The organism is Asanoa hainanensis (genome assembly GCF_900188485.1).
Classification (GTDB): domain Bacteria; phylum Actinomycetota; class Actinomycetes; order Mycobacteriales; family Micromonosporaceae; genus Asanoa; species Asanoa hainanensis.
The window spans coordinates 567,879-682,295 of sequence record NZ_FZPH01000002.1 but is presented as its reverse complement, the minus strand read 5'-3'; the positions used below and the strand labels follow the sequence as shown (position 1 = coordinate 682,295).

General features: G+C 68.6%; 103 protein-coding genes, 2 tRNA genes and 2 pseudogenes (1 of these 107 cut by a window edge). 56 read left to right on the top strand and 51 right to left on the bottom strand.

Going from position 1 to position 114,417, the window contains the following annotated elements:
* Positions 1–26: 26 nt before the first annotated feature.
* The 5 genes from CHC05_RS07010 (at position 27) to CHC05_RS06990 (ending at position 3,020) form a co-directional block, all read left to right on the top strand.
* Positions 27–527, top strand: coding sequence for a MauE/DoxX family redox-associated membrane protein (locus tag CHC05_RS07010; RefSeq protein WP_089245850.1), 501 nt, complete (start codon positions 27–29; stop codon positions 525–527).
* On the top strand, positions 524–1,237 hold the full coding sequence (locus CHC05_RS07005) for a DsbA family protein (RefSeq protein WP_089245848.1): 714 nt from the start codon (positions 524–526) through the stop codon (positions 1,235–1,237). The genes CHC05_RS07010 and CHC05_RS07005 overlap by 4 nt, the downstream gene beginning before the upstream one ends.
* 50 nt (positions 1,238–1,287) lie before the next feature.
* Positions 1,288–2,412 (top strand): hypothetical protein, encoded by a 1,125-nt coding sequence (locus CHC05_RS07000; protein ID WP_179266077.1) that lies wholly within the window; start codon positions 1,288–1,290, stop codon positions 2,410–2,412.
* Positions 2,409–2,879, top strand: a complete 471-nt coding sequence (gene bcp, locus CHC05_RS06995; RefSeq protein WP_089245846.1) for a thioredoxin-dependent thiol peroxidase — start codon at positions 2,409–2,411, stop codon at positions 2,877–2,879. The genes CHC05_RS07000 and bcp overlap by 4 nt, the downstream gene beginning before the upstream one ends.
* 63 nt (positions 2,880–2,942) lie before the next feature.
* Positions 2,943–3,020, top strand: a tRNA-Leu gene (locus CHC05_RS06990).
* On the opposite strand, the gene CHC05_RS43390 is transcribed toward CHC05_RS06990, so the two are convergent.
* Both CHC05_RS43390 and CHC05_RS06975 read right to left on the bottom strand, forming a co-directional pair.
* Positions 2,977–4,617, bottom strand: a complete 1,641-nt coding sequence (locus CHC05_RS43390) for a recombinase family protein (protein WP_425426715.1) — start codon at positions 4,615–4,617, stop codon at positions 2,977–2,979. The two genes, CHC05_RS06990 and CHC05_RS43390, sit on opposite strands and share 44 nt — an antisense overlap.
* Positions 4,618–5,134: 517 nt before the next feature.
* Positions 5,135–7,570, bottom strand: coding sequence for an AfsR/SARP family transcriptional regulator (locus tag CHC05_RS06975; RefSeq protein ID WP_089245844.1), 2,436 nt, complete (start codon positions 7,568–7,570; stop codon positions 5,135–5,137).
* A gap of 281 nt (positions 7,571–7,851) precedes the next feature.
* On the opposite strand from CHC05_RS06975, the gene CHC05_RS06970 reads away from it, so the two are divergent.
* The gene (locus CHC05_RS06970; RefSeq protein ID WP_089245842.1) at positions 7,852–9,762 is read left to right on the top strand and encodes an Hsp70 family protein; all 1,911 of its coding nucleotides are present in this window, start codon (positions 7,852–7,854) and stop codon (positions 9,760–9,762) included.
* Between the two features lie 66 nt (positions 9,763–9,828).
* Here CHC05_RS06970 and CHC05_RS06965 read toward each other — a convergent pair whose 3' ends face one another.
* The 6 genes and pseudogenes from CHC05_RS06965 to CHC05_RS06940 all read right to left on the bottom strand — a co-directional run bounded on the left by CHC05_RS06965 (position 9,829) and on the right by CHC05_RS06940 (position 15,661).
* Complete coding sequence (locus CHC05_RS06965; protein WP_179266076.1) at positions 9,829–10,752, bottom strand: hypothetical protein; 924 nt, start codon at positions 10,750–10,752, stop codon at positions 9,829–9,831.
* Positions 10,749–12,494, bottom strand: a pseudogene (locus CHC05_RS06960) (VirB4 family type IV secretion system protein). Before CHC05_RS06960 ends, CHC05_RS06965 begins: the two are co-directional and overlap by 4 nt.
* Positions 12,491–13,381, bottom strand: a complete 891-nt coding sequence (locus CHC05_RS06955) for a PrgI family protein (RefSeq protein WP_089245840.1) — start codon at positions 13,379–13,381, stop codon at positions 12,491–12,493. The pseudogene CHC05_RS06960 and the gene CHC05_RS06955 overlap by 4 nt, the downstream one beginning before the upstream one ends.
* On the bottom strand, positions 13,381–14,355 hold the full coding sequence (locus CHC05_RS06950) for a TrbL/VirB6 family protein (RefSeq protein WP_089245838.1): 975 nt from the start codon (positions 14,353–14,355) through the stop codon (positions 13,381–13,383). The genes CHC05_RS06955 and CHC05_RS06950 overlap by 1 nt, the downstream gene beginning before the upstream one ends.
* Positions 14,356–14,363: 8 nt before the next feature.
* Positions 14,364–14,651: a pilin gene (locus CHC05_RS06945; protein WP_089245836.1), complete on the bottom strand. Its 288-nt coding sequence runs from the start codon at positions 14,649–14,651 to the stop codon at positions 14,364–14,366.
* 260 nt (positions 14,652–14,911) lie between these two features.
* Entirely contained in the window at positions 14,912–15,661 is a 750-nt protein-coding gene (locus CHC05_RS06940; protein WP_089245834.1) for a hypothetical protein, read from the bottom strand.
* Positions 15,662–15,921: 260 nt separating this feature from the next.
* Between CHC05_RS06940 and CHC05_RS06935 the strand changes: the two genes are divergently transcribed.
* The 5 genes from CHC05_RS06935 (at position 15,922) to CHC05_RS06915 (ending at position 19,732) form a co-directional block, all read left to right on the top strand.
* Positions 15,922–16,500, top strand: a complete 579-nt coding sequence (locus tag CHC05_RS06935; RefSeq protein ID WP_245870684.1) for a hypothetical protein — start codon at positions 15,922–15,924, stop codon at positions 16,498–16,500.
* Positions 16,493–17,335, top strand: coding sequence for a TRM11 family SAM-dependent methyltransferase (locus CHC05_RS06930; RefSeq protein WP_089245832.1), 843 nt, complete (start codon positions 16,493–16,495; stop codon positions 17,333–17,335). The genes CHC05_RS06935 and CHC05_RS06930 overlap by 8 nt, the downstream gene beginning before the upstream one ends.
* A 299-nt stretch (positions 17,336–17,634) precedes the next feature.
* Positions 17,635–18,096: a hypothetical protein gene (locus CHC05_RS06925; RefSeq protein ID WP_089245830.1), complete on the top strand. Its 462-nt coding sequence runs from the start codon at positions 17,635–17,637 to the stop codon at positions 18,094–18,096.
* A gap of 13 nt (positions 18,097–18,109) precedes the next feature.
* Entirely contained in the window at positions 18,110–18,922 is an 813-nt protein-coding gene (locus CHC05_RS06920) for a hypothetical protein (RefSeq protein WP_144022504.1), read from the top strand.
* Between the two features lie 120 nt (positions 18,923–19,042).
* Complete coding sequence (locus tag CHC05_RS06915; RefSeq protein ID WP_179266075.1) at positions 19,043–19,732, top strand: GGDEF domain-containing protein; 690 nt, start codon at positions 19,043–19,045, stop codon at positions 19,730–19,732.
* 10 nt (positions 19,733–19,742) lie between these two features.
* Here the strand turns inward: CHC05_RS06915 and CHC05_RS06910 are convergent, their stop codons facing one another.
* Positions 19,743–19,958 (bottom strand): winged helix-turn-helix domain-containing protein, encoded by a 216-nt coding sequence (locus CHC05_RS06910; protein WP_089245824.1) that lies wholly within the window; start codon positions 19,956–19,958, stop codon positions 19,743–19,745.
* A 330-nt stretch (positions 19,959–20,288) separates the two neighbouring features.
* Between CHC05_RS06910 and CHC05_RS40570 the strand changes: the two genes are divergently transcribed.
* From CHC05_RS40570 to CHC05_RS40565, 3 genes are all read left to right on the top strand, one after another.
* Positions 20,289–20,579, top strand: a complete 291-nt coding sequence (locus CHC05_RS40570) for a hypothetical protein (protein WP_144022503.1) — start codon at positions 20,289–20,291, stop codon at positions 20,577–20,579.
* A gap of 1,125 nt (positions 20,580–21,704) precedes the next feature.
* A complete protein-coding gene (locus CHC05_RS43385) occupies positions 21,705–22,349 on the top strand; it encodes a class I SAM-dependent methyltransferase (RefSeq protein ID WP_425426710.1) in 645 nt (214 codons plus the stop codon).
* The gene (locus CHC05_RS40565) at positions 22,349–22,927 is read left to right on the top strand and encodes a hypothetical protein (protein WP_144022502.1); all 579 of its coding nucleotides are present in this window, start codon (positions 22,349–22,351) and stop codon (positions 22,925–22,927) included. The genes CHC05_RS43385 and CHC05_RS40565 overlap by 1 nt, the downstream gene beginning before the upstream one ends.
* A gap of 112 nt (positions 22,928–23,039) precedes the next feature.
* Here CHC05_RS40565 and CHC05_RS06895 read toward each other — a convergent pair whose 3' ends face one another.
* The gene (locus tag CHC05_RS06895; protein WP_179266074.1) at positions 23,040–24,518 is read right to left on the bottom strand and encodes a DNA phosphorothioation-associated putative methyltransferase; all 1,479 of its coding nucleotides are present in this window, start codon (positions 24,516–24,518) and stop codon (positions 23,040–23,042) included.
* A gap of 216 nt (positions 24,519–24,734) precedes the next feature.
* Between CHC05_RS06895 and CHC05_RS40560 the strand changes: the two genes are divergently transcribed.
* Positions 24,735–25,109 (top strand): hypothetical protein, encoded by a 375-nt coding sequence (locus CHC05_RS40560; RefSeq protein WP_144022501.1) that lies wholly within the window; start codon positions 24,735–24,737, stop codon positions 25,107–25,109.
* Here CHC05_RS40560 and CHC05_RS06890 read toward each other — a convergent pair.
* The 4 genes from CHC05_RS06890 to CHC05_RS06875 are packed head-to-tail and all read right to left on the bottom strand — an operon-like array spanning position 25,106 to position 31,827.
* Entirely contained in the window at positions 25,106–25,945 is an 840-nt protein-coding gene (locus CHC05_RS06890) for a phosphoadenosine phosphosulfate reductase domain-containing protein (RefSeq protein WP_089245815.1), read from the bottom strand. The genes CHC05_RS40560 and CHC05_RS06890 overlap by 4 nt on opposite strands.
* Positions 25,942–29,511: a hypothetical protein gene (locus CHC05_RS06885; RefSeq protein ID WP_089245813.1), complete on the bottom strand. Its 3,570-nt coding sequence runs from the start codon at positions 29,509–29,511 to the stop codon at positions 25,942–25,944. Before CHC05_RS06885 ends, CHC05_RS06890 begins: the two co-directional genes overlap by 4 nt.
* Positions 29,508–30,617: a DUF4007 family protein gene (locus CHC05_RS06880; RefSeq protein WP_089245811.1), complete on the bottom strand. Its 1,110-nt coding sequence runs from the start codon at positions 30,615–30,617 to the stop codon at positions 29,508–29,510. Before CHC05_RS06880 ends, CHC05_RS06885 begins: the two co-directional genes overlap by 4 nt.
* Positions 30,610–31,827, bottom strand: a complete 1,218-nt coding sequence (locus CHC05_RS06875; protein ID WP_245870683.1) for a cysteine desulfurase family protein — start codon at positions 31,825–31,827, stop codon at positions 30,610–30,612. Before CHC05_RS06875 ends, CHC05_RS06880 begins: the two co-directional genes overlap by 8 nt.
* A 760-nt stretch (positions 31,828–32,587) precedes the next feature.
* Between CHC05_RS06875 and CHC05_RS06870 the strand changes: the two genes are divergently transcribed.
* Genes CHC05_RS06870 through CHC05_RS06860 form a run of 3 tightly spaced genes read left to right on the top strand, consistent with a single transcriptional unit; the run spans position 32,588 to position 36,980 of the window.
* The gene (locus CHC05_RS06870) at positions 32,588–34,189 is read left to right on the top strand and encodes a DEAD/DEAH box helicase (RefSeq protein ID WP_089245807.1); all 1,602 of its coding nucleotides are present in this window, start codon (positions 32,588–32,590) and stop codon (positions 34,187–34,189) included.
* Positions 34,186–36,075 (top strand): ATP-binding protein, encoded by a 1,890-nt coding sequence (locus CHC05_RS06865; RefSeq protein ID WP_218824460.1) that lies wholly within the window; start codon positions 34,186–34,188, stop codon positions 36,073–36,075. Before CHC05_RS06870 ends, CHC05_RS06865 begins: the two co-directional genes overlap by 4 nt.
* Positions 36,072–36,980, top strand: a complete 909-nt coding sequence (locus CHC05_RS06860; RefSeq protein WP_089245803.1) for a hypothetical protein — start codon at positions 36,072–36,074, stop codon at positions 36,978–36,980. Before CHC05_RS06865 ends, CHC05_RS06860 begins: the two co-directional genes overlap by 4 nt.
* A gap of 261 nt (positions 36,981–37,241) precedes the next feature.
* Here CHC05_RS06860 and CHC05_RS06855 read toward each other — a convergent pair whose 3' ends face one another.
* Positions 37,242–43,469 carry an ATP-binding protein gene (locus tag CHC05_RS06855; RefSeq protein ID WP_089245801.1) on the bottom strand — a complete coding sequence of 2,076 codons (6,228 nt, stop codon included), beginning with the start codon at positions 43,467–43,469 and terminating at the stop codon, positions 37,242–37,244.
* A gap of 595 nt (positions 43,470–44,064) precedes the next feature.
* On the opposite strand from CHC05_RS06855, the gene CHC05_RS06850 reads away from it, so the two are divergent.
* Positions 44,065–45,483 carry an MBL fold metallo-hydrolase gene (locus CHC05_RS06850; protein ID WP_179266073.1) on the top strand — a complete coding sequence of 473 codons (1,419 nt, stop codon included), beginning with the start codon at positions 44,065–44,067 and terminating at the stop codon, positions 45,481–45,483.
* 480 nt (positions 45,484–45,963) lie between these two features.
* Here CHC05_RS06850 and CHC05_RS06845 read toward each other — a convergent pair whose 3' ends face one another.
* The 4 genes from CHC05_RS06845 to CHC05_RS06830 all read right to left on the bottom strand — a co-directional run bounded on the left by CHC05_RS06845 (position 45,964) and on the right by CHC05_RS06830 (position 48,616).
* Entirely contained in the window at positions 45,964–46,107 is a 144-nt protein-coding gene (locus tag CHC05_RS06845) for a ribbon-helix-helix domain-containing protein (protein ID WP_089245797.1), read from the bottom strand.
* A gap of 404 nt (positions 46,108–46,511) precedes the next feature.
* Positions 46,512–47,345 carry an alpha/beta fold hydrolase gene (locus tag CHC05_RS06840; protein ID WP_089245795.1) on the bottom strand — a complete coding sequence of 278 codons (834 nt, stop codon included), beginning with the start codon at positions 47,343–47,345 and terminating at the stop codon, positions 46,512–46,514.
* 27 nt (positions 47,346–47,372) lie between these two features.
* Positions 47,373–47,795, bottom strand: coding sequence for a DoxX family protein (locus CHC05_RS06835; RefSeq protein WP_089245793.1), 423 nt, complete (start codon positions 47,793–47,795; stop codon positions 47,373–47,375).
* A gap of 179 nt (positions 47,796–47,974) precedes the next feature.
* Positions 47,975–48,616, bottom strand: a complete 642-nt coding sequence (locus tag CHC05_RS06830) for a PadR family transcriptional regulator (RefSeq protein WP_089245791.1) — start codon at positions 48,614–48,616, stop codon at positions 47,975–47,977.
* 524 nt (positions 48,617–49,140) lie between these two features.
* Here CHC05_RS06830 and CHC05_RS06825 point away from each other — a divergent pair.
* Together CHC05_RS06825 and CHC05_RS06820 are read left to right on the top strand one after the other, a co-directional pair.
* Positions 49,141–50,637 (top strand): hypothetical protein, encoded by a 1,497-nt coding sequence (locus CHC05_RS06825; protein WP_089245789.1) that lies wholly within the window; start codon positions 49,141–49,143, stop codon positions 50,635–50,637.
* A 231-nt stretch (positions 50,638–50,868) separates the two neighbouring features.
* Positions 50,869–51,615 (top strand): GntR family transcriptional regulator, encoded by a 747-nt coding sequence (locus tag CHC05_RS06820; protein WP_089245787.1) that lies wholly within the window; start codon positions 50,869–50,871, stop codon positions 51,613–51,615.
* Between the two features lie 672 nt (positions 51,616–52,287).
* On the opposite strand, the gene CHC05_RS06815 is transcribed toward CHC05_RS06820, so the two are convergent.
* Positions 52,288–53,127, bottom strand: coding sequence for a hypothetical protein (locus CHC05_RS06815; RefSeq protein ID WP_089245785.1), 840 nt, complete (start codon positions 53,125–53,127; stop codon positions 52,288–52,290).
* 137 nt (positions 53,128–53,264) lie between these two features.
* Between CHC05_RS06815 and CHC05_RS06810 the strand changes: the two genes are divergently transcribed.
* On the top strand, positions 53,265–53,852 hold the full coding sequence (locus CHC05_RS06810; protein WP_089245783.1) for a GNAT family N-acetyltransferase: 588 nt from the start codon (positions 53,265–53,267) through the stop codon (positions 53,850–53,852).
* On the opposite strand, the gene CHC05_RS06805 is transcribed toward CHC05_RS06810, so the two are convergent.
* Together CHC05_RS06805 and CHC05_RS06800 are read right to left on the bottom strand one after the other, a co-directional pair.
* Entirely contained in the window at positions 53,830–54,294 is a 465-nt protein-coding gene (locus CHC05_RS06805; protein WP_089245781.1) for an SRPBCC family protein, read from the bottom strand. The genes CHC05_RS06810 and CHC05_RS06805 overlap by 23 nt on opposite strands.
* Before the next feature lie 128 nt (positions 54,295–54,422).
* On the bottom strand, positions 54,423–55,064 hold the full coding sequence (locus tag CHC05_RS06800; RefSeq protein ID WP_218824459.1) for an MDR/zinc-dependent alcohol dehydrogenase-like family protein: 642 nt from the start codon (positions 55,062–55,064) through the stop codon (positions 54,423–54,425).
* Between the two features lie 190 nt (positions 55,065–55,254).
* On the opposite strand from CHC05_RS06800, the gene CHC05_RS06795 reads away from it, so the two are divergent.
* From CHC05_RS06795 to CHC05_RS06785, 3 genes are all read left to right on the top strand, one after another.
* Positions 55,255–55,878, top strand: a complete 624-nt coding sequence (locus CHC05_RS06795) for a TetR/AcrR family transcriptional regulator C-terminal domain-containing protein (RefSeq protein ID WP_089245779.1) — start codon at positions 55,255–55,257, stop codon at positions 55,876–55,878.
* 77 nt (positions 55,879–55,955) lie between these two features.
* On the top strand, positions 55,956–56,552 hold the full coding sequence (locus CHC05_RS06790; RefSeq protein WP_089245777.1) for a hypothetical protein: 597 nt from the start codon (positions 55,956–55,958) through the stop codon (positions 56,550–56,552).
* Positions 56,553–56,563: 11 nt separating this feature from the next.
* The gene (locus CHC05_RS06785) at positions 56,564–57,796 is read left to right on the top strand and encodes an inositol-3-phosphate synthase (protein WP_245870682.1); all 1,233 of its coding nucleotides are present in this window, start codon (positions 56,564–56,566) and stop codon (positions 57,794–57,796) included.
* Here CHC05_RS06785 and CHC05_RS06780 read toward each other — a convergent pair.
* From CHC05_RS06780 to CHC05_RS06765, 4 genes are all read right to left on the bottom strand, one after another.
* On the bottom strand, positions 57,793–58,443 hold the full coding sequence (locus CHC05_RS06780) for a LuxR C-terminal-related transcriptional regulator (RefSeq protein WP_089245773.1): 651 nt from the start codon (positions 58,441–58,443) through the stop codon (positions 57,793–57,795). The genes CHC05_RS06785 and CHC05_RS06780 overlap by 4 nt on opposite strands.
* Entirely contained in the window at positions 58,440–59,624 is a 1,185-nt protein-coding gene (locus CHC05_RS06775) for a sensor histidine kinase (protein ID WP_089245771.1), read from the bottom strand. The genes CHC05_RS06780 and CHC05_RS06775 overlap by 4 nt, the downstream gene beginning before the upstream one ends.
* Before the next feature lie 44 nt (positions 59,625–59,668).
* Positions 59,669–60,286: a carbohydrate-binding protein gene (locus CHC05_RS06770; RefSeq protein WP_144022500.1), complete on the bottom strand. Its 618-nt coding sequence runs from the start codon at positions 60,284–60,286 to the stop codon at positions 59,669–59,671.
* 184 nt (positions 60,287–60,470) lie between these two features.
* Positions 60,471–62,048, bottom strand: coding sequence for a DUF1996 domain-containing protein (locus CHC05_RS06765; protein WP_089245767.1), 1,578 nt, complete (start codon positions 62,046–62,048; stop codon positions 60,471–60,473).
* 279 nt (positions 62,049–62,327) lie between these two features.
* Between CHC05_RS06765 and CHC05_RS06760 the strand changes: the two genes are divergently transcribed.
* From CHC05_RS06760 to CHC05_RS06745, 4 genes are all read left to right on the top strand, one after another.
* Positions 62,328–62,510 (top strand): hypothetical protein, encoded by a 183-nt coding sequence (locus CHC05_RS06760; protein WP_089245765.1) that lies wholly within the window; start codon positions 62,328–62,330, stop codon positions 62,508–62,510.
* A 69-nt stretch (positions 62,511–62,579) separates the two neighbouring features.
* Positions 62,580–63,722 (top strand): MFS transporter, encoded by a 1,143-nt coding sequence (locus CHC05_RS06755; protein WP_218824458.1) that lies wholly within the window; start codon positions 62,580–62,582, stop codon positions 63,720–63,722.
* Between the two features lie 66 nt (positions 63,723–63,788).
* On the top strand, positions 63,789–64,769 hold the full coding sequence (locus CHC05_RS06750; protein WP_089245763.1) for an ATP-binding cassette domain-containing protein: 981 nt from the start codon (positions 63,789–63,791) through the stop codon (positions 64,767–64,769).
* Entirely contained in the window at positions 64,769–65,512 is a 744-nt protein-coding gene (locus CHC05_RS06745) for an ABC transporter permease (protein WP_089245761.1), read from the top strand. The genes CHC05_RS06750 and CHC05_RS06745 overlap by 1 nt, the downstream gene beginning before the upstream one ends.
* Positions 65,513–65,522: 10 nt before the next feature.
* Here the strand turns inward: CHC05_RS06745 and CHC05_RS06740 are convergent, their stop codons facing one another.
* Positions 65,523–68,624 (bottom strand): ATP-binding protein, encoded by a 3,102-nt coding sequence (locus CHC05_RS06740; protein WP_089245759.1) that lies wholly within the window; start codon positions 68,622–68,624, stop codon positions 65,523–65,525.
* A gap of 95 nt (positions 68,625–68,719) precedes the next feature.
* Between CHC05_RS06740 and CHC05_RS06735 the strand changes: the two genes are divergently transcribed.
* From CHC05_RS06735 to CHC05_RS06710, 6 genes are all read left to right on the top strand, one after another.
* Positions 68,720–69,226, top strand: coding sequence for a TMEM175 family protein (locus CHC05_RS06735; RefSeq protein WP_179266089.1), 507 nt, complete (start codon positions 68,720–68,722; stop codon positions 69,224–69,226).
* Positions 69,227–69,291: 65 nt separating this feature from the next.
* The gene (locus CHC05_RS06730) at positions 69,292–70,266 is read left to right on the top strand and encodes an ABC transporter ATP-binding protein (protein WP_245870680.1); all 975 of its coding nucleotides are present in this window, start codon (positions 69,292–69,294) and stop codon (positions 70,264–70,266) included.
* A gap of 2 nt (positions 70,267–70,268) precedes the next feature.
* A complete protein-coding gene (locus CHC05_RS06725; RefSeq protein ID WP_089245755.1) occupies positions 70,269–71,036 on the top strand; it encodes an ABC transporter permease in 768 nt (255 codons plus the stop codon).
* Complete coding sequence (locus tag CHC05_RS06720; RefSeq protein WP_089245753.1) at positions 71,036–71,821, top strand: ABC transporter permease; 786 nt, start codon at positions 71,036–71,038, stop codon at positions 71,819–71,821. The genes CHC05_RS06725 and CHC05_RS06720 overlap by 1 nt, the downstream gene beginning before the upstream one ends.
* Before the next feature lie 73 nt (positions 71,822–71,894).
* Complete coding sequence (locus CHC05_RS06715; RefSeq protein WP_089245751.1) at positions 71,895–72,488, top strand: permease-like cell division protein FtsX; 594 nt, start codon at positions 71,895–71,897, stop codon at positions 72,486–72,488.
* Entirely contained in the window at positions 72,485–73,009 is a 525-nt protein-coding gene (locus CHC05_RS06710; protein WP_089245749.1) for a SigE family RNA polymerase sigma factor, read from the top strand. The genes CHC05_RS06715 and CHC05_RS06710 overlap by 4 nt, the downstream gene beginning before the upstream one ends.
* On the opposite strand, the gene CHC05_RS06705 is transcribed toward CHC05_RS06710, so the two are convergent.
* Positions 72,983–73,537, bottom strand: coding sequence for a hypothetical protein (locus CHC05_RS06705; protein ID WP_089245747.1), 555 nt, complete (start codon positions 73,535–73,537; stop codon positions 72,983–72,985). The two genes, CHC05_RS06710 and CHC05_RS06705, sit on opposite strands and share 27 nt — an antisense overlap.
* A 110-nt stretch (positions 73,538–73,647) precedes the next feature.
* On the opposite strand from CHC05_RS06705, the gene CHC05_RS06700 reads away from it, so the two are divergent.
* The 3 genes from CHC05_RS06700 (at position 73,648) to CHC05_RS06690 (ending at position 75,530) form a co-directional block, all read left to right on the top strand.
* Positions 73,648–74,067: a YciI family protein gene (locus tag CHC05_RS06700; protein WP_089245745.1), complete on the top strand. Its 420-nt coding sequence runs from the start codon at positions 73,648–73,650 to the stop codon at positions 74,065–74,067.
* Positions 74,067–75,194 (top strand): RNA polymerase sigma factor, encoded by a 1,128-nt coding sequence (locus CHC05_RS06695; protein ID WP_342745613.1) that lies wholly within the window; start codon positions 74,067–74,069, stop codon positions 75,192–75,194. The genes CHC05_RS06700 and CHC05_RS06695 overlap by 1 nt, the downstream gene beginning before the upstream one ends.
* A 261-nt stretch (positions 75,195–75,455) precedes the next feature.
* Positions 75,456–75,530 (top strand) — tRNA-Leu (locus CHC05_RS06690).
* 43 nt (positions 75,531–75,573) lie between these two features.
* Here CHC05_RS06690 and argS read toward each other — a convergent pair.
* Positions 75,574–77,274 (bottom strand): arginine--tRNA ligase, encoded by a 1,701-nt coding sequence (gene argS / locus CHC05_RS06685; RefSeq protein ID WP_089246170.1) that lies wholly within the window; start codon positions 77,272–77,274, stop codon positions 75,574–75,576.
* A 79-nt stretch (positions 77,275–77,353) separates the two neighbouring features.
* Here argS and CHC05_RS06680 point away from each other — a divergent pair, with 79 nt between their 5' ends.
* Positions 77,354–79,093, top strand: coding sequence for an Hsp70 family protein (locus tag CHC05_RS06680; RefSeq protein ID WP_089245743.1), 1,740 nt, complete (start codon positions 77,354–77,356; stop codon positions 79,091–79,093).
* Positions 79,094–79,096: 3 nt separating this feature from the next.
* Here the strand turns inward: CHC05_RS06680 and CHC05_RS06675 are convergent, their stop codons facing one another.
* The 12 genes from CHC05_RS06675 to CHC05_RS06625 all read right to left on the bottom strand — a co-directional run bounded on the left by CHC05_RS06675 (position 79,097) and on the right by CHC05_RS06625 (position 91,305).
* Entirely contained in the window at positions 79,097–80,188 is a 1,092-nt protein-coding gene (locus CHC05_RS06675) for an ABC transporter permease (protein ID WP_089245741.1), read from the bottom strand.
* Entirely contained in the window at positions 80,185–81,078 is an 894-nt protein-coding gene (locus CHC05_RS06670) for an ABC transporter ATP-binding protein (protein ID WP_089245739.1), read from the bottom strand. The genes CHC05_RS06675 and CHC05_RS06670 overlap by 4 nt, the downstream gene beginning before the upstream one ends.
* A gap of 135 nt (positions 81,079–81,213) precedes the next feature.
* On the bottom strand, positions 81,214–81,591 hold the full coding sequence (locus tag CHC05_RS06665; protein ID WP_089245737.1) for a DUF1398 family protein: 378 nt from the start codon (positions 81,589–81,591) through the stop codon (positions 81,214–81,216).
* Positions 81,592–81,812: 221 nt separating this feature from the next.
* Entirely contained in the window at positions 81,813–82,451 is a 639-nt protein-coding gene (locus CHC05_RS06660) for a HEAT repeat domain-containing protein (RefSeq protein WP_089245735.1), read from the bottom strand.
* Between the two features lie 2 nt (positions 82,452–82,453).
* Complete coding sequence (locus CHC05_RS06655; protein WP_089245733.1) at positions 82,454–83,116, bottom strand: response regulator; 663 nt, start codon at positions 83,114–83,116, stop codon at positions 82,454–82,456.
* Between the two features lie 135 nt (positions 83,117–83,251).
* Positions 83,252–84,541, bottom strand: coding sequence for a sensor histidine kinase (locus tag CHC05_RS06650; RefSeq protein WP_245870679.1), 1,290 nt, complete (start codon positions 84,539–84,541; stop codon positions 83,252–83,254).
* Between the two features lie 53 nt (positions 84,542–84,594).
* The gene (locus CHC05_RS06645; protein ID WP_218824457.1) at positions 84,595–86,421 is read right to left on the bottom strand and encodes a discoidin domain-containing protein; all 1,827 of its coding nucleotides are present in this window, start codon (positions 86,419–86,421) and stop codon (positions 84,595–84,597) included.
* Between the two features lie 52 nt (positions 86,422–86,473).
* Positions 86,474–87,439 (bottom strand): sugar ABC transporter substrate-binding protein, encoded by a 966-nt coding sequence (locus tag CHC05_RS06640; RefSeq protein WP_089245731.1) that lies wholly within the window; start codon positions 87,437–87,439, stop codon positions 86,474–86,476.
* Positions 87,440–87,463: 24 nt separating this feature from the next.
* On the bottom strand, positions 87,464–88,420 hold the full coding sequence (locus CHC05_RS06635) for an ABC transporter permease (protein ID WP_089245729.1): 957 nt from the start codon (positions 88,418–88,420) through the stop codon (positions 87,464–87,466).
* Positions 88,417–89,052, bottom strand: coding sequence for an ATP-binding cassette domain-containing protein (locus CHC05_RS42005; protein ID WP_245870697.1), 636 nt, complete (start codon positions 89,050–89,052; stop codon positions 88,417–88,419). Before CHC05_RS42005 ends, CHC05_RS06635 begins: the two co-directional genes overlap by 4 nt.
* A gap of 19 nt (positions 89,053–89,071) precedes the next feature.
* Entirely contained in the window at positions 89,072–89,908 is an 837-nt protein-coding gene (locus tag CHC05_RS42000; RefSeq protein WP_218824456.1) for an ATP-binding cassette domain-containing protein, read from the bottom strand.
* Positions 89,905–91,305 (bottom strand): aldehyde dehydrogenase family protein, encoded by a 1,401-nt coding sequence (locus tag CHC05_RS06625; protein WP_089245727.1) that lies wholly within the window; start codon positions 91,303–91,305, stop codon positions 89,905–89,907. The genes CHC05_RS42000 and CHC05_RS06625 overlap by 4 nt, the downstream gene beginning before the upstream one ends.
* Positions 91,306–91,515: 210 nt before the next feature.
* Between CHC05_RS06625 and CHC05_RS06620 the strand changes: the two genes are divergently transcribed.
* From CHC05_RS06620 to CHC05_RS06595, 6 genes are read left to right on the top strand one after another with little or no spacing between them, the layout of a single operon-like run.
* The gene (locus CHC05_RS06620) at positions 91,516–91,887 is read left to right on the top strand and encodes a YbaB/EbfC family nucleoid-associated protein (RefSeq protein ID WP_144022498.1); all 372 of its coding nucleotides are present in this window, start codon (positions 91,516–91,518) and stop codon (positions 91,885–91,887) included.
* A complete protein-coding gene (locus CHC05_RS06615; RefSeq protein ID WP_089245723.1) occupies positions 91,884–92,204 on the top strand; it encodes a PE domain-containing protein in 321 nt (106 codons plus the stop codon). The genes CHC05_RS06620 and CHC05_RS06615 overlap by 4 nt, the downstream gene beginning before the upstream one ends.
* 1 nt (position 92,205) lies before the next feature.
* Entirely contained in the window at positions 92,206–92,700 is a 495-nt protein-coding gene (locus CHC05_RS06610) for a WXG100-like domain-containing protein (RefSeq protein WP_089245721.1), read from the top strand.
* A 3-nt stretch (positions 92,701–92,703) separates the two neighbouring features.
* Positions 92,704–93,219: an EndoU domain-containing protein gene (locus CHC05_RS06605; RefSeq protein WP_089245719.1), complete on the top strand. Its 516-nt coding sequence runs from the start codon at positions 92,704–92,706 to the stop codon at positions 93,217–93,219.
* 16 nt (positions 93,220–93,235) lie between these two features.
* Positions 93,236–93,676 carry a hypothetical protein gene (locus tag CHC05_RS06600; protein ID WP_089245717.1) on the top strand — a complete coding sequence of 147 codons (441 nt, stop codon included), beginning with the start codon at positions 93,236–93,238 and terminating at the stop codon, positions 93,674–93,676.
* A gap of 19 nt (positions 93,677–93,695) precedes the next feature.
* Complete coding sequence (locus tag CHC05_RS06595) at positions 93,696–93,983, top strand: DUF1905 domain-containing protein (RefSeq protein ID WP_089245715.1); 288 nt, start codon at positions 93,696–93,698, stop codon at positions 93,981–93,983.
* A gap of 6 nt (positions 93,984–93,989) precedes the next feature.
* On the opposite strand, the gene CHC05_RS06590 is transcribed toward CHC05_RS06595, so the two are convergent.
* The 3 genes from CHC05_RS06590 to CHC05_RS06580 form a co-directional block, all read right to left on the bottom strand.
* A complete protein-coding gene (locus tag CHC05_RS06590) occupies positions 93,990–94,544 on the bottom strand; it encodes a dihydrofolate reductase family protein (protein ID WP_089245713.1) in 555 nt (184 codons plus the stop codon).
* Positions 94,545–94,609: 65 nt separating this feature from the next.
* Positions 94,610–95,416, bottom strand: a complete 807-nt coding sequence (locus CHC05_RS06585) for an MOSC domain-containing protein (protein WP_089245711.1) — start codon at positions 95,414–95,416, stop codon at positions 94,610–94,612.
* 24 nt (positions 95,417–95,440) lie between these two features.
* A complete protein-coding gene (locus tag CHC05_RS06580; RefSeq protein WP_089245709.1) occupies positions 95,441–96,274 on the bottom strand; it encodes a class I SAM-dependent methyltransferase in 834 nt (277 codons plus the stop codon).
* A 105-nt stretch (positions 96,275–96,379) separates the two neighbouring features.
* Between CHC05_RS06580 and CHC05_RS06575 the strand changes: the two genes are divergently transcribed.
* The 6 genes from CHC05_RS06575 to hutH are packed head-to-tail and all read left to right on the top strand — an operon-like array spanning position 96,380 to position 104,226.
* Positions 96,380–97,213 carry a MurR/RpiR family transcriptional regulator gene (locus tag CHC05_RS06575; protein ID WP_089245707.1) on the top strand — a complete coding sequence of 278 codons (834 nt, stop codon included), beginning with the start codon at positions 96,380–96,382 and terminating at the stop codon, positions 97,211–97,213.
* A gap of 10 nt (positions 97,214–97,223) precedes the next feature.
* Complete coding sequence (gene hutU, locus CHC05_RS06570) at positions 97,224–98,858, top strand: urocanate hydratase (protein ID WP_089245705.1); 1,635 nt, start codon at positions 97,224–97,226, stop codon at positions 98,856–98,858.
* Positions 98,859–98,863: 5 nt separating this feature from the next.
* Positions 98,864–100,129: an allantoate amidohydrolase gene (locus CHC05_RS06565; protein ID WP_245870677.1), complete on the top strand. Its 1,266-nt coding sequence runs from the start codon at positions 98,864–98,866 to the stop codon at positions 100,127–100,129.
* Positions 100,130–100,187: 58 nt separating this feature from the next.
* Positions 100,188–101,528 carry a formimidoylglutamate deiminase gene (locus tag CHC05_RS06560; RefSeq protein WP_089245704.1) on the top strand — a complete coding sequence of 447 codons (1,341 nt, stop codon included), beginning with the start codon at positions 100,188–100,190 and terminating at the stop codon, positions 101,526–101,528.
* Positions 101,522–102,691, top strand: a complete 1,170-nt coding sequence (hutI, locus tag CHC05_RS06555; protein ID WP_089245703.1) for an imidazolonepropionase — start codon at positions 101,522–101,524, stop codon at positions 102,689–102,691. The genes CHC05_RS06560 and hutI overlap by 7 nt, the downstream gene beginning before the upstream one ends.
* A complete protein-coding gene (hutH, locus tag CHC05_RS06550) occupies positions 102,688–104,226 on the top strand; it encodes a histidine ammonia-lyase (protein WP_089245701.1) in 1,539 nt (512 codons plus the stop codon). Before hutI ends, hutH begins: the two co-directional genes overlap by 4 nt.
* A gap of 108 nt (positions 104,227–104,334) precedes the next feature.
* Here the strand turns inward: hutH and CHC05_RS06545 are convergent, their stop codons facing one another.
* Positions 104,335–104,901: a helix-turn-helix domain-containing protein gene (locus CHC05_RS06545; RefSeq protein WP_089245699.1), complete on the bottom strand. Its 567-nt coding sequence runs from the start codon at positions 104,899–104,901 to the stop codon at positions 104,335–104,337.
* A gap of 83 nt (positions 104,902–104,984) precedes the next feature.
* On the opposite strand from CHC05_RS06545, the gene CHC05_RS06540 reads away from it, so the two are divergent.
* From CHC05_RS06540 to CHC05_RS43380, 3 genes are all read left to right on the top strand, one after another.
* On the top strand, positions 104,985–105,899 hold the full coding sequence (locus CHC05_RS06540; protein ID WP_089245697.1) for an alpha/beta fold hydrolase: 915 nt from the start codon (positions 104,985–104,987) through the stop codon (positions 105,897–105,899).
* 127 nt (positions 105,900–106,026) lie between these two features.
* Positions 106,027–106,434, top strand: coding sequence for a hypothetical protein (locus CHC05_RS06535; protein WP_089245695.1), 408 nt, complete (start codon positions 106,027–106,029; stop codon positions 106,432–106,434).
* Between the two features lie 47 nt (positions 106,435–106,481).
* Positions 106,482–106,631 carry a DUF6186 family protein gene (locus tag CHC05_RS43380; protein WP_425426714.1) on the top strand — a complete coding sequence of 50 codons (150 nt, stop codon included), beginning with the start codon at positions 106,482–106,484 and terminating at the stop codon, positions 106,629–106,631.
* Between the two features lie 36 nt (positions 106,632–106,667).
* On the opposite strand, the pseudogene CHC05_RS06530 reads toward CHC05_RS43380, so the two are convergent.
* The 6 genes and pseudogenes from CHC05_RS06530 to CHC05_RS06505 all read right to left on the bottom strand — a co-directional run.
* A pseudogene (locus CHC05_RS06530) lies at positions 106,668–107,588 on the bottom strand (AraC family transcriptional regulator); the annotation flags it as partial.
* A 130-nt stretch (positions 107,589–107,718) separates the two neighbouring features.
* On the bottom strand, positions 107,719–108,321 hold the full coding sequence (gene rdgB / locus CHC05_RS06525) for an RdgB/HAM1 family non-canonical purine NTP pyrophosphatase (protein WP_089246164.1): 603 nt from the start codon (positions 108,319–108,321) through the stop codon (positions 107,719–107,721).
* Between the two features lie 8 nt (positions 108,322–108,329).
* On the bottom strand, positions 108,330–109,058 hold the full coding sequence (gene rph / locus CHC05_RS06520) for a ribonuclease PH (RefSeq protein ID WP_089245691.1): 729 nt from the start codon (positions 109,056–109,058) through the stop codon (positions 108,330–108,332).
* Between the two features lie 10 nt (positions 109,059–109,068).
* Positions 109,069–110,232 (bottom strand): glycosyltransferase, encoded by a 1,164-nt coding sequence (locus tag CHC05_RS06515; protein WP_089245689.1) that lies wholly within the window; start codon positions 110,230–110,232, stop codon positions 109,069–109,071.
* Positions 110,233–110,308: 76 nt separating this feature from the next.
* On the bottom strand, positions 110,309–111,454 hold the full coding sequence (locus CHC05_RS06510) for a glycosyltransferase family 4 protein (protein ID WP_089245687.1): 1,146 nt from the start codon (positions 111,452–111,454) through the stop codon (positions 110,309–110,311).
* A 74-nt stretch (positions 111,455–111,528) separates the two neighbouring features.
* Complete coding sequence (locus tag CHC05_RS06505; protein WP_089245685.1) at positions 111,529–112,278, bottom strand: MBL fold metallo-hydrolase; 750 nt, start codon at positions 112,276–112,278, stop codon at positions 111,529–111,531.
* A 361-nt stretch (positions 112,279–112,639) separates the two neighbouring features.
* Here CHC05_RS06505 and CHC05_RS06500 point away from each other — a divergent pair, with 361 nt between their 5' ends.
* Positions 112,640–113,362, top strand: coding sequence for a hypothetical protein (locus CHC05_RS06500; protein ID WP_089245683.1), 723 nt, complete (start codon positions 112,640–112,642; stop codon positions 113,360–113,362).
* Positions 113,363–114,065: 703 nt separating this feature from the next.
* Positions 114,066–114,417: the 5' end (the start) of an alpha/beta fold hydrolase gene (locus CHC05_RS06495; protein ID WP_089245681.1), read on the top strand. Its footprint extends 398 nt past the window's final position; 352 of the gene's 750 nt are visible here — the first part of the coding sequence; its start codon is at positions 114,066–114,068; the stop codon falls past the right edge of the window.

The following is a 114,417-nucleotide window of genomic DNA, read 5'->3' as shown; positions in this document are numbered from 1 at the left end:
ACCTTTGGCCAATACGGGGCGACTATATGAGCGTGACGACGTTGACCCGTGACGTGACCTGGCCGGGCCTGCGGCCGTGGCTGGGCACCCTCGTGCGGCTCGGGCTGGCGGCCGTCTGGCTGTTCGCCGGTGCCGCCAAGGTCGGTGACCTCGCCGGCTCGGGGCGCGCGGTCAACGCGTACCAGGTGATGCCTTTCGAAGTTGCCAAGGTCATCGGGGCTGCCCTGCCGTTCGTCGAGATCACCCTCGGCGTGCTGCTCGTGGTCGGCCTCGCCACCCGCGCGGCCGCCGCCATCTCGTCCGCGCTGCTCCTGGTCTTCATCGCCGGCATCTCGTCCGCGTGGGCACGCGGGCTGTCCATCGACTGCGGCTGCTTCGGCTCGGGGGGCCAACTCGCCGCGGGTCAGAGCCCCAGTTACGCGCCGGAGATCGCGCGCGACCTCGGCTTCCTGGTCCTAGCCGCATTCCTTCTCGTCTGGCCCCGCACCAGGTTGTCCATCGACAGGTGGCTGGAGGGCACGACATGAGCAAACGCCAACAGGGCAAGAGCGCTGCCAAGGTGGTACGCAAGCAGCTTGCGGCCGAACGTCGCCGCAAGCGCACGATGTGGGTCTCGATCGCGGCGGTGGCCGTCCTGGTGATCGCCGGGTTAATCGGGTGGGGGGTCTACCAGAGCCAGCGCTCCGACGCCGGCCCGCTGGTCGCGCCCGCGTCGGCCACCACGACCACCGGCGAGACGCTCGGCACCGGTCCGGTGCAGGTGCAGCTCTACGAGGACTTCATCTGCCCGCACTGCAAGGACTTCGAGGCCACCAGCGGCTCGGCGATCAACGATCTGGTCAACGACGGCAAGATCAAGGTCACCTACAACACGGTGGCGTACCTGGACCCGGCGTCGACCACCGAGTACTCGACCCGCTCGGCCGCGGCCGCCGCGTGCGCCGCCGACGGCGGGAAGTTCAAGGAGTACCACGACGCGCTCTATGCCCAGCAGCCCGCTGAAGGCAGCGCCGGGCTGTCGAACAGCCAGTTGATCGCGATCGGCACCGGCATGGGGCTCGACCAGGGCAGCTTCGGGCAGTGCATCGACTCGGGCCGCTACAAGCCATGGGTCGCCTCGGTCACCGACGCGGCCGCCAAGGCCGGCGTCACCGGCACCCCGACCGTCGTGGTCAACGGCCAGGTCATCCCGAACCCGACGCCGGACGCCATCGTGGCCGCCGTGAACGCCGCGTAGGGTTCTGGCCCGTGCGTGTGTTGTTGGGTCTTGCTCTTTGTTTCGGAGGCGTGCTGGTCTCGGCCTCGCCCGCCTGGGCGCATGGCGCGGACGCGCCGGACGGCACCGACTACCGCACGGTGGTGACGGCGGTCAGCCCGGCCAGCCCGGGCCTGCGGGTCCGCGCGGTCGAGGCGGGTGCGCGGTTGGAGCTCACCAACCACACGGGTACGACGGTCGAGGTGCTCGGCTACCAGAACGAGCCCTACCTGGAGGTACGGCCGGACGGGGTGTACGAGAACGTGCACTCCCCGGCCGTCTACCTCAACGCCACGCTGACCGGCGAGGCCACGCTGCCGCCGATGGCCGACCCGACGCTGCCGCCGACCTGGCGCCAGGCGTCGACCGTGCCGGTGGTGCGGTGGCATGATCATCGCTCGCACTGGATGCTGTCGACACCTCCGCCTTCCGTGGCTGCGGCGCCGAACCGGGCGCAGCGGGTACGGGACTGGGTGGTTCCGCTGCGGGTCGACGGGGTGCACACGCTCGAGGTACGGGGGACGCTGGACTGGGTGCCGCCGCCGTCGGGGACGGTGTGGTGGACCTGGGTGGTGGTCGCCGCTCTGGCGGTCGCGTTCCTGGGGCTGGTCGGCCGGCTGCGCCGGTTGACCTCTTCTTTGACCGTGCGCAGCTCTGTTTCTGTTGCCGGGGCCCCGGTCCGCTGGGTGCTCCCGGTCCTGGCTGCGGTGGCGGCGGTCGGTGGGGTGGCGGCCGTGGTCTACTCGGTCGGCCGGGAGGTCGACGCCGGCAACTCCGGCTTCGGCGCCGTGCTCGGCGGGCTCTTCGCGGGACAGATCTGGCCGGTGCTGACCGGCCTGGCCGCGATCGCCGCCGGGGTGTTCGCGTTGACCCGCCGGCCGGCCGGTGACTTCGCGCTGGCGCTGGCCGGTGTCTGCGTGGCCATCTTCGCCGGCGTGAGCAATGCGGCGGCGTTCACGAACGGCGTCGTACCCGTGCCGTGGTCCGGCCTCTTCGGTCGCCTCCTGGTCGCCGTCGTCATCGCCGCCGGCGCCGGAGTGGCGGGCGCGGCCGCGCTCCGGATGCGGTCGTCGGCGCAGCGCCCACCCCTGCCCGCGGCCCGCCGCCCCGTGGACGACGAGCCCTCCGGGACCCCGGCGGTAGAGTCGGGCGCATGACGGAACGCCTGAGCCCCGGCGACGAGGCACCGAACTTCGCCCTGCCCACCGACACCGGCGACACCCTCACGCTCGCGGACCTGCGCGGGAAGAAGGTGGTCCTCTACGCGTACCCGGCGGCGATGACACCCGGATGCACCAAGCAGGCGTGCGACTTCCGTGACTCGCTCGCGTCGCTGCAGGCCGCAGGCTACGAGGTCGTCGGCATCTCCCCGGACAAGCCGGCCAAACTGGCGAAGTTCCGCGAACACGACGCCCTCACCTTCCCGCTGGTGTCCGACGAGGACAAGAAGGTCCTGACCGCGTACGGTGCCTGGGGCGAGAAGCAGTCCTACGGCCGCACGATCACCGGCGTCATCCGGTCGACCTTCGTGATCGACGAGAAGGGCCGCATCGAACACGCCCTGTACAACGTCAAAGCCACGGGCCACGTCGCCAAACTGCGCCGCGACCTGGGACTCGACTAGCAAGCCGTACGCTCGTACGCCAGAATGTCCGGGGCGCACGCGCTAACGCGCGCTCGCGCCCACGGGGTCGTAGCCCAATTGGCAGGAGGCAAACGGTTTAGGTCCGTTTCAGTGCGGGTTCGAGTCCCGCCGACCCCACCAAACGTGGCAGTGCGCGAACCGCGCTGTCCGCATCTTGTTGATCACGGGATGGCGCTTCGGTCGCCATCCCGTCGGTCGCCCCGAGGGGGATGCGGAAGTTCGGCACGATGGTGCTGGCCGAGGTGACCGTGATGTTTTCGATCAGGGCCTCGAACAGGGCCTTCTTCGCTTTTGCGTTGCCCTCGCGGACGGTCTCGGCTATGTGGTCGCGGATAACGTTGAGTTCGGCACGAGTTGGCGCCCTCAGCGGCTCATCGAGGTCGAACTCGATCTCAGCGCGGCGGTCACGTAGCTGCTTGGAGCGGGCTTTGAGCTTCGTGAGCCGGGCCTGGATGTCGGGGTCCTCGTCGTCGAGGGTGCCTTTCTCGAAAGCGGTCAGGTAGCGGTCCAGGGCGTTGGCGGTTTCCTTGGTCTGTTGTTTGATCGTGGCGAGTTCGTCGCGGTGGTTGCCGGCGGCGGCTGCGTGGTCGGCGATGAAGGCGCGGATGGCGTCGTCGATGACCTCGTGTGCGTTGGTGAAGAAGTCGATCAAGGCACGTTCCATCGCCTGTTCGATTTCGTCGGCGTTGAATCGGTGGATCCGGCAGCCTGCTTTGGTGCCGTAGCGGTTGCGGCTCCAGCAGGTGTAGTACCGGTAGCGCCGGGTGCGGCCGTGCGCCGGGGTGCCGATGTACTTGCGGCCGCAGGATGGGCAAGAGATCTTGCCGGTGAGGGTGTAGTCGGAGGCGTTGGCCGCGCGCTGGCCGATGCGCTCGCTGCGTTGGGCGAGGATGCGCTGCGCGTCGTTGAACTGACGCCGCTTGATGATCGCCTCGTGTGCGTCGATCACTCTGATCCCGCGGAAGCTCTTCTCGCCGAGGTACTGCCGGTTGGTGATCACATACTCGACCGAGCGTTGCGACCACAGGGTGCCGGCACGGGTACGCAGTCCGCGGTCGTTGAGCACATTGGCGATGGCGCGTGTGCCGAGGCGGTCCTTCGTGTAGAGGTCGAAGATCAGACGGACGGTGACCGCTTGCGCTTGGTCGATGATGTAGTTGTCGGTCTCGGCGTCCTTGGCGTAGCCGAACGGGACCCGGCCGCCGGTAAGGAGGCCCTTGGCCGCCTTGCGTTCCATGCCGGCGATGACGCGGTCGATGATGACCTCGCGTTCGAATTCCGCGAATACGCCGAGCATCTGGACCAGCATCCGACCGACCGGGGTCGAGGTGTCGAATGGTTCGGTGGCACTGCGGAAGACCACTTCGGCGTCTTCGAGGTCGTCGAGGAGCGCGACGAGGTCACGCAGTCTGCGGGAGAAGCGGTCGACTCGGTAGACCAGCAGGGTGTCGAACATGCCGACCCTCGCGGCACGCAGCATCTTCTGAAGGTCTTCGCGGTCAGTCGTGGCGCCGGAGGCGTCGTCGGAATAGATCTTCACGATCTGCCAGTCGCCCGGTTGTGAGGCCACGAACGCTCGGAGCCTCGTCTCCTGGGCTTCCAGGCTGTAGGGCTGGTTGTCCTCATCGGTCGAGCGCCGAAGGTAGATCGCGACGCGGCGAGACGGTGCTTCCTCCAATCTCCGCCGCAGTGCGGTGTTTCGAGCCTTCCTAGACACGGGTCAATGGCCCTTCAAGATCATTTGAGGGGTTCGCCAGGTCGACCGTCCGCCATTGGGTGGAGTCGGTCAAGCTTGGCGAGTGGTCTGAGCTGCGGAAACAACGAAAGGCCGGCACGACGCGTGGGCGTCATGCCGGCCGGTGTGGGGTGATCCGTCAGTGCGGAGGCGGTTCTGCGGATGGGCGAGCTGGGGGCTCGTCGGCTTGCTGGCGCTCCCACCATTCGGCGATGAGGGCAGACAGCGCGGTCACCGCCTGTCGGCGGTCGGCCTCGGAGAGAGGCGACGTCTGTGGCGGCTCGACGACCACCGGCGTGGTCCGGATCTTCTGTTGCCTCCGCGCGGGCTTAGCCGGTTCCGCCATAGGCCGTCCGAGGACATGCCGGGCGCTGGAGGGGTCCCGGGCGAGGTGATGTGATCGTCTTCATGGCGTCCTCCTTCTGATGACCGTGACTTGCCAGGGCGTACTTCGGGGCGGCACCGGCTCGATGCCGTCGCCGCCGTTGGTGGCAGATGCTCAGCGGGCCTGGAGTTGGCGCGCGAGTTGAGTGATCTCCTGAGCGGGCTTGGCGTCGATCTCGGCAAGCGCCCGGGCCAGGGCCCGCAGGAGCGTGTCGACGGAATCGGTGTCGTTGAGTGCGTGGCGGGCGCGCATCGCTAGCCGGTAGAGCGCCTCGTTGAACCTGTCGAGTTTGATCGCCTTGTCCAGAAGCGCGGAGGCGGCGGCGGGATCCTCAGCGAGGAGCAGCTCTCCTAGTTGGAGGTGTGCCTCGGTTCCCCATCGGCGGACGGCCTCGCGGTGGGGCTGAATCCAGTCGTAGAGGCTCGACGCCGCTAGCGGCTCGGTATACAGCTCGCATGCCGCTTCAAGCAGTCGACGTCGTTTCCCGTGGTTGGCCGTGGCAGCGTTGCGAAGCAGGTCGCGCAGTTCCCAGAGGTCGACGTCGACGGAGACGCGATCGAGCCGATACCTGCCGCTGGTCCTGACGACGTAGGCGTCGGAGCGCTTGCCTGCCGCTCGACCGAACACCTGTCTGAGGTTGGAGACGTTGGTGTGGACACGCTCGTCGGCTTGTTTGAGCTTGGCATCAGGTTCGACGTGTTCGCCGATGTCACGGGTCGTCAGGCCGTCGGGGTGACAGGCCAACAGCACTGCTACTTCGAGAGCCTTCGCCCGCAGTGGGCGGCCGGGTTCAGTGATGTCGTCGATTCCTGGCGACCCCAAGACACGTAGCCGGGCCTTCGCCGCCGGTTGGTCGGCAGCAGATACGGCCACGATGGCGGGCGCTGCTGTCGCGGCTTCCAGGGCGCGGGGCGCCACAAGTGGCACGAGGTCGACACTGGCTGGAGCGCCCGCTGTCTCGCCTGTCTGAGCTTCACGCAACGCGTTGATGGCCTCATTGGCGGCGCGCACGGTGAGAACAGCGAGCCGCGACGGAGGCCGGCCGTCGGAGCCGCGTACGGTGCCGTCGCTGCTGACGGTGATCGTCTCGTCTGCCGACCATTCACCGAGCAGGAGCGCGCTTGCGCCCAAGGGGCGGCCCTGGTCGAGGATCGCGCTCAAGCGGCCTCGGTCGGGCTGTTGCGGCGCGGCGCAGATGAACAACAACGGTGGAGGCGGTTCTTCCGACGTTTGGCTTTCGAGGATTCGGGCGCGGTGCAGTAGCCGCGTTTCGAGAATGCCGGCGGCCTCGTACACGTCCGCTGCTACGTGAAGCCGCGCCCATCCACCGAGCACGCCCGCGGCGGGTCCGAGCATCGCCACCAGCGACGCCCGATCGGTCACGACCTCGCCGCGCAACTCGGTGTGGTCGGTGGAGGCAACGGCGAGAGTTGCCACCAGCGCGGAACGCGCGACGCCCAACCCGCCATCGCCGACCAGCGCACTGACTCCTGACAGCGGCATAGACGAGGTGGCACTGCTGTCGGCTGGGACCCGTCTGTCGTCCGAGTGCTGCTTCCGGTCCCTCGCCGCGACGCGGTCAATCGCGACGAGGGCCGGCGCCGGCATGGTCGGCAGATTCTCGGCATCCTTGCCGCTGTATCGGCGGCGCCGCTGGGCCCAAACGGCAGCCGTGACGGTCGCGAGTCCGCCGACCAGAGTCCAGGGAATCCAGCTTCCGTCGGAGAGTTCAACGCCTTCGTCATCTGTCCTGGTGACATGGACGTCCCGGCGCGCCTCCGCGTGTGCCGAGGGCGTCGGGGCTGCTTGCGCTGGTGTGGGTGGTTCAGGAGGCGTTGGCCGCGGATCTTCGGTTGATTCCTTCGGGCTCGTGGGAGTGGGTGTGACGTCCTCCGCCGGCGCCGAAGGGATCATGAGTCTCCACCCCGGTTGAATCAGGTCGGGATCGCGCAGAGCCTGGCCGTCGGGCTGGCGCCGGCCCTTGTTGAGGTCGTAGATGTCGTCCCACCGCTGGCCGTCGCCGAGGCGGTCCTCCGCGAGGTCCCACAGCGTGTCGCCGCGAACCACCCGATACGGCGTGGGGCTGGACTGCGCCGTAGGCGTCGAACCTGCGGCCGGGTCGGTCGAAGGCTGAGGCTCCGCCGCGACCTGGTTTGGCAGTTCGAGCTCTGGCGCAGCGGGGGCCGTGACGGCGGGCGCTGCAATGGCGGCGGCTTGACCCGTGGCCGCAACGGAGATCGAACCCACGAGGCCGGTGACGACCCGGCGGACGAGCCTCGGAACAGGGATTCGACGCTGACGCGGCCGCGCGACGGCGGCCAATACGTATGCGGTGTACGCGACGGATAGACCCCACATCAGCCAGACGAGTCCGGCCGCGGTTTTGAGAAAGTTCTGCTCGGTGAGCAGGTCCGGCTGCGACAGGGCGTCCAGGATCTCCCGTCCCGTCGGGAGGGTCGAGGGCACCGGCCACCCCGCGACGAGCGCAAGAGCGACCGGGATTCCAACCAGCCACACGGCGAAGGTCAGCGCGGCGCCGACCGTCCGCACCAACGTTACGACCCGCTGCGCCAGGGTGGGCCTGCGGGCTGGGGGTAGAGCGCGCCAGACGGTCTCCTGGCGAAGGAGATCGTCTCGGTCGCGGGTCGGCCGATCCGGAGATCGGGTCAGGGCAGCCTCCGGGGGCAGCGGGCAGGCAGGTACTTCGCGTTTACTCGCATCGACGGTCACATCTCAACCTTCCGATCGAGAAATGTTCACGATCCGCACATCTTTGATCACCCATCGACAATCGGTCGGCGGGCGACAGGGAGGCTGGGCAGACTGCATCAATGTCCGTGACTGCCCGTCTCGGCGTTGACATCGGTTCGGCCACCACCAAGGCCGTCCTGGCGCTACCAGGTGGCGCACGGTTGCCGCTGATGCCGGACGGGTCGCCGCGCATGCGCAGCCGTGTCTTCGCCCTGCCCGACGGCGGGTTTCTCGTCGGCTCAGCCGCACGCGCCGCAGCGCTCGAGCACCCCGACCGCTACCTAGCCGACCCGATGTTGACCATCGCTGGCGCCAGTATCCAACTCGGCGACCGCACGGTCGACGCGGTCGAGGTCTTCGCCGCAATCCTGACGGCCATCAAGGCAGAGGCGACCCGCATCGCCGGACACCAACTCGATTTGGTCACGCTGACCGTCCCGCCAGCGTGGGGCCGGATCCGGCGCGACGCGCTGCGCGAGGCGGCCACCACGGCGGGTTTCACGAACGTCGTCTTCGTCTCGGCACCGGCAGCGATCGCCACCTACCTCGCCTCGACATCCGCCAACCGCACAACGGCCGGCGGATACATGCTGGTGTGTGACGCGGGAGCAGCGGCCACCACGCTGACCGTCCTCGAACACGACGATCACGGACTTCAGCAGCTCGCCACCACCGTGGCAGCGGGCGCGTCAGGGCGCGACTTCGACCAGCTCGTCGCCGCCCACCTCATAGCGGCAGTCACACCGCCGGGCCAGCCCGCCTCAGCAGCGGACCTGCAAGATCCCCAATGGCGATCCGTGCTCGCGGCGGCTGAGGACGCGAAGGTAAATCTGTTCGACCACGAACGGACAGCCGTCGCTCTCCACGACCCGTACCCGCCCGTCGTCGTAGACAGAACCGACCTCGCCAAGATCGTCCAGCCCGCGCTAGCGGCCCTCAGTGCTGCCGTTACTGAAGTGCTATCCGCGGCTGACATCGCCGGCACTCACCTGTCACTCGTGGTGCTGGCCGGCGGCAACGCAGCAATGCCGGGCATGAAACAGGTTCTCGCATCGACGACTTGTCACGAGCCGCAGGTTCCAGTCCGGACCGACATCGCCGCAGCCGAGGGCGCGCTAACCGCGGCGGTAGGTTCCGAAGTGCGAGCAGCGGTCCCGGCCGAGTTGCCGCGCGTGAAACTCCGCCCGACAGACCTCATCCGTCCAGCCCTGTTCGCGGCGTCCTCCATGGCACTCCTCGCGGCGGTCGCGATGACCCTGTGGACCGGTGACAGTCCGACCGGTCTGACCGTCCACCTCGCCGAGGAACTGATCTCGGCCGCCGCCGTCGTTGCCGTCCTCACCGCCTGGTCGGTCGCCCACCTTCTCCCGACGCTCTACCTGGCCGGCGACTCCAACGTGAGCGAGGGCACCACATTGATCCGCGCCACCTTCGCCGGTGCTGGCGCGCTCGGGATCGTCATCGCGGCGCTGTACGGCTTGGCCATCGGCGCGCTCGTCGGCGCCATCACGACGGAGTACGCATCCCACGCGATCGTGCCCGCTGTACCCGTTGCTGCCGGAGCGCTGCTTGTCGCCGCACTCGCGCGATCGATTCCTGCTGCGGCGGTCGCCGCCTGGCTCACCCAACTGCGGCACCCGGTGTCCGCCGTCCTGCTGGGCAGCTTCGGCATCCTCGCGATGCGCTACGCGGTCTCCGCGCAAATCAGTCCAGGGCTTTCGTCGATCATCATCCGCATCGGCGGCGCTGCCACCGGTCTCGCCATCGCCGTGACCCTCATCCGAAGCAGACGCCTGCAACTGCTCACCGCCGCAATCCTCACGATCGGCGGCTTCAGCGTCTCCAGCCTCGGGAACAACCGAGCCATCACCCTGGCCTACATCGCTGCAATCATCTGGTGGACGGCGACGAGAGTTGCCACGACTGCGCGAATTGCGTACCCGCAGCTGCGAGCGCGAGTCGAGCAAGTCCTCACAGCCAGGTCGCCCTAGCAGTCATGGCTGGTGGCTTTGGTTGTGGACCGGGCGGCGTTCCAGCGAACGCCGCCCGCAAGTCCATTAAGGCTCATCACCGCCTTCCGCGGACCCGAGGGCCGGTGGCTCTTCGGCCGAGGTGTCGTCGGAAGTCAGTGGCGTTGCTTGCCCCTCGATCGTGGCCGGCTGGCTGCCGGCGTTGCTCGGGACGCGGTACTGAATGTCGGCTTGAATCTTGAAGTACGTGGTCAGATCGGCACTCAGGCGGATCATGAAATCTACGGGTCGGTTACTGGTGTTTGCCTTGAGAACCCAAGCCAGGCCGAACAAGAGACTGAATCCAACCAGGAGAGCCCAAATCCACGTTTCGGGCTCTCTGGCCGCCGTCATGCGAGCTCGCCGGACGCGGGACGCCCGAGCTGGTCGGGCAACGACCTGCACGCACGCGTGTTCGTGCTGGCGCACGTTGGCGCCGGCGGCGAGGAGCGCTCGCAGCGGATCCACGTCGTGGTCGGCGCGCAGCGGCAGCACGGTAGTGTGCTGCGGCCAATGCGCTCCGCCGACCTGCTCGCCGACGCCGACCGGGATTGGCGGGTCGGATTCGGTGACGGTGAGCGTTGCGGCGGGCCAGGCGGCCCGGACGGCGGCCTCGACGGCGCCGGGTGGCACGGTCCCGGGTACCCACACGCGGATGGTCAGGGTTCGGCCGGACCACAGGTACTCCCAGGCGACGTGCGGGATCCCGAAGACTCGGCGACGCCACACCGACGGAGTGAGGACGCCGACCAGCACCGTCCAGAACAGGGCAGCCGATTCAGCGGTGACCTCAGGAGGCGGCGCGATCGTCACGAGCCGCGCGCCGCCTGTCATGCGCCGGTGCCGCCACGCCCGCACCCGGTTGTGCCCGAGGAGTCCGGCGGCCACGATGGCGACGGCGACCGCCGCGAGCCATGGCCGCGCGACGGTCCAGTGCCAGGCGTCGATCGGCCAGGTCGGGATGGATGTCATGGGGCTTCGCCGATCCCGGTGACGGCGAGTTGGTGCTCGCTGGCCGACCCGACGGAACGGAACGGGATGCGGTTGCGCCCGGCCACGAGCAGCCCTTCGCCGCGGGGCGCCGATAGCAGTAGCCGGGCCTCGCCGGCGGTCAGGTCGAACGCTTCGGCCACCGCGTCAATCGACTGCGTGGACTGGCGCATCAACACCTGGGTGGCCGCGTTCGAAACCACAGCCAGGCCGAGTTCGGTTGACAGGACGTCCGCGGCGTCCTGGGTGATCACACACAGTCCAGCACTTCGTTTGCGTGCAGCCTTCGCCAACCGGAACAGGAAACGGGCGCCCGCGCCGTCGCGCAGCAACAACCACGCCTCGTCGACCACGACGAGCTGCCGGCGCCGTGTGTCGGTGGGTGCGTCGATGCTCGACCAGATGGCGTCCAGGGCAAGCAGGGTGCCGACGGTGCGCAGCTCGTCGGGCAGATGCCGTAGCGACCACACCACCAGGTGGCTGTGGGCTTGGGTGGTGGTGGGCCCGTCGAACAGGCTCGCGAAGTTGCCAACGGTCCACGGCGCGAGCCGGGCGGCGAGCTGCGCCGCGGCCGGGTCACCGTCGGCCGACAGCGTGTCGGCGAGGTCGCGGAGCAGTGGCGCGGGTCGGGTCCAGGTGGCGGGGTCGGTGTTGATGCCGGCGCGGGCGTATGTGGCGATGATCGCCCTGTCGAGGGCGGCGCTCTCGGCGGGTGGTGGGGTGGCGCGGAGCATGACGGAGATCAGCGTGTGCAGGTAGAGGCCGCGACGGGTCAGGGTGTCCGGGCGGCTATCGGCGGGCAGGTCAAGCGGGTTGATGCGCACGCCGGCCCGGCCGAGCTGCACGATCGCGCCGCCGACGTGTTCGGCCAGCGGTACGTATTCGTCTTCCGGGTCGACGACGGATACGGGGGTGCCCTGGTAGAGGTTGCGCAGGACGTCGAGCTTGACGTGGTACGACTTGCCAGCGCCGCTGCGGGCCAGGACGACGGAGTTGTGGTTGTCCTGGGCCCACCGGTTCCAGACCAGGACACCGTTGCTGCTGGTGTTGACCCCGTAGAGCACGCCGTCGTGCGGCGCCACCACTCCCGGGGTAGGTGCGGCCAGGTCCGCTGAGGCGAGCGGGAAGGTGGCGGCGAGGGCGGTGGTGTCCAGTACGCGGCGCACGCGCAGCGGGTCGGTGCCGAGGGGCAGTGTGGCAACCCAGCCTTATTGGTGGCGGAACGTCGCCGGTTGCAGGTCGAGCAGCACGCTTGCGGCAGCCGCCTTGACCCCCGCGGTGACCACCGCCAGCTCGTCGAGGTCGCGGCCGTGGATGGTCACGTAGATTCCGGTGTCGAACAGCTTCGCGGCACCGCGGGCAACGCGGTCGGCGAGATCAGCCGCGTCCTCTGCGGCGGCTTCCACGAGCGGGTCACCGAGGCGTCCATGGTCGGCGTCGATCCGACGTGAGGACTCCAGGCGGCTGCGCTGGCGTCGGAGCAGGGGCGCGGCCATCTGCGGTGCCACCGGCTCGATGTGGACAGCCACGTCGACACGACCCGGGTAGGACAGGAGCGGATCGAGGAAGGCCGGGCCGACCTCGGCCGGGTAGCCCGAGACCACGTAGGTGGCGGCGTAGCCGTCGCCGACCCGCACGTGCGACGCGGCGACCTGCAACGCAGCCGGCGACGGCATCCCAGCGCCGGGCTGGGCGGGCTTTGGTGGTTTGAGGAGCGTCTTCATGGATTTCTCCGCATGGTGATCGGCGTGCCGGGCGCCGCGCGGGGGCCAGGCACGGGCGGGGAGAACGGGTCGACCATGCCGGCGAGCGCGGCTGTGACCGCCGGCCCGTCAAGAGCGGCGGCGTCGACACCGAGAGCCGTCAGCGCGCGAGTCGCGGCATCGGCGGCGTGCGAGCCTGTGACGACCGTGAGGACCTGGCGGCGCAGCGGATCACGGCCGGCGGCCAGGTCGAGCAGGAACGCGGCGTGGTCCTCCGCTGCCGCCTGCAACGCCGGGTGCGGCAGCCGGGACGCGTAACCCGCGATCGCCTCGGCATGCCCGGACAGGTCTTGGCGTTGAGCCGCTACCACGATCTGCGCCGGACCGGTCAGCGAGTTGAGGAACCGACCGAATCCCTCAAGGAGCGCTTCCTGTTCATCGCCGGTGCGCAGGTGAATGTTCGTCGTGCCGCACGCGATGACCACACGGTCAACGCCTTCACTGCTGATCGCGCCGCCCTGGCTGACCGCAGTGACGGGAAGGCGCAGCGGCGCGGGCATAACCGTTTCACCCGCGACAGCGGCGAGGGCGCTGCTCTGTGGTGAGCCGGGCGTCAGGGTTCGGGGGGCGCTGGTGAAGCTGATGCCGTTGCGCAGCCACACGTCCAGCGGAAGCCCATCACGGCGGCCGAGCGCGACGACGACAGTGATAGCGCCGACGACCGCCGCGATGAGCAGCCATGCCGTGGGCGGGAGCAGGTGGCCGGCGAGGCGGTAGGTGGTGTATCCGGCCAGACCTGCGCCGCCGACGATGGCCAGTTGGCGGAAGGTCAGTCCGAACGCGATCTTGTCGGGCTCGTTGATGTTGGCGGGCACCACTGCGCGGGGAGCGTCGTCGATGTCGTGCATCAGCTCTCCCGGTTCAGGACGCCACGGCGCAGACGGCGGTAGTGGTGGTGGGTGTGGTTGCTGACGTGAACGCGCGTCGCTGGCGTCTGCCTCTGACGTCGGGCTTGTCGACCGAGGGACCGGTACATGACGGCGCGCGCCGCGACGGCGCCGAGGTTGCGGCCGGGGGCCTGTTTCACGAGGCGGCGGACGAAGCCCGGGATTGCGACGGTCACCCACAGGACGACGACCACGACCAGCAGGTTGAGCAGGTCGGTCTGCGGCAGCCCGATCAGTACCGGGATGCTCGACCGCGGATCGAGGATCAGCTCGATACCGATGGACAGCGTGATCGCCTGAAGGGTCGGGGTCACCAGGCAGCCGAGCAGGGCACGCCACCACAGCTGAGCCAGTGCCTCGGTCCACGGCAAGCTGAACCCGGCTAAGGCGAGCGGAGAGACCGCCGCCAAGATGATCAGGACGCCGACACGGACCAGCCACCCCACAACGAGCGTGAACAGCAGTCCCACGATCAGTACGCCGACCAACAACGCGACCACGGCGACGCGGGAGTCGGCGAGAGCGGCGATCACGTGGGTACGAGCCATCTTGACCGCGTCCACGGTCGGTGTGGCGGGACCCACCATCGAGACGGTCAGCGCGTTGGCGACCTCGATGACGACGGAGCACAGCGGAACGGCGAACGTCGACAGCGCGAACCCGACCACCAGCCGAGGGATAAGGTCCTTGACCTTGTAACGGGTTTCGACGGATCCGCTGACCATCACCGCGATGCCGACCGTGACGATCGCCAACCCGAAACAGGCGTTGACGATCAGAGCGCTCCTGGCGGCGATCATCTGCACCTGAGGTAGCACGGTGACGTCGGGTGACAAGAACATCGCCGAGGTGAGGAACGCCAGGACGCCACCCAGCATGTCAACGACCTGGTCGGCGGCCCACTTGATGAAGCCGTTGAGGAAACGGTCGACCATGACGGGGCCTAGTTCCGGAGGATGCCCTGCAGGATCTGCAGGAGCACCGGTGACATCACGGCCAGGGCGTAGCCGAGCAGTGAGCGTTTGAAGTAGCCCTTGGCCTGCTCGACCCTGCTGGTGTCGCCGCCGGCGCCCATGTAGAGCAGGGCGCCGATGACGAAGAACATGGTCGCGACGGCGCCCAGGATCCCCATCACCCAGCCGGTGATTCCGTCGATGACCTCATAGATGGACTTGGGCGCGGCCGGCGCCGCGGCGACTGCGTCGGCCAGAAGTGAGAGTGTCGTGTGCATAGCGGGCGCTCCACGTGCGAGGTGGGCCGCCGCGGCGGGGATCCGCGAGACTGTGGTCCGGTGGGGGCGCTCCTCCCTTGCGGGTCGCGAAGGGCTCGATGTCAGTACGCCGTCGCCAGCCGTGCCGGACCAACTTGTCTCGCCGGGGTGGATCCCCACCGGGCGGACGTGCCGTGGCTGGCACGCATTCAACAGATCTCGGCTGTCAGGCCGATCGAACCCGCACGCCCGCTGTCACGGCCTGACACACGTGCGGCGGGTCACGCGGCGGGGTGTAGTTGACCGCGTGCGGGACCGGATAAATCCCCTCGATGCACGGCGGCGGCCACGACGCGCTCCGCGCGTCGGCGGCGCATCCGCAATGCTGGGGCCGAGACTCCCTCGTTGGCGGCGAGTTGTTCGATCAGCGCGTCACCGAACCTGGTGGAGCTGATGAGCTCGGCGGCCTCGGCCGATATGAGTCCCGCGGCGGCGGCCCTGCCGAGGAGCAGATCCGGGTGGCCGTAGGGCAGCGCCGGCGACTGCGAGCCGGTGGGCACATCTGGTGGTAGCTCGTCCGCTTCGTCGACCGCGACGACAGCTGTACCGGCTCGCCAAGCGGCCCAGCAGAGCCGCAGCCACAGGCGGGGCGGCTTGAGCGGTGCCGTGCGCAACGCGTCGAGGAACCCGGCCAAGATCTCGGAGTCCACGTCATCGGCGTGCCGTACATGCCCGCGACTGATCTTCGCGGCCATCCGCGTCAGACCGGGCAACGCGACTCCGACGGCGCCGACGACCCAGGTTGGTCCCCACTCGCGGGCATGGTGCGCGAGTTCCGACCAGACCGCGTCTGTGGTGGTGCTGTCGTGCGGTTGGCGCAGCAAGAGTTCCCGCAGCTCGTCGAGTGGCAGTAGCTGGTCGGGCAGACCAGGCACCAGCCGGGCGTCCAAAGCCAATGGCGCCGGTTTGCACACGAGGAAACCGAACGCGGTCTCGGCGGCGGTGAGTGCGGAGCGGAGACGGGTCGACATGACAGTCCCTTTCGTCGAGGCGCCGACGCCAGACGGCGGAAGCGAGACCTCGATTGGGACAGCCGGCCCTGACATGACGAGCGAATGTTCGACGGCGGTCAGGTCCTGTCAGGTCCGAGGCAACGGCCGCAGCGGTTGACACGTGGGTCGCGCCGTCGGGCGTGACGGGATCTGTCAGCGCGGTGGCGGGTTCGATCGCGCTGACAGCCGCGCACTGGGGGTTGTCAGTACGCCCGCGCCGGTCCGGGGCCATCATGCCGATGACCGATCCCAACCACCACCAGGCCGCGCCCGTCCCCGTCGGGGACGTCGTGCCCGGCGACCCGCCCGTACCGATCACCGTCTGGCCGCTACCGGCACCCGAGCCGGATGAGACCATGTCGCCTCCGATGGGCGTGCGGCTGGTCCACAACCTCACTCATCGTTCGGACCTGATCATCGACCTCACCACCGGCCCGCAGCTTGCCCGGGCCATCATCTCCGCCCACCGCCGCGGACAGTCTTGTTCGGCGAGCGCGGCGGATTGGGGCCAAGACCGCGCCGCGCTGATCGTCACGGCATGGCCGCTGGCAGACAGTGCTCGTTCCGCTGAAGCGTTCTTCGGCCAATGCCTCGCGAGCCTGGTCCGCGGCGGCTGCGTCGCGGTGCTGCTCGCGCACGGCGATCCGATCCGGCCGGTCGACGTCGTCATCGCCGCCAAAGCCGCCGGCTTGTCGTACCTCCAGCACATCGTCGCCGCGCACCGAGCGCCGACACCCGGCAACCGCACGCAACTCAACATCCACACCGACGTCCTGGTACTGACCCGCCCGCACGGGGGAGGTGACCAGAATGGCTGAGACGATGCCCGTCACGTCGATCTGGCTGACGTGCCCGCGTCAGTCGCGCGACCAGCGGCGCGGCCGGTACATGCCGGAGTCGTCGACACACCCGGGCAAGATGCTGCCCAACCTCGCCGCGCACGCCATCGCCTCGTACACGGCACCCGGAGACCTGGTCCTCGACCCGATGTGCGGCTCGGGCACCACGCTGGTCGAGGCCATGCACCTCGGCCGCGACGCCCTCGGCGTCGACATCGAATCCCGGTTCAGCGCACTGGCCGCCGCGAACGTCGCCCTCGCCGCTTCCCAGGGCGCGGCCGGAACGGCGAAGGTCATCACCGGCGACGCCACAGGCCTCCTCGACCTGATCCCCGCATCCGCGCTCGGGCAGGTCGGCCTGGTGTTGACCTCACCGCCCTACGGGCGATCCACCCACGGACTTGTGACCATCACCAGGGCCGGTGTCAGCAAGCGCGCACACCTCTACGGAGACCGGAAACGCGGCAACCTCGCCTACGTCGGCTGGTCCGGCCTTCTCGACGGCTTCGCCGCGATCCTCGCCGCCACGCACACACTGCTGCGGCCCGGCGGCACTGCCGTCATCACCTGCCGCCCGGTACGCCGTCGCCCCGACGACCTCATCGACCTACCTGGCGAACTCTTGGCCGTCGCTCGGTCGGTCGGCTTCGTACCTGTCGAACGGTGCGCCGCGATGCTCGCCGCCGTCCGCGACGGCCAGATCGTCCACCGCGCGTCGATGTTCGGTCTCATGGCCGTGCGCAGATCCCGCGCCGACGGCATCCCCGTGCACCTCGTTGCCCACGAAGACGTCCTGGTTCTCCGACGCCGCTGACATGTGGCGAACGCATCGGTCGGTCTTCGCCTGTCAGGTTCAGCGAGCTGGGCCGTCCTGACAGCTCGGCGGCCCGAGGCGTGCAGGCCCATAGCCTGAAATCTCTGTCTCTCTTCACCTGCTGACCCGCCGCGTCCCGACGGCAACCGCGCCCACCAACCTGGTTGGCCGCTGCATCGCCGGACCCAGCATCAGCAGCCGGGCGGGCTGCGTCGCCTCGCCGACGCCCCGGCCACATCCCCCTCGCTAGCCGCGGTCCGACCGACGACCGCCGCTCAATCACGCCTCAAGGAGGCAACATGCTCAAGCCCGCGTGGTACCTCGTCAGCGGCGACTTTCTCGCCGAGCCGTTCCTGACAGCGGACCATCCGAAAGCCCATCAACTCGCGACGGCCTACGCGTCGGCCGTCGTGCTCCTCAGCGACGAAGGACTCTTCGACCGCGAGCACACCGAACTCGCAGTGCGGCTCGGACTGCTGTCAGCGACACGGCTCCTCGACACCGCAACCAATGGCATCGGGATCAGCGACAAAGACGAGCTGGCTCGGGTCGTGAACGGCATGGCGCTGCTGCATGCCTACCTCGCCCAGACGCTCCAACGCTTCGCCGATCTCGCCAGGATCGCCGCTGCGGCCGGCACATCGCCCGCCGGCTTCACTCGGGAGGTTGCCGACGCGCTCACTAGCGCGGGCGATGGCGGCGAGTTCGTCGCGGGCGATCTCAAGCGCGCGTACCTGGCCCTAGTCAGCCCGGCCGAGTAGTCGGAGCGTGGTCATGTCCGCCTACCTCGTCAGCGTGTATCACAACCTCACCTCCCGGTTCATGCCGTACAACGACGGCGACTGGCTCACCGGAGCCATTAGTTGCCGTCCCGGTCTTGGAACGCACGCCACCCCGAAGAACGCGGCCGACTGGGCGTTCCACGCCTTCAACGTCGACCTCGACCAGTTCTGGTTGCCTCGCATGGAACTGGCAGATGCAGAGGCGAGGGTGGCTCCATGGGTCTACCGGATAGTCGGCTTGCGGTCGTTGTCAGTCGGCGACGTCGTCGCCATTGAGACCGCCTCGGACGGAGAGACCTGGGTGGCTTGCGAACCGCAGGGCTGGCGCCCGATCACTGCGCCCACCCACATCGACGGTGATCCGCTCAACGTCGAGACCGTCCGCCCGTACCTCAGGGGGCAGTCAGCGGCGAACACCGGGCGCGTGACTGAGCCAGGCATGGAAGTCCATCGCCTGTGCATCTTCGACCTGTCGCTCGACTGCGGCCACATCGCCACCGTGGCCGTCAACGGCTGGCATCCGGTCAACGTCGCCTGCTGCGACCGCCTCGGCGGAATAGCGGTGCACGGCGACTACGCCGTCTACTCGTCCTCGGTCGACTACGTCAACCCGCTCTCGGAGCGGTACGAGGATCGTCAACCGGGTGCCTGCAGGGAACTTACCGTCCTACTGCGACGGCGGCCATGCACCGACGAGCCCACACAACCGTCGTGGCACGGAGAGCCGACCAGCGCAGGTCGCTTCCCCGTCCGCGTCGGTGCGACATGGCATATCGGGTCTGAGGCGTCCCCCTCCGAGCAGTAGACCCGTCGATTCCCGAAGCGAAACAAGTGGCCCGCCATCTGGCGGGCCTTTGTCGTTATGGACCCGGGACGTCACGCCTCGAGACGGCGACGTCCCGGGTTCTCCAAAAGGAGGACCTCGGTGTTCCCACTCTTGGCTTTGATCGCCACGAGCGCGGCCGGCTTCGCCCTGGGCCTGCTCACGAGCTGGCCCTTCATCCGCCGCATGCGACAGCAGATTGTCGACGTAGGAGAACTGCTGATCCGAGATCGACTCACTGGGCTCTACAACCGCGACGGCCTCCTGGCCGCGCACAGCGTCGCGATCCACTCGACCCGTCGAACGATGATCCTCGTCCTCCTGGACTTGGACAACTTCAAGGTCGTCAACGACACCTGGGGCCATGACGCGGGCGACTCTCTCCTCACGACCGTGGCCGAACGGATCCGCGACGTCGCCGCCGCCTTCGGCGGCACCGCCGCACGGCTGTCCGGGGACGAATACGCCGCGCACCTCCCGGCAGGAGATCACCAACTGCGGCACGTGGGGCAGGCGTTCATCGCCCGGATAGCCCAGCCGACCAGCCTGACCGTGAACGGCGCCACGATCACGCTAACTCCCACCGTGAGCGCGGGACTGGCCCTCGCCGACCCGAGCGACCCGATCGAACACGTCGTCCTGCGCCGAGCCGACGCCGCGATGTACCACGCCAAGCACAACGACGGCGGCAACAGCTACGCGGTCTACCAGCTCGGAATGACGATGCCCACCGCCGCCGGCCGCCGGGGACTCCGACCACGAGACCGCCGAGACGGAAGCGGCCGTGCCTGACCCGAAGTCGTCAGCGTTCCTTTACGAAGACCCCGACGCCGAACAGCGTTTCCGTGAGTCCCTTGAGGCGAAGGACGAGCATCGACCTGTCGATGACGGGCTCCGTCACGCCGTAGTGGGCAGTGAGCTGCGAGCGACTCGGCAACTTCGAGCCGGGAGGAAACTCGCCGGACTCGATCCGGGCTTCAAGGTCTTCGGCAATCTGCTCATACCTGTACTGCGGCAACGGAGGGCCTTTCGCGGTTGGCCTTCATAGGAATACATCCAAAGCCGTGGCTTGACTACCCAATGGTCCATTGGGAACCTGTGACGGCGACCCCACCGGTTGGCACTGGGGGTCGCGGGCGCCGCGCCGTAGCGCGACGACGCCCAGCTAGGGCCTGGGTTGAGCATTCCGAGTTGGCCCTTGTTGAGGCTCATCGACCGAGCCCCAGGGCCGGTGTCCATCGAAGAGATGGGCACCGGCCACCTGCTTGCCTGGCCTGACTACGCCCGGCCAGCAGCGCAGAGCAATCACAAACGCAGTGGCACGAAGCTACTGAGAAGGAGGAACACCGTGGAACAACTGATCAAGCACCCACCGTGGTGCCGCCGCGTGAACTGCTCGACAACCGGCAGGCACGCCTCTCTGCCCCTACAAGCAGACAATGCTGATGATCTCATCGGCATCGAAGTCACGCTCGTGCAACTGGACGCTCAGGGCCTCACGCTCGTGCGACCGGACGCTCAGCCCCTCACGCTTGTGGAGCTGTCGTTCACGGAGGACGGCGTAACGACCACCTTCACCGTCCCGGAACGCCAAGTCCGCACACTGGAGGGCGTCCTGAACCAACTCGTCAACGCGTGAGCGGTGGCGAAACCAGCGATCACCGCCGCTCGCCACCCGCCGCCCAGCCAAACTCCGGACCCCGACGAACTAGTCGGGGTCCTGCCTTGTGCCTGTGGAATCCATGAGTGCGACAAACGGGCCGCGCGTAACGCGGCACAGAAAGCCCACCGACGTACGCATCGAGTCTGCCATCCGTTGCCGCGCGGCACCTGGCGACCGCAACCTGGCCACGCTCACAGCGCTTACCCGACCGTGCTACCTCTGGATTCGTCCTGCTGAATCTGCCTGCGCCCGTCGCTCCGCCTCCGAACGATCAAGCGGTGACAAGATCCGTCCACCGCGCTCACCGCAAGGAATGGCTGTGAGCGGCTCCGTCGGGATCGCGGGAGGCTGAAAATATCCCCTGCACCGATGATCGCCACAAGCCCGCTCAGGAGATCTTGCGGCCTCCCTCGCAGATATGAAACGCGATCTACGCTGGGATTGTATCGATTGCGACCGTCGTGGTCGCCGTCCAAGCGTTGGTACCGTTCGCCTTTGGACCTCGGTCGACCTGGCGCAAGGGCGATCAGACGAACAGCCTGGCTGGTCGGTGCTGTTGTGGCCCGACCTCCCCCTGACATTGTTCGTATCGGTCATTTACGCCGTCGTGTCCCCGCGCGCGTCCGGCCCGGTGGTGTCTCGCCGCTACAGGCGGCGTCAACCTGCGGATCCTCGGCGTGCTCGTCCTTGTTGTCGACCGCGATCGACGCGGGGCTGCGATTAGCTTCGCCGCCCACCCTCCACCCGTCTGCGCCTTCGCCGCTCAGCTGGCCGAACACACGCTTGTTACCGGCAAGGCCCGCGGAGCGGTCAGCGGCGGCGTTGCATTCGACGGCCAGCAGCGACGGTCGCCCTACGCAGCGGGCCCGGCCCAGAACAAACTGAGTCTGCCGGAGCCACGGCTGGGCCGACAATCGCGGTGGCTCAGGCGATTCGTGCCGGCAAAGCTGCAGCTTGATCGGGCCGAACGCCGCTTCCGTGAAGTCCGACAGCTTCGCGCGGTGAGTCGTCCGCCACCAGTGCCGTCGACGGCAACGTAAGGCCGCCAACCACGAACGCTCAGAGGGACGGATTGTCGTACCTATCGGCTAGTGTCACGACGTGAGCAAAGGTCACCTTTCCTCTGGATGGGCTGCGACGCCGGTAGGTGCCGTGACGGAGACCGTCGCTGCGTACGACTTGGGCGCGGAGGAGTACAGCCAGCGGTTCGCCTCCGTTGACTTTCAGCGTTATCTCATGACTTTCCTCAACGAGCTTCCGGCGAGGTCAGTGGTTCTGGACGCTGGATGCGGCCCAGGGCGCGACCTCGCTCGTCTCTCAAACCTCGGGCGCGCAGTGGTGGGGCTCGATCTATCTAGCGGCATGATTTCGTGCGCCCGACGAGCCGCGCCGCGGGCCCAACTAGCTAATGGCGACGTTCGGTTCTTGCCCTTCGCTGGATCGACCTTCGGCGGAGTCTGGCATTGCGCGTCATTGGTTCATTTGTCGCCTCCGGATGTCACTCGTGCCGTTACTGAAGCACGGCGGGTCCTACTCCCTAACGGAGTCCTCTTTCTCTCCGTAGCCAGCGGCGAGGGCGCGGAATGGCGCCCAGCTGGGAATGGCAGACGGTGGTTCCATTACTACCGCCTCAGCCAACTTATCAGAATCGTGGAGCAGGCTGGGCTGGTCGTTCTCTCGGCCGCCGAAGAACCCGGAATCGCGCACGGGAAATGGATCAACATCTTCTCACGGAAGAGTGCGTGATGAGCTTCATCGTGGCTGCCGACAGTCCGACCGTGCAGGGCGTGAATGTCACTTTGCTGGCGGCGGCAATCGCCGCCGGCGCCGGAATATTGGCGGCAGTGCTTTCGTATCTTGGCGTCAGAGGAACTCGCAAAGCCGCAGAGATCCAGCGCGATAGAGACTATCGGATCCGACAACTGAGCGAGTTGTACGGTCCTCTATACATGAGGCGCAAGTTGAGTAGGAAGCTTTGGAGGCAACTGCCGGGCATTCCCGATGCCATTCCGGGCGTCACAAAGTGGAATTTGATCGATCATATTGAAGAGATAAAGGGTGAAGAGACCGAGCGTCGGCGGCTGATTGTTGAGCGCATCCTCCGGATCAACGACGAGCTCACCGAGATAATCATAGGTCGGGCTGGGCTTTTGGATCAGTTCCCGCCCCCAGAAAGCTTTGAGGCCTTCCTGGAGCATGCCGCGACACTCCGAACATATTGGGATCGCGGGAAGAATGCGACGGGAGTCGGATATTTACCATTTCCGCAACGCATGGATGATGATGTAGCTGCCACGATCAAGAAACTTCGCGCAGCGTTATAGCGCCGCTGAATGGTGTGCCGGCTGCCTCGGGCGCCTTGGGGAGGTTTGGCATGAACTCGGAACGTCGTCAATTTGATTCTGCGGATTCCTGACCGGCGTTTTATGGTGCCATTCAATCACGGTCTGCGATGCGGACGAGTCGGTGGCCGGCTAGCCGGTATCCTCGATCCTTAAGGCGCTGTTCCCATCCGCTGAGTGTCCCAATGGTCGTGGTCTCGAGCAGCAGGCCTGCCCGCTCTTCCTGTTTGGTTAGGCGGGCGAACTTTTCCCGGCCTGGGTAATCAAGCGCTACGAACGTCTCTTTGCGATGGAGTAGAGGCGGGTTCGTTGATTCTCGAAAGTCGGTGAACTTGACGTCGAGTTTCCGTAGGTCTACACGCAGAGACCTCGACAACGTCGGGTGCGGTGACTTATCAAAGTTCGGATATGACAAATACGAAACTTTGGCGGCTGTTCGCGAAAGTTTTATGATTGTCGACTCTGTTACGGTGCCTGTTAGTGCCCGCGCGCATCCCTCGTAGATCCGCAGGAGTGGGTCGAGTGATTGAATTGCCGCCGCATGGATATACAAGGCGTCGGCAACGAGCTTCCCGATTTGGGAGCGAATACACGCGTTGTTCAGCGCTCTTTGGTCCGCAATGGCGTGTAACAGTTGATCTGCCCTCGAACAGGCCTCTCTGTAAGATCCGAAGATGCCGCGTATGTCGAGAAGCATGTCCCTTGGAAGCTCATAGGCTCTCGGGCGTCCTCTGAATGCGGCGAGTGCGAGATAGACCAACAGGTCTTGTTCTGTTCGATGACGGGCTTGTTCGAGATCTCTGTCCCAGTCCTCGCTTCCGATGATGGTGCGCAGGGTCGCTGCCGCTTGGTTTAAGGATCGGAATCCCCTCAAGAGTCGGTCTGAAGGCTCCGGCATTTCTTCGGGCTCGGGAAGGCGGCCACGGTTGGCTATGAAGCTGGCGAGCGCGTTCAGATCCTCGCGATGAGCATCGTAGAGGGCTTGACGTATTCGTGGTTGGCGTGTGGACACAGCTCGGTGTCGCGTGCGTGAGGCCAGGAAGGTCTCGGCGTCGGCGGTTCGCCGGAAGATGTAGAAGATTCCGGGAGCGGCAGCGACGCTGTTGTAGCGGAGCTCCTTGTTGATCCAGGTTCGCAATTCTTCCTGGGTGTAGAACTTCTGGAAAGTACCGCGCTTGGTGATGACGCCATCGCCGTGGCGGTGGCCGCTGACGGTTCGAGCCTCCCAGTCGGGTCGAGCTGCGACGATAAGTACACGGGTGGCCAGCGCCCATGCTGACGCCAACGTTTCCGCTCGTTCGGCGGGGTCTTCGATCACATTGATGACGTATCCGAGGTTGACCACGTCAGCGGCATGCTGCTGGGCGTGTGGGCTGTACCCGGGATCCCAGCCGTGCGCAGTGAACCCCATCTCCTGGAGAAGCGTGATGTCTCCACCGCGTCCGCAGCCGTAGTCGAACAGTGTTAACTCGGGCCTCAGAATTCCGTCCGCCAACGCGAGTGAGACGGGTTTGGACAGGTGTGGTCGGGTGATCGCGGTCTGGTGTCGAGGAATCACCTGAGCGCCGTCCATCGTTATCGATCCTGCTGGTTTTGTCGCCGAGATCACACAGGTTACTCGCTCGGACGCACCCGCGTGCCGCGATGCCGTAACGGCGTCCATCCTCTCTGTAGCGTTGTGGTGCTCGCTGCTGATGTGAATCGATCATTCACCAAGCGAGCTAGGCTTGACCTGGTCGGGTCTTTCGGGGACACAGTCTAGTGATCGGACCTGACCACTGGAGCTAAGGTGTTCGTAAAAGCATTCTATGTTGCCGCTAACCAAGTTGAGTTCGCGGTTGAAAATTCGGCCGGCGAAAAGGCTGTATATATCGCGCCCGTTATCCCACCGTCGTCGGTGCAAAGGGCTACCGGAACTTTCCGTGACCCAGCATCGTTAGTCGACCTGACGCCAACGATGGTTTCCGCATTGTTCGAGGCCCAAGAGCCTGGCTCGGGAAAGGTTGTGGCGCTGATCGTTCACACGGTGAGCCGGCGCGCCGCAGCAGTTGGATTGTTCGCTGATGCGACGGACGCCAGGTCATGGTGGCGCCAGTCTTTCAACAGATTGGCCAAGGATGCGGACGTGTTGTTTGTGCCTGTCGTTGTAGAGGGCGACGCTTAGACGTGGCATACGGCGCATCCCGCTTCGTCGCTGTCCTCGTCTAGTGCATCAGAGAGCACCTCGATGAGGGGCAGGTTCCGGCGGGGCTTTGCCGCAGCGCGAGCGAGCGCTGCGGTATGCCGTTGTTCGATCTCGTCGCGCCGTTCGAGGAGGTCGCGCAGCGACTCTCCTTGCGACCATGTGTACTGGCGGCCGCGCATGGCGGTAGCTTGGTAGTTCACTTTGTCTTCGTACTCGACAGCTCGCTCGAAGAGGTCGGGGTGCCGCTCTGCAAGGCCAACCCACTCGTGTTTGCGTTGGAAGAAGCAGAAGTAACAGCCGGAGCGGGTCCGCCATTCGTAGTACGCCGGTAGCCCGATGCCGGATTCGTCCAGGATGCGATTAACCCCCTCCCGGTCAATGCCATCTTCCCTGAAAGGGAACACGGCGTTGATATTGGGTTTGGTGCTCACATAGCCGAGGCGGTTCTCGTCTGCCCGGATGGCGACGTAAGAAACGGCGGGACTGTCGCCGAGCCATTCCTCGAGCGGCCTAATCTTAAGGTTCTTTGTGCACCATCGCATGGATGCGCTCGGAAGCGTTCCCTGGTAGACCTGAAGCCAGTGGTCGAAGTCGCGGGTCGCGTTGAGCCGTACGATCTGTTTGCCGAGGGCAGCCTCGAGTCGGTTGAGGTAGTCGTACGTCTCGGGTAGCTCAGCGCCAGTGTCGCAGAAGAAGTATTCCATCTGTGGCACCTTGGTCCGCATGTAGATCGCCAGGGCGGAGGAGTCCTTGCCTCCCGAGATGCCCAGGACGTGGCGGGTCTCCTCGGTAGTTCGTTGCCGCGGTGCGGTCATCGGGTCGACTTCCTTCTCGTGGAGGGTGCACTGTCGCTGACAGTGTCGTTCTCGGCTGTGACACTTTCGGCCAGTAGAGCGAGCAGCGCCCGCTCGCCGTTCTCGCTGATCGCTTCGCGTGCTAGGCGGATCACCTCGGGCAGCAGCGCCTCCGCGCGCCCGCGTTCGTCGTCGGAGAAGTGGACGACGGTGTGGAGCTCTCGTCCGTTGGGGTGGGTGATGGTGATCGCCTGGGAGGCGAACGCGCGCGTCGCTTCTTGGCGCACGGGCTGATGCAGGTTGGCCAACCGCTCGATGGCGCGAGCGACGGCGCGGACCTCGTGGGCGAAGGCTGTGATGTCGCCGTCGCGCCAATCGGAGAGCCCGCGACCGACGATCCGCACGACAAATGGGTCTAGCCACTCGCCGTCTTTGAGCACGGTGTCTTGAGCCAGTGCGATGGCACCACGCACTTTTGCTTCGACCAGGTTCACGTTGGCAAGGTGTCGGGTGTACGCAGCGAGCCGTTCGCGCAATTTGCCGAGGTTCGTGGGCATGTGGAATGCGTCCGCGATGGCCTTGATGACCTGTGCGCGTAGCCGCTCGTCCGCGCCGCCGATCTCGGTGAGCGCCTTGTTCAGCGACTCGGCGTAACGGCGAGCCGCTTGTTCATCCACCTTGCCGAGCGCCGGGATCGGCGGGAGGCCGAGAGCGGTGGGTAGGTCGGTGAACAACAGAGTGTCGGGTTCCCGGGCCGTCTTGAGCGCCTGGCGTACAGCGCGTGCCTTCTCGGGGATCTGTTGGGTGTGGTCGGCGTACGCAGACAGCGTCCTTGCCCGGTCGAGCAGCTGGCGAGTAATCGCCAACGGCTCCACGTTGCGGACGTTCATCGGGGGCACTGCAGGCAATCGGGCGCCGATCTCATGGGCAATCTCGGTCACCGCGGTCTTGCGCGGACCGGCCTGCAGACCCATGGCCTTGACGGCGAACCGTTCCGGATTCTTGATCATCCGCTCGGCGAGAGCGTCGGTCAGCCGAGTCTGGTAAGTACCCTCCTCGAACAGGGCGAGTTCCTGGCTGCCGATGATGAGCGCCGTGAGCACGATGATCGGAATGACGCCGGGTCGTATCCCGAAGGGTGGCGATTCGAGGAGTTCGTAGACCGCGTCAAGCCGCAGCGGTTCGGTCGTCGCCTGCATCTGCTGCCGCATGGCGTTCCATGCTGGGTACAGCGAGTTGCCGGGCTTCGGCTCGAAGAATCCGAACGGAAGCAGCTCAGCGTCGTCATCGGCGCGCTGGTTCGTGGGACGGTGAAGGTCGAGGTACTCCAAGACTCCGCTGTACATCGCACGTTCGGGCCCGTAGCCCTCAATTCCGAGGTACTGCCGGGTCGGGGACTTGATCATGGCGGTGATCAGCTCGCGGCGCGCTTTTGCCGCTTGGCTGGTCAGCTTGTGTCTCCCCAACAGTTCGTTGCGGATGTGCGGTGCGTGGGGGAACACGCTCTCGCATGCCTTGGAGACCAACTCGGCGAGGCTTCTGCCCTTGATGGTTCCCGCGTCAGCGTTGTAGCTGGCGGCGCTCGCCTTGGCCGGCAGCAGATACCAGGTTGGGGCGAGTTGGCTCGGCAGGAAGGCCTCTGCTACCCGAGTGGCCAGTTCGGCGCTCGCCTGCGCGATGCGTTCGCTGATCTCGGCGCTGGCGACGGCGTCGAGTTCAACATTGGACGGTAGCTCGTGCAGGGCATGCAAGTAGCGCGCGGTGCTGAGCACTTTTTGGGCATGGGCGCTTACGCCGGCGATAATAGGGCGGTCGGTTCGGACCGTGGGAATGGTGTCCTTTTCTCCGAAGTGAAACAAGAGGAGTCCGTCTTCGGCATCAGCGGCGGACGGCCCGACAAGCTCAGGCGACCCGGCATCGGTTGCCCTGGTGACGAAGTGGCGTAACATTCCGGTTCGTTGGCTGTGTTTTCCAGCGACTACAGCTGTCGGCAGATAGGTCGAGATGACCTTGACCGCAGCGTGATCGTCGCAGGCGCTGATCAACTGCTCAATGTGACCGGTCAAGTCGACATCGCTGCCCTGCCATACCCGATACTCATCGCTGAATTGTCGATATACTAGGAAGCCGCGTTCGACGAGGCTGGTGACTTGGTCGGCGAGTTGTTGCCGGGCTTTGCCGTCGTTCAGTGCGATGGGGTCGCTCAAGGCGAACAGAATGGTGTCCATACTGGCGCGTAGCGCACCAGAGGCGTCGACGAGGTTCAGCATGCCGATGGTCTTAAGGATGACCTGATCTTGCTCGGGAAGACCGTTGGCCTCGGCGATGCGGTTATCGATTTCCATCCATCGGCTTGCGTTCGCCGAGGCCAGGATGGTGGTGCGGCCTGCAGTGAGGAAGTAGTCGAACGCGTCGGCGATACGAACCGTGGACGCCCAAGTGGGTCGGGCCGAGGCGTGGGTAGAGACGAAGCGTCTCACCGTGTAGGGCTCGTCGTTCGCGATAAATCCGGTCATGCTCCGGTCGTGCTGGCCGATCTGCGCAGCGAGCAGCGGCGCGACCACGGTTGTAAGCGGGTGTAGAGGATATACATCGGCGAACATGTCGTCGTCCGCGGCGAGGACACCTTCGAGACCGCGTTCCGCCCATGCCTGAGTGGACGCGGCCGCGTGCTTGGCGATGAGCTTGCGGCCCACCGTTGACACGCCCTTGTGGTCGAGGATCCGGCGAACCAGCGCGACGGTGTCGCCGAGATGGATCGTCATCAGGATATCTTCGAACCGGCCCTGGACCTTTGCCCATTCCCGGCTCTGCAACGCGCTTGCTCGCGACGCGTAGTCCGCAAACGAAAGGTGCTGCAGCGTGAGCAGGTAGAGCGGCACGCCCCGGCTGCCGGCCCCGAGCTCTGCGAGCTCCTGAAGCAAGAACACGTCGCTGCCCGCATCGCTGAACTCGCCGTGTGAAGCGAGGTGCTCCAACGACTTACCGAACTCGTCGACGACCAGCATGACCGGCGCCTGATCGCAGAGGACCTTGATGGCAGATACCAGTTCCCGACTACTGAAACCAGGAGCTGTGAGCGGCGCAAGGGCACGGCGCACGGTCGTGGGCATGTCGTCGTTGTCCCACGCTTCGGCGGCACCATCGAGGAGCGCCCGAGTGATGCTGTCAAGCAGTGGCTCTCGTCGCGCGGTGACGACGCAAGTGATGAATCCGTTGGGTGCGGTGCGGTCGCGGGAGGCCGTCAAACGGCGGGCGAGGATTGGACTCGTTTCGGCGAGGACCTTCTCGGCCTCTGCGCGACGACTGCCTGGGCGGCCGAGCAACGACACAACGACTAGGGCGAGCGTGGACTTGCCTGACCCATAGGGACCGGTCAATGACCAGGCTCGAGTGTGGGCTTGATCCTCAAGCGCCGCAGTGACGCGTTCGAGCATGTCCTGCGCCCGGATTCCGATGTGCACCGGGCCGAGATGCTCGTTACGGACGTCGCGCTCGAGGTTCGTCGATCGCAGCCGGGTGCTGACGATGTTGATCCCCGCCGGCGTCTGAGCGTTAACGGTTGAGCGTGCGCCTGTGGACGTCATACCAGGGCTCCTGCGAGTCGGTCGAGGGTCGGTTGATCGAGCAGGTCGACGCGGCCACGTCGCCGCATTTCGCGCAGCATCCCGGGCGGCAGACTCGCGTACCACGCCTCCCGACTCGGGAAGCGTTCGCGAGTTCGGACGTTGCCGTAGTAGCCATCCAGTACATCCCATGCCGCTTCTTTGGGGTTGGCATCGAACCGCAGGCTGCGCTGTCCGATGCCTTCCACCAAGGTCAGCTGCGGGTGTTCTGCGGCGATCTCCTCCAGCGCATGCGCGATCTCCGGCTCCCTGAGCCGGAATGCCCGCCCCGGGCCACCCGGCTCGTTAGTGAGACGCGCTAGGGCGATGGAACCGCCCTGCAGCGGCTCGCTGCGCGCGGCGTAGTCCAGGCACGCATAGGTCACCAGGGCGGGCGGCAACGAGGTCCGGGCGGTGCTTGTGAAATGCCAACGACTAGCGGCGTTATTTCTGCCGAATCCCGTGGGCTCTAGGAGCCCAAGTTCCCGGAATGGCGAGTCCAGCAGATCTTCAAAGCTTCCCCCTGGCCCCGCGGTCGGTTCACGGCGGCGCGCGTACATCTTGGTGAGACAGTCGGCGTCCTTGGCGATGGACGCTTCGACCGGAGGCTCCCAGCCAGCCAGCCGCACGTGACGCAGAGTGGTCTCAGTGAGATCGCCAGTGGTGAATCGTGATGTTGACTGTGCGTGGAAGGCGACCCACCAGGTCGGGGTGTAGCAGGGCTTCGCCAGGAGCCACCAATGCAAGAGCCAGAGGCTTGCGGTGTCCTCCAGGTAGGGATCGGCGCCATCCTCATCCAACAGCCACCGCGCTTCCCACGTGGGGGAGGCAACGTTGGCCCGGGACGTTGGATCTTTCGGGTACTCGACGGTCAGCTTGAACGCATACGACCAGAACCTGATCGCGTTGACCATGTTCTTCCCCACGCCCAACGTCACCGTCGCGTCGTCGCGCAGGAAGACGTCGCTACCAACGTTCTGATCAGTTAGGGCGCTATAAGCCTTGTGTAGCCAGCCGAACCGTGGGTGAAAGGTTTCGTGGCGGGAGAACGACGGCTCGGCGACGTCCTTGAGCTTGGTTTCAAGCATCGTGTCTCCGCTGTCCTTCCTGTCCCCCGGCGAGTCCGGAGGCGGTCGTTGTGGTGTTCGGATACAGAGCAGCGCGAACTCGGCGCGCAGCGTCGATCACGTGGTGGGCGGCGTCATCGATGTCAACGGTGGTGGTGGCATACCCAAGAGAGAAGCGGATGGTGCAGTCGGCTTCGTCCCGGGTGAGACCCATAGCGAGCAAGACACGGCTCGGTTCTAGCGCACCGGACGAGCAGGCGCTGCCCTCGGACGCTGCGAGGGCGGGCATTGCGGCAAGCACCGCATCGGCCGGCAGCCCGTCAAAGGTCAGACTTGAGACGCCGGGGAGGCGAAGGTCAGGGTGCCCGTTCCGGCGCGTGCCGGGTAGGGCTGTCATGACAGCGGTCTCGAAGCGGTCTCGCAGCAATCGGACGCGCACCATTTCTTGATCGAGGTGACAGGCGGCAGCATCCGCGGCAGCACCTAGGCCGACGATGCCGGGGACGTTCAGGGTCCCTGGCCGCTGCCCGCGTTCATGACCTCCGCCGTACGCCAACGGACGAATCGCCAAAGCTGTGTCGCGGCGCACGAACAGCCCCCCGACGCCTTGCGGGGCACCGAACTTATGGCCGGAGAGCGACAGCGCATCAAGCTGAAGCTTGCGAAGATCGATGGGCAGTCGGCCCACCAGCTGAGTCGCGTCAGAATGAACCAGCGTGCCCGCTTCATGCGACAACTTCACAACAAGATCCAGGTCGTTCAACACTCCGGTCTCATTGTTCGCCGCCATGATCGACACCAAGGCAGGTCTCGCCGAGAGAGCCTCCTCCAACTCATCGAGACGCAGCGTGCCGTCGCGGTAGACACCAATGGTATGTACCGTGCCGCCGGCGTGTGCGGCTACCTCGGCGGCGGCCTCGCTTACGGCAGGGTGCTCTACGGCGCTAACGACCAAATCGCAACCGGGTCCTGCAGCGGAGCGGATCGCCAGGTTGTTGGCCTCAGTCGCTCCAGAGGTGAAGATCAGCTCATTCGCGGCGCACCCCAGCAGTGTCGCAACCTGCGCGCGCGCCCGATCGACCGCATAGGCGGCTTCTTGGCCGGGGCCGTGCGCGCTCGAGGCGTTGCCGACCGTGCGGAGGGCCGTCGTGGTTGCTGCCAACGCTTCCGGCCGTATCGGAGCGGTGGCGTTGTAATCGAGGTAAACGATGGCGGTGCCTGTCTGGACCACCCTTCCCCCTTCGCTCGTGTCCACCCTATGGGCTGGTGGGAATCCGCGGAACCTCCGACACACACCACCAGGCGTGATCATGGGTTGCTAGGTTACCGTACAAATGTCCTGTTCCGACGGTGAGCGAGTCTTGGTGGGCTCTCCACGGCGACGGGTTCAACTCAACGGGACGTCGGGAGCAACGGTACGGACTAGGTGGCCACCGCCGCCTCCGTGGGAACGGCCGACGCGAGGGATGCGCCCGTACTTGAAGATGCCGCACATGCGCATCGATCACCGCCTGTGGCGACTCCGCCCGGCTCGCCCAAGAGCTGTCGACGTCACCGGGCGGTCGCGTTCCAGTCCATCTTGCGAAGCGTCGGCCGGATCGCTGCGTCGCCTCCTTTGAGCTGATCCCTGATCAGAACGCAGGCTCGATGTGCTCCTGGTGGTCGAGAAGCTCCGGCGGCGCGCTGCCTCCAGGAGTAAATCGAGACCTGATGGCCCGGCCAAATGCGTGGTGTAGCGAAGTCTCCTTGAGGAAGTCGTGAGTGTGTCGCTTGTGCACAGACCGTTGCGATGATCGCTAGATCTTCCGGGGAGTGGATCGGAGCCCGGCAAAGGTCATACAAACGGCTCTATTACCGACTGCACCGACCGCGTTACCCTTGACGTCGTTCTGTCGTACCCGAATGCGCTCCTGAGTCAGGGAAGGCCTCAACGGCACGATGCACCGAGGGCTAGCAGAGGTGATCATCACGTGACATCGTGGTCACCGGGCATGTCGTTCAAAGCCGTCCTCGAGTGTGCACCGGTCTCTTACGTCCGCGATCAACTTGGCACCGACCTATGTAATCTGCTCGACCTCATCGAGGGGGGCGTCGCCGAGGACGCGAAGCTGCGTGCTGTGGCGGCCGGTGCCATCGACGCCGAGAAGCTGATCGCCGGGCACGACACCCGCGAAGCCTTTCTCACATACCTGCCCGCGTCTAAACAGGCTGAACTGGCGCATCGGCTCGGCAATGACGACGGGCAGGACCCGGCGGCGTACCTAAAGTCGGCGAAGTGGACTGTGCACCAGCGCCAAGAGCTGCTGGAGTTCCTCGGATTCACCGTGGACAGGGTCCCTACGCCGGCGATACGGCCGGCCGGGGAGTACGAGCCGAGTTATGGTCTGTTCCCGCACCAGCGGGACGCAGCTGCACGCGTACGCGACCACCTGTACGACGGAATCCGACGGGTCGTTTTACACCTACCCACCGGCGTGGGCAAGACCCGCACCGGAATGAACCTTATCTGCGACCATTTGCGGCAGCACGAGCCGGCGCTCGTTGTCTGGCTCGCACATGGGCAGGAGCTACTGGAGCAAGCGGCTGCCGAGTTCGGACGTGCGTGGTCGAAGCTAGGCAACCGTCCCGTGGACCTAGTCCGCCTCTGGGGAGGTGAGAGCAGCGACCTCGCCGAGGTCAATGACGGGCTACTAGTTCTCGGTGTTGAGAAAGCCGTGTCAGCCGCCAAGCGCGACGAGATGTTCCTGCGCCGCCTCGCCGCCAAGAGCAATCTCGTCGTGTTCGACGAGGCGCATCAGATCATTGCGCCGACCTACCAACGCGTCGTCGAAGACCTGACCATCAACCCTCGCGCTAGCCTCCTTGGTCTCACGGCCACACCTGGCAGGACCTGGGCCGAGATCGCCAAGGATGAGCAGCTCTCGTCCTTCTTCTTTCGCCAGAAGGTAATGCTTCGCATTGACGGCTACGCCAATCCGGTGACGGCCCTCATTGACCAGGGCTACCTCTCCCGGCCCACCATGCGCACGGTCGCATCGGAAACTGGTCTGCACCTGACCGACAGCGACCGGCGCCTGTTGGCAACCTCCTTCGACATCCCCGCCGATATCGTCACAAAGCTCGCCAGCGACGAGCAGTGGAACCTGCAGGTGGTGCGGACCGCCCTCGACCTGGTCAAGCGGCACCATCGCATCCTCGTTTTTGCTGCCTCGGTGGACCACTGCCGGCTTATCGCGGCCGTGCTGTCCGCGCTTGGGCTTGACGCGGCCTTCGTCACCGGCGAGTCGGCGCCTCGGCACCGTACACAGGTGATCAACCGCTTCAAGAGCGGATCACCGCGGCCCATGGTGCTCTGCAACTACGGCGTGCTGACAACCGGCTTCGATGCTCCAGCGGCGAGCGCGGCGATCATCGCGCGGCCAACCAAGTCGCTCGTGCTCTACAGCCAGATGGTCGGCAGAGTCATCCGCGGCCCGAAGGCCGGCGGTACACCCGAATGCGAGATCGTCACCGTGGTCGACCCAGAGCTGCCCGGGTTCGGTGACGTGGCCGAAGCCTTCATCAACTGGGAAGACGTATGGGAGGCAGCGTGACTGACGCGGCAACCGGTTATCGAATCGTCAGCCCGGAGCTGACGGTCAAGGCGATGCGCGACAGCGGCTACAAGAACACCGCATACGCGTTGGCGGAGCTCATCGACAACAGCATCGATGCCGAAGCCCATCTGGTGGAGGTCTTTGCCTGTGAGGAGAGGCCCAAGCCTGGTGAAAGCCACGTAAGGCCACGTATCGAGACGATCGCCGTGCTCGACAACGGCAAGGGCATGGACGGCGACACGCTGCGGCGCGCGCTGAAGTTCGGCGACGGGCGCGGCGGTGACAGCAAACGCATCGGCCGTTTCGGCATGGGCCTGCCGAACTCCAGCATGTCCCAATGCCGCAGGGTCGGAGTCTGGTCCTGGACCAACGGCGCCGGCAACGCGCTCTACACCTACCTCTCGCTCGACGAGATCCTCAATGGCCTCGACGATGTCCCCGAGCCAGTGCACCAGCGCGTCCCCGACGAATGGCAACAGCTAAGCCAAGGCCTCGGCGAGGCGGGGACGCTTGTGGTCTGGAGCGATCTCGAGCGTGTCATGTGGTACGGAGCCGCCGCGACTCTACGCAACACAGAGGAACTCATTGGTCGAGTCTACCGGCACTACCTAAATCCAGGTGAAGGCTCTGGCCACCGCAGCGTCGAGATCCGGCTTGTGCCCGTGCGTGACGGCGCCATTATCGAGGGCGAACGGCCCGTACGCCCCAATGACCCGCTCTACCTGACCGCCAAGACCTGTACGCCCCCACCGTTCGCAGACAAGCCGATGTTCATGCCGTTCAACATGGGCGACGGTGACAACCCCGGCGTGGTCCACATGCCCATCACCTACGACGGGCAGACACACAACGTCATCATCAGGGCGTCCATCGCCCGCCCGGAAGCACGCCAGTCCGATGTGAGCGGCCATCCTTGGCCGGCAAACGCGAACAAGAACGTCGAACCTGGCCAGCAGCTGTGGGGCAAGCACGCCAAGCGCAACATCGGTGTCTCCCTCGTCCGCCAGGGCCGCGAACTCGATCTCGATACGTCATGGGCAATCGGTTACGACCCAGTCGAACGATGGTGGGGCGTGGAGGTCGACTTCCCGCGCGAGCTCGACGCGGCCTTCGGCGTTACCAACAACAAGCAGACCGCGACTAACTTCTCGGCGCTGGCCCACTTCGATTGGGAGGCTGAAGCCGAGCCGGGCGAGACCTTCAAGGCGTTCAAGGATCGCCTTAACGAGCGCGGCGATCCGCGGCTGCCGCTGATCGACCTGGCGTTCTACTTGCAGGAGCGGCTGCTGCCGAGCATGCGCCGCCAGCTCCGCCAGCAGCGGGTGGGTGCTCGCACGAACAAGCGCCACGAGGACGAGGCCGCCAACAAGGCAAACGACGCGATCAACCGGCGCCGGGAGGAAGGTCGCCTCGGCCAGACCGACAAATTGGACCAGGAGACCGAACCGGAGCAGAAGCGTCAGGAACAAGTCGACGCGCTCACCAGTCGGCATCACATCGACAAGCAGACCGCGGAGTCGCTCGTCGATGAGGACCTGGCCAGCGACATTCGCGTGCGGTGGATCTCCAGCTTCCAGGACTCGCCCGCCTTCTTCAGCATCGACCTCATGGCTGGCATGCTGCAAGTCATCTTCAACAGCAACCACCCGCTACACCGCGAACTCATCGCCGTTCTCGAAGATGTCCCTGATCACGCCGAGGCAGACGCTCTCCGCGAGCGTCTTAGCCGGGCTGCGAACACCTTCAAGCTCTTGCTGTTCTCGTGGGCCAGGATGGAGGACGAGATCCCGGGCGAGAAGCAGCGCGCGAAGATTAGCGAGGCACGCCAAGACTGGGGCCGCTACGCCCGGGACTTCATTGACGGCGAGGACGACGACGAATGAGTGCCGGTGACGAACGCATCTGGCAACAGGTGCGGACACTGATCCACGGCGCCGCCGACAACGTTCAGCTGATCGCTCCCTTCATCAAGCTCGACGTCTTCCGAGCCGTGCTCTCGGCGACGCCGACTTCGGTCCAGCGGATCGACTGCGTAACCCGCTGGTCGGCCGCTGAGGTCGCCGCCGGCGTATCTGACCCCGAGATCATTTATTTGGTGCGCGAGGACCAGCGTCTCCGTGTGCGCCTGTGTCACAATCTGCACGCAAAACTTTTCCTCGCGGACACGGCTGGCCTCGCTGGATCAGCGAATATGACTCGTAAGGCATTCGGCACTGCCCCAAAGCCCAACCTTGAACTCCTCGTCGAGGTCGGTGCGGACCACCCTGAGATCCAATACCTGCTCCAGTACATTGAGCTGACTGCTGTTCCTGCCACCGAAATTATGGCCATAGCCATCCGAGAACAGGCGAAGCTGCTTCAGGAAACAGAAGGCACTGCCATCATCATTCCGGGCGATGACGCCCCCCCTGCGGCTTGGTATCCGAGTACTCGCCGGCCGGACCGCCTCTACGCCGTATACCTCGGTAAGGCCGACGCGTCGCCAGCGGTGCGCGACGGATGCGTCCGTGACCTCGCCTTCCTCGGTGTGCCGCCGGGTCTCGACGAAGCCGCCTTTAACGACGCGGTTCGAGAGCGCCTCGGAGCGATACCCGAGGTGAGGGGCCTTCTCAAGGGGGAACGACTGACAAACCTGGACATCCAGTTGTCGATTGGCAACAGGATCGGGCTTGGGTCAAGCGAGGCCCGTCGGGTTGCCGAGACGATAGCCGAGTGGTTGAAGTATTTCGACCACTTCTACATGGATGTCGCTACGTGGGAACTCCGACCTGGACAGGAGCACATGTAGCCTCACGCAGCATCCGGGCAAGTCATTCGTCTGGCCAGTCGGACGGTACGCAGAAGCCCCCGGCGCGGCATGGCACGCCCAGTGGCCCCGCGCACCGTCGAGTCGCCCGTGGGTGCGTCCGGGTGCCTCCACATGGCATCCCGGCGCCCTCCGCTGCTGCTGCGCCATGTCCGGACATTGCAAACATACGGCCAGGCTTGCCGAGTATTCAGCAGCGGCGGCTTCATGACTGGCAGACGAACGTCTTTCGCTCTGGTCAGATCAGCGCGGCTCTGCAAGCGGGATGCGGTAGCGGCTGGTCTCTGCGGCCGGCCGGTCCTCGCGGAGGCGGGCGGGCAGGGTCCGCTGGACGAGGAGACTACGCCGCAGCGGCCCGAACGACTGGCGTAGTTCAGCGAGACCAGTGTCGCTCAGGACAACTTGCCAGCCCTCGGCGCAGTATGTATGGCCGGGCGCCTGGTGGCTGAGCTGTCCACGCGCGCGCCGGATCGAGCGCGCCCTCCAGGTTCCGTCGTCGCCGTGCCAGCAGAAGAGTTCGGTCACGTCGGGTGTCCAGCCCAGGTGGCGGCCGACCGCAGGGTGGAGCGCTAGCCACCGGTACCACGGTGGGTCGGTGTGCATCTCCCATCCCTCGACAACCAATTGCTCGTCTGCCCAGACCAGGTCCGGAACCTGGGAGTAGTTGTTTGCAGGCGTGGAGCTCGTCTCCCACAGTTCTCGGCGAGGCAGCATGACGCCGCCCGCGTCGGCCAGGCCGTGAGCGGTCCGAATGGTCCGGCGCTCCTCGGGCTTCCCCCACTCCAACTGGGCCCACTCGGTGGACTCCGCCAGCACGTACGTCGATGTCACTTCCGCCGCGCTCGCGTACGTCTGTGCAGCGTCCTCTGTCTGCTTGCACCAGCCCCGAACGTCGTAGCTCGCGTCGGTGGGCGCGCGCCACGGGGCCGGTGTCGTGTCGTCTAGCGGCTCGGGAACTACGTGTACCAGCACCTCGTCGATGAGCCCGAGCGCGTAGGAGGGTGCGGCGATACCACGATCGAGGGCCCCGGCGTCCACCAGTTCGGCGAGGACAATCCCGAGCGCGCGACGCCCAGCCATGAACCCCCACGGGCGGTAAGTGTGGCGCTGCGCTCGGGTCGCCAAGCGGGTTGCGTGTGCTTTGTGCCCACCGCGCAACCACGGCATTTCCAGGGCAACCGCGATGGCAGCTGCGCGGTGTAGGACGGCTTCCGTTTGCAGTCCTGCGACCCTAGCCGCAATGCGTAGAGGTTCGTCGAACGGCGCGAGGATCTGCTGCGGATCATGCATGTCGATCATAGGAACCCCACGGCTGTCTGGTTCCGGTGCGGCGCGCGCTGGCAATGGTGGCAGCGCCAGCTCGTAGGTGCGCGCCAGCGGACGCGATGGGGGCACGGGGGCGGCGAGCCCGTGCCGAGCGCACAGCTGCCGGGCAAGATCGCGGCAAATCGCGTCATCCGACGCCGCTGCCGTTGCGAGTGACTCTGCGAGCGCGGACGACAACGCGCCCTGCGGCGGCTCGTACACGGCCAGGGTATGCAGCGCTGCTTCTGCCTGCCATCCGCCCTTTCCGTTGGACTCGGCGAGCACGGTCTCCGCCTCCGTGCGCGCCATGTCGAGTCCAGCGTGCAGGACGCGCCTAGCGCCGAAGTCGCGTGGCCGAACGGGGTGGCCAAAGTAGCCTGCGACCCATCGCAGCAGCGCCTCTACTGGCGTGCCGGCAGCGGCGACTGGCTCCTCGGGGCGGGGCACGCCGTGGGCTGCGGGCGCATACACGTCGAGGTGTTCCGCCACCTGCGGCCACGCGGATGCGACGGCGCGTTCGCCGGCGATCGTCTCGAGGATCCGGCGCAGGTCGGTGGGCTGGATCTGCCCCGACAAAGCACCGGTCGACAACGCCCCGGCGAGATCGGAGGCTGCCAGTCGTGCGATAGTCGGATCATGGTGCCGCAGCGCAGCCCGCAGCAGGTTGAGGCGGCTGCCGCCGTCGTAGTGGTGGATCCAGCCGTAGGCCGGAGTGCGGGCGAGGGCGCCGGCGAGCACTTCTGCGGCCGGCTCGGCCAGTCCGGCTCGTGCGGCCAGCGCGGCGATGCCGCCAAGGGCCTCGCCGTCGAGATGCAGCCGGGCCGCTTCCTTCAGCAGGGCCCCGGCAACGGCAAACCCCACATCATCGCCAGCCACTGCCTCGACCGCGCGACCCCAGTCGAGGGGCCCGGCGCCCGCGTTCGAGGTGCGGCGCATCTCAGCCAACAACGCTGTAACGCTCGTTGGAGACGCTGCCAGCGCCGGGACGTCGCCAGGTTCCGTCGACGCGGCGACTGGACTAGCGCTGTCCGAACCCTCGAAGTGGAGGCTGTCGGCGTCTTCCGGCACCGACCACACCGCGATGGCATCGTCGATGGTGGCGACCGCCTGCGGCGTTCGCGGATCCAGGCGCTGCTCGATCCTCCGACGTAGCTCGTGGGAGGGCTGCCTGCGCAACGGGATGAGCAGCTCCGCTGCCGCTACGGCGACGAGTTCAACCGATACTTGCGGGTCACTCGCACTTCCCAGCAGTACGGCCTCGACCGCATCGTCCTCTTCGATGATGCCGGTCTCGCACAGTGACTCTGCCAGCGTCGTGCTCAGCGGGGCATCCACCGGCCACACCAATTGGATGAGCTGTGCGGCCGCCTCGGCAACGTCCTGGTCGGCGTCGTTTGCCGCGGCGAGCCGGCCTGCGTAGCAACGGGCAGCAGCGAGGAACTCCTCGCGCGTCAGCACGCTGTCGGCGGCAGCAACGCTCAGCCAGTCGAGCCAGGCGGTCAGCTGCCGGTCGTCGTGGTGAATGCCGGGGCCCCAGGACGTGCGCAGCGCTGACCGGACGGCGCCCTCAGCCCGCTGCAAGGTCCCGGCCTTGCTCCAACCTTTCGCCTGATCGAGCCAGATTTCAGCCAGCTCGTGCGGTCCGGCGGCCAACCCCCCAATGGCGGCGTCGAGTCGTTCGAGATGATGGCGCACGCGAACGATAACATCGGCCTTCGCGACGGACAGCACAGCGCGCAGGACATGCAACTGCCGCTGCGGTGGCCAGAACTTGGCGCGATGCGGGTCGTCCCAAGCTGCGGCGAACCGGTCGAGGAGCGCATTGACAGAGTCCGGTCCGCCAGCCGCAGCGAGACGCGTGAGCCGCCGGAACAGCCCGGGTGCCGCGTCCTGGACGTAGTACCAACCTGTCCAATCCCTTGTCTGGCGATTCGGCACCTCGAACAGGCGGATAATTGGATCTGCCTCAGCAGCGACGTTCGGTGTGCTCCCGCGGCCGATGTCGGCTGCAGCCTGGCGCCCCTCCAGTTGCGCCAGAGTGTTCAGGGCGTGCCGAAACCGTTCCGTTCCGGCGTCGCGCAGGTTGGGCGGAGCCGTTGACGAGACGCCTGTGGGCGCGGCGCTGGCCGCAGTACGCAAGACGCGCAGCTTGGCCAGGTCGATGAACGTCTGGAACGGCGTCAACCCGTCCTGCCCCGACGGAACGGACGGCCAATCGGCGACGGTGCCGGGCGGCACGAGCAGATCGACTTCAGGGGCATCAGCTAGACCGCTGGCGACAAGCATGTCCCCGGCCCTGAGGCGAAGGCTGAGCGGGACCACACCTGGCTCCGTTGGTGAGCCGTCCTCTTCATCGTGTTCGTCGTCTCGGTCGAACGTATGAAGCTTGACAACCTCGCGGGTCCAACGCAGCACCGAGCTCACGTCGCCGTCCTCGCAGGCTGCGATTGCGTGCACCACCCGCGCCCGAGCGCGCCAGCCCACGGACGACTCCTGGTCGATCCTGTCGCGCAGGATCGTCAAGCCGGTCTCGTCACGGACCTCGCTGAGCAGATCGAAACACCGGGCCAGCATCACGTTGCGTGCCGACGCGATCTGAGCGATGCGTTCTTCGTGCTCACGTCGGCGACGCTTGGCACCCTTCGCCTGGCCGTCGAGTGCAGCCGGCGGATCTTCGGGCACAGGGTCGGCGGTCGGCGCCGTCAGCTGGTCATCGAGTTGCGCGAGCACTTCGTCAAGACCGGAGATGCGATATGTCACCTCAGCCCAGTCGGCAGCGCTCCTGGGTGTGTCGCGGACGATCTCGGCCAAAGCTCCAGCAGCGCGCAGAATCTGCACCGCGGCCTCAAAGCACCCGGAGCGGGTGAAGCGGACGGCGACATCAAGCGCGGCCCCCACCGGCACCCGCAACAGACCCGCTGCGACGACGTGCTCGACAGCTCGCTCGGGTGGTCCAAGGTAGACCATCACGCTGGCGAGTTTCTCGGCGCTGATGACCAGCTCTCGCTGCCAGAGCTCGTTATGGAACAGCAGCATTCGAACGAGGCTGGCGAAATCGCTCGTGTCGGCGGCTGCCCGCAGCGCGAGCCGTGCCTGGTCTCGCACGACGGCGATCGGGCGCAGCGCCAACAGCTTGTCCCGCAGCAGGTTTGGCGTCGCCAGCTCAATGACCCGTGCGTAATCCCCTGCTAGGTAACGATGCGCCAACTCCTCATCCCGGTACAGGGTCCACCGCTGATCGGAGCGTCCGCAGACGTCGGCCAGCGCGACGTGCAGGTCCCGGTCCCGCCCGACGTCGAACGTCCCGGCGACTCGGGACGTCTCCTCCGTGAGGAACCGCCGGAAGCTGTTGTGGATGAATCGCCACACCGTTCCTTCGCGGCGAAAGAACGTCGCCGTCCTCTGTACGAACTCCTCAAGTACCGGCGTCGCTACCCATGTCTTGAGCCACTCGAGATCCATTGGTGTGCGCAGACGGGCGACCGCAGCCACAACGTCGAGCAGCTCGCGATCCTCACCGACGGCGAGCAGGTAACCGCGGTATCGGACCCCGACCTCCCGGCCGTACGCCGAGGCATCGCTTAGCAGCGAATCCGCGGCCAGTCTACGCAGCTGCGGATCAGTCTCCACGGACTCCAGCGCCGCGAGATCCTGCAGGAGATAAGTCAACGCAAGCGGGTGACCCTCGCTCGCGGCGACGAGGCGTTCGCACTGGCCGGGAAGCAGCCACTCGCCTGGCCCAGCGGCATCGGCCAGCCGAAGCACCTCGCCCGGCGCCAGCGGCGGCAGCTCCACCGTCCGGTCCTCGGTGGTCAGCGCTTCACAAATCGGCCGCGGCAGGATGCTAGTCGTCTGTGTGCCGAGCACGACGAAGACGCCCTCTGGTATGCCTGCCGGTGCGGGCAACTCCTCTAGAAGCGAACGCGACGGGTTTTGCTCGCGCGGGATGTGGTCGAGCCCATCGACCACGATGACGGTCGCTTCCTCGCTGTCACGCCACCGCTCTCCGGCGTCGGTAAGTTGCTCCTGCAGCGCTGCACGCTGGGTACGCAGGTCGTTGGCGTAGCCGCGGCGGCGGAAGCCGACACCTTCCAGCGCGAGACTGACGTCGTGCAGGAAGCTGTCGGCCTCGCCGCGCCCACTCAGCGGGTCCGAGGCGTCTGGAACAAACGCGTAGTACCGGACAACCCGCCGCTGTGGCCAGGTCAAGCTGGCCAGTAACGTCGACTTGCCCGCACCGGCCGGACCGACCAACGCAACGTAGCCACCCGTCAGCTCGTCAAGCCGTACCTGCAGTTGCCGCCGGGCAGTCTCGTTTGCCGTATAGACGGCGGGCATCGGGAAGGCATGAGGGTTCCGGAAGCGCAGCCTGTCGGTCCAGCCGAGCCGCTCGAGTAGCGCCTCGCGGCTCAGCTGTATCGGCCGGGCCGGGTCAGCGACCAGCGCCTGCAGAGTCGCGGCGAGGTGCTCCAGGTCGTTGTCTCGGGGTGCCTCGTCTGGACGCAACAGTTGATCTTCCACGGCAGGGCCGAAGTGTAAATCCAGATCGCCGACGAACGCAGCAAACGCGTCGACGTCCAGCCCAGTCGCGATGCGCAGTGCCTCCCACGCCGGCTGCCAGCCGGTCACCTCGGGCAGAGTCGCCACCTGTGACCAGCCGTCGCTGCCAGCGCGCAGGCGCTCTCGAGTCGGTATCCACGACCTGGCCAAGAAGGCGGCAAAATGCCGGGGCGGCTGCGCGGAACAGGACCCCAGGACAGAGCCCTCACGCGGTGGGGTCACCGAGGGGTTCTCGTTGCTCCACAGCCGGATCTCGAGCGGTCCGGACCAGTTCTCACGAATGTGTTGCCACGCCTGCGCAAGCCGCCCGATGAGCGGTGTCGCATCCTTCGAAGCGTTGACCAGTTCGGCCCAGCCAAAGACGCCGGGGTACTGCGCCCACTTAACCTGCAGGGCGTACCGGGTTCCCCCGGCCTGGAACTGGAAATCGTCCGCGACCCCCGCGTCGGGGTCCGCGACTCGAATCCACTCCAGACTAGTGATCTTCGCGCGCACGGTCCGCGCAGCCAGCCCGTACTGACCACTGAATCCGACAACGGCGGCGCGCTCACCATCGGCTGGACGCGCACCGACATCGCTGATGACGCTGGGCTGCTCTAGAGGCACGCGTCCATTGTCACCTGCCCACACACACCGCAAGTGTGACACCCAGAGCCGACCGCTCCTGAGCGTTCTCAGCGGTGGCGGCAGTGCCGGACGCTGCTGTAGATCCGCTGTGCAACCAGCAGCAAGCCACCGGCCAACGATGGCCGACGCGACGCGGTCCACGGCCGGCATATCAGGGCCCACCAGCAGAGGGCATCGGGTGCGCTTTCCGCGACTCGGGCAGCGCGACGAGCTTCTGCAGTTCATGACATATCGCAGCGGTGCGCCGTTGGACGGACGTTGTCGGGGCATTGACCGGAACTCGGTCAAGCAGAAGGCTGGGTCGAACACGTCGAATACAACTTCGACAGTCAGATGTGGGGGACTAATGGCGCGATCGTGGATGGTGCGGGCCGGTCTCCCTCACGGGTCGGAGGAGGCGGCTCTTCGCCAGAGCCTTCTCTTCGCCGTTTGGCCCGAGCTGGGTGACCTCACGCTCTGCGGCAGCCAGCAAGAAGTCCGCGCCCGGCTACGCCGGGCCTACCCGCACGACGCCGACAAGCGCCTCAGCAACCATGCCGGCCAACTATGGACGTTTCTCAGGCGCATGCGTCCGTTGGACTACGTCGCCATGCCGTTGCACTGCCGACCCGACCACCTGGCCATCGGACGCGTCGTCGGGCGTTATCGGTACCGGCCTGACGCGCCGGCTGACCAACGCCACACCCGGGCGGTGGAGTGGATCAACACGGCTGTACCCCGTCACGCGATCCAGTCCGACCTGCTGAACAGCCTCGGCTCCATCATGACGATATGCGGTCTACCGTCGGATCCCGACGGACGGCGACTGGGCGCACTGGTACATGGAGAATCCGATCCTGGGCGAAACGATTCCGAGGACGAGGCAGCGGTGACGTACGCGTCCCGAAGCGATCTCGTGAGCGTCCTCGACGTTGGTGACGGTGCTTGCACGGTCGTCCGGTCGTTGTGCGACGGCAATGAGTCGGTCATGGTCATCGACTGCGGCAGCGACAGCATCTCCGCCGATGAGGTCTGTAGTCGCCTTCTCGAGGCCCTCGAAGGCAGGCCGGAGTTGATCGACACTATCGTCGTCACCCACTTCGACACCGACCACTACCTCGGCTTCGTGCGCCTTGCTGAGCGGATGCGGGCTCGCGGGCAACGCTTCCGGTCGATGCGACTCATTTCACCGCGGATCCCGGAGATCGCTCAAGAGTACGTTTGGCGGTACCTCGCGCTGGCAAGCACCGTGACCGGAATCCGCAACCTTGATCTGGCCCTGTCTCTCAGAGAGGTGACCGACGGCCCGTTCCGCTATGCCCCGGCAGCGCGGGGCTTGGACGGGGCCTTCGTGGCTGGTCAGCACGGATACGAAGTCCTCTGGCCATTGCCCGTGCTGCCGGCCGGCCTCGTCCGCCAGGTACAGAGCGCGGTAACCCGGTTCGACCAACTTGCCGATGCGCTCGCCGGGAGCGGCAACACCTCGCTGCGCGACAACCTCGAGACGGCTCGGGCCGGTGGCTGGCTACAGACAGAGCTGCAGTCAAATCTGATGCACCTGGCGGGCCGCTCCGAACTCGACATTGGGGAGTTCGATGAAGATGACGATGCGTACGAAGACTTGGCGCTCCGGGACATCAGCCAGCTAAACCTGCCCGAGGACCACAGCGAGGAATTTCGCGGAGTCTGGGATGCGATGCGTCGGGCCAACAACAACATGTCACTGGTATTCGAGAACGCCGAACCGGGGCGGCTCATCGTCTTTGGTGATGCAGGCGCTCCAGTTCTGTCGTGGCTTGCGAAGACCGGGCTGAGCCCCGCCCACGTCTCGTTGATGCTGGCTCCCCACCACGGCACCCACCGACTGCCGGCCGGCTTGCAGGTCACCGCTGACCTTTGTGTCGGTCAGAACGGTCGAAAACGTGGCCACCTCTGGCCGCGACACCTGGCCACTCACCCGAACCCCGGGCACTGCGTCAGCAGCACCGCTGGCACCCATCACCTGCTCTTTTAGCCCGGAAAGGGGCGCATCCCGCGTGCCCTTCACGCTTCCGATGCTGCGCCCAACCTCCAATAGATGGGTCCGCGCCGCACCAACTCAGCACGTCATCTAGCCTGGGCAGACGCCACGACGCCGTCACGACCATCGGGTCAGCGTTGATCGAATCCCGTTCCCGTGCTTGGCGTGACCCGCCGAGGGTTCGACCCTGCGCCACGATCGCGCTACAACCGCCGATTTCGCACAGGTGCGACAGCCACAAACGGCCCCTGAGCTGCTGGAATGCGGTTCGGATTCTGCCACGTTTGGTCCACAAATCCCTGCCCAGACCCTGGCCGCTTCGCGGACAGGGTCTGGGTGGGGATTTGTCATTCCTATTCCGGGGGCGACCCCCGGAGGCCCCACGGTGCGGTGGGCGCGGTTCGCATGGGCGCGAGGTAGGCCCAACGCTCGCGTTGGGTCTACCTCGCCTGCCGGCATCCGGGTCGTCGGTCGTCAAGCCGTTTCGGGTGTGTGCCTGGCCAGGAACTCGTCGATCGCCCGGCGGATCAGGCCTGACCGTCCGGCTCTGTCGTTGCCGGCCAGTTCGTCCAGCCGCTGGACGGCCGCCGCGGACAGGCGCACGCCGGTCACGATCATCGGCACGCTCCGTGCGCACCACTTTCGGCACCGGGCCACCGCCCGGGAACGGTGACCGCATGCGACCACAGCCCGGAATCACTGGCCCTACCGAGGTGCCAGGTCATGTGCTGCGCAGGGCTTCGGTGGGCGGTACTGAGTCGGCCCGAGTTTCGGGGTACGACCGACGACGGAGCCGATGAGCAGCGAGTAGGCCAGGTCGAGTCCCACTGAGGCCCAGGTCAGTACGACGGCCCGGCCTTGCGTGGTGACGAAGACGTTGGTGACAAGCACGCCCAGGATCAGGCCTGTGATGCCGCCGACGACATCAACCTCGACACCACCTGTCCGCCCCGTGTCCCTGGCGCGACGAAGATCTGCTTGCGCGGTGCCTAATCGGTCTTCCCCAACACCTCGCGGGCCCCTCAGTGTTCGCTGCTGAAGAACCGTAGCAACTGCGGGCCGACGGTCTGTGGGTCGACGACGTGATCCGGCCCCTCGAGGGTCTCCCGTTGAGCGTGGGGTAGTAGGTCTGCGAGCTCGTCGGCCGCGCGGTCGAAGAAGTCCGAGGGCAGGCCTGCCATGTAGGGGACCGTGATCGGTCCTCCGGTTGTGACCAGGACCGGTTGGGTGACCGTTGCCAGTCGATCGGCCGGCAATTGGTAGCGGTTGAGGAAGACGCTGTCGTGGACCAGCGTGGGCGCGAGGGCGACCGAATCCGCCCAATGCGCCGTCTGCTTGCCTGCCGCTTTCCTGGCCGCGATGTTGTCGTCGGAGGCGCCGGTCATGCGCATGAACAGTTCGAGAACCTCCTCGTCTCGCCCGGCGTCGAAGGCGCGTCGGGTGTCTGCGATGTACTCCTCGAATCGCGGGCGTATGTCGTCTCCGACCGCGTAGGGCACCTCCCAGACGGCGATCGTGTCGATGGCTGACCCTGCCGCGGCCGCTTCCAGCGCCAGCGCGCCGCCTGAAGACGCCCCGAACAGGTGTGCCGAGCCGCCCGCCTCCGCGATCAACGCATCCAGGTCCTCGATCTCCCTTTCCACGGCGTACGGCTCGGTGAAGCCGCTCGCGCCGCGTCCCCGACGGGCATAGTTGTAGACCGTGAAGCGCTCGGCGAGAGCTGGCGCCAAGGGCGCGTTCTCCACCCCCTCGTCGAGTGCTCCGCCCACGAGAATGACGGCCGGACCGCTTCCTTCCCTGTCGTAGGCGATGGTGGTGCCATCGTTTGATGTCACGCGAAAGGCCATCTCGTTCATCTCACATCTCCGTTCGAGAGGTTTGTCTCAACGCCTGAGCAGCGTGCCGACGACGGCCTCGGTGCGCGACCACCGCGTCCTTGCGATCACGGCCGCCACGACGAGTAGGGCGAGCGGCAGCCAAGGGCTCTGCTCGAGCACGAACTGATCGGTGATGACAGCACCGGTCAGCAATGCCGCCAACCCGAGACTGGCCAGGCCCGCCAGAGCCGGGATCAGAAGTCCAACCCCTCCCGCGACCTCCAGCGTTCCGACCAGGTACCGGAGCCACTGGCCAGCCCCGATGTCGGCGAACATGTCCACCATGACCGGGTCGCCGGCGAGCTTCGAGATTCCGCCGCCGGCGATAATCGCCGCCAACACGACTTGCAGAATCCAGACCCCGATGCTGCTCGCCCGCCCGGGCGTGTGCGCAACGGTTTCCGAGTTGTTCTTGGGGATGGTGCTCATTCGGCTCTCCTTGTCGTGTCCGGACCTGGTACCAGTGACTTGTTCAACCCTCTCGTCTCGATCGCGAGCTTTCCCATTGGTTCGAGTCCTTCTCTCGGTGTTGTGAACGGATTGGTTAGCTAGTCAAGTTTGACTACTTGGCCAGAGTGCACGAGGAGGAAACGTCTAGTCAAGGTTGATTAGAAGCGCATCTTGAGGGGATTGTGGACCGTTTGCCACGAACCCGGATCATCGGCCATGGTGTAGGCGCCCTCAGACAGTCGTTTGCTCAGGCTCTTCGCCCACTCCAGTTCGGTGCGTGCGTGTCCCGCCCACAGTTCGGCCTGATCGCGGACGTGTTCGGGAATGTCGGGGTTCGGGTTCTCCCACCCCTTGGCCTGCCCTACGAGCTCCGCTTCCAGGCGCGCGACCCGCTCGTTAACGTGCGCGATGGCATCCGTCCTGGTCAGCATGGGCAACATGGCGATGGACGCGTTGAGCATGTCCGGGTCGTGGGTGCGCCGCAGACCGTCGCGGACCAGTTCGACCATCTCGTCACGTCCCCGAGCTGTCGCGCGGTACAGAACGCGCTCCGGCCCGGAGTTGCCCGGCTCGGCGTGTTCGGTGAGGAGGCCATCAGCCGCCGCCTTCTTCAGCGCGTGATAAATCGAGCCGGGCTTGATCTTGGCCCAACTCTCCGCACCCCAGCTCTGCAGTTCGGACCGCACCTGGTAGCCATGCGCGCCGCCGGAGAGGTGCACGATACCGAGCACCAGGAGCTTCGTCGCCGACACGCGCCCACCACCGCTCAACCCTCTCGTCTCGATCGCGAGCTTTCCCATGGGTTCGATTCCTTCTCTCGGCGCTGCGAACGGATTGGCGAGCTAGGCAAGTTTGACTACTTGGCCAAAGTACACGAGGACGAAACGTCTAGTCAACGTTGATTAGGCGCGCATCTTGAGGTGATCGGGGACCGTTCGCCACGAGTCCAACGCGACGGAGGCGGCCCGGGCAACTCTCCGTGGATACCCGTGAACAACTTGCACCCGGCCCAGTTCCATCGCGTGTTTGGCGTGACCCGCCCTCGATCAGAACCGGCGCGACTGCAGCCACCAACGGTTGCTGACCTGCGCGGATGGAACGAGCGCAGCTGCAGGAAACCTGCCCGGCGCAGCACCGGCTACGGTGTCGGTGGGTGGGCACCGCGTGGTGTCCAAATCGGCCCGGCAACTTGTAGCATGCGGCGGACGACGGGCGGCCGGCGGAGCGTGGCTTCGATACCACTCGGCGGGCGGCACCGCCGGGTCGCGCCGCCGCCGAGGCGCCGGTCAGGCCGGGGCCGGAGTGAGAGAGGAACCTGCTCGGCGTGTTCCAGGAACCGAACCGGACCCGGACGACTGGCGGAAGCTCGACCGGCGGGGTGCACGGCGTCGACCCGTCGGAGGGGTCGGACGCCGAGCTGGCCCGGGCGGTGCGGCGGGTCGCCGTACTGCGCACGGGGTTCTACGTTGTCGTGCTGCTCGTCGCGCTCGGGGGCCAGGTGTCCGGGGCGATGGAACGGCTCGGCATGCCGTGGTACATCGCCCTCCCCGCTGTTGGCGCGCTGGAGCTGGGCGGCATCGTGGTGCTGGCGAACGCCGACGTACGCCGTCGGCTGGGCGAACGGGCGATGCTGTCCCGCGTACTCTCTGCTGGCATCGCTGCCGGCGCGGTCGCCTTCAACTGGCTGGCTCACAGCAACCACCTCGAAGGCGGTTTCTACGCGGGCATGTCTCTGCTCGGTTATCTGGTGTGGCTGATGAACACCGAGAACCAGCGGCGGGACCGGCTGCTCGCCAGGCAACAGCTGCCACCCACCACACCGGCGTACGAACCGGTCGGGCATTGGCTGCGACAGCCGTGGCTGACCCGCCGTGCCCGCTCGCTGGCCAAGGCCGACCCTGGCCTCGGGCTGTACGGCTCCCTCGACGCGGCCCGCGCGCAGATTCGCGGCGAGCGGCGGCAGGCGGCGCTCAGCAAGGTGTTGCACCGCAAAATCACCCGAGCGCTGGACGCCACCACCGCGGACATGGCCATGGCGGTGTACGACCTCGACGAGATCGCCCGACGGCTGGCCGAGCAGGCGGACTACGACGGGCTCACCACGCTGATCGCCGCCGATCTGGCACCTGCGCGCGTGTTGGCCGGGAACCTGCCGGCGGGCGGCCGTCGCCGGCGGTGGCGTCGGTCCGGTCAACCTGACCCCGTCGCCCTAGCCTCGGCCGCGCGGCTGCTCGCCGATACGCCGCAGCGGCCGCTCGTCCACGTCCCCGACCCGGTCGCGGCGGCGGACGCCGTTCAGCAGGCAAACGCGACCGCGCAGGCGGGAGAGGGTGCCGAGCGCTCGGGATCGGATCGGTCCCCGGTGGCCACGCCCGGTCGAACCGACCGGCACGTGGAGGGGTCCGACAGCACGGGGCAGCTCACCTCGACCACTGACCAGCCCGCCCCGCCCCGCTCCGACTGGGCAGCGCTGCAGGCGGAGCTCGCCCAGCTCCTGCCGGCAACCGGACCGCGCCGAACGCCTCGTAACGGGGCCGGCCGGTCGGCCACCGGCCCGGTGGAGGCGTCGTCGGCGACGGACGCGCCAGGCTCCGCGGCGGGGCCGGCCGACACCGCGCCGCCGGCAACGACCAGTGGTCCACCGATGACGCGAACCGAGACGGGGCGGGCACGCGTGGCCCGAGTCGCCGATCCCGCGGTCGAGCCGGCACCGATCGCGCCAGTCACGCGAGAGCAACCCTCGGTGGCCGGGCGAGACCTACCGGACCTGGTAAACACCGCGGCGAGCCGTACCACACCGCCCATTCCTCGTCGGCCATGAGAGCTCTCGGCACCCAGACCATCTACGACGCCGCCCCGATCGCCAGATCAGCGTTGATCGATTCCCGTTCTCGCCGGCTCGGCGTCATCGCTTGTCGCTTGATTCCCGAACGCGTCCTCGAGGGCTCGAGGGCCTGACAACGGTGGGGCCTCGGTCTGGCCTATGCGTTGACGGGGTGCTTTGCCGATACACTCGCGACACTGTTAATGGACAGTCCGGTCGGGAGGATCCTTGGTCCCCGAAACCAACGCGTACCGCCGCATCGCCGCGGAACTGCGAGCTGCGATCGAGTCCGGTGACCTGCCGAGCGGTGCGAAGTTGCCCTCGATCACGGCGTTGATAGACCGCTTCCGGGTCTCTCGGACGACAGTGGTCTCCGCGTTGGATCTGCTGCGCGTCGAGGGGCTCACTGAGCACCGGCACGGCGTTGGGGTGTTCGTCCGGCGGTTCTCTCGCATCGTTCGCAACTCGCCAGATCGGCTCACTGCTAGCAGGTGGCGGGCGGGAGAAGCGATCCAAGATCTCGATACTGGCGCGCGGCGGCGGACGGTCAGCGTGGAAGTACGGCGTGAGGACGTTCCGGTCGCGGTGGCCGACGCGTTCGGGGCGGCGTCGGGTTCGCAAGCCGTCGCGCGTCACCGACGGTTCGACGTGGACGGTCGCACGGTGCAGGTCGCTAGCTCGTATCTGCCACTGGACCTGGCTGGGGGCACCCGGATGGAAGAGGCGGACTCCGGACCGGGCGGCATCTACGCGCGGCTTGCGGAGTTGGGGGTCGGACCCACGGAGTTCGAGGAGCGTGTTGTGGTGCGCCGGCCGAGCTCGGATGAGGTGCGCGACCTCGGCTTGCCGACAGTCGGGGTCGAGGTGATCGAGGTGACTAGGTACGCGTACGCGGCCGGTGGCCGGTGCGTAGAGGTCAACCGAATGGTTCTGGACGCCTCAGCGTACGAACTTCGGTACCGGTTCCCGGCCTAGGAACCCACGCCCGAGTAAGCTCATCCGGAACAGAGGGTTGACTGTTTCGGTACAGTGAGTTCTTCTGGATTCACAGGGTTAAATCTCTGGGATCTGGGGAGGTCGTCATGAAGGCTCACTATCACCACCTCGGCGGTTGGGCTGCGCCGATGTCGATGACCAAACGCCCACATCCGTGCGGCACATGCGGTGGCTCGGGCCTGGTGGTCGTCAAACGCAAGTACATGGACCCCAAAGGTAAGGTCCGGACCGAGGACAGCTTCGAAGTCTGCCGTTCCTGCGGCGGCTCAGGCACCAAGTAACGTCTATACGGTTGACCAGCCGGAGCTTTGGAGGGCGATGATGGACCGGGACGAACAACCGCATCCCCCGGCGGTTCTCGATGGTCCTGTGCCTGTGTGCGGCGGCTGCGACCGACCGATCTACCAAGAGCACTTCGCGCGGCGGTTAGCCGACGCCAAGCCTGACTCGAACGCCTACGAATGTCCCTACGGTCGGGGCTGGCACGTCATTCCGGCCCTGGGTTAGAGCCTTTCACCACGCAAACCGACCCGCCGGAGACCCTGCCGAAATGCGATTCGGTGTGCGATCCCTGTCCGCGGCGTCCACCTCGCTGCCTGGTCAAAACCGCGAGGACCACCGTCGGGGTCCTCGCGGTATTGGCGAGCGGTCCTAGGTGACGTCGAGCGTCACGATCCGCATGCCGCCGGCGCGGCAGGCTTTTTCCCAGCTGCGCATCGCGTCGGTGGTCATGAAGTTCGCGGTGGACTGGTTGAACGTGCCACCCCGGTAGCGCCACACGGCCACCCGATAGGCGTCGTTGTTGAACGCCTTCAGGATTCGTAGCTCGTACCCTGCCTCTTTGCGCTCCCGATTGAGTTTCTGGAACGCGCTCTCGTTGTTCTGGTCGGCTCCGGTGGCCAGGATGCCGTAGTTCCACCGCTGGCCCGAGCTGCCCTGGTCCGAGCGCCACAGCCCGCCGATCTTGCCGTCCTCGCGGATGACGATGTCGACCATGCGGAAGCCCTGGTCCCACAGCACGTCGTCCTGGTTCTTGAAGTCGGTCCACGTCGGGATGGCGGTACGCCAGAATTGGTCGCCGCTGCCCGGACGCCAGACCGCGAAGAACTCGTCGCCGTCACGGTCGAGTTCGGCCATCCGCAGGCCCTGGTTGTAGTAGATGTCGTCCCAGAGCTCGAGCTCGCCGATCGACATGTGGCCGTGGACCCACTGGGCACCGGAACCGGGCCGCCAGACCGCGGTGACGTCGTGGCCGACCACGTCCAGCTCGGTGATCCGGTATCCGTTCTCGAAATAGAAGTCGTCCAGCGCGAGGAACTCCGACCAGCTCCGGTCGTGGTACCAGTACTCGTTGCCCGGGTTGACCACGGTGCTGCAGCTCGCGTGGTAGCCGCCGTACGGCGCGGCCGCCGCCGGCGCCGAGGCGACGTGCAGGACGCCGGCCACGGCCACCACGCTGACCGCCGCGATACGCGCGATCCTCTTGAACATCAGGCCCTCCCCTTCGGTACGGGATCGTTGTTGCCCGCATCGAAGGGCCCGGCGGTTGCGCACCCGTTGTGACAATGTTGCGCCGCAGCTCAGCGGCGGGTCACATCGGGCCGCGTGGTGCGCATACCGTGCATGGCATGGCTACGGAGTCGTACACCATCGCGCCGCTCAGCTCTGAGACCTGGTCTGCCTTCGATGCATTGGTTCTGCGGCACAACGGGATCTTCGGCGGTTGCTGGTGCATCTGGTTCCACCCCGACGGGCCCGAGCGCGGTCAGGGTGCCGAGGCCAACCGGGCGCTGAAGAAGTCCTATGTGGAGCAGGGCAGGGCGCACGCCGCGCTGGTGATGCACGGCGACGAGGCCATCGCGTGGGCTGAGTACGGCACTCCCGTCGAGTTGCCGACCATCCATCACCGCAAGCAGTACGACGCGACCAAGACCGCGGATCCCGACTACCGGATCACGTGCGTCTTCGTCGACAAGCGCCACCGCCGGCAGGGCGTGACGGAGCTCGCGATCACCGGTGCGCTCGACCTCATCGCGCGGGCCGGTGGCGGGCGGGTCGAGAGCTATCCCCACGACCTGACCGACCAGACCAAGAAGATGTCGTCGTCGTTCCTCTACAACGGCACCCGTCGGCTGTACGAGCGGCTCGGCTTCACGTACGACCGGCCCAAAGGCTTGAAGAACTGCGTCATGGTCAAGACTGTCGATCCCGCCTGAGCGGTGCGGGGAAACGAGCGGCCAGGGCAGTCAGGCGGCCGTCCTGACCCTCACGAGCCTTGCGCAGCACGAAGGAGTGCAGGAGCGTCGGCGAGCGAAGCTCGATCGTCTCGGTCGCCTCCGAGCCGCCGCCGACCGCGTCCGCCAGGGTGAGCGTCGATTCGAGCCGCACCCCACCCGGTGAGACCACCGAACTCCTCAGCGTGTGACCCGGCACCGTTGGCGTCATCGTAACGTCGATCGGGTTGTCCCAACGGAACGGACCGACGCGGAAGCGTTCCACGGACACGTATCGGATCGAGTCGCCGTCCCGGCGGATGTCGCGCACGGCCACGATCAATGGCGCGAGCTCGATGTAGCTGTGCGGATCCAGCAGAAACTCGAAGACCTCAGCGGGTGGCGCACCGAGGCGGGAGGTACCGCTGAAGCGATCGAACGGCATGAGGTGATCATCTCACGGCAGCACAACGAGTCTGCTGCCTCGTAGGTCCGTGCGTTGCCAGGCTGTTTCGATGTCGCTCAGTGGCACCCGGACCACGTCGAAGGTGAGGACGCCCGACCGCGTCCAGGTCACCACCTGGCCGTACACCTCCTGCATCGTCTCTGGGCTGAGTCCTTTGGCCGCGCCGCAGATCTCGATGCCGGACGTGCGCAGGCTTTCGGCAGCGACCACGAGGCCGGAGCCGGCGGACTCTCCGATTTGGACCAATCGGGTCGGCTTCGCGAACGCGAACGACGTCGGGACCAGCGCACGCAGCAGGCGCCGACCTCGCGCAGCTGGTCGTCGTCGCGCCCCGTCGCGACGACGCGGCCCGCGCCGAGCAGCCGGGCCACCTTCACCGCGAGCCGTCCCGCGACTCCGGTGGCGCCCTGCACGAGCACGGTTTCGCCGGGAACGAAGCCTGCGGCAGTCTTCATGGACATGCCGGTGATCGCCGAGCCCAGCACCGTCGCGATCGCCGGATCCAGACCTTCGGGGATCGGCACGTACGCGCCCTTGGGCACCACGGTCCGCTCGGCCAGCGCGCCGTAGGGCTGGCGCGGGTTGCCGAAACCGACCAGGGTGCCGTCCGGCAGTGCCCCGATGCCGTCGAAGGCGGGAATCGCCGGCAGTCGCGCGATGTAGTGCTGGCTCGCGCCGCCTTCATCGCGGCGCCTGACCGAACAGCCGTGCGATGCGGCGCTGCCACGCCGGCAGGAACCGGGGCGCACGGAGGTGTGCGTGGTTCGACCTGTGGTCGGCGCCGCGGCCGTGATGTCCGGCCGGTCGCTCGGTGTGCGCGGGAACCCCGGGAATGCGGTGCGTGGCCCGGTGCAGCAGGTTCGCCATCGTCGTCTCCGCTCTCTCTATCACTGATAGGGGGACTCTAGCACTGATAGAGTACGAGCGGGAGGGACCGAATTGACGTTGGATCGACAGCGGATCGTCGCCGAGGCAGTCGCCCTGCTGGACGCCGAAGGGCTCGACGGCGTGACGACGCGCAAGCTCGCCGCGCGGCTCGGTGTGCAGTCGCCGACGCTCTACTGGCATTTCCCGAACAAGGCGGCCCTGGTGACCGCGATCGCCGACGCGATACTCGACCAGGAGTTCGGCGACCGGGAACCGCCCGCGCCGGGCCAACGCTGGCAGGACTGGTTGAGCGGGCTCGCCGAACGGCTGCGCCGGGCACTGCTCGCCCACCCGGACGGCGCCCGGGTGCTCTCCTCCTCGCAGCTCTCCCGCACGATGGCGGCGATCTCCGAGCTGGCGATGAGCAGCCTGGTGACGCGCGGCATCCCGCTGCACCAGGCCCGCGTGATCGTGCTGACCGTCGAGCGCTTCACGGTCGGCCACGTCCTCGAAGAACAGGCCCCCCGCCCGGACGCGGAGGCGCTGAAGGGCTTCGACCTGGCCACGTTCACCGAGCAGTACCCAACCGTCGTGGCCGCGGTCGCCGACTATTTCGCCCCAGGCCGCACCGTGGACGACCTGTTCCGCGACTGCCTGAGGGTCGTCATCGCGGGAGCCGACGCCACGAGTTTGTAGACCATGGTTGACAAACCACCGGCCGGTCCCGTTAGTTTGTAGATGAGGTTCTACGAACCTCTGGGAGGGCACAAGCCATGGTCAAAGAGATGCTCAGCGTCGGCGATATCGCGGCGATGTTCGGGGTCGAGGCCAAGACCGTCAGCATGTGGCGGTTGCGGTACGCGGAGTTTCCCGAACCCGACGTCATCGTCGGCGGGATGGCGGGCTGGGATCCCGATCGGGCTCAGGAGCTCCGGGTCTGGGAGAGCCGCCGACCCGGCCAGGGCCGCCGCGCCCTGATGGCCGAGCACGTGCAGGAGGTGCTGCGCCGGACGTTCGTGTTCCAGTTCATGCGGCCCCGCGACTTCGCTTCGGCTCCTATCGACTTTCCTGGCGTCGTGTACGAGGACGGCGTGCTCGCCGACGGCATGGAGGTCAAGGCGGCCGAGCACCTGATCGGTGTGCTTCACGACCAGGGATACGAGCTCGTCCACACCGATGCCGTGCAGGCCATGCGGCGGGTTCTCTTCGATCGGTGGTCACCTGACGAGGTCGGAGAGCGCGAGTTCATCGGCCGGCTCTTCGACGACCACGGCCGGATCTATCACGGCTGCACCGCTTTCGACGCCGCCGAGTACACCCTGCGTCGCCTCGCGGCGCTCGGTGGCGAGCTTCGCCCCCGCCAACAATGAGGGAGACTTTCTTGGAAACCATCGTGCCGGCGACCGGCAAACTGGGCGTGCTCACCGTGGGGCTCGGCGCCGTCGCGTCGACCTTCATCGCCGGGGTCGAGCTCGTCCGGCAGGGGCTCGCCCAGCCGATCGGCTCGCTCACCCAACTAGGCACCGTCGACGGCGCGCGGATCCGCGACCTCGTGCCGCTGGCCGACCTCGACCAGCTTGTGTTCGGCGCCTGGGATCCGTTCCCGGACAACGCCTACGAGGCCGCGCTCAGGTGCGGCGTGCTCGACCGGTACGTCCACATCGAACCGATCGCGGCCGCGCTCAAGGAGATCGAGCCCATGCCGGCCGCCTTCGACCAGGCGTACGTGCGGCGGCTCGACGGCACCAACGTCAAGTCGAAAGCGACCAAGCGCGAGCTGGCCGAGGCCATCCGCGCGGACATCCGGGGCTTCAAGGCCGCCAACGCGTGCGACCGGCTGGTGGTGATCTGGTGCGCGTCCACCGAGGTCTACCTCGAGCCGAGCCCGGCCCACGAAAGCCTGAAAGCGTTCGAAGCCGCCTTGGACGCCGATGACCAGAACATCCCGCCTTCCATGCTGTACGCGTACGCGGCCCTGAAGGAGGGTGTGCCCTTCCTCAACGGGGCGCCCAACCTCACCACCGACGTGCCGGCGATGGTGGAGCTGGCGCACATCAACCAAGTGCCCATCGGCGGCAAGGACTTCAAGACCGGCCAGACGCTCGTGAAGACCGCGCTGGCTCCGATGCTGAAGACCCGGATGCTCGGGCTCGCGGGCTGGTACTCGACCAACATCCTCGGCAACCGTGACGGCGAGGTACTGGACGACCCCGACAGCTTCCGGACCAAGGAGAGGTCCAAGCTCGGCGTGCTCGAGCACATCCTGGAGCCGGAGCGGCACCCCGAGCTCTACGGCGACTTCCACCACCAGGTGCGGATCAACTACTACCCGCCCCGCGGCGACCAGAAGGAGGGCTGGGACAACATCGACATCGTCGGCTGGCTCGGCTATCCGATGCAGATCAAGGTCGACTTCCTGTGCCGCGACTCGATCCTGGCGGCCCCGCTCGTGCTCGACCTGGTGCTGTTCACGGACCTGGCCCAGCGCGCCGGCCGCACAGGCGTGCAGGACTGGCTGTCGTTCTATTTCAAGGACCCGCAAGCGACGTCCGAGCACGACCTGTTCGCCCAGCGAGCCACGCTGGAGAACACGTTGCGCGGGCTGCGGGGCTAAGCCCGTTCCGACGTCCAGCGGACGATGGCCTCCGTGCGGCTGCGTACGCCGAGCTTGGCGAAGATGTGGTTCAGGTGGTTCTTCACCGTCTTCTCGGTGAGCCAGAGCTCCTGCGCGATCCCGGCGTTGGACAGGCCCTGGCAGAGCAGGTTGACCACCTGGAGCTCGCGCTCGGTCAGGCCGGCGTCGGGGCGCTGGCGGCGCGGGGTCGTCTGCTCGCGGGCCAGCGACACCGCCACGGACGCCGCGATCGGGGAGAGCCAACCCCGACCGTTGACGACCTCGTGCACGGCGCGCAGCAGGTCGCCCGGCTGGAACTCGCCGTGCACCAGGTAGCCCCGCGCTCCCCGGTGCAGCATGTCGCCGATGGTCTGCGGGTCGTCGGAGCTGGTCAGCACCAGCACGGCGGAGAGCTGCCCCAGCGCGGCCACGACCGACAGCCCGTCCGCGATCGGCATCCGGTGGTCCAGCAACGTGACGGCCGGGCGCAGGTCGCGGGCCAGGGTCAGCGCCTCGCGGCCGTTCGCGGCCTCACCCACGACCCGGATCCGGTCGTCGGCCGCCAGGATCCCGCGCAGGGCGTCCCGCATGATCGGGTTGTCGTCGACCACGAGCACGTCGACCGTGGTGGCCAGGGCCCGGGTCATCGCGCCCCCACCGATCGGACGGACGAGTCCGCCGGCACGTGCACTGTGATCCTGGTGCCGGAACCGGGCACGGAGTCGATGTGCAGGACGCCACCGGCCGTCCTGGCCCGCTCGTTCATGCCGACGATGCCGAAATGGCCGGCGGTCTGCAGACCCGCCAGGTCGGCCGGCACGACGAAGCCGACGCCGTCGTCGGAGATCTCGAGCACGAGGCCGTCGGGCTGTCGGGCGAGGCGGACGGCGACCCGTCGGGCGCGTCCGTGCCGGGCGACGTTGGCCAGCGCTTCGCGCAAGATCCGGATCAGCTCGTACGACACGGAGTCCGGCGAGTCGACCGTGGCCGCCGAGACCCGGATCGGGATGCCGGTCGACGCGCTCCAGGCCTGGCACAGCTCGTAGACGCCCGCGGCCAGGTTGCCCACGTCGAACCGCATCGCCTCCAGCAGCTCCCGGGCCTGTTGGGCGGCCGCGGTGGTGCCCGCGACGACCGTGCCGGCCAGGTGCTCGGCCAGCGCCGGCTGGCGCCGCAGCGCCGACGGCAGCGCGAGCGCGGCCAGGGAGACGCCCCGCAGCGTCTTGGTCACCGAGTCGTGCAGCTCCCGGGCCAGCCGCGCCCGCTCGGACGCGACGGCGGACCGTTGCGCGGAGGCGACGAGCTGGGTGGAGAGCTCGAGTTGATGGGTCAGCGCCGTGGTGGCGATCGCAGCGCCGAGGCCGGCGACGGCCGCGGCCATCGGGAACGCGACCACGAAGGCCACGATCTCGACCGGCGCCTCGGTCCGGCGCAGCACCTCGGCGATGACCGCGTAGCCCAGGGCGGCCTGGGCGGCCCACACCGGCAGCGCGCGCAGGCCGAGCAGGACCCCGGCCACGGCTCCGGCGCCTGCGGCGTAACAGAAGTAGGCGACGCTGCCGCTGCTGACGGCGAGCACCGCGAGGACGAGCGCGGAGTCGACGGCGATCACGGCGAACGGGCGGGCGACCAGGGTGGGCCACCGGCCGAGGGCGGCCAACTGCGCGGCCGTCGCCACCACGACCAGGACGATCACGGCGATGACCGGCATCCGGTCGTGGACCAGCAGGAGGCCGGCCGCGGCCGCGGTGATGGTGGCGGCCGCGCGGCCGATCAGCACTGCCCGGGCCAGCGCCGCAGCGGCGACCTCACGCCCGACACCGATCACTGCCCGCTCCGCCCCTCGCCCGCAGCCGCACGCTATAGGAATCGCTAGGAGATGACTACCTGGTCGACGTCGGGGGCCGGGGTGTGGTCGTTGAAGAGCGCCACCCGCACCGGGCCGGCCGGCAAATCGACGGTGAACCGGAAGGAACGCGGTGTCGTCCAGTCGGTGCCGCCCACCTGGAAGGTGCGTGCCGGGCCGTCGTTGACCTTCACCTTGAGTGCCCGGTAACCGTCCGTCTCGTACACGACCGTGATCGTGCGCTCTCCGGAGACCGGCACGGTGGTACGGACGATCACCTGACACGTGACACACAGGTACCGAACCCGAGCGCCGCCGCGGCAGGTGGCGCACTCGGTCGGTGCCGCGCCGCCGGTCAGGCTGTTGTCCAGGTTCTCGGCCTCGACCGTGATCGGCCCGAACCGGACCGATGGGCTGACCCCGACGGTTGGGGCGGCAGTGGGGCTCGGAGAGGCGGCCGCGATCACGGCCGCCTGTGGCGAGGACGACGGCGCCGGCCGGGCCTCGTGGTTCGGCGTGATGAGCGGCGGCACAGCAACGGTTGCGACGGCGACGACCGCGATCACCACGGCGAGCCCCAGCCACTGACGGCGGCGGGGGCGCTGGTGACTCGGCACGGTGTCCGGCGCAATGCCGTTGGCCACGCGCACTCCTCGGTGGTGCTGGTCAATTCCGGCAGCGTCGACAATACGACGAAGGGTGGAGCGGCCACGGCAGCCGCCCCACCCCGGGGGGTGTCTCGTGGATCAGGGTGGTGCCGCGGCGAGGTCCAGGCGGCGTCCGGGCGTGCGCTCTGATCCACGAGACACCCCCTGCCCTGTGGAACAGTTACGGCAGCAGGTAGTCCTTGTTCAGGACGTACGGCGCGGGCTGCTGGTCGTCCCGGCCGTCGTGGCCCTGCGGGTCGCACTGACGGGCCGCCACGATGCATCCGTTGATCATCGCCGCGAGGGTCCGGTCGTCCCAGTTGTTGATGAAGTCGTAGTGGAACGTCGGGCCGGCGCCGCTCGAGAACTTCACCTTCGACATGTCGCCGTTGACCGGCCACGCCATCTTGAACTCCAGCTTCGGCACGGCGACCGGGTGGCTGTCCGGGCAGACGACGCCCGAGGCGGTGTGGGTGTCGATCGGGTACGCCATGTGGCTCTGGTGGTCCGGCGAGTCCAGGTGGAGGCCGTCCCAGCAGCTCGGTGCCTGGTAGCGGATGTTGAGCTTGACGCTGCGCTCAGTCGGGCAGGTCTTCGGGATGTTCTTGTTCTTGTAGCTGTCGCCGCACTCGAAGCCTTCCTCGGTGGCAGCGAGGAACTTGTCGGCGTCGGTGTTCTTGGCGTTGCCGACCACGAACCGGAGGCCCTTGGGGAACGGGCGGACGCTGCGGTAGTCGTACACGCCGCTCTTGTAGTAGATGGTCTGCAGACCCTCGGGGTTGACCGCGGTGTCGCCGTTGTAGAGCGTCGGCATCCAGTACGCGGACAGGTCGCCCTTGGCCTTGCAGGTGGTCTGGCCCTTCGACAGCGACTCGATGGTGCTCTTCGCGTTCGTGGTGGTGTTACCCATGAACGTGTGCATGTGCGCCGCACCCGGCAGGTTCGGGAAGACGATCGGGTCGTCGCCGAGGTTGGTCCGGCTCACCGTGCAGTTCGCCTGGAACTCGTGGAAACCGCCCTTGTTCGGCGGAATCGCGTGCGACGGCTTGACGTTGGTCACCGGGTTCGGCGCCATGATCCAGCCGGCCTGGTTCGTGCCGCCGCCCGAGTTGCCGGGCGTGCCGGTCGACGGGCTGGTCGAGGTGCTCGGCTCGGTGGTGGGCGACGCGCTCGACGACGGGTCGTTCGGCGCGCTGGTGGTCGGCGCGGTGGTGGGCTGGTCGCCGGAGCCGGAGCCCGCGGCTTTGCCGAACACCTGGAACTCGAACAGCGAGTACCCGTATCCCCCGGACCGGACGGTGCCGTACATCCGCACGTACCGGCCGGTGCCGCTGACGCTGTGGGTCTCGTTGCCGCCGGGACCCGTGGCGGTCTTGTAGACCGTCGTCCAGGTCTTGGCGTCGTCCGACAGCTGGAGCTCGTACGCCTTGGCGGAGGCCCGTTCCCAGTTCAGCGCGATCTTCTCGATGGCCGCCGGCGCACCGAGGTCGACCTGGAGCCACTGCGGGTCCGAGAAGGTGCTCGACCAGCGGGTCTTGGTGTCGCCGTCGACCGCCGCCTCGGCGGGGAAGGCGCGCCCCTCGCTGGACGAGGCGAGCACCGGCTTGCCCTGGGACAGGACGGTCTCCTCGGCGCCGGCGAGGTGCAGCTGCCCGACGGCGAACCAACCGACGAGACCGGCGAGCGCGAGACCGATGCCGGCCTTGGTGAACCGGCGCGATCGCGACGAGCGATGGGCGGACGGGGGACGGGATCTCATCAGGATTTCTCCATTGCTGGCAGAAAGATCGAGTACGCCAGCGAACGCTAGTGATGCGCGGAGCCCGGGTCTTGAGCCCAAAGACCCAGAACTGAAGCGGCGAAAATCGCAGAGAAAAACTGTTATCGCCGTCATACGGGCAACAGTTCTTTAGGAGATTCTTAAGTGCGCGGACGAGCTTGACCTCAAGCCGCCTTCACGTTCGACCATGGTGCCATGCGCAGGGTCAAGGCACCAGCACCAAGGGTCGCGGTCGTGCCTCTCTAGGACCACGCGGCGGTGCGGCAATGCCTCGCCGAAATCAACGCGGACCTGTCCGGACAGACGATTGTCGGCATGCACACGGCGACGCCAATGGAAGCGCGGTTGACCGCCGAGCGGGTGCACGACCTCGGCGGGCGATACCTCGGCGCGGGAATTCAGGGATCGCCCGAGATGATCGGCGCCGCCGCAGTCGGGTAGAAATTGGTCCAGATTCTCGGCTGAGTTTCGGCTCTCATCAGGGGACCGATTCGCTCCTACGGTCAGCTCATGACCACGATGACGATGACCGCGACGCCGGTTCGGCCCCGGCTGGTCACCCGCCCGCTGATGCTGCTGTCCGCCGCGGACTTCCTGGGGCTGACCAGCTTCTACGCCCTGCTGTCCGTGGTGCCCGCGTACGTCTCGGGCGGGGTGGGCGCCGGGCTCGCGACCGGCACGCTGATGCTGACCACGGTCGCCGCGGAGCTGGCACTCCCGCGGCTGGTCGCCCGGTTCGGCTACCGCGCGGTGTTGGCCGCGGGCCTGCTCCTGCTGGGCCTGCCCGCGCTCGCCCTCCCGTTCTCCGCCGGCCTGCCGATGGTCCTCGCGGTGTGCGTGCTGCGCGGCGCCGGCCTCGCCGCGATCTTCGTCGTCTGCGGCGCCTGGGGTGCCGAGCTCGTGCCCGCCCAGCGCCGCGGCGAGGGGCTCGGCCTGCTCGGCGTGGTCGCCGGCGTGCCGGCCATCGTCGGTATGCCGGCCGGTCTGTGGCTGGCCACGCAGGTCGGTTTCGACGCCGTGTTCGTCGCCGGCGCGGTGCTCGCCCTCCTCGGCCTGGCGGCGTTGCCGACCCTGCCTGGTGGAACCGGCCAGGGGGACGCGACCGGCGTAGTCGCCGCTCTACGCACCCCCGCCCTTGTCCGGCCCTCGATCGTCTTCGCCGGCGCCGCCATGCTCAGCGGCATCGTCGCGACCTTCCTCCCGCAGGCGCTGCCGCACACCGGCGAGGGATTCGTCGCGATCGCGCTGCTCGTGCACGCCGTCACCGGGACCGCGGCGCGGTGGTGGGCGGGGGTGTTCGGCGACCGGCACGGGGCACACCGCCTGCTCGTGCCCGGCGTGGTCACCGGGGCGGCCGGGCTCGCGGTCCTCGTCGTCACCACCCACCCCGTGGCAGTCCTGATCGGGATGGCCGTCTTCGGCGCCGGCTTCGGCACCGTGCAGAACGCCAGCATGGCCGTGCTGCTGCAGGCCACGTCGCCCAGCCGCTACGGGGTCGTCACTGCGCTGTGGAGCGTCGCGTACGACACCGGTTTCGGCGCGGGCGCCCTCGGCTTCGGGCTGCTCGCCACGACCACCGGATACCCCGTCGGGTTCGCCGCGGCCGCCGCGCTGTCGGTGGCCGCCCTCGTCGTGCTTCGTCGGGTCAGGTGAGCGTGTCAGACGCCGTGTCAGCCGCGTGTCAGGGCGGTGGCGGAAGGGGCGCCGACAGTAGTCCGCATGACGAGCTCAGCGATCACCGCCTCCGGGTTGCGGAAGGCGTACAAGGACAAGGTCGTCCTCGACGGCATCGACCTGGACGTCCCGACGGGGACGATCTTCTCCCTGCTCGGCCCCAACGGGGCCGGTAAGACCACGACGGTCAACGTGTTGACCACCCTGATGAAGGCCGACGGCGGCACCATCCGCGTGGCCGGCCACGACGTCGCCACCGAGACCAAGGCCGTGCGAGCGGCGATCGGCGTCACCGGCCAGTTCGCCGCGGTCGACGAGCTGCTGACCGGCCGCGAGAACCTGCAGCTCATCGCGGACCTGAAGCGGATCCGGCCGGCCGAGAGCAAGCAGATCGTCGCCGACCTGCTGGAGCGCTTCGACCTGACCGAGTCGGCCGAGAAGCTGTCCTCGACCTACTCCGGCGGCATGCGCCGCAAGCTCGACCTGGCGATGACCCTGGTCGGGCGGCCCAGCATCATCTTCCTCGACGAGCCCACGACCGGCCTGGACCCGCGCAGCCGGCGCACGATGTGGGAGATCATCCGCCAGCTCGTGGCCGACGGCGTCACGATCTTCCTGACCACGCAGTATCTCGACGAGGCCGACCGCCTCGCCGACCGGATCGCGGTCCTCGACGGCGGCCGGATCGTCGCCCAGGGCACGCCGGCCGAGCTCAAGCGGCAGATCCCCGGGAGCCACGTGCGGCTCCGCTTCGCCTCCGATCTCGACCTCGAGACCGCGGCCACGATCCTGACCGGTGCCACCCGTGACGCCGAGGACGACCTGGTGCTGCGCGCCCCCAGCGACGGCAGCGCGAAGTCCGTCCGCGACCTGCTGACCCACCTCGACAACCACAACCTGGACGTCGAGGAGTTCTCCGTGCACACCCCCGACCTCGACGACGTCTTCCTCGCCCTGACCGGCAAGACCAGCACGACCGACACGACCGACACCACAAGCACGACCGACCCGAAGGTGAGCGCGTAATGGCCAGCTCGACGACGACCATGCTCGGTCGCAACTTCAAGCACACCCTCCGCAACCCCGTCGCGGTGTTCAACGCGATCCTGTTCCCGATCGTGCTCCTGCTGATGTTCGTCTACGTCATCGGCGGCGCGTTCGACATACCCGGCAAGTACATCGACTACGCGACGCCGGGCATGCTGATCCTGACCATCTGCTATGGACTGTCCGCGACGGCGCTCTCGGTCAACTCCGACATGACCAAGGGCATCATCAACCGGTTCAAGGTCATGGACATCTCGCGCAGCGCCGTCCTCAGTGCACACGTCGCGGCCAGCCTGCTGCGTACCGTGATCGCGCTGGCCGCCGTCACGGGTGTGGCCCTGGCCTTCGGATTCCGGTCGCCGGGCAGCTTCACCGACTGGCTCGGTGCGATCGGCCTGCTCGTCCTGGTCTCGTTCGCGACCACGTGGATCACGGTCGCGCTCGGCCTGGCCGCGAAGACCCCGGAGTCGGCCGGCCTGGTCACCGTCCCACTGATCATGCTGCCGTTCCTCAGCAGCGCGATCGTCCCGGCCGAGACGATGGCACCGGGTGTGCGGCAGTTCGCGCAGTACCAGCCCTTCACGCCCATCATCGAGACCCTGCGTGGCCTGCTCGCCGGCGAACCGTCGGGCAGCAAGGCCCTCGTCGCCGCCGCCTGGTGCGTGGGAATCGCCCTGGTCGGCTACGTCTGGTCCCTGTCCACCTTCAAGAAGCGCGCCTGACGGCACGCGGTCAGGACGCGAATGCGACCTCGACCAGCTCGACATAGCTCGTCCGCGCACCTTCCGACGTCACCTCGGCGAACCGTTCCTCGCCGAGGTGACGTCGCGTTTCCTGCTCGATCCGGGCCGCGTCGGGCTGGGAGCGGTCCGGCATGCCGCGCACGGCGTCGCCGGCCGCGAGCAGCCGGGCCGCCTGCTCGTACTGCTCACGCCGCAGCGCCAGGTCCGCGATGCCGACGAGGATCTGGCCGACCAGGAAGGGGTGGCCGGCCGCGGACGCCGCCTCCCAGGCCACCACGCGGTGGGTACGCGCCTCGCGGACGTCGTCGGCCAGATAGCCGAGCAGGTCGTGGATGACCCCGCTGATCTGGGCGTGCTCCGCCTCGTCGCTGCTCAGCACGGCGGTCGCGATCCCGAGCTGGCGGCGGGCCGTTGCGATGTCGCCGCCCCACCGCGCGAGCTCCGCCTTGGCCAGGGCCAGCTCGAACAGGGCGTGCGGCCAGGTGACCCCTTCGGCGCGCCGCTGCGCCTCGGCTATCGCGGCCGCACTGGCGTCCCGATCGTCGTCGAGCCAGTGCAGGCGCGCCTGCTGGGTGCGCACCCGGATGACGTCCTCGACGGCGCCGAGCTCGCCGACCGCCACGGCCGCCTGCTCGTAGTGGGCGCAGGCCGCGGCGAAGTCACCGCGCATCGCGAGCAGGGTCGCGAGCTCCGACAGGGCCAGGGACATTCCGAACCGTTCGCCGAGGGTACGGAACTCCGCGTTCGCCAGCTCCACATTGGCCTGAGCTTCGGGGCCGACCTGGCCGAGCATGATGCGCATCTTGCCGGCCTGCCAACGGGCCAGCGCGCGTACCCACGGATCCTCGTTGTCCAGCACCGACTCGAACGCGGACACCGCGGTCTCCGGCGCTTCGAGGATGCGTTCGAGCGCGGCGACCAGGCCCAGCAACGGATTGCGCTGCTGCGACTGCTGACTGAACCGGTAGGCCTTGTGGATCCACTCGGCGCCCAGGTGCTCGTCGCCCCGGCCGGAGGTCACGAACAGCACGACCATCCCGTACGCCAGGGCCCGGACCTCGTCCGTCACCTCCCCGTCGAGGGAGGCCGCGGCGATCATCAGCTCGAGGCCCTCGGAGCGGCGTCCGCCGAGCCACCAGTACCAGGCGGCGGACGCGGCGATCCGCATCGCGGACTGGGCGTCACCGGCCGCGATCGCCGCCCGCATCGCGGCGCCGATGTTGTCGTGGTCGGCCGCGAGCGTGGCCAGCCACTCCAGCTGCTCGGCGCGGCGCAGGTGCGGCTCGGCGGTCTCCAGCAGCTCGACGAAGTAGCCGAGGTGCGCCTGGCGCGCCGAGTCGGACTCCCCCGCCTCGGCAAGCCGGTCCGCGGCGTACTCCTTGATCGTGCCGAGCAGCCGATAGCGTGGCTCGCCCTCGCCCTCGGTGACCAGCAGCGACTTCTCGGCCAGCGAAGTAAGGAGGTCGAGGACCTCTTCGCCGCCACAGACCCGCTCGGCCGCCGCGAGACCCGCCCCGCCAGAGAACACGGCGAGCCGGCGCAGGACGGTCCGCTCGGCGTCGGTGAGCAGCTCCCAGCTCCAGTCGACCACCGCGCGCAGCGTCTTGTGCCGGGGCAGCGCGGTGCGGCTGCCGCCGGTCAACAGGCGGAACCGGTCGTCGAGCCGGTTGGCGAGCTGGTCGATGGTCATGGTGCGCAACCTGGCCGCGGCCAGCTCGATCGCCAGGGGCATCCCGTCCAGCGCCCGGCAGACGCGCACCATGGTCGCCAGGGTGTGCTCGTCGGTGCCAAGGTCCTTGCGCACCGCCCCGGCCCGGTCGCGCAACAGGCGCACAGCGGGCGAGTCCGCGCCGGGCACCGCCAGCGGCTCGACCGACCACAGGGCTTCGCCGGTGATGCCCAGCGGTTCCCGGCTGGTCGCGAGGATCCGCAGCCGCCGGCACTCCCCCAGCACCCGCTCGGCGAACCGCGCTGCGGCGTCGATCACATGCTCGCAGTTGTCCAGGATCAGCAGCGCCTCGCGGTCGCGGATCGCGGCGACGAGCCCGTCGGTCAGGTCCGCGCTGCTGCCCGCGCCGAGCAGGGTGTCGCGGAGCCCGAGGCCGCTGAGGGTCGCCTGCGCGACGTCACCGTCGGCGCCGATGGCGGCCAGCTCCACCAGCCAGACCCCGTCCGGCAGGTCGTCGACCATCGTGCGCGCGGTCTCCGTGGCCAGCCTGGTCTTGCCCGAGCCGCCGGGCCCGATCAACGTGGTCAGCCGGTGGCCGGCGACGAGCTCGCGGACCGCGGCGACGTCGGCCTCCCGGCCGACGAAACTCGTGAGCTCGGCCCGCACGTTGGTCCTGCGGTTCTCGTCGCGCCGCCCGACCTCGCCGCGCAGCATCGCGACGTGCAACGCCGACAGCTCCGCCGACGGATCGACACCGAGGGCGTCGGACAGGGCCTCCCGGGTCCGTTCGTAGACGAGCAGCGCCTCGGAGTCGCGGCCGGCCGCGACCAGCGCGCGCATCAACGAGGCGACCAGCGGCTCGCGCAGCGGGTTGGCGGTCACGGCGTCGGTCAGCTCCGCCACCACGCCGGCGCCGTTGCCCAGGCTGACCTCGGCCTCGAACCGGTCCTCCAGGGCCGTCAGGCGCAGGGCCTCGAGCCGGGTCACCGCCGCGTCGAACGCCTCGCTGTCCTCCAGGCCGACGTCCCGCATGGCCGCGCCGCGCCACAGGCCGAGGGCTTCGCGGAGGAGCCGGACCCGCTGGAGGCCCTCCTCCTGGCGGGCCTCGCCCGTGAGTCGCTCGAACCGGAGTGCGTCGACCGCGTCGGGCTCGACCATCAGCCGGTAACCGCCGGGCTGGCCTTCGAGCACCCCGGCCGGCAGGACCTTGCGCAGCCGGGAGGCCAGGCGCTGCAGGGCGTTCGCCGCGTCGGCCGGCGGGTTCTTGCCCCAGATCCAGTCGACGAGGACCGACTTCGGCACGGTGCGCCCCGGCCCGAGCGCGAGGACGACCAGCAGCGCGCGTAGCCGGGCGCCGGGCACGTCGGCCACCACGCCGTCGTCCCCGCGAACCTCGAATGAGCCAAGTATCCCGACCTGCACGATGAGATTCTTTCACGGTCGTGTTGCCGGCCCTCCTGGGCGCTTTGGGGCAGTTCGCCCCCGTACGGTGGTGGGATGGGTGAACGTCAGGGGAGCTGCGCGGCCTCGGGGCGTTGTGGTCCTCGTATCTGGCGTACGCGCTCAGCTTCCTGCTCATCGGCCAGGTCTGGGTCAACCATCACGTCATGTTCGACCGCGCCCGGCACGTCGACCGGCAGGTGCTGTTCCTCAACACGTTGCTGCTGATGGTCATCGCGTTCCTGCCGTTCAGCACCTCGCTGCTCGCCGGTGCGCTGCGGGCCGAGGCGGGCCTGGGCACGGCGGTCGTCTTCTACGGCACCACGCTGTGGACCGCGGCCGCGCTGTTCAACGTGATCTGGGCGCACCTCCGTCGCGGGGGGCTGCTGGACCCCGATCTCGGTCCGCTGGCCGTGCGGTCGATCGGGCGCCGGTTCGCGCTAGCGCTCGGCTGGATCGGGTCCGGCATCATCGTCGGCGCGTTCGTGCCGATCGCGGGAGTGGTCATCATCGCGGCCTTCCTGCCCGCCTACTACCTGCCCATTCGCGGCGAGTACGGCGCCGGCGACGGAGCAACCGGGTAGCGCGAATCCCGTTCGTGTAGCACCGTGGCACCGGTCGCGAACCGAGACGGACGGGGATGGTGCGCGTGGCTGAGCCGGTGATCCAGGTCGACGAACTGGTCCGAACCTTCCACACCAGACGGGGGCTCTTCCGGCGCTCCGGCAAGGAGGTCGAGGCCGTCAGGGGCGTCAGCTTCACGGTCGAGCGCGGCGAGCTGTTCGGCCTGCTGGGTCCCAACGGCGCGGGCAAGACCACGACCATCAAGATGCTGATCACGCTGCTGCTGCCGACCGCCGGCCGGGCGCGGGTGCTGGGCCACGACGTCGTCAAGGACGCGCACGACGTACGCGGGAAGGTCGGCTATGTCTTCGGTGGCGACCGCGGGCTCTACGAACGGCTGTCCGGGCTCGACAACCTGCGTTACTTCGCCGAGCTGTACGGAGTGCCGGCGCGTGAGTCGAAGCAGCGCGTCGGTGAGCTGCTGGAGCTGGTCGGGCTGGTCGGGCGCGAGAAGGAGCGGGTCGAGGGCTACTCGCGCGGCATGCGCCAGCGGTTGCACATCGCCCGTGGCCTGCTGCACCGGCCGGAGGTGCTGTTCCTCGACGAGCCCAGCATCGGCATCGACCCGGTCGGGGCCCGCGAGCTGCGCGCGACGGTGAAGAACCTCGTCGACGCCGGCACGACGGTGCTGCTGACCACGCACTACATGTTCGAGGCCGACGAGCTGTGCGACCGGATCGCGGTGATCGCGCAGGGCCGGATCGTCGCGCAGGGCACTCCCGCCGACCTCAAGCAGCAGGTGACCACCGGCACGGTCATCGAGATCGAGATCTTCGGCCTGCCGGACGGGGTGCTGGAGAAGGTGCGGGCCGAGCCCGACGTGCAGTCGGTCGTCGTCGACGTGCAGGGTCAGGCGCAGGTGTTGACGGTGCACGCCCAGCCCGGTGCCGACGTGCTGCAGGCGGTGATGGCGCACCTGGAGGGCAGCCGCTTCGGCCGGGTGATCACTCGAGAGCCCACGCTCGAAGACGCGTACATCGAGCTGGTGAACGCCGCGTGAGAATGCTCCGGTTGGTCGGGGTCGCGTGGTGGCTCCAGGTCAAGATGCGCAGCCGGTCGGCCTTCGACGGCCTGCTGTCGCTGCTGTGGCCCGGCTTCTTCGCCACGACGATCTTCATGATGTTCCGGCAGGGTGACGCCTCCGGGCCGGCGCTGCTGTCGGCCGCCGTCGGGTCCAGCGCCATGGGCATCTGGTCGGCGGTGAGCACGACCTCCGCCTTCGCGCTGCAGATGGAGCGGCGGCAGGGCACGCTCGAGCTGCTGGTGCTCGCGCCGCAGCCGTTCGCGCTCCTGCTGGTGCCGCTGACGCTGTCGATGGCGACGATCGGCGCCTACAGCATGGTCGCCACGCTGCTGTGGGGCCGCATCGCGTTCGGCATCGAGATCTCGATCGCCGACCCGGTCGCGTTCGTCCTCGCGGTGGTCGTCACCGTGTTCGCGATCGGCATGCTCGGGATGCTGATCGCCATCTCGTCGATCAGGTACCGCAGCGCCTGGGCGGTGGGTTCCGCGCTCGAGATGCCCGTCTGGCTGATCTGCGGGTTCCTGGTGGCGATCAACGACCTGCCCGCCTGGGTACGCCCGTTGTCAGCGGTGCTGGCACCGACCTGGGGCGTGGCGGCGATGCGGTCGGCGGCGACCGGCCACAGCCCGTGGGCGAACCTCGGCTGGTGCCTGCTGACCGCGGCGAGCTACGGAGTGATCGCGGTGCTGGTGTCCCGCTGGATGGTGCACTCCGCCCGCGCCAACGCGACCCTGGCGTTGAGCTGATGAACAGTCTCCGGCTCTTCTTCGTGGGCGGCCTGATCAGCTACCGCGCGCTGTTCGGCTGGCTGTCGCCCTGGATCCTGATCCCCACGTTCCTGTTCGCGCCGCTGTTCCAGATCTTCCTGTTCGTCTATATCGGACGGACGGCGGGAGTCAGCGACGACCGGTTCTTCCTCATCGGCAACGCGGTCGTCAACGCGGCGGTGCCCTGCCTGTTCGCGATGGGCAACACGATCGGCGGCGAGCGCAACGCCGGCACCCTCCCGCTGCTGATCGCGTCGCCGGCCAAGCGCGTGCCGCTGTTCCTGGGTCGGGCGCTGCCGGTGATCCTCAACGGCTTCCTCGTCGCGGTCTTCGCCCTGGTCGTCGGCGCGCTGTTGCTCCGGGTCGACCTGCCGCCGGCCACCTGGGGTGGCATCGCCGTGGCCATCGCGGCCTGCTCGATCTCGTGCACGGGCCTGGGCCTGCTCGGCGCCGCGGTCGCCCTGCGGGTCCGGGAAACGGCCGTGATGTCCAACATCGTGCTGGGCACGCTGATCGTCTTCGCGGGCGTCAACGTGCCGGTCGGGGCGATGCCCGGCTGGATGCAGGGCGTGGCGCAATGGCTGCCGATGACGCACGGCATCCACGCCACCCACGACCTGGCCGCCGGCCGCAGCCTGGGTTCGGTAAGCGGCGCCCTGCTGACGGAGTTGCTCCTGGGCGCGTTCTACGCGACCCTCGGGCTGGCGCTGCTGCGCTGGCTCGAATGGGAGAGCCGCGCCCGCGCGACGCTGGACACCGCCTAGCGGACGATGTGACCGATCCGGGTGGTCAGGCAGTCATCTCAGGTGAGAGTCCACCGCGACGAGGGAGGCAGCCTTGGACCCGAACCTGCACGTGCTCTTCGGCCAGGCCCTGGCCGACGAGCCCGATCCGCCGACCGGCGACCTCGCCGCGAACGTGGTCGCGATCGGACGAGGGCGGCGCCGTCGCCGGTTGGTGCTGGCCGGTGGTGCGGCGGTCGCCCTGGTCGCCGCGCTCGGTGCGGTGAACCTGGCCACCGGGGCGGCACCGACAGAGACCGTGCCGGCGCGGTTCGAATCGCAGCTGAACCCGGCCTGTGAGACGCCAGCGCGCGAGCGTCCGACGGACCTGTCGGTCTTCCTCAACCCGGATGTCACCGACGCCCAGCGCGAGAGGGTCGACGTGCTCCTGCAGTCGGTCGAGACGGTGCACCAGGTGCGGTTCGAGAGCCAGGACCAGGCGTACCTCAACTTCCAGGCGATGTTCAGCGACAACCCGGAACTGGTCTCCGCCGTCCAGGTCTCGCAGATGCCGGAGTCGTTTCGGGTGAAAGTGACCGTCTGGTCGGGATACCACGAACTCGTGCTGCGAATCCGGAACACGCCTGGCGTCGACCAGGTGATCGACAGCGCCTGCCCGGACGGTGTCAGCGTCGGGTCGGCCGGATGATCGGCCCGTGGGGTGCGGCCCGGCGGCGTCAGCAGGAGGCGGAGTTCACCGCGTTCGTCGAGGCGGCCGCGCCCCGGCTGCGCCGCACGGCGTACCTGATGTGCCGCGACTGGCATCTTGCCCAGGATCTGACCCAGACCACGTTCGTCAAGATGTACGAGGTGTGGGGCCGGATCCGGCACACCGCCAACCTCGACGCGTACAGCCGCCGGGTCCTGATGAACGCCGTTTTCGACCAGCGCAAGCGGCGCAGCGCCGGTGAGGTGGTGGTGGCTTCGCTTCCGGAGTCGGCCTTCGAGCGGCCGGCCGACACCGTCGAGACGCATGTGGCGCTGCTGCGGGCGTTGGCCGACCTGCCGGTCCGTGACCAGGCGATCGTGGTGCTGCGGCACTGGGAGGACCTGAGCGTCGAGACGGTGGCCGGGATCCTGGACGTGTCCGTGTCGGTGGTCAAGACCCAGAACGGCCGGGCCCTGGGGCGCTTGCGGGCCGCGCTAGGTGAGGACTTCGCGCGGACCTGAGCGCTGGTCGTCGAGCTGGGCGAGGAGCGGTCCGAGCAGGTCGTCGAGCTCGCGGGCGATGACGGCGACGGCGTGGTGGGCGGCCTGCCCCACCTCGTCGGCCGGGCCGTGCGGCGCCGGCGGGAGGTGGTCGGCCGGGACGGTCGCGCTGATCAACAGCTGCGTGCGGAGGTGGGGCGCCCGGGCCACGTCGTGGTCGGTGGGCACGAGGTATTGGCCGAATGTCTGCGGCCAGTCCCGCCAGCCGCGGTCGCGCGTCCACGGGCGGCTCGACGCCAGCTCGGTCGGCCAGGGCGCGACGATCGCCACGTCGGCGGTGAGGGTGCCGTCCCAGGTGTTGCGGCGGCAGGTCGCGTCCGTGACCCGGGGGTGCCAGCGGGCGTACGCGGTGGCGGTCGCGGCCTGCCAGGCTGTCGCGGCGAAGGTGACCGGGGCGATGTCACCCCAGGCGTCTTCGAAGTCGGCCGTGCGGAGCGCGCCGTCGTACGCCGCCCTGCGCGCCTCGTCGAGCCAGAATGCGGCCTTCACCGGGTCATTTTATTTTTCTTCCGGTGGTCGTGTCGATCCTCGGCGGAGCCGTTCGACCTTGGCGTGAAAGGGTCGAGCCGCGACCCTTCAGGGCTTCAGGGAGAACGATCATGGCGAAGTACATGCTGATCATGCGGGGTACGGACGAGACCATCGCGACGATGATGGCGACGCCGTTCGACGAGATGATGGCGACGATGGGGCGGGTCAACGAGGAGATGATCCGGGCCGGCGTGCTGCTCACCGGCGAGGGCCTGGACGACCCGGGCCAGGGCGTCGTCGTCGACCTCAGCAACGAGACGCCGGTGGTGACCGACGGCCCGTACGGGGAGACCAAGGAGCTGTTCGGCGGCTTCTGGCTGCTCGACGTGGCGTCCAAGGACGAGGCCGTCGAGTGGGCCAAGCGCCTGCCGCGGATGCCCGGCGCGAAGTGCGAGATCCGCCGCGTCCCGACGATCGACGAGTTCCCGCAGGACAACGAGTGGGTCGTCAAGGAGCGCGCGTTCCGCGAGCGGACCGGCCAGCTCTGATGCCCGGCGCCGGTGACGGCCCGCCGACCCCGCCGACGTCCGAGTCGGCGCGGCGGGCCGTCGAGGCGGTCTGGCGCATCGAGTCGGCCCGGATCGTCTCGGCGCTGGCCCGCTACACGGGGGACTTCCCGCTCGCCGAGGACGTCGCCCAGGAGGCCGTGGCGGAGGCGCTGGTGAGCTGGGCCCGCGACGGGGTGCCGGACTCGCCGGTGGGTTGGCTGCTGGCCACGGCCCGGCGGCGGGCGATCGACGGCTTCCGGCGGCGGTCGGCCCTCGACGACCGCTACGCGGCGGTCGCTGTGTCCCCGCCGTCCTCCGACGACCTGCTGTGGGACCCCGACCAGGTCGAGGACGACATCCTCGCGTTGATGTTCATCGCCTGCCATCCGGTGCTCTCCCCCGAGGCCCGGGTGGCGCTGACCCTGCGTACCGTCGGCGCACTGTCCAGTGAGGAGATAGCCCGCGCGTTCCTCGTGCCGGTGCCCACGATCCAGGCCCGGATCACCCGGGCGAAGAAGACGATCGCCGCCGCGGGTGTGCCGTTCGCCCTGCCGCCGGCGGCGGATCGCCGGGACCGCCTGGGTGGAGTGCTGAGCGTCCTCTACGTGATCTTCACCGAGGGCTCGACGGCGACGGCCGGTGACCGGTTGCTGCGCACGGACCTCGCGCACGAGGCGCTGCGGCTGGCCCGCATGCTCACCGCCCTGCTGCCGACGGAGCCGGAGGCGTTCGGCCTGCTGGCGTTGTGCGAGCTCACGGCGGCACGGTTCCCGGCCCGGACCGCGCCCGACGGCTCGGCGGTCCTGCTGGAGGACCAGGACCGGCGGCTGTGGGACCGCTCGGCGATCAGGCGGGGGCAGGCGGCGCTGGACCGGGCGTCGTCGCTGGGCCGAGGCCTTGGCCCATACGGGCTCCAGGCCGCGACCGCCGCCTGCCACGCGTCGGCGCCGTCGGTGGCGGAGACGGACTGGGACCGGATCGTGCTGCTCTACGAGGCACTCGGCCGGGTGGCCCCGTCCCCGATCGTCGACCTGAACCGAGCGGTGGCGGTAGCGATGGCCCAGGGCCCCGGGCCGGCGCTCTCCATTGTGGACGAGCTGGTGGCCACGTCGCGACTGTCGGGCTGACACCTGCTGCCGAGCGTACGCGGCGAGCTACTGACCCGGCTGGGCCGCACGCGAGAGGCGAAGGCGGAACTGGAATTGGCGGCGCGCCTGTGCACAAACACCCGCGAGCGCGACGTACTCCTCCGCAAGGCCGCGGCCCTGCCGTAAGGCCCGTCATGCCGATCACGGCGGCCCACGACGGGGCCTGCCGTCCGAATTCACCCGATCGAGGCGGGGTTCCGATCACCGAACCCGGCTGGTATACCGGACGGCAGCCCACGAGGGGTCGTAGCCCAATTGGCATGAGGCAAACGGTTTAGGTCCGTAAAAGTGCGGGTTCGAGTCCCGTCGACCCTACATTTCACATATGCGCGGCTCGGACGCCCCGGGGGCGTCCGAGCTAGAGCTGGTCGGGGGCCTCGATGCCGAGTAGGGACAGGCCCGTGTGGAGGGTGTCGCCTGTTAGGTGGCAGAGGGCCAGGCGGTTTGTGCGGGTCGGACCCTCGGCGCGTAGGACCGGGCACTGGTCGTAGAACGTGGTGAACGTCTGGGCCAGTCGGTGCAGGTAGGCGCACAGCCGGTGGGGCTCGTAGGTCGCCACCACATCCGCCAGCGTTTCCGCGAAAGCGTCCAGGTCCAGGATCAGGGCGCGTTCGGCCGGGTGTACCGGCACACCGGGCGCGACCTGCGGCCGGGCGCTGCCGGCCCGGGCCAGGATCGAGCGGATTCGGGCGTGCGCGTACTGCAGGTAGACGCCCGTGTCGCCGGTCAGGGCGAGCATCCGGTCCGGGTCGTAGACGTAGTCGCGGGTGCGGCCCGTCGCCAGGTCGGCGTATTTGACCGCGCCGATGCCGACCGCCCTCGCCCGTTCGTCCAGGGCCGCACCCGTCAGGTCCGGGTTCTTCGCCGCGACCACCGTGCGGGCCCGGTCGACCGCGTCGGTGAGCAGGTCGATCAGCCGGACCGTGTCGCCGCTCCTGGTCTGGAACGGGCGGCCGTCGTTGCCGAGGACCGTGCCGAACGCCACGTGGGTCGCGGACACCGTGGCCGGCAGCCAGCCCGCCCGCGTCGCCGCCGCGAAGAGCAGCCGGAAGTGCAGTGACTGGCGGGCGTCGACCACGTAGAGGAGCCGGTCGGCGTGTAGCTCGCCGACCCGCTGCCGCAGGGCGGCCAGGTCCGTCGCGGCATAGCCGTAGCCGCCGTCGCTCTTGCGGACGATCAGCGGCGTCGACGTGAAGTCGGTGAACACGCAGAGCGCGCCGTCGCTGGTCACCGCGACGCCGGTGCGCTCCAGCTCGTCGGCGATGCCGGGCAGGGCGTCGTTGTACGCGCTTTCGCCGACCGCGTCGGCCGGCGTCAGCCGTACGCCCAGGCGGTCGTAGACCTCGGTGAAGTAGCGCTCGGACTCGTCGACCATCTCCCGCCATGCGGCCACCGTCGCCCGGTCGCCGCTCTGCAGCGCGACCACCCGCCGCCGGGCGCGGTCGGCGAACGCCGGGTCGGACTCGAACCGGACCCGGGCCGCCCGGTAGAGCTCCAGCAGCCGGCTCATCGACGGCGCGGCCGGCTCGGGATGCTCGACCAGTTGTTGGACCAGCATGCCGAACTGGGTGCCCCAGTCGCCGAGGTGGTTGCGGCGGATCACGTCGCCGCCGAGATGTTCGAGGGTACGCACCAGCGCGTCACCGATGATCGTGGAGCGCAGGTGGCCGACGTGCATCTCCTTGGCCACGTTGGGCTGCGAGTAGTCGACGACCGTGGTGACGCCCGACTCCGGCGTGCCGACGCCGAGCCGGGGGTCGGCGAGCCGGGCGGCCAGTTGGTCGAGCAGGGCACCGTCGGTGAGGTCGAGGTTGACGAAGCCCGGGCCGGCGACGGACGCGGCGGCCAACCGGTCGCCGGTCGGCAGGGCCGCGGCGACCTCGGCGGCCAGCGCGCGCGGGTCGCGGCGCACCGCCCCGGCCGAGGCGAGCACCCCGTCGGCCTGGAAGTCGGCGTGCTGGGAACGGCGGATCCGCGGCGCGACCTCAGGGACACCCGCGGTCGCCAGAGCGGCGGCCACGGCGTCGGACAGGGACGCGGTGAGGGGCGGAACAGCCATGCACGAATGATCCGGGTCGAGCCCCGGCGTCGCCACCGAGATTCGGTCGGGATCGACCGCGCCGGATACGGTGGACGCCATGACGGTCGTGCTCGGTGTCGACTTCGGCACCTCCAACACCGCGGCCGCTCTGCACTGGCCGGACGGCCGCACCAGGGTGGTGCTGTTCGACGGCTCGCCGCTGCTGCCCTCGGTGGTGTGCGCCGACCCGGACGGCACCGGCAAGCTCTTCGTCGGCCGCGACGCGGTCCAGGCCGCCACGTTCCACCCCGCCGGCGCCGAGTTCCATCCCAAGCAACGCGTCGACGACGTGTCCGTGCTGCTGTCCGATGTGGAATACCCGGTCGTCGACCTGTTCGCCGCCGTGCTCCGGCGCGTCGTCGCCGAGGCGGCAACTGTCGCCGGCGGCGCGCCGGGCCGGATGGTGGTCACCTATCCGGCCGGCTGGGGTGAGCAGCGGCGGGCCGTGCTGCGGGCGGCGGCCGCTCAGGTGGTGCCGCAGTGCGACCTGGCGATGGAGCCGGTCGCGGCGGCTGCGCACTTCGCCGCCGTGGCCGGGTTGGCGGTGGGTTCCAGTGCGCTCGTGTACGACCTCGGCGGTGGCACCTTCGACGCGTCGGTGGTGCGGCGGACGGCCGACGGCTACGCGCTGCTGGCCACCGAGGGGATCTCCGGTGTCGGCGGCCTCGACCTGGACGCGGCGATCGTCGCCCACCTCGGCGACGTGTTCGGCGGGCGGGCGCCCGAGCTGTGGCAGCGCCTCGCCTCACCGGCGTCTGATGTGGACCGACGGGCCCGCCGCCAGCTCTGGGACGCCGTGCGAGCGGCCAAGGAGACGCTGTCCCGGCACACGTCGACCCGGATCGCGCTGCCGCTGTTCGACGAGGACGCACCCCTCGGCCGGGAGCAGCTCGACGCGCTGGCCCGCCCGCTGCTCGACCGCACCATCGAGGCGAGCCGCGCCGCCCTCGACACCGCGGCCGTGCCCGCCGGTGCGCTGAATCGGATCTACCTGGTCGGCGGGGCCAGCCGCTACCCGTTGGTGGTGACCCTGCTGCACCAGGCGTTCGGCGTCACGCCGACGGTCGTCGAGCAGCCGGAGCTGGCCGTCGCCGAGGGCGCCGTGCTGCCACTCGCCGAGCTGGTGCGGCCTGACGCACCTCCCGTGGCTTCGGCGCCCACGGGCGGGCGCCGGTGGTCGCGCCGGGTGACCGTGCTGGCCGCGGGCATCGCGACCGTCGGCGTCGCGACGGCGGCCGCCTTCGCGTTCGCACCCGACCGAAAGAGCGGTGGCGGGGCGCCGGCTTCCCTCACCTCGTCGCCGAGCCCCACCACCACCCCGAGCCCTAGCCCGACGGGCAACGAGCTCGTGGACCCCTGCCTGATCGGTTCGTGGCAACTGACCGCCTGGGACGAGACCGACGTCGACTTCTGGGGCGTCGACGTCGACCTGCACCTGCAGGGCAAGGGCTGGATCACCCACTACAGCGCCGAGGGCTCGGTCTGGCACGACCTGCGCAAGGGCGTGACGACCCGGGGCAGGTCCGGATCGACCACGTACGACAACTCGTACAGCGGCGTGATGCGGTGGAGGTTCAGCGGCAAGAACGGCGTCGGCCTCTACAGCAAGGGCACCGCCAAGGGCAGCTGGGTGATCCGGGTCAACGGCGAGAAGCGATACGACGAGCCCATGACCGTGGGCAGCAGCAGTGGGTCGCAGAGCTACGTGTGCTCCGCGACCCAGCTGACCGTCAACGAGGACAAGACGTCGAAGGAGTTCGTGAAGATCTCCGGCAGTCCCGCCCCGTACCCGAAGTGACCCTTATTTGTTGATCTCCGCCAGCCGGCGGCTCTCCTTGTCGCGGAAGGCGGCGCCGAACGAGATCTTGCCGTTGGTCCGCAGCAGCGAACCCTCGTAGACCCGGGCGCCGACCGCGATCAGCGCGAGCGCCGCGACCACCATGATGCCCAGTGCGACCAGTGGCTCCCAGGCCGCGGCGTCGCCGCTGAACAGCCGGACCGGCATCGCCGTCGGCGCGGAGAACGGGATGTAGGACAGCAACGTCATCACCGGCTTGTTGTCGTTCAGGAAGACCACGAGGAAGAACGGCAGCATCACCAGGAGCTGCAGTGGCATCGAGACGCCTTGCAGGTCCTCCAGGCGGTTGACCAGCGCGCCGGCCGCCGCCCACAGGGCCGCGAGCATCACGAAGCCGACCACGAAGAACGGCACGAACCACCCGATCGCCGGGCCGACCAGCGACAGCAGCCCGCCGCTGTCGGTGAGCTGGAGGCTGATCACCGTGACGGCCGCGATCAGCGCGACCTGGGTCAGCGCCAGCACGCCGCCGGCGATCACCTTGCCGGCCAGCAGCGCCCGGGTCGGCACGCTCGCGACCAGGATCTCGACGATCCGCGTCTGCTTCTCCTCTACGACGCTTTGCGAGATCTGGAGTCCGAACGTCAACGACGTGAAGAAGAAGACGACCGCGAAACCGAACGGCACGAGGTACGCCAGCAGCGGGTCGACCGCGTCCGGATCCAGGAGCTGGACCGCGGGTTCGACGCTGAGCGCCGAGACGACGTCGCCGGGCGCGTCCTCCATCGCCAGGACCTTGGGGTCGCCGCCCCCCGTTACCACTGCGGCGTCCACGTCTCCGTCCCGGACCGCCTGCTCGGCGGCCGCCTCGTCACCGACCTGGGTCACCTCCAGGCCCGCGTTGCGCAGCGTCGTCGCGGTGGCCGCGTCGGCGACCGCGACGCTGGACGCGCCGCCGCCGAAGATCGCCGGCAAGACGGCGCTGCCGAGGCCGAACAGGAGGAAGAAGACCGTACTGATGAGGAACGTCTTGTCCTTGATCTTGACCTTCAGCTCGCGGGCCGCGACGAGCCTGATGGCGGACGACGTGTTCATCGGGTTACCTCTCGGAAGATCTCGGCGAGCGATGGGGTCACGGGGCCGAACGACCGCACGGGTCCGCGCTCCAGCGCGGCGCGGAGCACCACCTGGTCGTCGGCGTCGTCGGCCAGGTCGAACACGGCGCGCGCACCGTCGAGGTCGACCAGCGACACCCCGGGCAGGTCGCGCACCCAACCGGCGTCGCCGGCCACGAGCAGGGAGAAACGCCGCTGGGTGTACGCCTCGCGCAGGCTGTCCCGGCTGCCGGCCGCGCGGATCCCACCGTCGGCGATGATCACCAGGTCGTCGCAGAGCCGCTCGACCACGTCGAGCTGGTGGCTGGAGAAGAGCACCGGAACGCCGCGGTGGGTGTGCTCGCGCAGCACGGAGACGACGGTGTCGACGGCCATCGGGTCGAGGCCGGAGAACGGCTCGTCGAGCACCAGCACGTCCGGATCGTGCACGAGCGCGGCCGCGATCTGCGCGCGCTGCTGGTTGCCGAGCGACAGGTTCTCGACCGGGTCGTTGGCCCGCTCACCGAGGCTCAGCCACTCGAGCAACTCGTCGACCTTGCGGCGGACGCCGTCGAGCGTCATCCCGTGCAGGCGGCCGAGATAGACCAGCTGGTCGCGTACGGTCATCTTGGGATAGAGCCCGCGCTCCTCCGGCATGTAACCGAACCGGCGCCGATCCTCGCGGGTCAGCTTCGAGCCCTGCCAGGTCACCTCGCCCGAGTCCGGGGCGAGCACGCCCAGGATGATCCGCATGCTGGTCGTCTTGCCGGCCCCGTTGGCGCCGACGAACCCCGTCATCCGGCCGGCGGTGACGTCGAACGTCACGTCGCGGAGCACCCGGCGGTCGCCGAAACTCCGGTTGATCGCTTCGAGATGAAGCACCTTCGTCATGCCCTAAAGGCTATGGTCGGGCGGTTTCGTCGTCGTCCGGCGCGAGATCGAACCCGGGGGTCCCCCGCGCGACGGACCCGGGTCCCCCGCGCGGCGATGCTTGTCTGCCGCTGCCCTGGTCAGCGCCCTCAGCCGCTAGCCGACCCGCTCGGTCAGCAGTTCGTTGCCGGCTTTGTCGCGGTACGTGATGGTCAGCTGTTCCGTGTCGAACGACCATCTCTCGACACCATGGTCGGCCAGGGCCCTGGACATTTCCACGTAGCCAGCGCCACCCTCTTTCAGGTAGCCCAGGAACCACTCCTGGTCGGCGACCTCCGCGACGGCGAACGTCTCGTGGAACGGCGGGCCGACCAACTCCTGACCGTCTGCTCCGTAGTAGACGGAATGCCCGTCGGATACGAACGAGTCATATCGCGCCACACCGACGTCTCGCAGCGCGCGCAGATAACGGGGCAGCGAGTCCTTGCTGCCCAGGCGATGGTGGATGTCGGCAATCTGCTCGAGCGTGAACACGAGTCCAGCCTAGACACGGGCGGAAGCGCGATGTCGGTGGTCACCCGCGGGCCGCCCGTGGCAGCATCGCCGCATCCCGACGACAGGCGCGCCGGGGCGCCCGCGGCCGTCGGCCGAACCGGTGAGAGTAAGAGGCGGCAGGCGGGAGGACCGCACGCGTGACGCGCGAAGACGGCGTCCTGAGTAGACCCACCGAACCCGGACCCGCTTCGATGCTCGGGTCAGCGCGGATAGATCGTGGCCAGCAACGGCTGCCAGGCCACCATGTCGGTGGCGTGCGGGCGGTTGCCCGTCGGTGGGTCGACGACGGTGTCCGGCCAGAAGACCGTCAGCCAGTCGCGTTCGACCTTGCCCAGGCGCGGCAGGTTGGCGCGGACCAGGCTCGCCAACTCGTCTTCCCGTGCACGGCTTTCGGCGTGCCGCAGCAGGTAGGTCACCGCCGGAATGGACATGTATTGCATGGCGAACGGCAGGCGATGGCGCTCGCCGTCGGTCAGATCGAGGGCGAGCAGCGCGTGGACGTGGTCGACCGCCCGGTCGTCGCCCACGCACGACAGGGCGACCAACGCGTAGTTCCGGACGCTGTCGTCGCCGTCGTAGAGGGCTTCGGCCAGCAGGTCGGAGGCCCCGGGCCCGGACCGTTTCGCCAGCGCGACCAGGGCGGCGCAGCGGAGTTCGGGGTCGGCGGTGAGGTCGGCCACCAGGTCGCGGAGGAACGGGACACCAGACGGGCCGGTGGCCTCGCCGAGTGCGGCGACTACCGCGACGGTCGATGCCGCCGCCAGCAACGACGCCTCGCCCGCCGGGCCGCCGTGCACGGCCGCGGCCAACTGCTCCTCGGACTCCCAGTCGATCAGCATGGTCAGCCGCCCGGGGTGACGACGCCATGCTCGTAGGCGAAGACCACCGCCTGGGTGCGGTCGCGTAGGCCGAGCTTCGTCAGCACCCGGCTGACGTGGGTCTTCACCGTGGCCTCGCCCAGGTGCATCGACGCGGCGATCTCGGCGTTGGTGGCGCCGCTGGCCAGCGCGACCAGCACCTCGTGCTCGCGGGCGGTGAGCTCGGCGAGTTGCTCGCCGCTGGTGCGCGGCGTGCCGCCCGGGCGGGCGAAGGTGGCGATCACCCGGCGGGTGAGCTCGGGCGCGAGCAGGGCGTCGCCGCGGGCCAGCACCCGCACCGCGTCGATCAGGGCCTCGGGCGTGCCGTTCTTGAGTAGGAAGCCGCTGGCACCTGCCTCCAACGCCGCGAACAGGTAGTCGTCGCGGTCGAACGTGGTCAGGATCAGCACCGCCGGGCCGTCGGGGGTCGCGGTGATGCGGCGGGTCGCGGCCAGGCCGTCGAGGCCCGGCATCTCGACGTCCATCAGCACCACGTCTGGCTGGAGTGCGCTCACCAGCCGCACGGCCTGCTCACCGTCGGACGCCTCGCCGATCACCTCGAAGTCGTCTTCGGTCTCCAGGATCACCCGGAACCCGGTGCGGACGAGGTGGTGGTCGTCGGCGAGCAGCACCTTGATGGCGGTCATGCCGCGTCCCCACTGCGTGGTGCCGCGCCCTGCCCGGGCGGGCTCTGCCAACGATGACCTCGCCAAAGCTCGATCATGCCGCGTCCCCACTGCGTGGTGGCGGGCTCTGCCGATGATGTCCTCGCCAAGGCTCGGTCATGCCTCGACCGCCACTCGGGTCAGCGGGAAGCGGGCCCGGACCCGGAAGCCCCGTCGGCTGGGGCCGTCGGTGACCGGCCCGGTCGACAGGACCCCGTCGTGCGCGGAGACGCGCTCGCGCATGCCGATCAGGCCCATGCCGGCGGTGCGCTGGCCGACCAGCACCGAGCGTCCGTCGTCGGTCACGTCGACCTCCACTTCGTGGGCCAGGTAGCGGATGCGGACATCGACGCTGGTCGCGCCCGCGTGCTTGAGGGTGTTCGTCAGCGCTTCCTGAACGATCCGGTAGATCGCCAGCGACAGCGACTCGGGCAGCGGCACCGGGTCGCCATAGACGCCCAGCGTCGTGGCCAGGCCGGCCTCGCCGGCGTTGGTCAGCAGCTCGTCGAGCCGGTCGACGCCACCCGCCGCCACGTCCACCGCGTCGCCGGACTGGCGCAACAGGCCCAGCATCCGGCGCAGCTCGTCGACCGCGGTGCGCGCGCTCTGCTCGACCGACTCCAGGGCCGCGCGGGCCTTGGAGGCGTCCTTGTCGAGCACCCGGCGGCCCGCGGACGCCTGGACGCCCATCACCGAGACGTGGTGGGCCACCACGTCGTGCAGCTCGCGGGCGATCCGTAGTCGTTCGTCGGAGACCGCGAGCTCGCGCGCCTCGGCCTGGGACGCCCGTAGCTGCTCGGCCCGCAGCTCGAGCTCGTGCTCGCGCCGGGCCGACGTCCACGCGATCTCGCCGAAGAAGTAGGCGAAACCGAAGATCAGCACGTTGACCAGGATGCCGTTGACGGCCACCGCGAGCAGTGGCGGCAGGAACCCGCTGGCGTGCTCGAAGTCGCTCTCCGACGCGCGCGGTAGAAAGATCGCCAGGGTGATGAAGAGGTACAGGAACATCGCGGCGGTGATGCCGATGCGGATCCATTTCGCCCGCCGCCGGTCGCGCCCCCACGCGCCGAGCGCGTAGATCGCGGCGAACAGCACGCCCGAGGTGAGCTGCTGCTCGGGTGCGGCCCGGAGCTGCCCGACGAGGAACGCCACCGAAATCACGATCGCGACGGCCTCGGGCCAGCGCCGGCGCCAACACAACGGCAGGCAGATCGCCACGGTCCAGAACACCTGCTCAGGCAGCGCGGGCACCCGCCCACCGAACACCGAAACACCCGCGGAGGTCGTGAGCGTCATGTTGAGCAGCACCAGCACCGTGACCACGAGCCCGATGAGCACGTCAGCACGCCGCTGCTCCGGCGTCGGGCCGGGGCGGCTCCACTGGGCGGCGAGCGGGGTCGTGGTCACGGAAGCCAGTTTAGGGAAGGGGTCCGACAACGACCCCTCCCCCGAGACAGGGATCAGGAGGCGTACGCCTCCAGCTCGTAGATCCGGGCCGCCCGGTCCGAGTCGCTGGTGGGTGTGATCACGTTGACCCGGAGATATCGCGCCGACCGTGGTGTGAACGTATGCGTCGTCACGTTCGCCGTGTTGCCGCGCGGCGACGCCACCGTGGTCCAGGTCACTCCGTCCGCGCTGACCTGCACGTCGAAGTCGCGGGTGTTCCAGACCGCCTTCTCGTTGCCGGCGCCGGAATGCCGCAGCACCACCCGGCCGACCTGGCGGGCCGCCTGGAGGTCGACCCGGATCCACTTCGACGTGCCCAGCGAGCACCACTTGTCGGTGTTGCCACCGGACACCGATCCGTTGACGGCCTTCGCCGGTGCCTCGGCGGCCGCGCACTGGCTGTCGGCGGTCGCGGGCCGGTTCAACGCCAGGTTCGTGGGCGCCGCGGACGGCACATAGAGCCGAACGTCCGTCAGGCTCGCGCTGCCCTCGTACACGTTCGTGTAGAGGTCACCGATCACGAACCAGTCCGGGTACGCGGACCCGGCCGGCCACTGGTTGGGCCAGGTCGTGCTGCCGTTGTAGTCGTTCTGCACGAGGTTGCCGTTGAACTGCCCGTTGTACTCGCTGGCCTTCACGTTGTAGTGCCAGATCGGGTTGTTGTTGACCACGAACGGCCGGTGGAACCGCAGCGTCTTCTGACCGACCCGGGCGAAGTTGCCCGAAGCCTCCAGCACGTAGCCCGTCGCGTCCCGCTCGATCGCGAACGTGTAGAACGTGTTCGGCATCAGCTCCGGCTGCAGCTCGGCCGCCGACGAGAGCTGCTGCTCCGCCACGCCGCCCGAGCACGAGGTCATGAACCACTGCGAGTTGCCGGCCAGCCCACCGCGGCCCGGGTTCCAGTTGGGCATCCCGCTGATCCACATGTTGACCGTGTTGAAGTTGCCGTCGCGGTAGTTGTAGTAGGTGTTCGTGTTGGAGTCGCAGACGCGCCCGCCGGTGCCCGAGCCGACCCGGTCCGGATGCTGCGAGAACGAGTCCATCAGCACCTTGCGGCGATAGTGCCAGAAGTGGTTGTTGCGCGGCGCCGGGTTCGCGAAGTCCACGATGGACATGAAGTGGAACCCGTTGTAGCCGTAGTTCCCGGCCCGCACGTCCTGCCACTGGCAGTAGGGCACGGACGCGTCGCCGGTCCAGCCGGGGCTGTCGGACCCCTCACCCCAGGGGTGCTGCGTCTTGCAGCCGGTCGTCGAGTAGCCGTTGACGCGCCCGCCGTAGTTGATGGTCCCGTTGCGCTTGCCGCCGAAGTCGATGGTCTTCAGCTTGTATTCCACCCGGTACGCGTCCGGCAGCTGCTGCGAGGGCCGCAGGATCACCCCGCCCGTGTGGTCGGGCACGTTCATCTTCGCGACGAACTCACTGCCCAGGGCCTCACGCGTCAAGGACGGCGGCGACTCGATGACACCGTCGGCGTTCCAGTCCCGCGCCGACAGCGAAGCGGTCAGCCACCCGTTCTGACCGACCGGAAACTCCTTACGGTACGTCCGGAAGGAGTTCATCGCCGTCGTCCATGCTGGACCGTAGTCGTTGCGGTACCACTGCCCGTTGTCGTCCATGATCGTGTCGAACGGCTGGGCGTACGTCTCGCGTACCCATGGCGCGTTCGCGGTGTCGATCGGGTTGGTGAAGCTTTCGTTGTAGAGCAACGTCCAGCCGGGCCGGGTGGGGTCGTCGGCGGCGGCCGGGTCCGGCAAACCGACCAGCGAACTGAGCCCGACGATCCCCACCACGGCGAGGGAGAGCGATCGGCGACGGATGGATGGTGTGCTGCTGTTGAGCATGGTCACTCCTTGTCCATTCGGGTGGCGACGCCGACCGCCACAAAAGAACCCTCTAGAACGCGCCCTTGTCCATGTACTGCTTCGCGTTGTCCTTGGTCACCATCGGCGAGTCGACGACGGTGTCCTTCTCCGCGGTCGCGCCGCCCAGGATCTCGACCGCCCGGTCCAACCCCTTGGCGCCGATGATGTCGGCGTCGTTGAGCCCGGTGACCAGATAGTTGGTCCCGTCGGAGATGGCCTTGAGCGCCTCGGTCTGGCCGTCGACACCCGCGATGACGATCTGCTCGGTCTTCTTCGCGTCGGCGATCGCCCGCTGCGCACCCAGGCACATCGCGTCGTTCTCGCAGAACACGGCGACCAGGTCCGGGTTGCTGGCGAGCAGGCTCTCCATCACGGTCAGTCCGCCGTCGGAGCTCCAGCCGCCGAAGTCGGGCGCCTCGACCAGCGTGATGTTCGCCGTGGCCTGCAGGGCCGCCTTCACACCGTTCGTACGCGCGAGCCCGATGCTGTTGTCCGCCGGACCGCCCTTGATGATGGCGACCTTGCCGCCGCTGGTGAGCCGCTGCGCCAGGAACTCGCCGTTCTGCTTGCCGATCGCCTCGTTGTCGGGCCCGATCCAGCTCGTGTACTCACCTGTCTGGAACTTGCGGTCGACCAGCACGACCGGCTTGCCGGCGGCCTTGATGGCGGCCAGGGCGGCGGGAGCCGACTCCAGCGGCCCGCCGGAGATGATGATCGCGTCGACGTTCTTGCTCAGCAGGTCCTCGACGTTGGCGGCGAGCTTGGCGGCGTCACCGTTGGCGTCCGTGCTGACGATCTCGATGTTGCCCTTCTTCTTCGCCTGGGCGGCGATGGCCTTGTCCATACCGCTGAAGTACGGGCCGCTGAGCATGAAGTTCGCGACCCCGATCTTGTACGAGTCCTTCGCCGCTTCTCCTGTGTCGGCGGAGTCGTCTCCGCAGGCGGTGGCACCGACCGCGAGCGCGGCGACCAGGAACAGACTTGCGAGCCGTTTCATGATGCGTGGCCTCCTGGGTTGGTTTCAGGTGCGCCGGCGGCTGGCCCGGTGAACGAGGATGACCGCGATGATGATCAGTCCCTTGAGGACCTGCTGCCAGAAGCTCTGCACGTTGTAGAGGTTGAGCAGGTTGTTGATGAGCACGAGGACGAGCACCCCGCCGAGGGTGGCCACGGCGGAGCCCTTGCCGCCGGCCAGGCTGGCACCGCCGATCACGCAGGCGGCGATCGCGTCGAGCTCGAACGCGACACCGACACTGGGCTGGGCGATGCCGACCCGGCTGGCGAGGATCACGCCGGCGAGGCCGGCACAGAAACCGCTGATCGTGTACGCGAGGAGCATGTGCTTGCGCACGCTGATGCCGGCCAGGCGCACGGTTTCGGCGTTGCCGCCGATCGCGACGATCGACCGCCCGGCCGGCGTGCGGCTCAGGAACACCCCACCGGCCAGGAAGACCGCGAGCATGATGACCGTGGTCAGCGGGATCGGGCCGAGCATCGCCGAGCCGAGCCAGAAGAACGACTCGTCCTCGGGCGCGATCGGCACGTCGGAGTAGACGAACGCCAGCCCGCGGATCGTCGTCAGCGCCGCGAGCGTGACCACGAACGGCGCGAGCTCGAAGCGGGCTATCAGCACGCCGTTGACGAGTCCGAAGAGGACACCGCTGGCGATGCCGACGAGCATGGCGACCGGCAGCGGCAGGCCCGACGAGAGGCCGGCGGTCAGGATGCCGGCGAACGCGACGACCGAGCCCACGGACAGGTCGATCCCGCCGGTCAGGATCACGACCAGCATCCCGTACGCCAGCAGGCCGGTGGTCACCATCTGTTTGAGCAGGTTCGTCAGGTTGGTCTGGGTGAGGAACGCGTCTGTGGTGACGGCCGCGATCGCGAGCGCCAGCACGACCAGCGCGATCGCGCCGTGCGCGAGGGTGACCGGTCGCCCGGCGAGCACACGCGGTGCGTCCTTGGTGAGTGTCATGCCGCCCGCCCGATCGAGTACGCGAGAACCTGGTCTTCGGTGGCGCCTTCCGACCGGAGCCCGCCGGCGATGCGGCCCTCGCGCATCACCAGCACCCGGTCGGTGGCGCCGAGCACCTCGGTGAGGTCCGACGAGATCAGCAGCACGGCCACGCCGGCCCGGGCCAGGTCGTCGACCATCCGGTAGATCGCGACGCGGGTGGCCATGTCGACGCCGCGGGTCGGCTCGTCGAGGATCAGCACGCGGGGCTGTTTCAACAGCCATTTCGCGAGTACGGCCTTCTGCTGGTTGCCGCCGCTGAGCCGGACCACGGGCATCGTGGCGCAGTGCGCGGGGCGGATGTCCAGTCGTTCGATCATTGTGTTGACGGCGCGACGCTGGGCCGCGGCGTCGACAAGGCCGGCGCGCGTGGTCGCGTACAACGTGGTCAGCGCGACGTTCTCCCGTACCGTCAGGTCCGGCACGATGCCGTTGCCCTTCCGGTCCTCGGTGACCAGGGCGAGGCCCGCGGTGATCGCATCCTGCGGTGTCTTGAAATCGCGCGGTGTGCCGCCGACGGTGATCTTGCCGCGGTCGGGCCGGGTGGCGCCGAACAAGCAGTGCGCGAGCTCCGTGCGCCCGGACCCGACCAGACCGAAGAGGCCGACGATCTCACCCTCGTGGACGGTCAGGTCGATGTCGTCGAACTCGCCCGCGCGGGTCAGGCTCTCGACTGCCAGGGCCGGGTTCGTGGCGGTGGGGCCGGCGGTCCGGGTAGATCTGTTCGAGGCGGCGGCCGGCCATCAGGCGGATCAGCTCGTCCTCGTCGGTGTGCGCCGGCGTGGTGGTCGCGATGATCGCGCCGTCCTTCATCACAACGATTTGCGTGGCGAGGTCGAGCACCTCGACCAGGCGATGGGAGATGTAGACGACCAGCACGCCCCGGTCGCTCAGCCGGCGGACCAGCGCGAACAGGGCGTCGAGGTCACTGCCGGCCAGCACCGCGCTGGGCTCGTCGAGGATCAGCACGCGCGGCTCGACCACCAGGGCCTTGGCGATCTCCACCATCTGCTGCCGGGCCACGGACAGCCGACCGGCCCTGCTGCGGGGATTGATCGCGCCAAAGCCGATCTCGTGGAGCAGGGCGGCGGCCTGTTCGTGTGCCTTGCGCCAGTCGATCAGCCCACGCTCGCGTGGGAAGCGGCCGAGCAACAGGTTCTCGGTGACGGTGAGCTCGGGCGCGAGGGTCAGCTCCTGGTAGACGGTGCGGATGCCCCGCTCGTGCGCGTCGTGCGGGTTGGCCAAGGCGACCGGCTCGCCGTCGATGCGCAGCTCGCCGGCGCTCATCCGCTCGGCGCCGGCGAGGATCTTGATCAGGGTGGACTTGCCGGCGCCGTTCGCGCCGACGACACCGATGACCTCGCCCCGATCGGCGGCGAGGTCGACACCGTGCAGGACCTCGACACCGGCGTACGCCTTGTGGACGTTTATCAATTCGAGCAGGCTCACTGGAAGGCGTCCATGACGACGATGGTCTTCTGGCTCGTGAGGTCGGCGACCGTGTCGTGGATGCCCTCCCGGTAGCCGCCGGTGTCCTTGGTGCCGCCGAACGGCAGGTTCTCGGCCCGCAGCGCGGTGGAGCCGTTGACGATGACGGAGCCGACATCGAGCTGCCGGGCCATCGTGAAGGCGCGGGAGATGTCGCGGGTCCAGACGGCGGCCTGGAGCCCGTACGGCGACTCGCTGGCCATCCGGGTCGCGTCCTCGGGTTTGTCGAAGCGGGCCACGGGTGCGACCGGGCCGAAGATCTCCTCGGCGAAGGCCCGGCTGCTGGTCGGCACGTCGGTGAGGACCACGGGGTCGAAGAAGGCACCGTTCCTGTTGTTGCGGGTTCGCGGCCTGGCCCCGTCGGCGACGAGCCGGGCGACCGCCTGCTCGACCTCGGCCGCGGCCTCTTTGGCGATCAGCGGGCCGACGTCGGTGCGCTCGTCGAGCTGGTCGCCGACGCTCAATTTGCTGGTCTGCGCGAGCAGTGCGTCGACGAACTCGTCGTATACGGGGCTCTGCACGTACACCCGCTTGACCGCGCAGCAGATCTGGCCGTTGCCGCGGGCGAGGCGGCCGAGCACGACGGCCTCGGCGGCCTGCTCGATGTCGGCGTCTTTACAGACGATCAGCGCGTCGTTGCCGCCCAGTTCGAGAAGCACCTTCTTCAGGGTTCCGCTGGCTCTGGCGGCGATCTCCTTGCCGGCGCGGGTGCTGCCGGTGAGCGAGACGGCGGCGATGCCTTGCTGCTCCGCCAGACCCTGGGAGATCTCTGGGCCGCCGTTGACGAGTTGGTGGGCGTGCTCGGGGGTGTTTCCTTCCACGATCTCGGCGATGCGGTGCAGGGCGAGGGGGCAGCGACGGGGTGGCTGCACGATCACCGCGTTGCCGGCGGCGAGGGCGGCGCCGGCCTTGTGCGCGTACAGCTCGACCGGGTAGTTGAACGGCACCAGCGCCGCGACGACGCCGAGGGGTTCGCGGATGGTTACGGCGAGGTGCTTTTCCAGGCCGGGTACGGCATCGAGCGGAATCTGCCTCCCGAAGATCCGGGTCGCCTCGCCGGCCAGCCCACGGAAGATCCGGATGGCGGCGGCGACCTCACCGCGGGTCTGGGTGATCGGCTTGCCGTTCTCCTGGGCGAGCAGGTGGGCGAGCTGCTCCTGCTCTTGCTCGATCCCGTCGGCGATGCGCTGCAGCAGTTGGGCCCGCTCGTGGGCGGGCATCCTCGCCATCGCGCGCTGGCCGTGTTGCGCCTTTTCGATCACCGCTTCGAGCCCGTCGCGGGTGGTGACCTGCACCTCGCCGAGCAGCTCCCCTGTTCCCGGATTGTGGACAGCGATGACCGCATCGGCCGCTAACATCCGATCACTCCAAACTGGTGGGACCGTCTGATTTGCCCGGCACCACGCACTCGACCTGCACTGATACAGACATTCAGGGTTGCGAGAGTTTCGATGTCGTGACGGAATGGTCACAGACGTCGCGGATCACCGTCAATACTCATCCCATCATTGGCGCACCGTCCACTTTGTGCGTCACTGTTCTGGCATCCGGGCCTTACAGTGCGTGACGTGACCGATCCATCAGACTTGATCAATCTTTTGTCCTCGGCAGCGTCCGCGCTTCCTACGGGTTCGGTGGCCGCCGAAGGCGTGGCCTGCGACGGGCTGATCGTCGTGCGCGCGGCGTCGCCGGGCCGTCTCACTGGCATCCACCTCGATCCCTCGGTGTCCGGATTGCCCCTTGAGGAGCTGGCCGCCGAGCTGACCTCGGCAGTCAACGCCGCGCTGGCCTCTCTCCCGTCGCCGGCCGTCGATCTCGAGGCGTTGGGTGAGCAGTTGCGCTCGCTCCAGGAGCGCACGTCGCAGCAGTTCACGGCCTTCACCTCGGCGCTCGTCTCGGCCCAGGCGGCGCTGGTCCGGCGGGCGGGTGATCCGCGATGAGCAGCCCGGGCTTCAGCGTCGACCCGTCGGCCCTGGGCGCCTCAGGCCTGGAGCTGTCCGGCGTGGCCGGCGAGTTCGCGTCGGCTTTGCGGGCCTTCCAGGCTGAATTGTCCGGCTTCGGCACGCCCTGGGGCGCCGACGAGATCGGCTCACTGATCGGCGCGGCCCACGAGGAGGTGGCCCAGTGGGCCTTCGAGTGCTTCGAGGCAGCGGCCGAAGAACTCGAAGCGGCCGGCTTCGACGTAGGCGCCATGGCAACGAGCTACCGCGAGGTCGAAGAACAGATCCGCGGCGCCTTCGACGCCTTCGGAGGATGAGATGTCGCTGGAGCTCCCCGGAGAGTTGCGGTCGCTGCTGGGCGTACTGGGCTACACGTGGCCCGAGGCCGACGAAGACAAGCTGCTGAAAATGGGCGAGGCCTGGCTCCGTTTCGCGACCACGTTGGACGGGCTGACAGCATCCGCCCAATCCACCGCAGCGCCGGTCTGGTCCACCAACACAGGCGCCGACATCACCGCGTTCCAGGAGTGGTGGACCAACGAGGACAGCCCGCTAGCCGCCATGCGCGACGGCGTGCCGGCGGCGGTCCTGACCGGAACGGGCCTGGTCATCTGCGGCACGATCGTGCTGGCGCTGAAGGTCGCGGTCATCATCCAACTGACCATCCTGGCGATCCAGATCGCCCAAGCGATAGCCACGGCGCCCGTGACCTTCGGCGCGTCACTAGCCGAAATCCCCATCTTCCAACAACTCACCCGCATCGCGATTGGCGCCTTGATCGACGAGGTCATCGCAACCCTCCTCGAGGCATGACCGATGGCCAGGACGAAGGCTGGTAGCGGGAAATTGCTTCGTGCGGCGCTGGCCTACCTTCGCCGCGCGAAGAAGCGACCCCGTCCTGGCCGCATGAATCCACGCGGTCTCGACCACGTCTTCCGTGGCGATGTTCGACCGAAGAAGTCGACCGGGTCGGGTTACCACTACCGACCTGGCGGCCGAGACATACCCGGCCGTCGCCTGCGTCCGGGCTCGGTCACGCGCGATACCCGCACAGGTATCTACACCGGGCGACCCGAATACTTCGACCCTGCCCTGGACCCGCCGCAGGGGAGATGGAAGCCCAAGGGAGGCAATGATGGGGTCAGTTCCTTCTTTCCTGACCACTGGACCCCGGCCCAGGTCGACGCGGCGATCGCAGGTGCCTTCCGAAACCACACCCATGTCGCCGGCACAACTAACATGTGGGAAGGCACGTACTCCGGGATCGTCATCCAGGGCTACTTCGACCCTTCGACCGGCGCGTTGAGACACGGCTGGCCTGTGCTCCCCTGACCTCACGAAGGACCGCATGAGCTTCATCCGGTTCCACCTCAGCGACCTTGGCACCGCTCGTTTCGAAGTCGAGGACCAGCGCTATCGCGCACTCGGCGCGTGGGCCATCATCGACATCTCCCTGATGATGGGCGTCTGCCTCGACGCGCTCGCGATGGTCTACGACGTCGCGGCCGGGCGCCCGGTCGATCCCTGGAGCAGCGAGCACTACGACCTGACGTTGACTCAGCAGGGCGTGACTTTCAGCAACTACTGGGCCGACGAAGAACGCGGCCGGTACACCCTCGCCGAGTTTCGCGAGGTGGTGGAGTTGTACTGGGTCTTCCTTGCGAGCCGACCAGAGAGTTCGGCTATCGTGCGCGACTTCTGGCCCGATCTGCCCCGACCACAGGCCGAGGTGTTGCTGTGGGAGCAGACCTGGGAGCGGCCGCACCCGTACCGGGGCAGGTTGTTCTAGGCACGCCTATGGTGGGTCGATGGACTTGGTGTTCGACGGCGAGATCTGGTTTTGGAAGGGGCCGGCACCGTGGCATTTTGTAACTGTGCCTGAGGCCCATTGTTTGGAGCTGGCCGCCAACGCTGACCTCGTCAGTTACGGCTGGGGGATGATTCCCGTCGCCGTGCGGATCGGGGGCACCGGGTTCACGACCTCGCTCTGGCCCAAGGATGGCGGCTACATCGTGCCGCTCAAGACTGCTGTCAGGAAGGCTGAGCGCATCGACATCGGCGATACCGTGACGGTCCGGTTGACGCTCGACGTCTGACCGGTGTCACCGCGGGACGTAGCTCAGCAGCACCACCCGGCCGTCCAATGTGCGGGAGTTGACCAAGTCCAGGTTGAGGCGGGTCTTGTCGAGGGGGAGCACCTGCTTGCCGCCGCCCAGCACGACCGGGTGGACCATCACCTGGATTTCGTCCAGTAGGCCGTGTTCGGCCAGTACACCCGCGAGCTGCGAGCCTCCGTTCAGCAGCAAGTCCTTGCCCGGCGCGGACTTCAGGGCCGTCAGTTCGGCGACTCCGGCCAGGCGCGCGCCGTGGTCCAGCGGGCCGCGGAGCGTACGCGAAAAGACGATCTTCGGGGTTGACCGCCAGATCGGGGCGAACTCGATGTCGTGCGGGTGGTCCGAGACCTGGTCGGCGGTCGGCCAGTAAGCGGACATCATCTCCCAAACCGGGCGGCCATAGAGAAAAGTGTCGACGCGGTCGTGGACCTCTGTCGCGTACGCGGAGAGTTCCGGGCCCATCGACGTCCAGTCGAACTCGCCGTTCGGGCCGTCCACGAAACCGTCGACCGACGTGTGCACCCAGTAGATGACCTTGCGCATGGCAACCACTCCTTCACGAGACTTCACTCGCGACGTCGGAGCGGGACGCCCGGCTTCGACAAGCGCTAGAGAACTGACACCTCGTCACCCACCGAGATCTGGCCGGGCCGCGTCGGCACCAGGTTGAGGCCGAACATCAGGCCCTGGTCGATGTTGCGGTGTTTGCCCAGCGCGCGCAGTGGCTGTTTGCCCTTCTCCGCCGTCTCCTGGTCGATCGTGGTCACCACGCAGCGATCGCACAGGCTGATCGCCTTGAAGACCACGTCGCCGACCCGCAGCAGGCCACCGGTCCAACCGTCCTCGGCCCACGGCGCCGCGCCCTCGACGACGATGTTCGGGCGGAAGCGGGTGATCGGCACCGGTTCGTCGCCCGACTCCAGCAGCCAGTCGTTGAGTGCGGCGAGCGACGCCGCGTTGGCCAGCAGCAGCGGATAGCCGTCCGCGAACGACATCGTGCCCAGCGTCGCGCTCAGGCCCGGCACGTGCGCGGTGGGGTCGTGCAGGAACATCAGCCGGACCGGGCGGCCTAGGAACTCGCTGAGCCAGGCATCCGCCTCGGCTCCGGCCGGTCGGGTCGGCACGGGTGCGCGGCGGCTATTGAAGATCTTGACGCTCACGTCGTACGCCGGTGCGGGCTCTTGGATCGTGATCTCGTCACGTCCGGGCGCGGTGAGCCGCAGCGCGCCCGGTTGGACCGCCGCGCCCAGGAAGACGAGCGCGGCGGTCTCCCGTTGGGTCACGCCGACGCCGTCGGCATCGACGATCATCCAGCGGCGGTCACCGGCCAGGCCCCACGGCTCGACGCGCGCCTCGTCGTGGGTGACGCGGTGACAACCCTTCACGGGGTACGTGTAGATGGCGCCCAGTCGCATCGTTTCAGAGTGCCACCGCCATCTTCACCAGGCGAGGCCTATTCCGTCGCCCGGGAACCAGTGCTTGGCCGGCGTCTCCCGGTAGGCCAGGAACTTGCGGCCCGTGCGTTCGGCGTGCTCGGCCAGCACGTTCGTCATCGTCACGTTGTCGGTCAGCAGCATGCCGCCCGGTGCCAGCTTGGCCTCGACGGCCTCGAACTCGCGGCGTTCGTGGGCGACGCTGTGGTCGCTGTCGTGCAGGAACATGTCGACCTTGCGGTCCAGCACGCCGATCGAGGCGATCGAGTCGCCGATCACCAGGTCGACCACGTCGGCCCACGGTGTGCTGCGCGCGAGATAGCCGGCCTCGGGGTTGATGTCGAGCGAGGTGACCCGGCCCGGCGCGCCCTCGGCGGTGTTTCGGATCAGAGCGGCCGCGAGTACGCAGGTGCCGAGTCCTTTGTCGACACCGGTCTCCACGATGTGGGCGGGGCGGCGGGCGCGCACGATCGCGTACCAGCCGATGCGCCTGGCATATCTGACCTGCTTGTCGGCCAGGCCGCGGCGCGCTGACGCGGCGGTGGTCGCGGTGATGTGGTCGCGCAGGTCCGCGTCGTCGTCGATCTCGGCGAAATAGCCGCGCACCGTGGCCACCGGCACCGCGCAGGTGATGCTGACGAACCAGGCCAGGTGTTCGCGGGACAGCTTGGTCAGCTCGTAGGTGTAGTTGTGGTGTTCGCGGGAGGTGAAGAGCCACCTTACCGAGGTGCCGATGACTCTCGCGTCGTGGCGGGCAACCCGACGCAGCCGGTGCGGGAAGGCCGCCACCGGTGCGAGTGGTGTGCGGGCGATGGCTCTACGAAGTCTCGTCCGGTTCACGCGGCAGTTGTACCAGACGGTGTTACCTGCGTCACACAGCTAGTTGTCACCACAGAATCGCCGCACGTACTTGTTTCTGAATGGTTCTATGCATACTCTGCGTTCGTGAATGAAGGCGTTCGTGTGGTGGATCTGTTCCGTGGGGTGCGGCTGACGCCGACCCAGCGGCGGATCGTGCACTGCCTCGTGCAGAACGCCTCGTCCGCGGCCTACCTCTCGGCCTCCGAGGTCGCCGAGCTGGCGCAGGTCAGCCAGCCGAGCGTGACCCGGCTGGCGTTGGCGCTCGGCTACGACGGCTATCCGGCGCTGCGCCGCAAGCTGCGCGAGGTGGTCAGCCCGTCGATCGACGTCGCCTGGGCCGGTGACAACGAGCTCCAGGTCGCGCTGCGGGCCGAGGCCGACAACCTGCACGACCTGGCTTCGCGGTTGGGTGATCCTGATCGGCTGAGCCGCGCGGGCGCCTTGTTGGCCGCCAGCCGCCCGTTGCCTGTGCTGGGCCTACGCTCCGCGGCGCCGCTGGCGTCCTACTTCGCCTACTTCGCCGCCAAGGTGCATCCTGACGTCCGGCTGCTCGAAACGGGTGGCAGCATGCTCGCCGACCGGGTCGACCAGGCCCGCGAGGCCGGCGCGACCGCTTTGCTGGCAATGGTCCTACCCCGTTATCCGCGGGAAGCGGTCGATGCCCTGCGAGCGGCCCAGGCCGATGGCTTGTCCGTCGTGCTGATCACCGACTCCGCTGTCGGCCCCGCTGCTGATCATGCCGATGTCGTGCTGACCGCCGCTGTCGGTGCCCAGCTCGTGTTCGACCTGCACGCGGCCCCGATGGCGCTGGCCATGGTGCTGCTGCAGGCGCTTTGTGACGCTTCCCCGGCCGAGTCACAGCGCCGGCTCGAAGAGTTCGAACGTTCCGCGTCCCGTCGTCAGTTGTTCGTGAGCTAGGGAGCCTTCCATGCGCGCACCTCGTGGCAGCAGCATCACCGCCCTCGGGTGGCAGCAAGAGGCCGCCAAGCGGATGTTGATGAACAACCTCGACCCCGACGTGGCCGAACGGCCGGATGACCTGGTGGTCTACGGCGGCACGGGCAAGGCGGCGCGCGACTGGCCGTCGTTCCACGCCATCGTGCGCACGCTCGACACCCTGCGCGACGACGAGACCATGCTCGTGCAGTCCGGTCGGCCGGTCGGCGTCTTCCGCACCCACGAGTGGGCGCCCAGGGTGCTGCTGGCCAACTCCAACCTGGTGGGCGACTGGGCGACCTGGCCCGAGTTCCGCCGGCTGGAGAAGCTCGGCCTCACCATGTACGGGCAGATGACCGCCGGTTCGTGGATCTACATCGGCACGCAGGGCATCCTGCAGGGGACCTACGAGACGTTCGCGGCCGTCGCGGCCAAACGGTTCGGTGGGTCACTGGCCGGCACGCTGACCCTGACCGCGGGGTGCGGCGGCATGGGCGGGGCGCAGCCGCTCGCGGTCACCATGAACGACGGCGTCTGCCTGATCGTCGACGTCGACCAGTCGCGGCTGGAGCGGCGGGTGGCGACGCGCTACCTCGACGTGGTGGCTTCGTCGTTGGACGAGGCTGTGTCCTTGGCTCTTGACGCGAAGGCCTCCCGTCGGGCCCTGTCGGTGGGTGTCGTCGGCAACGCGGCTGCTGTTTTCCCGGAACTGCTGCGTCGAGGGGTCGAGATCGACATCGTGACCGACCAGACCAGTGCCCATGACCCGCTTTCCTACGTGCCTGAGGGTGTCTCGCTGGCTGACGCGCCTTCCTATGCGGCGTCGAAGCCCGAGGAGTTCACGGATCGGGCGCGTGCCTCGATGGCCGCGCACGTGGCCGCGATGGTCGGCTTCATGGACGCGGGCGCCGAGGTGTTCGACTACGGCAACTCGATCCGCGGCGAGGCGCAGCTGGGTGGCTTCGACCGGGCGTTCGCCTTCCCGGGCTTCGTGCCGGCCTACATCCGTCCACTGTTCGCCGAGGGCAAGGGCCCGTTTCGCTGGGCCGCCCTGTCCGGCGACCCGGCCGACATCGCGGCCACCGACCGGGCCGTGCTCGACCTGTTCCCCGAGAACGAGTCGCTGGCCCGGTGGATCCGGCTGGCCGGCGAGCGGGTGGCCTTCCAGGGGCTACCGGCGCGGATCTGCTGGCTGGGCTACGGCGAGCGCGACAAGGCCGGCGTCCGGTTCAACGACATGGTCGCCTCCGGCGAGCTGTCGGCGCCGCTCGTGATCGGCCGCGACCACCTCGACGCGGGCTCGGTCGCCTCGCCCTACCGCGAGACCGAGGCCATGGCCGACGGCTCCGACGCGATCGCCGACTGGCCGCTGCTCAACGCCCTGGTCAACACCGCCAGCGGCGCGTCGTGGGTGTCGATCCACCACGGCGGCGGCGTCGGCATCGGCCGCTCCATCCACGCCGGCCAGGTCTGCGTCGCCGACGGCACGCCGCTGGCGGGTCAAAAGATCGAACGCGTCCTCACCAACGACCCAGGCATGGGCGTCATCCGCCACGTCGACGCGGGCTACGACCGCGCGGTCGAGGTAGCCCACGAGCGCGGCGTCCGCACCCCGATGGCGGAGTGAGCCCGTTGTCCACCGAACCTGCCCTGGTCCACACCTTCCGCGAGCTGTGGGCGGAGCTGTCGGGCATTGGCCGCGCACCCGACGGCGGCTACCTGCGGTTCGCCTGGTCACCGGCGGAGGTGGCGCTACGCGACTGGTTCCGGGTCCAGGCGGCCCGACGCGGCATGCCAGTCACCGACGACGGCAACGGCAACCTCTTCGCGGTCTGGTCATCCACGGAGGGCACTTCCAGTGGTGCGGCGCCGGCTGCGGGCGCGGCAGGTGGGGTTTTGACCGGGAGTCATTTCGATTCCGTGCCGCATGGTGGGGCGTTCGACGGGCCGTTGGGGATCGTCTCCGCGTTTCTCGCGGTCGATCTTCTCCGCGAGCGGGGTTTCCAGCCCACGCGACCGATCACGGTGGCCGCATTCGCCGAAGAGGAGGGCTCGCGGTTCGGCGTGGCCTGCCTCGGGTCGCGGCTGCTCACCGGCGCGATCGACCCGCAACGGGCCGCGGCTCTGACCGACCGAGACGGGCTGAGTCTGGGCGACGTGCTGGGCTCCGTCCCGGCCGGTGCCCGGCCCGACCTGGTGGCCCGCTTCGACGCCTACGTCGAGCTCCACGTCGAGCAGGGTCGTGCGCTGGCGGGCCCGGTCGGCGTGGCCAGCGCGATCTGGCCGCACGGGCGCTGGCGCTTCGACGTCGAGGGCGAAGGCAACCACGCCGGCACCACACTGATGTCGGACCGGCGTGACCCGATGCTGACGTACGCGTTCACGGTGCTGGCCGCCAACAAGGAAGCCCGGCTGCGCGGCGCGCACGCCACGGTCGGCCGGGTCGAGGTCACCCCGAACGCGACCAACGCGATCCCCTCCGCGGTGCGCGGCTGGCTCGACGCCCGGGCCGCCGACGACGAGACGCTGGCCGGGCTGGTCGAAGCCCTGGCGAAGAAGGCGACCGAGCGAGCCGGCCGCGACGGCACGGCCATCCGGTTCACGGCCGAGTCGACCACGGGCGAGGTCCGCTTCGACGCGGCTCTGGCCGAAAGCCTGGCCACGCTGCTCGGCGGCGTGCCGATCCTGCCGACAGGCGCCGGTCACGATGCCGGGGTGCTCTCCGCCCACCTGCCCACGGCGATGCTCTTCGTCCGCAACCCCACCGGCGTCAGCCACGCCCCCGCCGAGTCTGCGACCGACGCCGACTGCGCCGAGGGCGTGAAGGCCCTGGCCCGCGTACTGGAGGAACTGTCCGCCCGGCCACTCGTTGATCATGGCGAGGGGGTGGCGCGATGAGCGAGCGTCGACTCAGCGACTGGAGCTCTTGCCGGTCCTTCCGAAGCGGGGGGCGGGCATGAGTGACGGGCTCTGGTACGCGGACTGGGCCTGGTTGGGGTCTGACGAGACGCCGACCGACCGGGTGTTGATCGAGGTGGTGGACTCGCGGTTCTCGGCGATCACCGTCGGGGTCGCGACGCCCCCGGCCGATGCGATCCGGCTGCCGGGGCTCACCCTGCCCGGGCTCGCCAACGCGCATTCGCACGCCTTCCACCGGGCCCTGCGCGGCCGCACCACCGACGACCGGGGCAGCTTCTGGAGCTGGCGCGACCGGATGTACGCCCTCGCCGGCCGACTCGATCCGGACAACTACCTGGCGTTGGCCCGGGCCACGTACGCGGAGATGGCGCTGGCCGGCATCACCACCGTCGGGGAGTTCCACTACCTGCACCACGACGTCGACGGCGAGCCCTACCCCGACCCCAACGTGATGGGCACCGTGCTGATCGAGGCTGCCGCGCAGGCCGGCATCCGGATCACGCTGCTCGACGCGCTCTACCTGACGGCCACCGTCGACGGCGAGCCGCTCGAAGGCGTCCAGCGGCGGTTCGGTGACCAGGACCTCGACGCCTACCTGGCCCGGCTCGAACGGCTCGACGCGATGGCCGCCACCGACTACGCCGACACCGTGCGGATCGGCGCCGCGCTGCACTCCGTCCGTGCCGTGCCGGCCACTTTGCTGCCCGAGTTGGCCGAGCGCACCGCGGGCCGCCCGCTGCACTTCCACCTCTCCGAGCAGCGCGCCGAGAACGAGGCCTGCGTGGCCACGCACGGGCGCACCCCGACTGAGTTGCTCTCCGACAGCGGCGTCCTCGGCCCGCGGTCGACGGCGGTCCACGCCACCCACCTCACCGACCTCGACCGCACGCTGCTCGGCGACACCGGCACCGGCGTCTGCTTCTGCCCGACCACCGAACGCGACCTCGCCGACGGCATCGGCACCGCCCGGGCGCTGGCCGACGCCGGCAGCCCGCTCTCGTTGGGCAGCGACAGCCAGACCGTGATCGACCTGTTCGAGGAGGCCCGCGCGCTCGAGGCGAACGAGCGGCTGCGCACCGAGCGGCGGGGGCACTTCTCGCCGGCCGAGCTGGTCCGGGCCGCGGCCGTGGCCGGCCACAACGCGCTGGGCTGGACCGACGTTGGGCGGATCGCCGCCGGCGAGCGGGCCGACCTGGTCACGATCAACCTCCAGAGCCCCCGCACGGCCGGCGCCCCGCCGGTCGGCGCGCCCCTGGCCGCGAGTGCCGCCGATGTCACCACCGTGGTGGTCGACGGGCGGGTTACCGTCCGCGACGGGCACCATGTGCGGATAGACGTGCCGGCGGCGCTCGAAGAGGCGGTGCACAGCCTGTGGTGAGTTTCTTGGTCGACAACATCGGCGAGCTCGTGACCAACCTGCCGGGCACCGGCGAGGGCGGGCTGCTCGGCATCCGGCGCAAGGCGGCGGTACTGGTCGAAGAAGGCGATATCGCCTGGATCGGTCCGAGCCGCTACGCCCCCGCCGCCGACCGGCGCATCGACGCGCAGGGCGGAGCCGTCCTGCCCGGCTTCGTCGACAGCCACGCTCACCTGGTCTTCGCCGGTGACCGGGCCGCCGAGTTCGCCGCCCGGATGGCCGGCGAGCCCTACACCGGCGGCGGCATCCGCACCACCGTCGCCGCGACCCGCGCCGCCGACGACGACCTCCTGCGCGACAACGTCGAGCGCCTGCGGTCCGAGGCGTTGCGGCAGGGCACGACGACGATCGAGATCAAGAGTGGGTACGGGCTGACGGTCGCCGACGAGGCCCGTTCGCTGCGGATCGCCGCGGAGTTCACGCCCGAAACGACGTTCCTCGGCGCCCACGTGGTGCCGCCGGAATACGCCAACCGCGCCGACGACTACGTGGGGCTGGTCTGCGGGCCGATGCTCCGCGCCGCCCGGCCGCACGCCCGGTGGATCGACGTGTTCTGCGAGAAGGGCGCGTTCGACGCCGACCACGCGCGGGCGATCCTGACCGTGGGCAAGGACGCGGGCCTGGGTGTACGCGTGCACGCCAACCAGCTCGGCCCCGGCGAGGGCGTGCAGCTCGCGGTCGAGCTCGAAGCGGCCAGCGCCGACCACTGCACCCACCTGTCCCGCGCCGACGTCGACGCGCTCGCCGGTTCGCGTACCGTCGCGACGCTCCTGCCCGGCGCCGAGTTCTCCACCCGGTCGCCCTATCCCGACGCCCGCCGGCTGCTCGACGCCGGCGCCACCGTCGCGCTGGCCACCGACTGCAACCCCGGCTCGTCGTACACCTCCTCGATGCCGTTCTGTGTCGCGCTCGCGGTCCGCGAGATGGGCATGACGCCGGCCGAGGCGGTGTGGGCGGCCACCGCGGGCGGCGCGCGGGCGCTGCGCCGCGACGACGTAGGCGTGATCCGCCCTGGCGCGCGGGCCGACCTCGTGCTGCTCGACGCGCCCACCCATCTACACCTGGCCTACCGGCCCGGCGTACCGCTGGTCACCAAGGTCCTGCACAACGGAGCACCCCAATGACGACTGTCACCGTCCTGCCCACCGGCATCACCCCGGCCGACGTCCACGCCGTGGCCCGCGGGGCCGCCCTGGTCGAGCTGCACCCCAGCGCCGTCGAAGCGATGGCGGCCTCGCGCGCCCACGTCGACCGCATCGAGGCGTCCGGCCGCCCGGTCTACGGCGTGTCCACCGGGTTCGGCTCCCTGGCCAGCACGTTCGTCGCCAGCGAGCGCCGCGCCGAGCTGCAGCACGCGCTGATCCGCTCCCATGCCGCCGGCATCGGCGCCCCGATGCCGCGCGAGGTGGTCCGGGCGATGATGCTGCTGCGGATCCGGTCGCTGGCGCTGGGCCATTCCGGTGTCCGCCCGCTGGTCGCCCAGTCGCTGGTCGACCTGCTCAACGCCGACGTCACCCCGTGGGTGCCGGAGCACGGCTCGCTCGGCGCCTCCGGCGACCTGGCGCCGCTGGCGCACTGCGCGCTGGTGCTGCTCGGCGAGGGCTGGGTGCTCGACAAGTCCGGCACCCGCATCGACGGCGGCGAGGCGCTGCGCCGGGCCGGCCTGCGCCCGATCGAGCTGGCCGCCAAGGAAGGCCTGGCGCTGGTCAACGGCACCGACGGCATGCTCGGCATGCTCCTGCTGGCGCTCGGCGACGCCGCGCACCTGTTCGCGATGGCCGACCTGACCGCCGCGCTCTCGATCGAGGCGATGCTCGGCTCCGACCGCCCGTTCATGCCGGAACTGCACGCCATCCGGCCGCACCCTGGCCAGGCGACGTCCGCCGCCAACATCCACCGCCTGCTCCAGGGCTCCGCGATCATGGATTCGCACCGCGACGACCTGGACCACGCGGTGCAGGACGCGTACTCGATGCGCTGCGCACCCCAGGTCGCCGGCGCCGCCCGCGACACGCTCGAGTTCGCCACCCAGGTGGCCGGCCGCGAGCTCCGCTCGGTCGTCGACAACCCGGTCGTCCTCCCCGACGGCCGCGTCGAGTCCACGGGCAACTTCCACGGTGCCCCACTCGGCTTCGCCGCCGACTACCTGGCGATCGCCGCCGCCGAGGTGGGCGCCATCGCGGAACGCCGGGTCGACCGCCTCCTCGACGTCTGCCGCTCGCGCGACCTACCGCCGTTCCTGTCCCCCGACGCGGGCGTCAACTCGGGCCTGATGATCGCGCAGTACACGGCGGCCGGCATCGTCGCCGAGAACCGCCGCCTGGCGTCCCCGGCGTCGGTCGACTCCCTGCCGACCAGCGGCATGCAGGAAGACCACGTCTCGATGGGCTGGGCCGCGACCCGCAAGCTGCGCACCGTGCTCGACAACCTGACCAGCCTGCTCGCGGTCGAGTTGCTGGCCGCGGTCCGCGGTATCCAACTACGGGGACCGCTCGCACCGTCGCCGGCCGGCACGATCGCGACGGCCGCAGTAGCCCGCTTCGCCGGCACCCCGGGACCCGACGTCTTCCTTGCGCCGATCATCGAGTCGGCGCGGGCACTGATCAGCGGCACGGACCTACGCAACGCCATCGAGGCGGAGGTCGGCCCGCTCCCCTGACCTGACCCTCCTGCCGGGCGGCGGCACCCTCCCTCGGACCGATCGGCCCGCCGGGCCTGGGCCGCCGCCTCGGGTGGGGCGCGCCGTTGCCCAGGTGCCGTGGACCTGTCAGCTTTCGGCTGTGGTGTAGGGCTGGGCGAAGAGCAGCAGTTCCACCGACCGCGCCCCCTCCGGGCGGGCCGAGGCGTCCCGCAAGCGGTCGTCGTAGCGGCTCAGGACCGCTCGGATGTCCGTGACCATCTCGCGGACCTCGTCGACCGTGCCGTACACGACCGTTCCTGAACCGCCGAGTACGTCCTGCCATTCGGTCGGCTCCGCGTGCCGGTTCGCTTGGGCCGACTGCACTCGCTCCAGCCAGTGCCTGATCAGGACGTCCGACAGCGCCCGGGCCGCGGCTCGGGACTGGTCGTCCTCCTGGACGTCCGAGAAGGCCAGCGGGACGTCCAACGCGCGCCAAGGGCGGCGCCGGCCCGGGCCCGCGCCCACCTCTTCCACGAACCCGAAACGGGACAGCGCCCGCAGGTGGAAGGCGCAGTTCGTCGGGGTCTCGCCGATCAGCGCGCTCGCCTCCGTCGCGGTCAGCGTGTCGTGCACGCGGAGGACCTCCATCAGCGCGATCCGGGTCGGATGCGCCAACGCACGCATCGCCGCCGCTCCCTGCAGTCGTGCAGCCATCGCGCAAAATCCTCTCTTGTTTCGAGTCCCGCCCTTCGAGAATATCGTCTCGAAACAATTCTTTCGAACTCAGGAGGCGACTGATGGCGAGCCGGCGGCAGAGCGACCCGGTAATCACGGCACTCTCGGCGTTGGCTCCCGACGCCCAGCTCAGCTGGGGCGAGATTGTCCGTGACGACGGCCGCCACCTCCGCTGGATCGAGACCGCCAGCACCGGTCCGACCATCCTGCTGGTCGGCGGCGCGGGCGACACCGTGCTCGACTGGGGGCCGGTTCTGCCCGCGCTGGCCACCGACTTCCACGTCATCGCCTACGACCGGGGCGGCCTGGGCGCCAGCGATCCGGTGCACGGGCGGCTCACCATCGAGTCCCAGGTCGACGATCTGGTCGCGCTCCTCGACGCGGTCGGGCCGGCGCTGATGGTCGGACACAGCTGGGGCGGTCTGCTCGTCCAGTTCGCCGCCGCCGCCCGGCCGGAGCGGGTGACCGGTCTGGTGCTGATCGACCCGACCCACGAAGGCGTGATGACGATCGTGCCGACGCGGCTGAAGGTCAGCTCCGAGCTGTCGTTGGCCTGGATGGTGCTGCTCAAGTACGTCGGCCGGTTCGACAAGCAGCTCGACGGGTTCGCGGACGGGCTGATGAAGGTGTGCAGCGACGATCCGGCGATCCAGCGACTGGTCCTGGCTGCCTACCGCGCCGAGTACGCCGAGCGCTACCAGGTCGTGTCCGTCCGCACCGAGAACCGCCTCGCCGGCGACGTCGACGCCGCCCTCCGCGCCCGCGCCGCCAATCCCCCGGCCGACGTGCCGATGACCGTCCTGACCGCGACCCGCGGCAAGCTACCCGCCCTCCAGGTGCGCGCCGCGCAACTGGCCGACGAGACCGCCGCCGCCTACCCGGGGGGCCAGCACATCGTGGTCGACGACGCCGGCCACTACATCCACCACGACCAGCCGGCAGCAGCCGCCGCCGCGATCAAGGCCGCCGCCGGCTGAGCGGGCCCGGCCGACACGGGCCGCATATTGATCACGAGCCACACCTGTCGCGACGTCAGGCGCCTTGAGCGACAACTCACTCGCGAATGAGCATCGCGACACCGGTGATCGACGGCAGACTGTCCGCATGGTGGAGTCGCGACAACGTGAGGAGACCGCCAGCCGTCCTCTCCTCCTCAACAGGTACGCCGCCCTGGTCGTGTTCATCGTGGGTTACGCACTGCTCGCCGCGGTCGCCCGCCCGCTGACGCTGCCGGCGTCGTTCACGGTGCTCGTCCCAGGGCTGGCCATCATCATCTGGGGCACCCGGCGCACACCGAAGCGGACCGTGAAGACCACCAGGTCGACCGTCGTCACCTGGTTCGTACTGCTCGGCCTGTTCTGCGTCTGGGAGCTGGTCGCTTTCGGCTGGGGCAACGACCAGGCCCATCCCACGCTGAGCCTGGCGTTCGACCCCGTGCTGGAGAACTATCCGGCCCGGGTGATCGGCTACGTCATCTGGCTGAGCACCGGAGCCTGGGTGGCGAGCCGGTGAGCCCTCGTCTCATCCTCATCACGGGCTTCATCGTCATCTTCGCGGCGATGCTGGTCGTCGACCTCACCAGCCGCCGTCGAGGCAAGGGCCCCGAGCCGGTGGCGACCGCGCTGACCGCCGCGATGCGCACCCCGCTCGGCCGCGTCCTGGTCCTCGGCTGGTGGTGCTGGATCGGGTACCACTTCCTGTCCAGGTGACAAGCCTGGCGAGCCCGCAGCACCCGCAGACCGTTTGCGATGGTCCTGCGGGCTGACCCCGTGCACCCGCTTGAAGGCCGTACTCAACGCGAACGCACTCCCATACCCCACCTGCCGAGCCACCGCCGCCACCGTGGCGTCGGGCTCCAGCAGCAGATCGGCCGCGAGCGCCAACCGCCACGAGGTCAGGTACGACATCGGCGGCTCACCCACCAACTCCCCGAACCGGCGGGCCAACGCCGCCCGGGACAGCCCGCTGCGCGCGGCCAACGACGCCACGGTCCACGGATACTCCGGGTTGTTGTGCAGCATGCGCAACGCGCGCCCGACCACGGGATCGGCCAGGGCCTGGTACCACGCCGGCGCCGACGAAGACGGCCGCGAGAACCAGGCCCGCAGCACCGCGATCAGCAACAGGTCGAGGAGCCGGTCGAGCACCGCCGTCTGCCCCGGGTCGTCCCGCACGATCTCCGCGCCGAGCAGCCCGACCAGCGGCGAGTCCCACTCGTCGGACCGCAGCACCAGCAACGTCGGCAGCGCGCGCAGCAGCCGATCACTGATCTCGCCGCTGGCCTGGTAGGTCCCGGTCAACAGGACCGACCCGCCGTCGACGCTCGTACCCCAGGTGCGTACCCCAAGATCCATCTCGTCGTGCAGCGAGGCCCCGTCGGGCGTCGTGCACCGCTGCCCGGGATGGATGACGATCTGCGGGGCCGTGCCGGGCGAGTCCGCGACGGTGTAGTGGTCCGGCCCGCGCAGCACCGCGACGTCACCGGGACGCAGGCACACGGGCGACGCGTCATCGAAGGTCACCCAGGCGTCGCCCCGCACCACCGACACGATCGACAGCGGCGCCTCGTCGCGGATCCGGATCGACCAGGGCGGGTCCAGCACGCAGCGGAGCAAGAACGCGGCTCGCGCCCGCGGCCCGTCCAGCAGCCCGGCCAGAGCATCCATCGATCCATGCTAACGAGAAACCACGATGACTCGGGTCCGCCGTGGGCACGACCGTCGCTCCCAGTGACCGCTCCGCTTCGCTCCGCTGCCAGCTCCGACTCTGGTCACTCCCACACCAGAAACCCCAGCCCTAGCGGATCTGCTCCTTCGCGATGACCTTGGCCAGCGCCCGCAGCGCCTTGCCGCGGTGGCTGATCGCGTCCTTCTCCGCGGGCGCCAGCTCGGCGTTGGTGCGCTCCTGGCCCTCGCCGAGGAACAGCGGGTCGTAGCCGAAGCCGCCCGTCCCCCGCGGCGCCCGCAGCAGCTGGCCGGGCTGCCGGCCCTCGACCAGGTGCTCGCGCCCGCCCGGCGTCACCAGCGCGACCGCGCAGACGAAGGCCGCGCCCCGGTTCTCGTCTGCGAAGTCGCTGATCTGGGCCAGCAGCAGCTCGTTGTTGGCGGTGTCGTCGCCGTGCTTCCCCGCCCAGCGCGCACTGAGCACGCCCGGCATGCCGTTGAGCGCGTCGACCGTGATGCCCGAGTCGTCGGCGATCGCCGGCAGGCCCGTGCGGCTCGCACCCTCGCGGGCCTTGAGCAGCGCGTTCTCCGCGAACGTCAGGCCGGTCTCGGCCGGCTCCGGGTACTGCTCGACGTCGCGCAGGCTGACCAGCTCGATCGCTCCCCCGCCGAGCGCGCCGTCGAGGATGCGCTGCAGCTCGACGAGCTTCTTCGCGTTGTTCGTGGCGAGCAGCATCCGGCGGCTCACGACGCGATCGCCTTCCGCTGGGCGTCGGCCAACGACTCGCAGCCGGCCACCGCCAGGTCGAGCAGCGCGTCGAGCTCGGCGCGGTTGAAGACCGCCGCCTCGCCGGTGCCCTGCACCTCGACGAAGTCGCCGTCGCCGGTGCAGACCACGTTCATGTCGACGTCGGCCGCGCCGTCCTCGAGGTACATCAGGTCGAGCCGGGGCTCGCCCTTGATGACGCCGACGCTGACGGCGGACACCGAGCGCGGCACCGCCTCCTCGATCTTGCCCGCGAGGATCTTCTTGCCGGCCATCCAGGTCACCGCGTCGTGCAGCGCCACGTACGCGCCGGTGATCGCGGCCGTCCGGGTGCCGCCGTCGGCCTGGAGCACGTCACAGTCGAGCACGACCGAGTTCTCCCCCAGCGACTTCAGGTCGACGCAGGCCCGCAGGCTCCGCCCGATCAGCCGGGAGATCTCCTGGGTGCGCCCGCCGACCCGGCCCTTGACGCTCTCCCGGTCGGAGCGGGTCGTGGTCGCCCGCGGCAGCATCGCGTATTCCGCGGTCACCCAGCCGAGGCCGCTGCCCTTGCGCCAGCGCGGCACCCCCTCGGTGACGCTCGCCGTGCACAGAACCCGGGTGTCGCCGAACTCGACCAGCACCGAGCCCTCGGGGTGCATGCTCCACTGTCGAGTGATCGTCACCGGTCGCAGTTGGTCGGGCCGCCGCCCATCAGGTCGAGCCATGGGGGCCAGCCTAGGCGGCCTCCACGTCGGCCCGCGCGCGCCCCGCTGTCACCGCCGCCCGGTGCGCGCCGAGGAAGGCCGCGGTGGCCGCCGGCCAGCTGAACTCCTCGGCCCGCGATCGGGCCTGTGACCGGCGCAGATCCTCGTCGAGCGCGAGCAGCCCGGCGACGGCCGAGGCCATCGCCGCACCGCTGCCGTACGCCGCGGCGCCGGCCGGGCCGATCACCTCGGGCAGCGCGCTGGCCGCGTTGACCACCACGGGCGTGCCGCAGGCCAGCGCCTCCAGCGCCGCCAGGCCGAACGTCTCCACCGGACCAGGCGCGATCACCACGTCGGCACTGGCCAGCAGCGCCGCCACGGCACCCTGGTCCGGCAGGAAGCCGGCGAAGGTCACCGGCAGCCCTGCGGCCCGGGACTCCAGCACCGGCCGGCGCGGTCCGTCGCCGAGCACCACGAGCCGGGCCCGCACGCCGGCGCGGACCAGCTCGCCGAGGGCGTCGACCGCGAGCTCCGGCTTCTTCTCGGGCGACAGCCGGGTGCAGGTCACCAGCAGCACCTCGCCCGGCCGGACATATCGGGCGCGCACCTCCGGGTCGTACCGGACGGGATGGAAGGTTTCGAGGTCGACGCCCAGCGGCGCCCGCCGCACCGGGGCACCGATCCGGACGAACTCCTCCGCCGCCCAACCCGTGGTGCAGACGATCGTGTCGTACGCGTCGGCGCTGCGCGCGTTGAGCGCGTCCGCCGCCCGCCGTCCGGCCGCGCCGGGCAGCCCGGAGATCCGCAGCAGCCCGGCCAGGCTCTCGTGCGAGACCATCACGCTGGGCACCCCGGCATCGCGCGCCCAGCGCCCGGTCCAGCGCAGCGTGCTGCGGTCGGAGACCTCCAGCCGGTCCGGCGCGAGCCGATCCAGCAGCCGGGCCAGTGGGCGGCGGCCGACCAGCACGCGGTAGCCGCCGGTCAGCGGCACCATCGGCCCGGGCAACGTGATCACCCGGCCCTGGTCGGTCTCCTCGTCCGAATAGCGCTCGCCCGGCATCACGAGAACCGGCTGGTGCCCGTTGGCCAGGTACCCCGCGCCCAGACTGCGCAGCGCCGTCCGGAGCCCGCCCGACCTGGGCATGATGAAGTTCGCGAGCCGCACGATCCGCAGCCCGTGTGCCCCCGAGCTCATGCCGACCCTCCGCTTCGCTCCGGGCCGTCATGAGGCACATAGGGGCTGAGTCTGATGATTCGCTCGCTTCGCTCGCTCATGCGGCGACGGCCAGCCGTGGCCGCACCGAACGGCCGCGCAGCACGTCCGTGTAGTGGCCGATCAGCTCGTCGCCGATCGCCGCCCAGGTGCGTCCGGCGACCGCGTCGCGCGCGGCCAGGCCGTACCGCTGGCGAAGCTCTGGATCTGAGACCAGCTCGCCGACCGCGTCCGCGATCGCGTCGCCGTCGCCCGGTGGCACCAGCGTGCCGGTCAGGTTGGGGCGGACCAGGTCGATCGGGCCGCCGGCGGCCGGCGCGACGACCGGTACGCCGCTGGCCATCGCCTCCTGCACGCTCTGGCAGAACGTCTCGTGCGGGCCGGCGTGCACGAACACGTCCAGGCTCGCGTAGATCCGGGCCAACTGGTCGCCGCCGCGCTGACCGAGGAAGACCGCGTGCGGCAGGGCCTTCTCGGCGTCCTTGCGGCCGGGACCGTCGCCGACCACGACCAGCCGCACGCCGGGCATCCGGGACACCCGCGCCAGCAGGTCGAGCCGCTTCTCGGCGGCCAGGCGGCCCACGTACCCGATGAGCAGTTGACCCTCGGGCGCCAACGCCCGGCGCACCCCAGCGCTGCGTTTGCTCGGATGGAACCGGACGGTGTCGACGCCGCGGCCCCAGCGGTGCACCCGGCGGATGCCCTGCTCGGCCAGGTCCGACACCGAGGTCGACGAGGGCGCGAGGGTCCGGTCGGCGCCGTTGTGGATCGTGCGGATCCAGTGCCAGGTGATGTCCTCGCCCCAGGCCAGACGGTAGTTGCGCAGGTAGGCCGCGATGTCGGTCTGGTAGACGGCGACGGTCGGCAGGTTCCGCTGGTTCGCCAGCGCCACGCCGCGGGCACCGAGGAAGAACGGGCTGGCCAGGTGTACGACGTCCGGGGCGTGTGCGATGAGCGCGTCGGTGAGCCGGGCGCTGGGCATCCCGAACCGGAAGCCGCGGTAGCGGGGCAGCGGCACGCTCGGGATGCGGACCACCGGATACGACCGGGCACCGGTCACGCCGCGGGCCGACGACGACGGCGCGGGCGCGATCACCATCGGCTGGTGGCCGCGGGCGACCAGGTGCTCGGCGGCGCGGACGACGGAGTTCGCTACGCCGTTGACGTCCGGCGGGAAGGACTCCGTGATGAGCGCGATACGCATGGGCACACCGTCGGTGCCGGTGCGGTGCGGGGAGCGACAGCCGGCTGTCGGGCCGGCAAACAGTGCCTGAAGGGTCAGATCTCGTAGCGGGCGCCGGGCCGGACGATCTCCATCGGACCCGCGTACGTCGATTGCGCCGCCTCGAAGGTCAACGCCTCGCTGCCCCACGCCGTGACCAGGTGGGTCAGCAGCAACCGGCCGACGCCGGCCTTGGTGGCGACCTCACCCGCCTCGCCGCCGGTCAGGTGGATGTCGGGCGGGTTGTCGGCGCCGTCGAGGTAGCTCGCCTCGCACAGGAACACGTCGGCGCCGTGCGCCAGCCGCAGCAGGGCGTCACAGGGTGCGGTGTCCGACGAGTACGCCAGGACCCGGCCCTGGTGCTCGATCCGCACGCCGTAGGTCTCGACCGGATGGTTGACCCGGTCGACGACGACCTGGAAGGGCCCGATCGGGAACGAGCCCGGCTGGAGGCCGTAGAAGGTGTAGACGTCGTCGAGCGGGTCCTCGACCTCGTTGTTGTAGCCGGCGGCGATCCGGGCCGGCGCACCGGCCGGCGCGTAGACCGGGATCGCCGGGTAGGCGCCCTCGGGCGCGTAGCGCCGGACGACGATGTAGTCGCACGCGTCGGACATGTGGTCGCAGTGCAGATGGGTCAGCAGGATCGCGTCGATGCCGTGCAGGCTCGAGTAGCGCTGGAGCGCGGACAGCGACCCGGTGCCGAAGTCGACGAGGAGCCGAAAATCGTCCGCTTCGACCAGGTATGCGGAGCAGGCCGACTCGGGGCCGGGAAAACTGCCGGCACAGCCGAGGATCGTCAGGCGCATCCGAGTGTTCCCGGCATGTTGACAGGCCCGCCGACCTTTCGGAGGCACAAGATCGGAGCCGACGAGATTGTCACGCTGCGCAGCCTACGCTGTGGCCCGGAACCTCATGAAAGAACTGATCGAACTTGTCGCGAAGGTGACACCGCAGCGTCGCGTACATTCCGGCAATTCTGGATGATCGCGGTTGGAGATCATGCCGTTACGCGTAGTCACATTCCGCCGTTGAATCCATGGCGGGCCTGCCGGGAGGCGGTGGGCCTACGGGTGCGCGGGACGGTGACGTGTGTCGAACCAGGCAGAGACCCCTTCGGCCGACAAATCAGACAACAGTAAGGCGGAGCCTTCGTCGCCCCGGCACGCCATGGGCACGGACTCGGCTTCGGCCACCGGCGTGATCGCCGACCCGGCACCCGGCGAGGGCATCGAGACCCTGCCGATCGTCCCGCCGACCGGACCGAATCCGGCGCCGAGCCAGACCGGCGGCGTGGCCACGTCGGAGCGGCAGACCACGACGCCCGGGGTACCCATCATCACCGGCCTGGACACGGTCGCCGGCCCGGAAACGCCGGTCGGCAACGCCCTGAGCGGCGTGGGGGCGCGCACGCTCGTCGAACCGGACCGCCCGGCGACCGACACGGCACCGTCCGGCAGCGTCGCGACAGCGGCTCCGGAAGGCGCGGACCCGGCCGGCGCGGTCAGCGTCGAGCGCCTGCCCACCCGGCTGAGCCTCAACAAGGCCAAGCACGCGGCGGCCGCCCAGAACAGCATCTTCCGGCTCGGCGACCTGGTGCACTCGGACACCAGGCCCACCCCGGAAAGCGCCCACATGCTCGGCGTCTGCGCCTGGGGAACGGCGCTGGCCCTGGCCGGGGTCGGCGTGGGCATCCGCGGCCTGGCCGCGATCATCGGCGGCATCGCACCGGGGTGGTACCAGCCGGCCCTGATCGTGGTCGGCCTGATCGGCGTGTTCCTGACGGTGGGCGCCTTCGTCACCATCCAGCGCCGCTACACACCCTGGCTGATGCTCGCCTTCGCCACGATCCCGCTCGCGGTGTCGATAGCCCTGACCATCATCGCCCTCTAACACCGCCGCACGGTTGGCATCGCTGCCCGCACCGCCTCGTTGGGATGGCGGTGCGAGCAGACACCACGGCCGTCGGCCCCGCACCTCCGGGTCCGGGGCCTCCAGGGTCGGTGCGGGCAGAGACCACCGCGCGGACCCCACACCTCCGCCGGCACCGCCTCCCTCAGGTGGTGGTGCCGCCAGCGACCGCAACGAACGCGGCCGCCGGGTCGCGCACCTCCAAGCTCGTCGCTCCCCCCGGGACCGTGCGACTCGACGGTCGTCGCGACCTATGCGCCAGCGTTTGCTCTGCACCCATATACGCACCACCCTTGTCGGTGGGTGGTGCGTATATGGGTGCAGAGCAAACGCGGTGACCAACGGCGGACCTGGCAGCGCAGCGAAGCGGAGCGGTCCCCGGCGGGAGCAACGGCGCGCGGCCACCGCGGACCCGGGAAATCCTGCTGTTGACCTGGACCTTGATATCGATCTTGGTAGGTGGAATGACGGAGACGGCGCATTCCGCGGACGACACGGCCAATTAGCCACCACCCTTGTCGGTGGGTGATGCGTATATGGGTGCAGAGCAAACGCGGTGACCAACGGCGGGCCTGGCAGCGCAGCGAAGCGGAGCGGTCCCCGGCGGGAGCAACGGCGCGCAGCCGCCGCGAACCCGGGAAATCTCGCAATTGACCTGGACTTTGATATAGATCTTGGTGGTGGGATGACGGAGACGGCGCGTTCCGCGGACGGCACGAGCATCGCGTTCGAGCGGGTCGGTTCCGGGCCCGCCGTGGTTTGTGTCGACGCCGCGGGCGCCTATCGCGACCACGGCCCCATGCGTCCGATCGCGGCCGCGCTCGCCGACAGCTTCACCGTGTTCACCTATGACCGGCGCGGTCGGGGCCAGAGTGGTGACACGCTGCCGTACGCGGTCGAGCGGGAGATCGATGACCTGGCCGCCGTGATCGCCGCCGCGGGTGGTCGCGCCCACGTCTACGCGTTCTCATCGGGTGGGCTGATCGCCTTGCACGCCGCGGCTGCCGGGGTGCCGATCGACCGGATGGCGCTGCTCG

Coding starts and splice junctions, on each gene's coding strand:
- CHC05_RS06920 (WP_144022504.1), top strand. CDS start 18,110: ATGTCCGCCTACCTCGTCAGCGTGTATCACAACCTCACCTCCCGGTTC.
- rdgB (WP_089246164.1), bottom strand. CDS start 108,321: ATGCTGCTCGCCACGAACAACGCGAAGAAGCTCGTCGAGCTGCAGCGC.
- CHC05_RS06840 (WP_089245795.1), bottom strand. CDS start 47,345: ATGAACGAGATGGCCTTTCGCGTGACATCAAACGATGGCACCACCATC.
- CHC05_RS06880 (WP_089245811.1), bottom strand. CDS start 30,617: ATGCTTGAAACCAAGCTCAAGGACGTCGCCGAGCCGTCGTTCTCCCGC.
- CHC05_RS06970 (WP_089245842.1), top strand. CDS start 7,852: ATGTCCGTGACTGCCCGTCTCGGCGTTGACATCGGTTCGGCCACCACC.
- CHC05_RS06515 (WP_089245689.1), bottom strand. CDS start 110,232: ATGAGCTCGGGGGCACACGGGCTGCGGATCGTGCGGCTCGCGAACTTC.
- CHC05_RS06510 (WP_089245687.1), bottom strand. CDS start 111,454: ATGCGTATCGCGCTCATCACGGAGTCCTTCCCGCCGGACGTCAACGGC.
- CHC05_RS06860 (WP_089245803.1), top strand. CDS start 36,072: ATGAGTGCCGGTGACGAACGCATCTGGCAACAGGTGCGGACACTGATC.
- CHC05_RS06870 (WP_089245807.1), top strand. CDS start 32,588: ATGTCGTTCAAAGCCGTCCTCGAGTGTGCACCGGTCTCTTACGTCCGC.
- CHC05_RS40565 (WP_144022502.1), top strand. CDS start 22,349: ATGAGCTTCATCGTGGCTGCCGACAGTCCGACCGTGCAGGGCGTGAAT.
- CHC05_RS06640 (WP_089245731.1), bottom strand. CDS start 87,439: ATGAAACGGCTCGCAAGTCTGTTCCTGGTCGCCGCGCTCGCGGTCGGT.
- CHC05_RS06540 (WP_089245697.1), top strand. CDS start 104,985: ATGGCGAGCCGGCGGCAGAGCGACCCGGTAATCACGGCACTCTCGGCG.
- CHC05_RS43380 (WP_425426714.1), top strand. CDS start 106,482: ATGCTGGTCGTCGACCTCACCAGCCGCCGTCGAGGCAAGGGCCCCGAG.
- CHC05_RS06675 (WP_089245741.1), bottom strand. CDS start 80,188: ATGAACACGTCGTCCGCCATCAGGCTCGTCGCGGCCCGCGAGCTGAAG.
- CHC05_RS06780 (WP_089245773.1), bottom strand. CDS start 58,443: ATGACCCGGGCCCTGGCCACCACGGTCGACGTGCTCGTGGTCGACGAC.
- CHC05_RS06810 (WP_089245783.1), top strand. CDS start 53,265: ATGGCTACGGAGTCGTACACCATCGCGCCGCTCAGCTCTGAGACCTGG.
- CHC05_RS06815 (WP_089245785.1), bottom strand. CDS start 53,127: ATGTTCAAGAGGATCGCGCGTATCGCGGCGGTCAGCGTGGTGGCCGTG.
- CHC05_RS06545 (WP_089245699.1), bottom strand. CDS start 104,901: ATGGCTGCACGACTGCAGGGAGCGGCGGCGATGCGTGCGTTGGCGCAT.
- CHC05_RS06700 (WP_089245745.1), top strand. CDS start 73,648: ATGGCGAAGTACATGCTGATCATGCGGGGTACGGACGAGACCATCGCG.
- argS (WP_089246170.1), bottom strand. CDS start 77,274: ATGGCTGTTCCGCCCCTCACCGCGTCCCTGTCCGACGCCGTGGCCGCC.
- CHC05_RS06965 (WP_179266076.1), bottom strand. CDS start 10,752: ATGACATCCATCCCGACCTGGCCGATCGACGCCTGGCACTGGACCGTC.
- CHC05_RS06725 (WP_089245755.1), top strand. CDS start 70,269: ATGCTCCGGTTGGTCGGGGTCGCGTGGTGGCTCCAGGTCAAGATGCGC.
- CHC05_RS06720 (WP_089245753.1), top strand. CDS start 71,036: ATGAACAGTCTCCGGCTCTTCTTCGTGGGCGGCCTGATCAGCTACCGC.
- CHC05_RS06945 (WP_089245836.1), bottom strand. CDS start 14,651: ATGCACACGACACTCTCACTTCTGGCCGACGCAGTCGCCGCGGCGCCG.
- CHC05_RS06710 (WP_089245749.1), top strand. CDS start 72,485: ATGATCGGCCCGTGGGGTGCGGCCCGGCGGCGTCAGCAGGAGGCGGAG.
- CHC05_RS06755 (WP_218824458.1), top strand. CDS start 62,580: ATGACCACGATGACGATGACCGCGACGCCGGTTCGGCCCCGGCTGGTC.
- hutH (WP_089245701.1), top strand. CDS start 102,688: ATGACGACTGTCACCGTCCTGCCCACCGGCATCACCCCGGCCGACGTC.
- CHC05_RS06765 (WP_089245767.1), bottom strand. CDS start 62,048: ATGAGATCCCGTCCCCCGTCCGCCCATCGCTCGTCGCGATCGCGCCGG.
- CHC05_RS06625 (WP_089245727.1), bottom strand. CDS start 91,305: ATGTTAGCGGCCGATGCGGTCATCGCTGTCCACAATCCGGGAACAGGG.
- CHC05_RS06595 (WP_089245715.1), top strand. CDS start 93,696: ATGGACTTGGTGTTCGACGGCGAGATCTGGTTTTGGAAGGGGCCGGCA.
- CHC05_RS06585 (WP_089245711.1), bottom strand. CDS start 95,416: ATGCGACTGGGCGCCATCTACACGTACCCCGTGAAGGGTTGTCACCGC.
- CHC05_RS06645 (WP_218824457.1), bottom strand. CDS start 86,421: ATGCTCAACAGCAGCACACCATCCATCCGTCGCCGATCGCTCTCCCTC.
- CHC05_RS06615 (WP_089245723.1), top strand. CDS start 91,884: ATGAGCAGCCCGGGCTTCAGCGTCGACCCGTCGGCCCTGGGCGCCTCA.
- CHC05_RS06635 (WP_089245729.1), bottom strand. CDS start 88,420: ATGACACTCACCAAGGACGCACCGCGTGTGCTCGCCGGGCGACCGGTC.
- CHC05_RS06935 (WP_245870684.1), top strand. CDS start 15,922: ATGACCGATCCCAACCACCACCAGGCCGCGCCCGTCCCCGTCGGGGAC.
- CHC05_RS06655 (WP_089245733.1), bottom strand. CDS start 83,116: ATGACCGCCATCAAGGTGCTGCTCGCCGACGACCACCACCTCGTCCGC.
- CHC05_RS06660 (WP_089245735.1), bottom strand. CDS start 82,451: ATGCTGATCGACTGGGAGTCCGAGGAGCAGTTGGCCGCGGCCGTGCAC.
- CHC05_RS06605 (WP_089245719.1), top strand. CDS start 92,704: ATGGCCAGGACGAAGGCTGGTAGCGGGAAATTGCTTCGTGCGGCGCTG.
- CHC05_RS06955 (WP_089245840.1), bottom strand. CDS start 13,381: ATGCACGACATCGACGACGCTCCCCGCGCAGTGGTGCCCGCCAACATC.
- bcp (WP_089245846.1), top strand. CDS start 2,409: ATGACGGAACGCCTGAGCCCCGGCGACGAGGCACCGAACTTCGCCCTG.
- CHC05_RS06940 (WP_089245834.1), bottom strand. CDS start 15,661: ATGTCGACCCGTCTCCGCTCCGCACTCACCGCCGCCGAGACCGCGTTC.
- CHC05_RS06750 (WP_089245763.1), top strand. CDS start 63,789: ATGACGAGCTCAGCGATCACCGCCTCCGGGTTGCGGAAGGCGTACAAG.
- CHC05_RS06790 (WP_089245777.1), top strand. CDS start 55,956: ATGGTCAAAGAGATGCTCAGCGTCGGCGATATCGCGGCGATGTTCGGG.
- CHC05_RS06505 (WP_089245685.1), bottom strand. CDS start 112,278: ATGCGCCTGACGATCCTCGGCTGTGCCGGCAGTTTTCCCGGCCCCGAG.
- CHC05_RS06890 (WP_089245815.1), bottom strand. CDS start 25,945: ATGACCGCACCGCGGCAACGAACTACCGAGGAGACCCGCCACGTCCTG.
- CHC05_RS06560 (WP_089245704.1), top strand. CDS start 100,188: ATGAGTGACGGGCTCTGGTACGCGGACTGGGCCTGGTTGGGGTCTGAC.
- CHC05_RS06695 (WP_342745613.1), top strand. CDS start 74,067: ATGCCCGGCGCCGGTGACGGCCCGCCGACCCCGCCGACGTCCGAGTCG.
- hutU (WP_089245705.1), top strand. CDS start 97,224: ATGCGCGCACCTCGTGGCAGCAGCATCACCGCCCTCGGGTGGCAGCAA.
- CHC05_RS06670 (WP_089245739.1), bottom strand. CDS start 81,078: ATGACGAAGGTGCTTCATCTCGAAGCGATCAACCGGAGTTTCGGCGAC.
- CHC05_RS06745 (WP_089245761.1), top strand. CDS start 64,769: ATGGCCAGCTCGACGACGACCATGCTCGGTCGCAACTTCAAGCACACC.
- CHC05_RS06895 (WP_179266074.1), bottom strand. CDS start 24,518: ATGGACGGCGCTCAGGTGATTCCTCGACACCAGACCGCGATCACCCGA.
- CHC05_RS06680 (WP_089245743.1), top strand. CDS start 77,354: ATGACGGTCGTGCTCGGTGTCGACTTCGGCACCTCCAACACCGCGGCC.
- CHC05_RS06885 (WP_089245813.1), bottom strand. CDS start 29,511: ATGACGTCCACAGGCGCACGCTCAACCGTTAACGCTCAGACGCCGGCG.
- CHC05_RS06830 (WP_089245791.1), bottom strand. CDS start 48,616: ATGGGAAAGCTCGCGATCGAGACGAGAGGGTTGAGCGGTGGTGGGCGC.
- CHC05_RS06950 (WP_089245838.1), bottom strand. CDS start 14,355: ATGGTCGACCGTTTCCTCAACGGCTTCATCAAGTGGGCCGCCGACCAG.
- CHC05_RS06930 (WP_089245832.1), top strand. CDS start 16,493: ATGGCTGAGACGATGCCCGTCACGTCGATCTGGCTGACGTGCCCGCGT.
- CHC05_RS07005 (WP_089245848.1), top strand. CDS start 524: ATGAGCAAACGCCAACAGGGCAAGAGCGCTGCCAAGGTGGTACGCAAG.
- CHC05_RS06590 (WP_089245713.1), bottom strand. CDS start 94,544: ATGCGCAAGGTCATCTACTGGGTGCACACGTCGGTCGACGGTTTCGTG.
- rph (WP_089245691.1), bottom strand. CDS start 109,058: ATGGCTCGACCTGATGGGCGGCGGCCCGACCAACTGCGACCGGTGACG.
- CHC05_RS06500 (WP_089245683.1), top strand. CDS start 112,640: ATGGGCACGGACTCGGCTTCGGCCACCGGCGTGATCGCCGACCCGGCA.
- CHC05_RS06805 (WP_089245781.1), bottom strand. CDS start 54,294: ATGCCGTTCGATCGCTTCAGCGGTACCTCCCGCCTCGGTGCGCCACCC.
- CHC05_RS06535 (WP_089245695.1), top strand. CDS start 106,027: ATGGTGGAGTCGCGACAACGTGAGGAGACCGCCAGCCGTCCTCTCCTC.
- CHC05_RS06925 (WP_089245830.1), top strand. CDS start 17,635: ATGCTCAAGCCCGCGTGGTACCTCGTCAGCGGCGACTTTCTCGCCGAG.
- CHC05_RS06835 (WP_089245793.1), bottom strand. CDS start 47,795: ATGAGCACCATCCCCAAGAACAACTCGGAAACCGTTGCGCACACGCCC.
- CHC05_RS07010 (WP_089245850.1), top strand. CDS start 27: ATGAGCGTGACGACGTTGACCCGTGACGTGACCTGGCCGGGCCTGCGG.
- CHC05_RS06845 (WP_089245797.1), bottom strand. CDS start 46,107: ATGATCGTGACCGGCGTGCGCCTGTCCGCGGCGGCCGTCCAGCGGCTG.
- CHC05_RS06600 (WP_089245717.1), top strand. CDS start 93,236: ATGAGCTTCATCCGGTTCCACCTCAGCGACCTTGGCACCGCTCGTTTC.
- CHC05_RS06610 (WP_089245721.1), top strand. CDS start 92,206: ATGTCGCTGGAGCTCCCCGGAGAGTTGCGGTCGCTGCTGGGCGTACTG.